The organism is Pseudomonas sp. HAR-UPW-AIA-41, assembly GCF_002304225.1.
In the GTDB taxonomy this organism is placed as follows: Bacteria; Pseudomonadota; Gammaproteobacteria; order Pseudomonadales; family Pseudomonadaceae; genus Aquipseudomonas.
This window is the reverse complement of the sequence record NZ_NSLB01000006.1, coordinates 1-115,343: the sequence shown is the minus strand read 5'-3', so window position 1 is coordinate 115,343 and position 115,343 is coordinate 1. Positions and strand designations below refer to the sequence as shown.

96 protein-coding genes and 3 pseudogenes (1 of these 99 running past the window's edge) are annotated in these 115,343 nt (G+C 61.5%); 61 read left to right on the top strand and 38 right to left on the bottom strand.

Features of this window, described 5'->3' with window-relative positions; all coding sequences use genetic code 11:
* Positions 1-1,189, bottom strand: partial view of a DNA translocase FtsK gene (gene ftsK / locus CK486_RS13030; RefSeq protein WP_095940749.1) — the 5' end (the start) only. The gene continues 1,220 nt to the left of window position 1, outside the view; the window shows 1,189 of its 2,409 coding nt (coding positions 1-1,189); the start codon lies at positions 1,187-1,189; the stop codon falls past the left edge of the window.
* A gap of 210 nt (positions 1,190-1,399) precedes the next feature.
* Between ftsK and trxB the strand changes: the two genes are divergently transcribed.
* The 4 genes from trxB (at position 1,400) to infA (ending at position 4,153) form a co-directional block, all read left to right on the top strand.
* On the top strand, positions 1,400-2,350 hold the full coding sequence (gene trxB / locus CK486_RS13025) for a thioredoxin-disulfide reductase (RefSeq protein ID WP_095940748.1): 951 nt from the start codon (positions 1,400-1,402) through the stop codon (positions 2,348-2,350).
* Positions 2,351-2,389: 39 nt separating this feature from the next.
* Positions 2,390-3,070 carry a leucyl/phenylalanyl-tRNA--protein transferase gene (gene aat, locus CK486_RS13020; protein WP_095940747.1) on the top strand — a complete coding sequence of 227 codons (681 nt, stop codon included), beginning with the start codon at positions 2,390-2,392 and terminating at the stop codon, positions 3,068-3,070.
* 53 nt (positions 3,071-3,123) lie between these two features.
* Positions 3,124-3,831: an arginyltransferase gene (locus CK486_RS13015; protein ID WP_095940746.1), complete on the top strand. Its 708-nt coding sequence runs from the start codon at positions 3,124-3,126 to the stop codon at positions 3,829-3,831.
* 103 nt (positions 3,832-3,934) lie between these two features.
* On the top strand, positions 3,935-4,153 hold the full coding sequence (infA, locus tag CK486_RS13010) for a translation initiation factor IF-1 (RefSeq protein ID WP_002553999.1): 219 nt from the start codon (positions 3,935-3,937) through the stop codon (positions 4,151-4,153).
* Positions 4,154-4,205: 52 nt separating this feature from the next.
* Here the strand turns inward: infA and clpA are convergent, their stop codons facing one another.
* Together clpA and clpS are read right to left on the bottom strand one after the other, a co-directional pair.
* Positions 4,206-6,473 carry an ATP-dependent Clp protease ATP-binding subunit ClpA gene (clpA, locus tag CK486_RS13005; protein WP_095940745.1) on the bottom strand — a complete coding sequence of 756 codons (2,268 nt, stop codon included), beginning with the start codon at positions 6,471-6,473 and terminating at the stop codon, positions 4,206-4,208.
* Positions 6,474-6,501: 28 nt separating this feature from the next.
* Entirely contained in the window at positions 6,502-6,864 is a 363-nt protein-coding gene (clpS, locus tag CK486_RS13000) for an ATP-dependent Clp protease adapter ClpS (protein ID WP_095940744.1), read from the bottom strand.
* Between the two features lie 216 nt (positions 6,865-7,080).
* On the opposite strand from clpS, the gene cspD reads away from it, so the two are divergent.
* Positions 7,081-7,350 (top strand): cold shock domain-containing protein CspD, encoded by a 270-nt coding sequence (cspD, locus tag CK486_RS12995; RefSeq protein WP_095940743.1) that lies wholly within the window; start codon positions 7,081-7,083, stop codon positions 7,348-7,350.
* Positions 7,351-7,416: 66 nt separating this feature from the next.
* On the opposite strand, the gene icd is transcribed toward cspD, so the two are convergent.
* Complete coding sequence (gene icd / locus CK486_RS12990) at positions 7,417-8,670, bottom strand: NADP-dependent isocitrate dehydrogenase (RefSeq protein ID WP_095940742.1); 1,254 nt, start codon at positions 8,668-8,670, stop codon at positions 7,417-7,419.
* Positions 8,671-8,995: 325 nt separating this feature from the next.
* Between icd and CK486_RS12985 the strand changes: the two genes are divergently transcribed.
* The 25 genes and pseudogenes from CK486_RS12985 (at position 8,996) to CK486_RS12865 (ending at position 34,916) form a co-directional block, all read left to right on the top strand.
* Positions 8,996-9,439, top strand: a complete 444-nt coding sequence (locus tag CK486_RS12985; protein WP_095940741.1) for an NUDIX hydrolase — start codon at positions 8,996-8,998, stop codon at positions 9,437-9,439.
* 51 nt (positions 9,440-9,490) lie between these two features.
* Positions 9,491-10,612, top strand: a complete 1,122-nt coding sequence (gene mnmA, locus CK486_RS12980) for a tRNA 2-thiouridine(34) synthase MnmA (RefSeq protein WP_095940740.1) — start codon at positions 9,491-9,493, stop codon at positions 10,610-10,612.
* Entirely contained in the window at positions 10,609-11,229 is a 621-nt protein-coding gene (hflD, locus tag CK486_RS12975) for a high frequency lysogenization protein HflD (protein ID WP_095940739.1), read from the top strand. Before mnmA ends, hflD begins: the two co-directional genes overlap by 4 nt.
* A gap of 2 nt (positions 11,230-11,231) precedes the next feature.
* Positions 11,232-12,089, top strand: coding sequence for a DMT family transporter (locus CK486_RS12970; RefSeq protein WP_095940738.1), 858 nt, complete (start codon positions 11,232-11,234; stop codon positions 12,087-12,089).
* Positions 12,090-12,158: 69 nt separating this feature from the next.
* Positions 12,159-13,529: an adenylosuccinate lyase gene (gene purB / locus CK486_RS12965; RefSeq protein WP_095940737.1), complete on the top strand. Its 1,371-nt coding sequence runs from the start codon at positions 12,159-12,161 to the stop codon at positions 13,527-13,529.
* Positions 13,530-13,589: 60 nt separating this feature from the next.
* Positions 13,590-14,758, top strand: a pseudogene (locus tag CK486_RS12960) (JmjC domain-containing protein).
* Positions 14,751-15,179 carry a GNAT family N-acetyltransferase gene (locus CK486_RS12955; RefSeq protein WP_095940736.1) on the top strand — a complete coding sequence of 143 codons (429 nt, stop codon included), beginning with the start codon at positions 14,751-14,753 and terminating at the stop codon, positions 15,177-15,179. The pseudogene CK486_RS12960 and the gene CK486_RS12955 overlap by 8 nt, the downstream one beginning before the upstream one ends.
* A 6-nt stretch (positions 15,180-15,185) precedes the next feature.
* The gene (locus CK486_RS12950) at positions 15,186-15,818 is read left to right on the top strand and encodes a histone acetyltransferase HPA2 (protein WP_095940735.1); all 633 of its coding nucleotides are present in this window, start codon (positions 15,186-15,188) and stop codon (positions 15,816-15,818) included.
* Complete coding sequence (locus CK486_RS12945; protein ID WP_095940734.1) at positions 15,815-16,624, top strand: secretin N-terminal domain-containing protein; 810 nt, start codon at positions 15,815-15,817, stop codon at positions 16,622-16,624. Before CK486_RS12950 ends, CK486_RS12945 begins: the two co-directional genes overlap by 4 nt.
* A 385-nt stretch (positions 16,625-17,009) precedes the next feature.
* Positions 17,010-18,605, top strand: a complete 1,596-nt coding sequence (locus CK486_RS12940) for an isocitrate lyase (protein ID WP_095940733.1) — start codon at positions 17,010-17,012, stop codon at positions 18,603-18,605.
* A 189-nt stretch (positions 18,606-18,794) separates the two neighbouring features.
* Positions 18,795-19,283, top strand: coding sequence for a DUF4442 domain-containing protein (locus CK486_RS12935; protein ID WP_095940732.1), 489 nt, complete (start codon positions 18,795-18,797; stop codon positions 19,281-19,283).
* Between the two features lie 350 nt (positions 19,284-19,633).
* The gene (locus CK486_RS12930; protein ID WP_095940731.1) at positions 19,634-20,047 is read left to right on the top strand and encodes an NADH-quinone oxidoreductase subunit A; all 414 of its coding nucleotides are present in this window, start codon (positions 19,634-19,636) and stop codon (positions 20,045-20,047) included.
* A 10-nt stretch (positions 20,048-20,057) separates the two neighbouring features.
* Positions 20,058-20,735 carry an NADH-quinone oxidoreductase subunit B family protein gene (locus tag CK486_RS12925; RefSeq protein WP_095940730.1) on the top strand — a complete coding sequence of 226 codons (678 nt, stop codon included), beginning with the start codon at positions 20,058-20,060 and terminating at the stop codon, positions 20,733-20,735.
* A 44-nt stretch (positions 20,736-20,779) separates the two neighbouring features.
* Positions 20,780-22,561 carry an NADH-quinone oxidoreductase subunit C/D gene (gene nuoC, locus CK486_RS12920; RefSeq protein WP_095940729.1) on the top strand — a complete coding sequence of 594 codons (1,782 nt, stop codon included), beginning with the start codon at positions 20,780-20,782 and terminating at the stop codon, positions 22,559-22,561.
* 2 nt (positions 22,562-22,563) lie between these two features.
* Positions 22,564-23,058, top strand: coding sequence for an NADH-quinone oxidoreductase subunit NuoE (gene nuoE, locus CK486_RS12915; protein WP_095940728.1), 495 nt, complete (start codon positions 22,564-22,566; stop codon positions 23,056-23,058).
* Entirely contained in the window at positions 23,055-24,383 is a 1,329-nt protein-coding gene (nuoF, locus tag CK486_RS12910; protein WP_095940727.1) for an NADH-quinone oxidoreductase subunit NuoF, read from the top strand. The genes nuoE and nuoF overlap by 4 nt, the downstream gene beginning before the upstream one ends.
* A 101-nt stretch (positions 24,384-24,484) precedes the next feature.
* A complete protein-coding gene (gene nuoG / locus CK486_RS12905) occupies positions 24,485-27,193 on the top strand; it encodes an NADH-quinone oxidoreductase subunit NuoG (RefSeq protein ID WP_095940726.1) in 2,709 nt (902 codons plus the stop codon).
* Complete coding sequence (gene nuoH / locus CK486_RS12900; RefSeq protein WP_095940725.1) at positions 27,193-28,200, top strand: NADH-quinone oxidoreductase subunit NuoH; 1,008 nt, start codon at positions 27,193-27,195, stop codon at positions 28,198-28,200. The genes nuoG and nuoH overlap by 1 nt, the downstream gene beginning before the upstream one ends.
* Positions 28,201-28,211: 11 nt before the next feature.
* Entirely contained in the window at positions 28,212-28,760 is a 549-nt protein-coding gene (gene nuoI, locus CK486_RS12895; RefSeq protein ID WP_095940724.1) for an NADH-quinone oxidoreductase subunit NuoI, read from the top strand.
* Positions 28,761-28,769: 9 nt separating this feature from the next.
* Positions 28,770-29,270: an NADH-quinone oxidoreductase subunit J gene (nuoJ, locus tag CK486_RS12890; protein ID WP_095940723.1), complete on the top strand. Its 501-nt coding sequence runs from the start codon at positions 28,770-28,772 to the stop codon at positions 29,268-29,270.
* 4 nt (positions 29,271-29,274) lie between these two features.
* Positions 29,275-29,583 carry an NADH-quinone oxidoreductase subunit NuoK gene (gene nuoK, locus CK486_RS12885; RefSeq protein WP_095940722.1) on the top strand — a complete coding sequence of 103 codons (309 nt, stop codon included), beginning with the start codon at positions 29,275-29,277 and terminating at the stop codon, positions 29,581-29,583.
* Positions 29,580-31,427, top strand: coding sequence for an NADH-quinone oxidoreductase subunit L (nuoL, locus tag CK486_RS12880; protein WP_095940721.1), 1,848 nt, complete (start codon positions 29,580-29,582; stop codon positions 31,425-31,427). The genes nuoK and nuoL overlap by 4 nt, the downstream gene beginning before the upstream one ends.
* Positions 31,428-31,454: 27 nt before the next feature.
* On the top strand, positions 31,455-32,987 hold the full coding sequence (gene nuoM, locus CK486_RS12875; RefSeq protein ID WP_095940720.1) for an NADH-quinone oxidoreductase subunit M: 1,533 nt from the start codon (positions 31,455-31,457) through the stop codon (positions 32,985-32,987).
* Positions 32,988-33,008: 21 nt separating this feature from the next.
* Complete coding sequence (gene nuoN / locus CK486_RS12870) at positions 33,009-34,475, top strand: NADH-quinone oxidoreductase subunit NuoN (protein ID WP_095940719.1); 1,467 nt, start codon at positions 33,009-33,011, stop codon at positions 34,473-34,475.
* A gap of 171 nt (positions 34,476-34,646) precedes the next feature.
* Positions 34,647-34,916, top strand: a complete 270-nt coding sequence (locus CK486_RS12865; protein ID WP_095940718.1) for a hypothetical protein — start codon at positions 34,647-34,649, stop codon at positions 34,914-34,916.
* Positions 34,917-34,980: 64 nt separating this feature from the next.
* On the opposite strand, the gene nfuA is transcribed toward CK486_RS12865, so the two are convergent.
* The 4 genes from nfuA to CK486_RS12845 all read right to left on the bottom strand — a co-directional run bounded on the left by nfuA (position 34,981) and on the right by CK486_RS12845 (position 39,990).
* Positions 34,981-35,562 (bottom strand): Fe-S biogenesis protein NfuA, encoded by a 582-nt coding sequence (nfuA, locus tag CK486_RS12860; RefSeq protein ID WP_095940717.1) that lies wholly within the window; start codon positions 35,560-35,562, stop codon positions 34,981-34,983.
* A 78-nt stretch (positions 35,563-35,640) separates the two neighbouring features.
* A complete protein-coding gene (locus CK486_RS12855) occupies positions 35,641-36,582 on the bottom strand; it encodes a sensor domain-containing diguanylate cyclase (protein WP_095940716.1) in 942 nt (313 codons plus the stop codon).
* A gap of 6 nt (positions 36,583-36,588) precedes the next feature.
* On the bottom strand, positions 36,589-37,575 hold the full coding sequence (locus CK486_RS12850; RefSeq protein WP_371915503.1) for a response regulator: 987 nt from the start codon (positions 37,573-37,575) through the stop codon (positions 36,589-36,591).
* A 138-nt stretch (positions 37,576-37,713) separates the two neighbouring features.
* The gene (locus CK486_RS12845; protein ID WP_095940714.1) at positions 37,714-39,990 is read right to left on the bottom strand and encodes a fatty acid cis/trans isomerase; all 2,277 of its coding nucleotides are present in this window, start codon (positions 39,988-39,990) and stop codon (positions 37,714-37,716) included.
* A gap of 155 nt (positions 39,991-40,145) precedes the next feature.
* Here CK486_RS12845 and metH point away from each other — a divergent pair, with 155 nt between their 5' ends.
* Positions 40,146-43,856, top strand: a complete 3,711-nt coding sequence (metH, locus tag CK486_RS12840) for a methionine synthase (RefSeq protein ID WP_095940713.1) — start codon at positions 40,146-40,148, stop codon at positions 43,854-43,856.
* 285 nt (positions 43,857-44,141) lie between these two features.
* Positions 44,142-45,413 (top strand): OmpP1/FadL family transporter, encoded by a 1,272-nt coding sequence (locus tag CK486_RS12835; protein WP_095940712.1) that lies wholly within the window; start codon positions 44,142-44,144, stop codon positions 45,411-45,413.
* 62 nt (positions 45,414-45,475) lie between these two features.
* Here the strand turns inward: CK486_RS12835 and CK486_RS12830 are convergent, their stop codons facing one another.
* Positions 45,476-45,790, bottom strand: coding sequence for a DUF1883 domain-containing protein (locus tag CK486_RS12830; RefSeq protein WP_256574425.1), 315 nt, complete (start codon positions 45,788-45,790; stop codon positions 45,476-45,478).
* 96 nt (positions 45,791-45,886) lie between these two features.
* On the opposite strand from CK486_RS12830, the gene CK486_RS12825 reads away from it, so the two are divergent.
* From CK486_RS12825 to CK486_RS12800, 6 genes are all read left to right on the top strand, one after another.
* Complete coding sequence (locus CK486_RS12825) at positions 45,887-46,372, top strand: DUF2846 domain-containing protein (RefSeq protein WP_176481707.1); 486 nt, start codon at positions 45,887-45,889, stop codon at positions 46,370-46,372.
* Between the two features lie 13 nt (positions 46,373-46,385).
* Positions 46,386-46,997 (top strand): hypothetical protein, encoded by a 612-nt coding sequence (locus CK486_RS12820; RefSeq protein WP_176481706.1) that lies wholly within the window; start codon positions 46,386-46,388, stop codon positions 46,995-46,997.
* An 84-nt stretch (positions 46,998-47,081) separates the two neighbouring features.
* On the top strand, positions 47,082-48,134 hold the full coding sequence (locus CK486_RS12815) for an RNA methyltransferase (RefSeq protein WP_095940708.1): 1,053 nt from the start codon (positions 47,082-47,084) through the stop codon (positions 48,132-48,134).
* On the top strand, positions 48,131-49,045 hold the full coding sequence (locus CK486_RS12810; RefSeq protein WP_095940707.1) for an endonuclease/exonuclease/phosphatase family protein: 915 nt from the start codon (positions 48,131-48,133) through the stop codon (positions 49,043-49,045). The genes CK486_RS12815 and CK486_RS12810 overlap by 4 nt, the downstream gene beginning before the upstream one ends.
* A gap of 1 nt (position 49,046) precedes the next feature.
* Positions 49,047-50,351 (top strand): leucine-rich repeat-containing protein kinase family protein, encoded by a 1,305-nt coding sequence (locus CK486_RS12805; protein WP_095940706.1) that lies wholly within the window; start codon positions 49,047-49,049, stop codon positions 50,349-50,351.
* A gap of 103 nt (positions 50,352-50,454) precedes the next feature.
* Positions 50,455-52,047 (top strand): choice-of-anchor I family protein, encoded by a 1,593-nt coding sequence (locus CK486_RS12800; protein WP_095940705.1) that lies wholly within the window; start codon positions 50,455-50,457, stop codon positions 52,045-52,047.
* A 77-nt stretch (positions 52,048-52,124) separates the two neighbouring features.
* On the opposite strand, the gene CK486_RS12795 is transcribed toward CK486_RS12800, so the two are convergent.
* The 6 genes from CK486_RS12795 to CK486_RS12770 form a co-directional block, all read right to left on the bottom strand.
* A complete protein-coding gene (locus CK486_RS12795; RefSeq protein ID WP_141248908.1) occupies positions 52,125-52,631 on the bottom strand; it encodes a hypothetical protein in 507 nt (168 codons plus the stop codon).
* Between the two features lie 135 nt (positions 52,632-52,766).
* Entirely contained in the window at positions 52,767-53,999 is a 1,233-nt protein-coding gene (locus tag CK486_RS12790; RefSeq protein ID WP_141248907.1) for a YncE family protein, read from the bottom strand.
* Between the two features lie 470 nt (positions 54,000-54,469).
* Positions 54,470-54,811 (bottom strand): cupin domain-containing protein, encoded by a 342-nt coding sequence (locus CK486_RS12785; RefSeq protein WP_095940703.1) that lies wholly within the window; start codon positions 54,809-54,811, stop codon positions 54,470-54,472.
* A 54-nt stretch (positions 54,812-54,865) separates the two neighbouring features.
* Positions 54,866-56,272 carry an FAD-binding oxidoreductase gene (locus tag CK486_RS12780; RefSeq protein WP_095940702.1) on the bottom strand — a complete coding sequence of 469 codons (1,407 nt, stop codon included), beginning with the start codon at positions 56,270-56,272 and terminating at the stop codon, positions 54,866-54,868.
* 66 nt (positions 56,273-56,338) lie between these two features.
* On the bottom strand, positions 56,339-57,145 hold the full coding sequence (locus CK486_RS12775; protein WP_095940701.1) for a nuclear transport factor 2 family protein: 807 nt from the start codon (positions 57,143-57,145) through the stop codon (positions 56,339-56,341).
* 2 nt (positions 57,146-57,147) lie between these two features.
* The gene (locus CK486_RS12770) at positions 57,148-57,918 is read right to left on the bottom strand and encodes an ABC transporter substrate-binding protein (protein WP_095940700.1); all 771 of its coding nucleotides are present in this window, start codon (positions 57,916-57,918) and stop codon (positions 57,148-57,150) included.
* A 181-nt stretch (positions 57,919-58,099) separates the two neighbouring features.
* Here CK486_RS12770 and CK486_RS12765 point away from each other — a divergent pair, with 181 nt between their 5' ends.
* Positions 58,100-59,080, top strand: coding sequence for a GGDEF domain-containing protein (locus CK486_RS12765; RefSeq protein ID WP_095940699.1), 981 nt, complete (start codon positions 58,100-58,102; stop codon positions 59,078-59,080).
* Positions 59,081-59,259: 179 nt separating this feature from the next.
* Here CK486_RS12765 and CK486_RS12760 read toward each other — a convergent pair whose 3' ends face one another.
* From CK486_RS12760 to CK486_RS12750, 3 genes are all read right to left on the bottom strand, one after another.
* A complete protein-coding gene (locus tag CK486_RS12760; RefSeq protein WP_095940698.1) occupies positions 59,260-61,404 on the bottom strand; it encodes a 3-hydroxyacyl-CoA dehydrogenase NAD-binding domain-containing protein in 2,145 nt (714 codons plus the stop codon).
* Positions 61,405-61,419: 15 nt separating this feature from the next.
* Entirely contained in the window at positions 61,420-62,625 is a 1,206-nt protein-coding gene (locus CK486_RS12755; RefSeq protein WP_095940697.1) for an acetyl-CoA C-acetyltransferase, read from the bottom strand.
* Between the two features lie 519 nt (positions 62,626-63,144).
* Entirely contained in the window at positions 63,145-64,032 is an 888-nt protein-coding gene (locus CK486_RS12750; RefSeq protein ID WP_095940696.1) for an AEC family transporter, read from the bottom strand.
* Between the two features lie 138 nt (positions 64,033-64,170).
* On the opposite strand from CK486_RS12750, the gene CK486_RS12745 reads away from it, so the two are divergent.
* The 8 genes from CK486_RS12745 (at position 64,171) to blaOXA (ending at position 69,683) form a co-directional block, all read left to right on the top strand.
* Positions 64,171-64,956, top strand: a complete 786-nt coding sequence (locus tag CK486_RS12745; RefSeq protein ID WP_176481705.1) for an ABC transporter substrate-binding protein — start codon at positions 64,171-64,173, stop codon at positions 64,954-64,956.
* Between the two features lie 257 nt (positions 64,957-65,213).
* Complete coding sequence (locus CK486_RS12740; RefSeq protein WP_095940694.1) at positions 65,214-65,609, top strand: rhodanese-like domain-containing protein; 396 nt, start codon at positions 65,214-65,216, stop codon at positions 65,607-65,609.
* Entirely contained in the window at positions 65,591-66,388 is a 798-nt protein-coding gene (locus CK486_RS12735; protein WP_095940693.1) for a cytochrome c, read from the top strand. Before CK486_RS12740 ends, CK486_RS12735 begins: the two co-directional genes overlap by 19 nt.
* Positions 66,389-66,671: 283 nt before the next feature.
* On the top strand, positions 66,672-67,034 hold the full coding sequence (locus tag CK486_RS12730) for a hypothetical protein (protein WP_095940692.1): 363 nt from the start codon (positions 66,672-66,674) through the stop codon (positions 67,032-67,034).
* A gap of 91 nt (positions 67,035-67,125) precedes the next feature.
* Positions 67,126-67,485, top strand: coding sequence for a VOC family protein (locus CK486_RS12725; protein ID WP_095940691.1), 360 nt, complete (start codon positions 67,126-67,128; stop codon positions 67,483-67,485).
* Between the two features lie 232 nt (positions 67,486-67,717).
* Positions 67,718-68,374 carry a hypothetical protein gene (locus tag CK486_RS12720; RefSeq protein ID WP_095940690.1) on the top strand — a complete coding sequence of 219 codons (657 nt, stop codon included), beginning with the start codon at positions 67,718-67,720 and terminating at the stop codon, positions 68,372-68,374.
* 100 nt (positions 68,375-68,474) lie between these two features.
* Positions 68,475-68,882: an MAPEG family protein gene (locus CK486_RS12715; RefSeq protein WP_095940689.1), complete on the top strand. Its 408-nt coding sequence runs from the start codon at positions 68,475-68,477 to the stop codon at positions 68,880-68,882.
* 6 nt (positions 68,883-68,888) lie between these two features.
* Positions 68,889-69,683: a class D beta-lactamase gene (gene blaOXA, locus CK486_RS12710; protein WP_095940688.1), complete on the top strand. Its 795-nt coding sequence runs from the start codon at positions 68,889-68,891 to the stop codon at positions 69,681-69,683.
* Between the two features lie 98 nt (positions 69,684-69,781).
* On the opposite strand, the gene CK486_RS12705 is transcribed toward blaOXA, so the two are convergent.
* The 5 genes from CK486_RS12705 to CK486_RS12685 form a co-directional block, all read right to left on the bottom strand.
* Positions 69,782-70,975, bottom strand: coding sequence for an NAD(P)/FAD-dependent oxidoreductase (locus tag CK486_RS12705; protein WP_256574424.1), 1,194 nt, complete (start codon positions 70,973-70,975; stop codon positions 69,782-69,784).
* Between the two features lie 243 nt (positions 70,976-71,218).
* Positions 71,219-71,953: a proteasome-type protease gene (locus CK486_RS12700; RefSeq protein ID WP_095940687.1), complete on the bottom strand. Its 735-nt coding sequence runs from the start codon at positions 71,951-71,953 to the stop codon at positions 71,219-71,221.
* A 45-nt stretch (positions 71,954-71,998) separates the two neighbouring features.
* A complete protein-coding gene (locus CK486_RS12695; RefSeq protein WP_095940686.1) occupies positions 71,999-72,805 on the bottom strand; it encodes a transglutaminase family protein in 807 nt (268 codons plus the stop codon).
* Positions 72,802-73,752, bottom strand: a complete 951-nt coding sequence (locus tag CK486_RS12690) for an alpha-E domain-containing protein (RefSeq protein WP_095940685.1) — start codon at positions 73,750-73,752, stop codon at positions 72,802-72,804. The genes CK486_RS12695 and CK486_RS12690 overlap by 4 nt, the downstream gene beginning before the upstream one ends.
* A gap of 15 nt (positions 73,753-73,767) precedes the next feature.
* Positions 73,768-75,177 carry a circularly permuted type 2 ATP-grasp protein gene (locus CK486_RS12685; protein WP_095940684.1) on the bottom strand — a complete coding sequence of 470 codons (1,410 nt, stop codon included), beginning with the start codon at positions 75,175-75,177 and terminating at the stop codon, positions 73,768-73,770.
* A gap of 275 nt (positions 75,178-75,452) precedes the next feature.
* Between CK486_RS12685 and cax the strand changes: the two genes are divergently transcribed.
* The 9 genes from cax (at position 75,453) to CK486_RS12640 (ending at position 85,636) form a co-directional block, all read left to right on the top strand.
* Positions 75,453-76,526, top strand: a complete 1,074-nt coding sequence (gene cax / locus CK486_RS12680; protein WP_095940683.1) for a calcium/proton exchanger — start codon at positions 75,453-75,455, stop codon at positions 76,524-76,526.
* A 130-nt stretch (positions 76,527-76,656) separates the two neighbouring features.
* Positions 76,657-77,568 carry a LysR family transcriptional regulator gene (locus tag CK486_RS12675; RefSeq protein ID WP_095940682.1) on the top strand — a complete coding sequence of 304 codons (912 nt, stop codon included), beginning with the start codon at positions 76,657-76,659 and terminating at the stop codon, positions 77,566-77,568.
* Positions 77,569-77,703: 135 nt separating this feature from the next.
* Positions 77,704-79,167, top strand: coding sequence for a gamma-aminobutyraldehyde dehydrogenase (locus CK486_RS12670; protein ID WP_095940864.1), 1,464 nt, complete (start codon positions 77,704-77,706; stop codon positions 79,165-79,167).
* A gap of 127 nt (positions 79,168-79,294) precedes the next feature.
* Positions 79,295-80,446, top strand: a complete 1,152-nt coding sequence (gene ydcS, locus CK486_RS12665; protein ID WP_095940681.1) for a putative ABC transporter substrate-binding protein YdcS — start codon at positions 79,295-79,297, stop codon at positions 80,444-80,446.
* 275 nt (positions 80,447-80,721) lie between these two features.
* On the top strand, positions 80,722-81,750 hold the full coding sequence (locus tag CK486_RS12660; RefSeq protein ID WP_095940680.1) for an ABC transporter ATP-binding protein: 1,029 nt from the start codon (positions 80,722-80,724) through the stop codon (positions 81,748-81,750).
* Position 81,751: 1 nt separating this feature from the next.
* A complete protein-coding gene (locus CK486_RS12655; RefSeq protein ID WP_095940679.1) occupies positions 81,752-82,702 on the top strand; it encodes an ABC transporter permease in 951 nt (316 codons plus the stop codon).
* Positions 82,692-83,498 carry an ABC transporter permease gene (locus tag CK486_RS12650; RefSeq protein WP_095940678.1) on the top strand — a complete coding sequence of 269 codons (807 nt, stop codon included), beginning with the start codon at positions 82,692-82,694 and terminating at the stop codon, positions 83,496-83,498. Before CK486_RS12655 ends, CK486_RS12650 begins: the two co-directional genes overlap by 11 nt.
* A 71-nt stretch (positions 83,499-83,569) precedes the next feature.
* Positions 83,570-84,994, top strand: a complete 1,425-nt coding sequence (locus CK486_RS12645; protein WP_095940677.1) for a gamma-aminobutyraldehyde dehydrogenase — start codon at positions 83,570-83,572, stop codon at positions 84,992-84,994.
* Between the two features lie 165 nt (positions 84,995-85,159).
* Entirely contained in the window at positions 85,160-85,636 is a 477-nt protein-coding gene (locus tag CK486_RS12640) for an ester cyclase (RefSeq protein WP_095940676.1), read from the top strand.
* Between the two features lie 57 nt (positions 85,637-85,693).
* Here CK486_RS12640 and CK486_RS12635 read toward each other — a convergent pair whose 3' ends face one another.
* The 6 genes from CK486_RS12635 to CK486_RS12610 all read right to left on the bottom strand — a co-directional run bounded on the left by CK486_RS12635 (position 85,694) and on the right by CK486_RS12610 (position 90,975).
* Positions 85,694-86,410, bottom strand: a complete 717-nt coding sequence (locus tag CK486_RS12635) for a tellurite resistance TerB family protein (RefSeq protein ID WP_095940675.1) — start codon at positions 86,408-86,410, stop codon at positions 85,694-85,696.
* Positions 86,411-86,502: 92 nt separating this feature from the next.
* Complete coding sequence (locus CK486_RS12630; RefSeq protein ID WP_095940674.1) at positions 86,503-87,204, bottom strand: type 1 glutamine amidotransferase; 702 nt, start codon at positions 87,202-87,204, stop codon at positions 86,503-86,505.
* A gap of 69 nt (positions 87,205-87,273) precedes the next feature.
* Positions 87,274-87,612, bottom strand: a complete 339-nt coding sequence (locus CK486_RS12625) for a ribonuclease E inhibitor RraB (RefSeq protein WP_095940673.1) — start codon at positions 87,610-87,612, stop codon at positions 87,274-87,276.
* Between the two features lie 202 nt (positions 87,613-87,814).
* Entirely contained in the window at positions 87,815-88,576 is a 762-nt protein-coding gene (locus tag CK486_RS12620; RefSeq protein WP_095940672.1) for an SDR family oxidoreductase, read from the bottom strand.
* Between the two features lies 1 nt (position 88,577).
* On the bottom strand, positions 88,578-89,516 hold the full coding sequence (locus CK486_RS12615) for an alpha/beta hydrolase (RefSeq protein WP_095940671.1): 939 nt from the start codon (positions 89,514-89,516) through the stop codon (positions 88,578-88,580).
* Positions 89,500-90,975, bottom strand: coding sequence for an NAD(P)/FAD-dependent oxidoreductase (locus tag CK486_RS12610; protein ID WP_095940670.1), 1,476 nt, complete (start codon positions 90,973-90,975; stop codon positions 89,500-89,502). The genes CK486_RS12615 and CK486_RS12610 overlap by 17 nt, the downstream gene beginning before the upstream one ends.
* Before the next feature lie 106 nt (positions 90,976-91,081).
* Here CK486_RS12610 and CK486_RS12605 point away from each other — a divergent pair, with 106 nt between their 5' ends.
* Positions 91,082-92,152 (top strand): AraC family transcriptional regulator, encoded by a 1,071-nt coding sequence (locus CK486_RS12605; protein WP_218192103.1) that lies wholly within the window; start codon positions 91,082-91,084, stop codon positions 92,150-92,152.
* A gap of 110 nt (positions 92,153-92,262) precedes the next feature.
* Entirely contained in the window at positions 92,263-93,828 is a 1,566-nt protein-coding gene (locus CK486_RS12600; RefSeq protein ID WP_095940669.1) for a diguanylate cyclase, read from the top strand.
* Between the two features lie 6 nt (positions 93,829-93,834).
* On the opposite strand, the gene CK486_RS12595 is transcribed toward CK486_RS12600, so the two are convergent.
* Positions 93,835-94,176: an FKBP-type peptidyl-prolyl cis-trans isomerase gene (locus CK486_RS12595; protein WP_095940668.1), complete on the bottom strand. Its 342-nt coding sequence runs from the start codon at positions 94,174-94,176 to the stop codon at positions 93,835-93,837.
* 222 nt (positions 94,177-94,398) lie between these two features.
* On the opposite strand from CK486_RS12595, the gene CK486_RS12590 reads away from it, so the two are divergent.
* Both CK486_RS12590 and CK486_RS12585 read left to right on the top strand, forming a co-directional pair.
* Positions 94,399-95,385 carry an ABC transporter substrate-binding protein gene (locus CK486_RS12590; RefSeq protein ID WP_176481704.1) on the top strand — a complete coding sequence of 329 codons (987 nt, stop codon included), beginning with the start codon at positions 94,399-94,401 and terminating at the stop codon, positions 95,383-95,385.
* Between the two features lie 3 nt (positions 95,386-95,388).
* Positions 95,389-98,211: an EAL domain-containing protein gene (locus CK486_RS12585; protein WP_095940666.1), complete on the top strand. Its 2,823-nt coding sequence runs from the start codon at positions 95,389-95,391 to the stop codon at positions 98,209-98,211.
* Between the two features lie 110 nt (positions 98,212-98,321).
* On the opposite strand, the gene moaA is transcribed toward CK486_RS12585, so the two are convergent.
* Complete coding sequence (gene moaA / locus CK486_RS12580; protein WP_095940665.1) at positions 98,322-99,314, bottom strand: GTP 3',8-cyclase MoaA; 993 nt, start codon at positions 99,312-99,314, stop codon at positions 98,322-98,324.
* A 641-nt stretch (positions 99,315-99,955) separates the two neighbouring features.
* Entirely contained in the window at positions 99,956-100,843 is an 888-nt protein-coding gene (locus CK486_RS12575; RefSeq protein ID WP_095940664.1) for an AraC family transcriptional regulator, read from the bottom strand.
* 180 nt (positions 100,844-101,023) lie between these two features.
* Between CK486_RS12575 and CK486_RS12570 the strand changes: the two genes are divergently transcribed.
* Entirely contained in the window at positions 101,024-102,196 is a 1,173-nt protein-coding gene (locus tag CK486_RS12570) for an iron-containing alcohol dehydrogenase (RefSeq protein WP_095940663.1), read from the top strand.
* Between the two features lie 242 nt (positions 102,197-102,438).
* Here the strand turns inward: CK486_RS12570 and CK486_RS12565 are convergent, their stop codons facing one another.
* From CK486_RS12565 to CK486_RS12550, 6 genes and pseudogenes are all read right to left on the bottom strand, one after another.
* Positions 102,439-103,929 carry a TolC family protein gene (locus CK486_RS12565; protein ID WP_095940662.1) on the bottom strand — a complete coding sequence of 497 codons (1,491 nt, stop codon included), beginning with the start codon at positions 103,927-103,929 and terminating at the stop codon, positions 102,439-102,441.
* Between the two features lie 49 nt (positions 103,930-103,978).
* Entirely contained in the window at positions 103,979-106,972 is a 2,994-nt protein-coding gene (locus tag CK486_RS17965) for an Ig-like domain-containing protein (protein WP_256574422.1), read from the bottom strand.
* 19 nt (positions 106,973-106,991) lie between these two features.
* Positions 106,992-107,573, bottom strand: a pseudogene (locus CK486_RS18320) (autotransporter-associated beta strand repeat-containing protein); the annotation flags it as partial.
* 208 nt (positions 107,574-107,781) lie between these two features.
* Positions 107,782-111,147, bottom strand: a pseudogene (locus CK486_RS18315) (DUF4347 domain-containing protein); the annotation flags it as partial.
* A gap of 141 nt (positions 111,148-111,288) precedes the next feature.
* On the bottom strand, positions 111,289-112,173 hold the full coding sequence (locus CK486_RS12555; RefSeq protein ID WP_095940661.1) for a sulfotransferase: 885 nt from the start codon (positions 112,171-112,173) through the stop codon (positions 111,289-111,291).
* 949 nt (positions 112,174-113,122) lie between these two features.
* Positions 113,123-115,219 carry an efflux RND transporter periplasmic adaptor subunit gene (locus CK486_RS12550; RefSeq protein WP_176481703.1) on the bottom strand — a complete coding sequence of 699 codons (2,097 nt, stop codon included), beginning with the start codon at positions 115,217-115,219 and terminating at the stop codon, positions 113,123-113,125.
* Between the last annotated feature and the right edge of the window lie 124 nt (positions 115,220-115,343).

Below are 115,343 nucleotides of genomic sequence, written 5' to 3'. Positions count from 1 at the left end.
CGGGAATCACCTCGACCACCCGCACGCTGATCACGGCCAGCGAGCGGGCAAGGTCCTTGGCCAGGTTGGAGATACGGCTGACCTTGACCCCGGCAGCAGGCTGAATCTCGAAACGGGTGATCACCGGGCCCGGATGCACCGACTCGACCGTGACTTCGACACCAAACTCCTTGAGCTTGATCTCCAGCAGGCGCGACATCGCCTCCAGCGATTCGGGTGAGTAGCTCTTCTGCTTCTTCTCGGCGGGGTCAAGCAGGGAGATGGGCGGCAAGGTGCCTTCTACGGCACTGTCGACAAACAACGTCGCCTGCTTTTCCTTGAGCACTCGCTGGCTGGGGGCTGCGGGTTTCTGCTCAGCCGCAGGCGGTATGACCACGGGCGCCGGACGCTTTTCGCGCTCGCTGATGGATTTGGCCAGGGATTCCTCGCGCTCGATCACCCGTTCCTTGACCTTGGCGCGCTCGACCTTGTCGACCTTGACCGGGGCAACCACCTCATCGACCTGCAGGTCGACCTCGCGCAGCTTGACCTTAAGCTGCTGGCGCTCCTGGCGGGCGGCCCACCAGTTCTCGATGGCGTTCTGGATCAGTTCGATCAGGTCCAGGGTGATCTTGCCGGTGATATCCATCACCTTGAACCAGGACAGGTCAATGAACACCGTGAGACCGAACAGGAACAGGGCCAGGAACAGCAGCGTGCTGCCCTGCACGTTGAGGGCACTGATCGCCAGTTGCCCCAGGCTTTCACCCAGCGCACCACCGGCGGAGGCTGGCAGGCTGTTGCCCGCGTGAAAATGGATGTAGGCCAGCGCCGAGCCGGATAGCACCAGAAAGACCAGACCGATCATGCGCCAGGAGAACAGCCAGCCGCTCCAGTCGATCGGCTGATGGCGATGACGGAATACCTGCCAGGTCTTGGCCGCCAGCAGCAGCGGGAACAGATAAGCGAAGTACCCGAGGATCATGAACAGCACGTCCGCCGCCCAGGCGCCTACCCGGCCGGCCGCATTCTGCACCTGCGTAACGTTACTGGTATGAGTCCAGCCTGGATCGGAGGGCGCGTAGGTCAACAGCGCCATCCACAGAATCAGGCACAGCGCGCACAGCGCCAGGAGCAGCCCTTCCTTGAGGCGGGATTTGATCTGCTGGCGCCAGAGCGGCAATTGGGCTTGCGATCGGGTGTCCTTCAAAACGGGTCTTTCCTGCACGCGGGGCGTGTCATCTCAGCGGGCCAAGGCAAGCGGCCATTGTACGGTTTTACCTGACGCTTGCCATGGCAAGTGCGCCTCGCGCTTTTGCCGCCCCGTCCGGGTTGGGTGTAGCATAGCCGCCAGTTCTCTTCGCAACGCTCCATTGGAGCATGCATTCCTTTATGTGACAAAGGCTTATGAGGTGTTTTTATGAGTGAAGTCAAGCATTCGCGCCTGATCATTCTCGGCTCCGGCCCTGCGGGCTATACCGCTGCCGTGTACGCCGCGCGCGCGAACCTCAAGCCCGTGGTCATCACCGGCATCCAGCCTGGCGGCCAATTGACCACCACCACGGAAGTCGACAACTGGCCTGGCGATGTTCACGGCCTGACCGGTCCCGGCCTGATGCAGCGCATGCAGGAGCACGCCGAGCGTTTCGACACCGAAATCGTCTACGACCACATCCATACCGCCGAACTGCAGCAGAAGCCTTTCACCCTCAAGGGTGACAGCGGCACCTACACCTGCGACGCCCTGATCATTGCCACCGGTGCCAGCGCCCAGTACCTCGGCCTGCCGTCCGAAGAAGCCTTTGCCGGCAAGGGCGTTTCGGCCTGCGCCACCTGCGACGGTTTCTTCTACCGCAACCAGGTCGTGTGCGTGGTCGGTGGCGGCAACACCGCGGTCGAAGAGGCCCTGTACCTGGCCAATATCGCCAAGGAAGTGCATCTGATTCATCGCCGCGACAAGCTGCGCTCGGAGAAGATCCTGCAGGACAAGCTGTTCGAGAAAGCGGCCAACGGCAATGTGCGCCTGCACTGGAACCAGACCCTCGATGAAGTACTGGGCGACAACACCGGGGTGACCGGCGTGCGACTCAAGAGCATGCTCGACGGCAGCACTTCCGAGCTGCAGCTGGCCGGTGTATTCATCGCCATCGGCCACAAGCCGAATACCGAGCTGTTCCAGGGCCAGCTGGAGATGCGTGACGGCTATCTGCTGGTCAAGGGCGGCAATGAAGGCAACGCCACCGCGACCAGCATTGACGGTGTGTTTGCTGCCGGCGATGTGGCCGATCACATCTATCGTCAGGCCATTACTTCGGCCGGCGCCGGCTGCATGGCTGCGCTTGATGTCGAAAAATACCTCGACGACCTCTGATCTGACCGGGCCGGCGTTCTGTCGGCCCTCTCCCCTGCCATGCTGACCTGGCTGAGCAAAGACTCCCTGAGCTTCCCTCCCCTGAGCCGCGCCCTGCGCGAGCCAGACGGCTTGCTTGCGGCAGGTGGCGACTTACGGCCTGAACGCATTCTCGCGGCTTACCGGCATGGCTGTTATCCGTGGTATCAGCAAGGCCAACCGATCCTCTGGTGGTCTCCCGACCCACGCTTCGTCCTGTTCCCTCACGAGCTGCATATTTCCCGCACTCTCGGCAAAGTGCTGCGACGCCAGGCCTTCACGATCAGCTATGACCAGGCCTTTGACCGCGTCATCGATGCCTGTGCGGGCCCCCGCAGCTATGCCGATGGCACCTGGATCACCGATGCCATGCGTCAGGCTTATCAGCAGCTGCATCGTCTTGGCCATGCCCACTCGGTTGAGGTCTGGCAGGCCGGAGAGCTGGTTGGCGGCTTATATGGTCTGTGCATCGGCCAGGTGTTCTTTGGCGAGTCGATGTTCAGTCATGCCGACAATGCCTCGAAAGTGGCTTTCGCTCACCTGGTGCCAGATCTGCAGCGCTGGGGCATCCGACTGATCGACTGCCAGATGCAGACTCGTCATCTCGGCAGCTTCGGCGCCAGGGCTATTGAGCGGCAGGCCTTTGCCGAGCAGCTGGCGAAACTGGTTGAGCTGCCCAACAGCGCTGACTGGATCGCCTAGGCGACTTGGTAGCACTGGCTTACACTTACCGGCAGGTTTATCGAGGCGTGATCATGACCGAGCTGGCCCGCCTGAAGTTCTATGCCACGCAGCCACACTCCTGCAGTTACCTGCCCGATGAGCAGGCGACCACGCTATTTCTCGACCCCAGCCAGCCGATGAATGTGCAGCTGTATGCGGAATTGTCCGATCTGGGATTTCGCCGCAGCGGGGATCATCTGTATCGCCCACACTGCCAGAGCTGTAACGCCTGCGTACCTGCGCGCATTCCGGTCGCCGACTTTTGCCCCAATCGCCAGCAGCGCAAGGTCTGGCACCGCAATGCAGACCTGCAGGTGCATCGCGTACGCCCCACTTTCAGCGAGGAATACTACGCGCTCTATGTGCGCTATATCGAACAACGCCACGCCGATGGCGACATGTATCCGCCCAGCCGCGAGCAATTCAGCACCTTTCTGGTTCGCGACCTGCCCTTCAGTCATTTCTTCGAGTTCCGCCTGGAGGGGCGACTGCTGGCGCTAGCAGTAGCTGATCAGCTCTCTACCGGCCTTTCGGCGGTCTACACCTTCTACGATCCGGCTGAAGAGCGGCGCAGCCTTGGCCGTTTTGCTGTGCTCTGGGAAATTGCCGAGTGCCGGCGATTGGGACTGGCGGCAGTTTATCTGGGGTACTGGATCAAGAAGTGCCGCAAAATGAGCTACAAAACCCAGTACCGGCCGCTGGAGCTGCTGATCAATCAGCATTGGAGCCGCCTGACCTGAGCGTCACCCCTTGGCGCCGATGGTGCTTTTCGTGCACAATGCACGCCGTTTTTGTCCGGCCGTCAGCGCCGGTACTTTCTATGGTCACCGAGGGCTTTACTGCATGTCGAAAGAAGACAGCTTCGAAATGGAAGGCACTGTCGTCGACACCCTGCCCAACACCATGTTCCGTGTGGAGTTGGAAAACGGGCACGTCGTTACCGCGCATATCTCCGGCAAGATGCGCAAGAACTACATCCGCATTCTGACTGGCGACAAGGTCCGCGTTGAACTGACGCCGTATGACCTGAGCAAGGGCCGCATCACCTACCGCGCCCGCTAAATCTCAGTGCAAAAAAAGCCCGGCTAATGCCGGGCTTTTTCGTTGCCGGCGATTACGCCGGCTCGGCCTCGGTCTCGATGGCGAACGAGAGCTCGCCATCCTGCAGTTCCACATGGACCACACCGCCGTGATCGGCCAGCTCACCAAACAGAATCTGCTCGGCCAGCGGCCGCTTGATCTTGTCCTGGATCAGCCGGGCCATAGGCCGTGCGCCCATCATGGCGTCGTAGCCACGCTCAGCCAGCCAGCCTTTGGCAGCATCGCTGACAAGAAGCTGCACGTGCTTGTCCTCCAGTTGCGCCTGCAGCTCGGTGAGGAACTTGTCGACCACGCTCTTGATAACTTCATGACTCAGGCGACCAAACTGGATAATGCTGTCAAGCCGGTTACGGAACTCGGGCGTGAAGCTCTTCTTGATGACTTCCATGGCATCGCTGGAGTGATCCTGCAGGGTGAAACCAATCGACGCCCGTGAAGCGGTTTCCGCACCGGCGTTGGTGGTCATGATCAGAATCACGCTGCGGAAGTCCGCCTTACGCCCGTTATTGTCGGTCAGAGTGCCGTGATCCATGACCTGCAGAAGCAGGTTGAATACTTCGGGGTGGGCCTTCTCGATTTCATCGAGCAGCAGCACGCAGTGCGGTTGCTTGGTGATGGCTTCGGTGAGCAGCCCCCCCTGATCAAAGCCCACATAGCCTGGCGGTGCACCAATCAGGCGCGAGACAGTGTGGCGCTCCATGTACTCGGACATGTCGAAGCGCACCAGCTCGACCCCCAGAGCACGAGCCAGCTGACGGGCCACTTCGGTTTTACCTACCCCGGTGGGGCCTGCAAAAAGGAAGGAACCGACTGGCTTATCCGGCGACTTCAGACCGGCGCGGGACAACTTGATGGCGGTTGCCAGTGACTCGATCGCATCATCCTGGCCAAAGACCGTCAGCTTGAGATCCCGCTCGAGGTTCTGCAGCAGCTCTTTGTCAGAGGTAGTGACATGCTTCGGCGGAATGCGTGCGATCTTGGCGACGATATCCTCAACCTCCGGAACATCGATGCACTTGGCGCGCTTGGATTCCGGCTGCAGTCGCTGGAATGCGCCGGCTTCATCGATCACATCGATAGCCTTGTCCGGCATGTGGCGATCGTTGATGTAACGCGAGGCCAGCTCAGCCGCTGCACGCAGGGCTTCATCGCTGTAGGAGATGCCATGGTGCTGTTCGAAACGGCCCTTGAGCCCCTTGAGAATACCGATGGTGTCTTCCACTGAAGGCTCGACTACATCAACCTTCTGGAAGCGACGGGCCAAGGCACGATCTTTTTCGAAAATGCCACGGAATTCCTGGAACGTGGTCGAGCCAATGCAGCGAATCTCACCGGAGGACAGCATCGGCTTGAGCAGGTTGGAGGCATCCATCACCCCGCCCGATGCAGCACCTGCGCCGATGATGGTGTGAATTTCATCGATGAACAGAATCGCATGCGGGCGTTTACGCAGCTCATTGAGCAGTGCCTTGAAGCGCTTTTCGAAATCGCCGCGGTATTTGGTGCCCGCCAGCAAGGCACCAAGATCAAGCGAGTAGACCACGCTGTCAGCCAGCAAATCAGGGACGTCGCCATCCACAATGCGCTTGGCCAGGCCCTCGGCGATGGCAGTTTTGCCAACGCCGGCCTCACCAACCAGGAGCGGGTTGTTTTTGCGCCGGCGCGCCAGAATCTGGGCTACTCGCTCGACTTCGGTTTCGCGACCGACCAGAGGATCAATACGTCCCAGACGAGCCTGCTCGTTCAGATTGCTGGCGTAGGCGTCGAGAGGATGGTTGGTAGCAGCCGCTTCGCCGCCCTCTTCATCCTGCATTTCCTCGTTGTCGTGGCTTTCATTGTGACCGGGTACCTTGGAGATGCCGTGGGCAATGAAGTTGACAACGTCGATCCGCGCCACGCTTTGCTGCTTGAGCAGGAATACTGCCTGGCTTTCCTGCTCGCTGAAGATCGCCACAAGCACGTTGGCGCCAGTCACTTCACGCTTGCCCGAGCTCTGCACATGGAACACCGCACGTTGCAAGACGCGCTGAAACCCAAGCGTCGGCTGGGTTTCACGATCTTCCTCATGCACAGGAATAAGCGGCGTCGTGGAGTCAATGAACTCCTGTAGATCACGGCGCAATTTATCCAAATTCGCAGCACAGGCGCGCAGCACATTGGCGGCCGCCTCGTTGTCGAGCAGAGCCAGCAGCAGATGCTCGACTGTCATGAACTCGTGGCGTTTGGCCCGGGCGTCCTTGAAGGCCAGATTGAGGGTGACTTCTAATTCGCGATTCAACATGACTTCACCTCATTCCACACAGCCAGCATCAGTTGTCCTTCTCAATTTCACAGAGTAGCGGGTGCTGGCACTCGCGGGCGTACTGATTGACCTGCATTGCCTTGGTCTCAGCAATGTCGCGGGTGTAGACCCCGCAAACGGCCTTACCTTCGGTATGCACGGTCAGCATCACCTTGGTGGCTTTTTCGCGATTCATCGCAAAGAAGACCTCCAGCACCTCCACCACAAAGTCCATTGGTGTGTAGTCATCATTAAACAGGATCACCTTGTACATCGGCGGAGCCTGAAGTTTTGGGCGCGCTTCCTGCACGGCCAAGCCGGAGGCATCATCCTCACGGGCATCGGGATGATCCTGATTTGATGTTAGTTGAATCTGGCTGCTTGCACGCATGCTGGCTCGGTAACTCAGGTCGAGTGGACAAGCGGCACGGGAGAGAGATTGACCGGCTTCGCAAGGTTGCCGTCGCGTGCCTTGACTAAAGGGAAAAGAGTGTTAAAACCAATAAATACCCATTACGGGTATCAGGTACCCGCGCCGGCAATGATTGCCTACGGGTTGAAGTTGATGATACTCCAGTGATGGAGTGCTTTGCAGAGGGATATCAGCATGATCAGCGGTAAGGTCAAGTGGTTCAACAACGCCAAGGGCTATGGGTTCATCCTCGCTGATGGCCGAGATGAGGACCTGTTCGCCCACTTCTCCGCCATTCAGATGGATGGCTACAAGACCCTGAAGGCCGGCCAGGCCGTCCAGTTCGACATTATCCAGGGGCCTAAGGGGCTGCACGCGGTGAACATCAGTGCGGCCGGAGCAGTCTCTGCCAAACCGAACGAAGAAGCACTCTCCCCTGCCGCACAGGTACCCGCCGAAGCCTGATGCAGAGCAAAACGCGCACATGAAAAAGGCCGGTCACTGACCGGCCTTTTTAGTTCCTGCACCCAATTACATGTGCTGGATCATTGCGTCGCCGAACTCCGAGCAGGACAGCAGTGTCGCACCCTCCATCAGGCGTTCGAAGTCATAGGTCACGGTCTTGGCGGCAATCGCGCCATTGGTGCCCTTGATGATCAGATCGGCTGCTTCGGTCCAGCCCATGTGGCGCAGCATCATCTCGGCAGAAAGGATGACAGAGCCCGGGTTGACCTTGTCCTGACCGGCGTACTTCGGCGCGGTGCCGTGAGTGGCCTCGAACATGGCAACGGTGTCGGACAGGTTGGCGCCCGGCGCAATGCCGATGCCGCCTACTTCAGCCGCCAGGGCGTCGGACAGGTAGTCGCCGTTCAGGTTCAGGGTGGCAATCACGTCGTACTCGGCCGGGCGCAGCAGGATCTGCTGAAGCATGGCGTCGGCGATGGCGTCCTTGACCACGACCTTGCGGCCGGTTTTCGGGTTGGTGAACTGCATCCACGGACCACCGTCCAGCAGCTCGGCGCCGAACTCGTCACGCGCAACTTCGTAGCCCCAATCCTTGAAGGCACCTTCGGTGAACTTCATGATGTTGCCCTTGTGCACGATGGTCAGCGACTCGCGGTCGTTGTCCACGATGTACTGCAAGGCTTTGCGTACCAGACGCTTGGTGCCTTCCTTGGAGACCGGCTTGACGCCGATGCCGCAGTCCTGGTCGAAACGAATCTTGGTGACGCCCATTTCCTCTTTGAGGAACTTGATGACCTTGTTGGCCTCGGGCGAACCGGCTTTCCACTCAATGCCGGCATAGATGTCTTCCGAGTTCTCGCGGAAGATGGTCATATCCACGTCACCGGGCTTTTTCACCGGGCTTGGCACACCTTCGAACCAGCGAACCGGGCGCAGGCAGACATACAGATCGAGCTGCTGGCGCAGAGCCACGTTCAGCGAGCGGATACCGCCACCGACCGGAGTAGTCAGCGGGCCTTTGATCGATACGACGTAGTCACGTACCGCGTCGAGGGTTTCCTGCGGCAGCCAGGTGTCCTGGTCGTAGACCTGGGTGGCTTTTTCGCCGGCGTAGACTTCCATCCAGGAGATCTTGCGTTCGCCGCCGTAGGCTTTCTGCACAGCAGCATCAACCACCTTGATCATGACCGGGCTGATATCGACGCCAATGCCATCACCTTCGATAAAGGGGATGATCGGGTTGTTCGGCACGTTCAGGGACATATCGGCATTGACGGTGATTTTGTCACCGGCCGGTACCTGGATTTTCTGGTATCCCATGCTGGACTCCGTTTTTGTGTGATCTGTCATCTACCGCGCGGGTGGCGTGATAGAGGGCTCTTTTGGGTCTCATAAGAAGCGCTTCATTCTTGTAGTTTTTCTACAAGATGTCACGCATTTTCATTGCCTTGCTTACAATTCGTTGCGCTCTATCCAAGGGCTGAAGGCCCTATTCAGCCATGTGTAGTGCCGAATGCGCATGTGGCTGCCACTTCACGGAATGGGAGCCGCTTTAAATCTAGCAGTTGCCAAGCAGAATGCTTGAGACTCGCCGCTCAGTGCCTCCGACGTTAAGATCCGCGCACAAGTTTCAGGAGCCCGTGTGATGCGTTTTATTCCTCATGTGACCGTGGCCACGGTAGTGGAGGATCAGGGACGTTTTCTCCTGGTCGAAGAAATGGCCGGCGGCCGTGCAGTATTTAACCAGCCTGCTGGCCATCTGGAAGCCGACGAAAGTCTTATCGAGGCCGCGTTGCGCGAAACGCTGGAGGAAACCGGTTGGCATGTTGAGCTGACGGGCGTCACTGGCATCTATCTCTATACCGCTCCCAGCAATGGCATTACCTATCAGCGCGTGTGTTTTGCGGCCAAGCCGCTGCGCCATGATCCGGAGCTTAAGCTCGACGAGGGCATTATCGGTCCGCGCTGGATGAGCCGCGACGAGCTGGCCGCCGATCCTCAGCGCTGGCGCAGTGAGTTGGTACTGCGATGTGTTGATGATTATCTGGCCGGGGAGTGCTTTCCGCTGGCGTTGATTCGCCAAGGCTAACGGCGGCGGGCAGGCAGCTGCTAGAATCGCGCTTTTGCCGTACTGATCATCATGCAAACTCCAGCCAATACCCGCGTCATCGTCGGCATGTCCGGCGGCGTCGATTCCTCGGTTTCTGCCTTGCTGCTGCTTGAACAGGGTTATCAGGTCGAAGGCCTGTTCATGAAAAACTGGGAGGAAGATGACGGCAGCGAGTACTGCACTGCCAAGGAAGATATGGCCGACGCCCAGGCCGTGTGCGACCGCATCGGCATCAAGCTGCATACTGCCAACTTCGCCGCCGAGTACTGGGACAACGTATTCGAGCACTTCCTGGCCGAATACAAGGCCGGTCGCACGCCGAATCCGGACATCCTGTGCAACCGCGAAATCAAGTTCAAAGCGTTCCTGGACTACGCCCTGTCGCTCGGCGCCGACCTGATCGCCACTGGTCACTATGTGCGCCGTCGCGATATCGATGGTCGCAGCGAGCTGCTCAAGGGCCTCGATCCGAACAAGGACCAGAGCTACTTCCTGCACGCCGTGGGCGGTGAGCAGATCGCCAGGACACTGTTCCCGGTGGGTGAACTGGAAAAGCCGCAGGTGCGTGCGATTGCCGAGAAGCATGGCCTGGCAACCGCCAAGAAAAAGGATTCGACCGGCATCTGCTTCATCGGCGAGCGTCGTTTCAGCGACTTCCTCAAGCAGTATCTGCCCGCTCAGCCCGGTGATATCGAGACCACTGATGGCGATGTTATCGGTCGTCATCATGGCCTGATGTATCACACACTGGGTCAGCGTCAGGGGCTGGGCATTGGCGGCATGAAGGACGCCAGTGACGAGCCTTGGTATGTACTGGCCAAAGATCTCAAGCGCAACGTGCTGGTCGTGGGCCAGGGTAATAATCACCCGTGGCTGTTTGCCGAAGCCTTGCAGGCGACTGAAATCTTCTGGGTCAACCCGGTTGATCTCAGCACTCCGCGGCGACTGACCGCCAAGGTGCGTTACCGCCAGGGCGACCAGGCCTGCGTACTCAGTCATGATCCGCAGCATGGTTACCGCGTGGTCTTCGATGAGCCACAGCGTGCGGTCACCCCAGGACAATCCGTGGTCTTCTATGACGGTGAAGCCTGCCTAGGGGGCGGCGTGATCGAGCGAGCCGAACCTGATCATCTGGCGGAGAATCGCGCATGACCGCCCTTGAAGAGCAACTGGTTGCGCTCGGCGCAGTGTTCGCTGCCGCCAGCCTGGCTGATCGTATCGCCCGCACCGGCCAGGTTCCCGAAGCCCCCGTAGCCTGCCTGATTGGCAGTCTGCTGGTGCGCAACCCGAGCAACACCCTCGAGGTGTACGGCGGCGATACGTTGAACCTCAAGGATGGCTTCAAGGCACTGGCCAGCGCCCTGGAGCGCAATCCGGCCAGTCTGCAGCGTGAACCATTGCGCTATGCCCTGGCCCTGCTCGGCCTTGAGCGGCAGTTGAATGCCCGTAATGACCTGCTCGAGATCATGGGGTCCCGTCTGGATCAGATCGAGCAGCAGGTTCAGCACTTTGGTGTTGCCCACGAAAATGTCATCGCGGCCTGTGGTGGTCTGTATCAGGACACCATCAGTACCTTCCGCCAGCGCATTCAGGTCCATGGCGATATGCGCTTTCTCCAGCAACCGGCCAATGCCGCGAAGATTCGCGCCCTGCTGCTGGCCGGTATTCGTGCGGCACGTCTCTGGCACCAGCTCGGCGGCCGACGCTGGCAGCTGCTTTTCAGTCGTCGCAAGCTGCTCAATACCCTGTATCCGCTGATTCGTAACTGAGCATGGCCACCCGCAGCTTAAAGCCAGTGCAGGGCGCCCTGTTGCTGGCCTTGTCGGCCTTGCTGTTCTCGCTGATGGGCGTACTGATCCGCGAGGTTTCCAGCACCGCAGGCAACGAAGCTGTGGTGTTCTTTCGCAACCTGATCGGCGTGCTGGCCTTTCTGCCACTGGTACTGCTCAAAGGCGTGGCGCCCTTGCACACCCGGCGCCTCAAGTCCCATCTGTGGCGCAGCGGTTTCGGCCTGCTGGCCATGTACTGCTTCTTTTACGCCATTGCGCACCTGCCTCTGGCTGATGCCATGGTGTTTACCTATTCGGCGCCGGTGTTTACTCCGTTGATAGCCTGGTGGTGGCTGAAGGAGCCGCTGACGCGTCAGATGCAGATCACCTCACTGGTGGGCTTTGCCGGCGTTTTGCTGGTCGCCAAACCCAGTGACGCCCTGTTCGACAGCCTGTCACTGGTCGGGTTGGCGGCCAGCATCCTGGCGGCCTTTGCCTTTGTCTCGATCCGCGAGATGAGCGATACCGAGCCGGCGTTTCGCATGGTGTTCTATTTCGCCCTGTTCAGCACGCTCGGCTCGACAGTGCCCTTTGTTCTGACCTGGCAACCGTTGAGTGACACCACCCTGCTGTTGCTGGTTGCTGTCGGGGTTATGGCGACCATCAGCCAGCTGGCCATGTCCAAGGCCTATACCCTGGCGCCGCCCGGGCTGATCGGTCCGTTCGCTTACCTGGCGATTGTCTTCAGTGGTCTGCTGGCCTGGCTGCGCTGGGGCGAAACCCCTGACCTGTGGTCGGTGCTGGGAACCCTGCTGATATTCGGCGCCAGCCTCAGTGCGGTCATCCGGCGTAAGCGCTGAGCAAGCGCAGTACCGATTCTTCCGTTATAATCTGCGCCCCATTTTTGCCCGACTCGCCGAGAACGCCCCATGCAGCTCTCCTCGCTCACTGCAGTTTCCCCCGTAGATGGCCGCTACGCCGGCAAGACCAGCGCCCTGCGCCCGATCTTCAGTGAATACGGTCTGATTCGCTGCCGCGTTCTGGTTGAAGTGCGTTGGCTGCAGCGTCTGGCCAATCATCCGGGCATCACCGAGGTGGCGCCCTTCTCTGCCGAGGCCAATGCCTTGCTCAACGAGCTGGCCGAAAACTTTGCCATCGAGCATGCCGAGCGGGTCAAGGAATTCGAACGCACCACCAACCACGACGTCAAAGCCGTGGAATACCTGCTCAAGGAGCAGGCCAAGCGTCTGCCGGAACTGGCGGCGGTCAACGAGTTCATCCATTTCGCCTGCACCAGCGAGGACATCAACAACCTGTCCCACGCCCTGATGCTGCGCGAAGGTCGCGACACTGTGCTGCTGCCGCTGATGCGCCAGATTGCCGAGTCCATCCGTGCCCTGGCCGTACAGTTCGCCGACGTACCGATGCTGTCGCGCACCCACGGCCAGCCTGCGTCGCCCACCACGCTGGGCAAGGAGCTGGCTAACGTCGTCTACCGACTGGAGCGCCAGATCGCGCAAGTGGCTGCCGTGCCGCTGCTGGGCAAAATCAACGGCGCCGTGGGCAACTACAACGCGCACCTGTCGGCCTACCCGGAAATCGACTGGGAAGCCAATGCCCGCGAATTTATCGAAGGTGACCTGGGTCTGCAGTTCAACCCCTACACCACTCAGATCGAGCCGCACGACTACATTGCCGAGCTGTTCGATGCCATTGCCCGCTTCAACACCATCCTCATCGACTTCGACCGCGACGTCTGGGGCTACATCTCCCTCGGCTACTTCAAGCAGAAGACTGTTGCCGGCGAGATCGGCTCCTCGACCATGCCGCACAAGGTCAACCCGATCGACTTCGAGAACTCCGAGGGCAACCTGGGCATCGCCAACGCCATCTTCCAACACCTGGCCAGCAAGCTGCCGATTTCGCGCTGGCAGCGTGACCTGACCGATTCCACCGTGCTGCGCAACCTCGGCGTCGGTTTCGCTCACAGCGTCATCGCTTACGAAGCCAGCCTCAAGGGCATCGGCAAGCTTGAACTGAACGAAGTGCGCATCGCCGAAGACCTCGATGCCTGCTGGGAAGTGCTGGCCGAGCCGGTACAGACCGTGATGCGCCGTTACGGCATCGAAAACCCCTACGAGAAGCTCAAGGAGCTGACTCGTGGCAAAGGCATTTCCGCTGCCGCGCTGCAAACTTTCATCGACAGCCTCGACATGCCGGAAGCAGCCAAGGCCGAACTGCGTCAGATGACCCCTGCCAGCTACATCGGCAATGCCGCTGCGCAAGCCAAGCGCGTCTGACAGGCGCCTCAAAATTGCACGCCCGGCTGTGCCGGGCGTTTTTATTTCAAAGGTTTAACTATGAATCCTGACACTCCACTGCAACTGCTGGGCGGCCTGACTGCTCGTGAATTTCTGCGCGATTACTGGCAGAAAAAGCCGCTGCTAATCCGTCAGGCCATTCCTGATTTCGTCAGCCCACTGACACCGGATGAGCTGGCCGGCCTGTCGCTGGAAGAGGAAATCGAATCACGCCTGGTGCTTGAGCATGGCGAGCATCCCTGGGAGCTGCGTCGCGGCCCGTTTGCCGACGACACCTACAGCCAACTGCCGGAGCGCGACTGGACCCTGCTGGTGCAGGCCGTCGATCAGTTCATACCCGAAGTGGCCGAGCTGCTGGAGCATTTCCGCTTCCTGCCCAGCTGGCGCATCGACGATGTGATGATCAGCTACGCTGCTCCCGGTGGCGGTGTTGGTCCGCACTTCGACAACTACGATGTTTTCCTGCTGCAGGGCTATGGTCAGCGTCGCTGGCAGATCGGTCAGATGTGCGACAGCGACAGCCCGCTGCTGGCACATGCCGACCTGCGCATCCTGGCCGAGTTCGCCGGTACCGACGAATGGGTGCTGGAGCCCGGCGACATGTTGTACCTGCCGCCACGCCTGGCGCATTTCGGCACTGCCGTGGACGACTGCATGACCTATTCGATTGGCTTCGCGCCCCCAGCGCGGCGGAAGTACTGACCCACTTCACGGATTTCCTCGCACAGTTTCTCAGTGACGAGGAACGCTACAGCGATGCCGACATCCAGCCGGTAGTCAGCGATCCGGCGCAGATTCAGCGCGATGCTCTGGAACGACTCAAAGGCCTGCTCAACGAGCACATGAGTGATGAGCGCCTGCTGTTGACCTGGTTTGGCCAGTTCATGACCGAGCCCCGCTACCCCGAGCTCGTGGCTGGCGAAGAGCTGGAAGAAGATGATCTGCTCAGCGCACTCGAACAGGGCGCCGTGATCATCCGCAATCCCAGTGCGCGCCTGGCGTGGAGCGAGGTTGATGACGATCTGCTGCTGTTTGCCAGCGGCCAGAGCCGACTGCTTCCCGGCAACCTGCGCGAACTACTGAAGCTGGTGTGCAGCGCCGATGCCCTGCACGCCGAGAATCTCGGCCAATGGTTGGAAGATGAAGACGGGCGTAAGCTTGTCAACGAACTGATCAAGCAAGGAAGTCTGGGGTTCGCCGATGAATAGCATCAGCGTACGCGTTGCTGACTGGCAGAAAGACAATGCCGATCTGCGCCGCATCCGCGAAAAGGTCTTTATAGCGGAGCAGGCTGTGCCGCCTGAGCTGGAGTGGGACAACGAAGATGCACAAGCTGTGCACTTCCTGGCCTACGAGGGTGACTATGCGATTGGTACTGCGCGCCTGCTGCCCGATGGCCAGATCGGCCGCGTTTCCGTGCTCAAAGACTGGCGCGGACTGAATGTAGGCGATGCCCTGCTGGCTGCGGTCATTGCCGAAGCCGAACGGCGCGGCCTGCATGAACAGCGCCTGTCGGCACAGGTACAGGCCACGCCGTTCTATGAGCGGCACGGCTTTCGCGTCCTCAGTGAGGAGTACCTGGATGCCGGCATCCCTCACGTGGACATGCTGCGCCAACAGTCGAGCTGAGCCATCATGAGCGAGCGCCCGGAAGACGAAATTCCTGCCCCAGACCACGAGTTGCCGGCCATTGAATTCGACTCTCCCGGGCGTTTTGCCATTCATAACCCCGCGAGCCAGCCCGCGACGACAGCAACGCCGGAGCCTGCGCCGTTCCAGCTGGGGCAACATCAGGCTCTGGAGCGCTTTGCCTCGGCCGATCATGCACGCGCTCATGCCCTTGCATTACTGCAACAGGCCAGGCGGCGCATCTGCATTTACAGCAACGATCTGGAGCCCTGGCTGTACAACCACAGCAGCATGCAGGATGCCTGCGCCCAGCTGCTGCTGGCCAACCCGCGCAACCAGCTGTGCATCCTGGTGCAGGATGCACGTCGTGCCGTGCAGGACGGTCATCGTCTGATCACGCTCAGTCGCCGGCTGTCGAGCAACTGCAGTATTCGCCGTGTCCATCCGGAGCACCCTGCCAGTGACGGCAGCTTTCTGCTGGTTGATGACTGCGCCTTGTGGATGCGGCCAGAGCTCAGCCAATATTCCGGATATGTCTACTACAGCAATCCGGGACGCCTGAGGCAGCAGTTGCAGCTGTTCGAACAGGCCTGGATCTACAGCCTGAGTGATCCCGATCTGAGGAGCTTCCTGTTATGACCATGCGTCGCTGGCTCGCCCTTTCACTGCTGTTTATCAGCCCACCCGTCCTGGCGGCGACCGAGCTGATTCAGCTCAACTACCGGACCGCCGACGAAGTGATTGGCGTGGTGCAGTCGATGCTGGCCGGTGAAGGCCGGGTCAGTAGTTATGGCAACCAGCTGGTGATCAATGCCGACGCCTCCAAAATCGAAGAGATCCGCCAGCTGGTGGCGCAACTGGACACGGCGCCACGCCGACTCCTGATCAGTGTCGATACCAGCGAGTCTGCCGCAGGCGATACTGAAGGCTATCGCGTCGACGGCTCGGCAAGCGCTGGCAATGTCGAGATCGAAACGGGTCGCGGTGAAGTCCAGGGGCGCGATCAGGTCCGCATTATTCGCCGCAGCACTGACAGCCGACGTGGCGGCGTCCAGCAGATTCAGGCAAGCGAGGGCTACCCGGCACTGATTCAGGTTGGTCAGAGTGTGCCACTGACCAGCACCAGTGTCGGCCCCTATGGCCAGGTTTACAGCAACACCGAATACCGCAATGTCACCCAGGGGTTCTATGTCACCGCATCGGTGACCGGTCAAATGGTGCATTTGAGCATCAGCAGCAACAACGACCGCCTCAGCCAGCACCAGCCTGGCGTGATTGACGTGCAAAGCGCCGACACCCGGGTCAGCGGCCGTCTTGGCGAATGGATACAACTGGGCGGTGTCAGCGAGCAAAGCCAGGGAGACAGTCGTGGCTTTCTGCAACGTCGCTCTACCCAAGGCTACAGCGACTCCAATATGCGCATCAAGGTCGAGGCACTCGACTGATCGGTCGGAAAATGTAGTGACCGATAGTCGGCACTACAAATTGATTGACGCCCGCGCCAGCTAGGCGCATCATTGCCGCGCTCCCGCTAGCCAGAGGCTTTGAAAGCCTCCAGATCATCGCGAAGAACTTCAACATGATCTGTGTCTTACCAGCCCACAAGGCCGTTCGACGAGGTTGCGACTGGAACGAGGTTGTCCTGAGGGACGGGGAAGCGTAACGATCAACTGCTGTGTCGCCCCCATCGAAGCTCTTCGATAAGCGATTCTGTCAGTACAGCCCCCGCCTTTGCGTCAATCCGTGTCAGTCAGCATCTTCGGCGTTCTGCGGCGTGTAGCCGGATGGGAACCAGGTGCTTAACCAAACACATACTTTGAAGGATTGACCATGTCAGCTTATCAAAACGACATCAAAGCCGTTGCCGCACTGAAAGAAGCTGCCGGCAGCAGCTGGAGCGCTATCAACCCGGAATCGGTTGCCCGCATGCGCGCACAGAACCGTTTCAAGACCGGTCTGGAAATCGCTCAGTACACCGCCGACATCATGCGCAAAGACATGGCTGAGTACGATGCTGACTCCTCCAAGTACACCCAGTCGCTGGGTTGCTGGCACGGCTTCATCGGCCAGCAGAAGCTGATCGCCATCAAGAAGCACCTGGGCACCACCAACAAGCGCTACCTGTACCTGTCCGGCTGGATGGTTGCTGCTCTGCGTTCCGACTTCGGCCCGCTGCCGGACCAGTCGATGCACGAGAAGACTGCAGTTTCCGATCTGATCGAAGAGCTGTACACCTTCCTGCGTCAGGCTGACAGCCGTGAACTGGACCTGCTGTTCACCGCTCTGGACGCCGCTCGCGCTGCCGGCGACAACGCCAAAGCTGCTGAGATCCAGAACCAGATCGACAACTACGAAACTCACATCGTACCGATCATTGCCGACATCGACGCTGGTTTCGGTAACCCGGAAGCCACCTACCTGCTGGCCAAGCGCATGATCGAAGCAGGCGCTTGCTGCATCCAGATCGAAAACCAGGTTTCCGACGAGAAGCAGTGCGGTCACCAAGACGGTAAAGTCACCGTTCCGCACGCTGACTTCCTGGCCAAGATCGCTGCCGTTCGCTACGCCTTCCTGGAACTGGGTATCGACAACGGTGTGATCGTTGCTCGTACCGACTCCCTGGGCGCTGGCCTGACCAAGCAGATCGCCGTGACCAAAGAGCCGGGCGACCTGGGCGACCTGTACAACTCCTTCCTGGATTGCGAAGAAGTGGCTGCTGCCGATCTGGGCAACGGCGACGTTGTGATCAACCGCGGTGGCAAGCTGCTGCGTCCGAAGCGTCTGCCGTCCAACCTGTTCCAGTTCCGCGCTGGCACCGGCGAAGACCGTTGCGTACTGGACTGCATCACCTCGCTGCAGAACGGTGCTGACCTGCTGTGGATCGAAACCGAGAAGCCGCACGTTGGCCAGATTAAAGGCATGGTTGACCGCATCCGCGAAGTCATTCCGAACGCCAAGCTGGTGTACAACAACAGCCCGTCCTTCAACTGGACCCTGAACTTCCGTCAGCAAGTGTTCGACGCGTTCGTTGCCGAAGGCAAAGACGTTTCCGCTTACGACCGCGCCAAGCTGATGAGCGTCGAGTACGACGAAACTGAACTGGCTCAGGTTGCTGACGAGAAGATCCGTACCTTCCAGCGCGATGGTTCGGCTCACGCCGGCATCTTCCACCACCTGATCACTCTGCCGACCTACCACACCGCCGCACTGTCGACCGACAACCTGGCCAAAGGTTACTTCGCCGATCAGGGCATGCTGGCCTACGTGAAGGGTGTTCAGCGTCAAGAGCTGCGTCAGGGCATCGCTTGCGTCAAGCACCAGAACATGGCTGGTTCCGACATCGGTGACAACCACAAAGAGTACTTCGCTGGCGAAGCCGCTCTGAAGGCCTCCGGTAAAGACAACACCATGAACCAGTTCCACTAATAGGAACCGGCTCAAGCGGGAGGCTGCAGTCGCTCCTCCCGCTCGTGTTGATCAGCAAACCCCAGCTCCGGCTGGGGTTTGTCGTTTCTGCGGTTTGACTTTCATGACACGCAATCCCGCCTCACCCGCCACAGGCGAGGCTCGATTCGAGACGGACAATTCTGCTTTCTCTATTTGAAGGAAGCACCTATGCCAGCAAATCGGCTCAGTCGCGCAGTAAATCTCATCAATCACCTGCCTCGCCGTGTTCAGCCAGCACTCCTCAGCCTGCTGTTCGCCAGTCAGGTACGCTTTGCCGGCACAGCGAGAGTCCGTATCAACAGTCTCACACAGCAGCAAGCCTGCCTGACGTTGCGCGACAGGAACCGTGTGCGTAACCATGTGGGGAGCATCCATGCCGCCGCCATGGCGTTGCTCGCCGAGTCAGCCACAGGCTTTCTGGTCGGCATGAGCGTGCCAGACACCCATCTGCTGCTGATCAAGACTTTGCGCGTTGACTATAAAAAGCGCGCTATCGGCAATCTTCACGCGGTAGCCACATTGACAGCCGAACAACTGTCCGCTGTTGCGACCCAGTCGCGTGGAGAGGTCACAGTGCAGGTGGAGGTCACGGACGAGTCAGGCCAGTCACCTATCGCCTGCGAGATGATCTGGGCCTGGCTGCCTCGCCAGAGCTAAGGCCTTAGATCTATTTTCCCGCGCTCATTATCAGATAAGCCCAGAGCCATGCCAGCAGTGAATGCGAATCAGTATCGATTATGAGTTATAAAATGCGGACATAAATGGATATTGGCTGGCCATTCGACATAAGCCTGATATACCTGTGAATAGCCCTGCAAGCCTTGCAGCACTAAGAGAAAGCTCTCCTAAGCTGTTATTGGCTATCCATTTTTTCTGTTAGATAAATTTACTTGTCTACACTTAGACGCTTAGAATTAGAGGAATTTAAGCCGACCAAAAATCAAATATTGGTCACATATTGAACGCAATATTCAATATGTCACCCAACGAGATAAAGGAGCGCCGGCGTGACTGAATCCACCGCCCTACTCGCCCACAACTGGGCTTTCGGTCTTTTCCTCTTGGCCGTGTTTGGCCTCATCGCTTTCATGCTTGGGGTTTCCAGTCTGCTCGGTAGCCGTGCCTGGGGGCGCAGCAAGAACGAGCCGTTCGAATCCGGCATGCTGCCGACCGGCAGCGCGCGTCTGCGCCTGTCCGCCAAGTTCTATCTGGTCGCGATGCTCTTCGTGATCTTCGACGTTGAAGCCCTATTTCTCTTCGCCTGGTCGGTATCCGTTCGCGAAAGCGGGTGGGCCGGCTTTATCGAGGCTACCATTTTCATCGCAATTCTGTTGGCAGGTCTTGTCTATCTTTGGCGTATCGGCGCGCTCGACTGGGCGCCCGAAGCACGTCGCAAGCGGCAGGCGAAGCTGAAACAATGAGGCTTTGGCAATGCAATACAAACTTACTCGGATCGATCCGGATGCGCCTAACGAGCAGTATCCGATCGGCGAGCGGGAGACAGTCCAGGACCCGCTGCTAGAAGATCAGGTTCACAAGAACATCTTCATGGGCAAGCTTGAAGATGTACTGCACAAGACCGTCAACTGGGGGCGCAAGAATTCCTTGTGGCCCTACAACTTCGGTCTTTCCTGCTGCTATGTGGAAATGACGACTGCCTTCACCGCGCCGCATGACATTGCCCGCTTTGGTGCTGAGGTGATTCGTGCGTCTCCGCGCCAGGCAGACTTCATGGTGGTCGCTGGTACCTGTTTCGTGAAGATGGCCCCGGTCATCCAGCGTCTGTACGAGCAGATGCTGGAGCCAAAGTGGGTCATTTCCATGGGTTCCTGTGCCAACTCCGGCGGCATGTACGACATCTATTCGGTGGTCCAGGGCGTGGACAAGTTTCTGCCGGTGGATGTGTATGTGCCGGGTTGCCCGCCCCGTCCCGAGGCTTTCCTGCAAGCGCTGATGCTGTTGCAGGACTCCATCGGTGAGGAGCGCCGCCCGTTGTCCTGGGTGGTTGGTGAGCAAGGCGTTTACCGCGCCGAGATGCCAGCCCAGAAGGACTTGCGCCGTGAACAGCGTATTCAGGTAACCAACCTGCGCAGCCCGGACGAAGTGTAAGCCTGCTGGCTTACCATTCCGTTGACCCGACAGCGACTGAGAACATGACTGCAGACTCCGCTCTGTACATCCCGCCTTACAAGGCCGACGACCAAGATGTGGTCGTCGAACTGAATTCGCGCTTTGGCGCGGAAACTTTCGTCATTCAGCCGACGCGTACCGGTATGCCCGTGATCTGGGTGCCGCGCGACAAGCTGGTTGAAGTGCTGACCTTCCTGCGTCAGCTGCCCAAGCCCTACGTCATGCTGTACGACCTTCATGGCGTCGACGAGCGCCTGCGTACCCAGCGCCAGGGCTTGCCAGCCGCCGACTACAGTGTGTTCTATCACCTGCTGTCGATTGAGCGGAACAGCGATGTCATGCTGAAGGTCGCCTTGCACGAAGGCGACCTCAACCTGCCGACCGCCACCAAGATCTGGCCGAATGCCAACTGGTATGAGCGCGAAGTGTGGGACCTGTACGGCATCACCTTCCAGGGCCACCCGCACCTGACCCGCATCATGATGCCGCCGACCTGGGAAGGCCATCCGCTGCGTAAGGACTACCCGGCTCGGGCGACCGAGTTTGATCCGTTCAGCCTGACCCTGGCCAAACAGCAGCTCGAAGAAGAAGCGGCTCGTTTCAACCCCGAAGACTGGGGCATGAAGCGCAAGAGCGAACATGAGGACTACATGTTCCTCAACCTCGGCCCCAACCACCCTTCCGCACACGGTGCGTTCCGCATCATTCTGCAGCTGGATGGTGAAGAGATCGTCGACTGCGTACCGGAGATCGGTTACCACCACCGTGGCGCCGAGAAGATGGCCGAGCGCCAAAGCTGGCACAGTTTCATTCCCTACACCGACCGTATCGACTACCTCGGTGGGGTAATGAACAACCTCCCCTACGTCCTTGCCGTCGAGAAACTGGCCGGGATCAAGGTGCCGGACCGCGTCGACTTCATCCGCGTGATGATGGCCGAGTTCTTCCGCATCACCAGTCACCTGCTGTTCCTGGGTACCTATATTCAGGACGTCGGTGCGATGACTCCGGTGTTCTTCACCTTCACCGACCGCCAGCGCGCCTACAAGGTGATCGAAGCCGTGACCGGTTTCCGACTGCACCCGGCCTGGTACCGTATCGGTGGCGTGGCGCACGATTTGCCGCGCGGCTGGGACAAGCTGGTCAAGGAATTCGTTGACTGGCTGCCCAAGCGCCTGGACGAATACGAAAAGGCCGCTCTGCAGAACAGCATCCTCATCGGTCGTACCAAAGGTGTTGCTCAGTACAACACCAAGGAAGCTCTTGAATGGGGTGTTACCGGTGCCGGCCTGCGCTCTACTGGCTGCGACTTCGACCTGCGTAAGGCTCGCCCCTACTCGGGTTATGAGAACTTCGAATTCGAAGTACCGCTAGCCCATAACGGTGACGCCTACGACCGCTGCATGGTGCGTGTCGAGGAGATGCGCCAGAGCATCCGCATCATCGATCAGTGCCTGAAGAACATGCCGGCAGGCCCGTTCAAAGCGGACCACCCGCTGACGACGCCGCCGCCGAAAGAGCGCACCCTGCAGCACATCGAAACCCTGATCACTCACTTCCTGCAGGTTTCCTGGGGGCCGGTCATGCCGGCCAACGAAGCCTTCCAGATGATCGAGGCGACCAAGGGCATCAACAGTTATTACCTGACGAGCGATGGCAGCACCATGAGCTACCGGACGCGTATCCGCACGCCGAGCTTCGCCCACCTGCAGCAGATTCCTTCGGTGATCCGCGGCAGCATGGTGGCTGACCTGATTGCCTATCTGGGCAGTATCGACTTCGTTATGGCTGACGTGGACCGCTAAGCATGAGCACGTTGATCCAGACTGACCGTTTCGTCCTCAGCGACACCGAGCGCTCGGCCATCGAGCACGAGATGCATCACTACGAAGACCCGCGCGCGGCGTCCATCGAAGCACTGAAAATCGTGCAGAAAGAGCGTGGCTGGGTGCCGGACGGCGCTGCCGACGCCATTGGCGCCATCCTCGGCATTCCGGCCAGTGACGTTGAGGGTGTGGCTACCTTTTACAGCCAGATCTTCCGCCAGCCGGTTGGCCGCCACATCATTCGCGTGTGCGACAGCATGACCTGCTTTATTGGCGGTCACGAATCGATCCTCGGCAGTATCAAGAGCCAGCTGGGTATCGCCCCGGGGCAGACCACCGCCGATGGCCGCTTCACCCTGCTGCCGGTGTGCTGCCTGGGCAACTGTGACAAGGCACCGGCACTGATGATCGATGATGACACCTTCGGCAACGTTGATGCCGGCAGTGTTGCCCAGCTACTGGAGGCCTACGCATGACTCTCACCTCCATGGGCCCGGCCAATCGCATTGCCCGCAGCGCCGAGACCCATCCGCTGACCTGGCGCCTGCGTGAAGACGGCGAGCCAGTGTGGCTGGCCGAGTATCAGGCCAAGAACGGCTACACCGCTGCGCGTAAAGCGCTCATCGACATGGCCCAGGCCGACATTGTACAGACCGTCAAAGACTCCGGGCTCAAGGGTCGCGGTGGCGCGGGCTTCCCTACCGGGGTCAAGTGGGGGCTGATGCCCAACGATGAGTCCATGAACATCCGCTACCTGCTGTGCAATGCGGACGAAATGGAGCCCAACACCTGGAAAGACCGCATGCTCATGGAGCAGCAGCCGCACCTGCTGATCGAAGGCATGCTGATTTCCGCGCGCGCGCTCAAAGCCTACCGTGGCTATATCTTCCTGCGCGGCGAGTATGTGGATGCGGCACGCAACCTGAACAAGGCCATTGATGAAGCCAAGGCTGCCGGTCTGCTGGGCAAGAACATTCTGGGCAGCGGATTCGACTTCGAGCTGTTCGTGCATACCGGCGCCGGTCGCTACATCTGCGGCGAAGAAACAGCACTGATCAACTCGCTGGAAGGCCGTCGCGCCAACCCGCGTTCCAAGCCGCCTTTCCCGGCAGCGGTGGGTGTCTGGGGCAAGCCGACTTGCGTCAACAACGTCGAAACCCTGTGCAATGTCCCCGCCATCGTCGGCAACGGTGTTGACTGGTACAAATCCCTGGCACGCCCCGGCAGTGAAGACCACGGCACCAAGCTGATGGGTTTCTCCGGCAAGGTGAAGAACCCCGGCCTGTGGGAATTGCCCTTTGGTATCCCGGCTCGAGAGCTGTTTGAAGACTACGCTGGCGGTATGCGCGATGGCTTCAAGCTCAAGGCCTGGCAGCCGGGCGGTGCGGGCACTGGTTTCCTTCTGCCGGAACACCTGGATGCGCCGATGTTTGCCGGCGGCATCGCCAAGGTTGGCACCCGTATGGGCACCGGTCTGGCTCTGGCGGTCGACGACTCGATCAACATGGTCTCGCTGCTGCGCAACATGGAAGAGTTCTTTGCCCGTGAGTCCTGTGGCTGGTGCACGCCGTGTCGTGATGGCCTGCCCTGGAGCGTCAAGGTGTTGCGAGCACTTGAGCGTGGCGATGGTCAGGCTGGCGATCTCGAGACACTCGAGATGCTTGTGACCTCGCTCGGCCCAGGCCGCACCTTCTGTGCGCATGCGCCGGGTGCCGTGGAGCCGCTAGGCAGCGCGTTGAAGTATTTCCGCCCCGAGTTCGAGGCGGGTATCGCCAAACAGGCAGCCGCCGTACCGGCATGAATACAGTGACCGCAGGCGTGGCCTGCGGTTCGTCCGCCCTGCGGACACAACGGTTTCTCAATTAGACAGCTCGCCTGGCGAGTACAAGAAGACACCCGAAAATGGCCACTATTCACGTAGACGGCAAGACCTTTGAAGTCGATGGGGCGGACAACCTGCTGCAGGCCTGCCTCTCCATGGGACTTGATATTCCGTACTTCTGCTGGCATCCGGCGCTGGGCAGCGTTGGTGCCTGCCGCCAGTGCGCGGTCAAGCAGTACACCGACGAGAACGACAAGCGCGGCCGCCTGGTCATGTCCTGCATGACGCCCGCCACCGACAATACCTGGATTTCCATCGACGACGAGGAAGCCAAGCAGTTCCGCGAAAGCGTGGTGGAATGGCTGATGACCAATCACCCGCACGACTGCCCGGTGTGCGAGGAAGGGGGCCACTGCCACCTGCAGGACATGACCGTGATGACCGGTCACAACAAGCGCCGTTATCGCTTCACCAAGCGCACCCACACCAACCAGGAACTCGGCCCGTTCATCGCTCACGAGATGAACCGCTGCATCGCCTGCTACCGTTGCGTGCGCTACTACAAGGATTACGCCGGCGGCACCGATCTGGGCGTCTACGGCGCCCATGACAACGTGTACTTCGGTCGTGTCGAAGACGGCGTGCTGGAAAGCGAGTTCTCCGGCAACCTTGTCGAGGTCTGCCCGACCGGCGTATTCACCGACAAGACCCACTCCGAGCGTTACAACCGCAAGTGGGACATGCAGTTTGCCCCGAGCATTTGCCACGGTTGCGCGGCCGGCTGCAACATCAGCCCCGGTGAGCGCTATGGCGAAATCCGCCGTATCGAGAACCGCTTCAACGGCTCGGTGAACCACTACTTCCTCTGCGACCGTGGTCGTTTCGGCTACGGCTACGTCAACAACAGTGATCGTCCGCGTCAGCCACAACTGGCCGACGGCACCCAGCTGTCGCTGGATGCCGCTCTGGACCAGGCCGCAGCCCTGCTCAAGGGGCGCCGTGTCATTGGTATCGGCTCGCCGCGTGCCAGCCTGGAAGGCAACTTCGCTCTGCGCGAACTGGTGGGTGCCGGAAACTTCTCCGTGGGCATCGGCGCCAACGAGCTGGCCTGCCTGCAACTGGCCCGCGAACTGCTGCAGAACGGTCCGCTGCCGACACCGACGCTGCGCGAGATCGAAGACCATGACGCGGTGTTCGTCCTCGGTGAAGACCTGACCCAGACCTCTGCCCGTGTTGCTCTGGCCCTGCGTCAGGCAGTCAAGGGCAAGGCCACCGAGATTGCCGCCTCGATGAAAATCCAGGACTGGCACATGGCCGCCGTGCAGAACGTCGCCCAGCACGCCAGCCATCCGCTGTTCATCGCCAGTGTCGATGTCACCCGACTGGACGATGTCGCCACGGAAACCGTGCAGGCCGCTCCGGCTGATCTGGCCCGCCTCGGCTTTGCCGTGGCCCATGCCATTGACCCGAGCGCGCCCGCAGTCAGCGGCCTGGACAGCGAAGCCGAGCAACTGGCGCAGCGTATTGCCGCAGCCCTGCTGGCCGGCAAGCGCCCGCTCATCGTTGCCGGCACCTCGCTGGGCAATCAGGCACTGCTGGAAGCTGCCGGCAATATTGCCCAGGCCCTGAAAAACCGCGAGAAGAATGCCTCCATCAGCCTGGCGCTGGGTGAAGCCAACAGCCTCGGTGCCACCCTGCTTGGCGGTGACTCGCTGGAAAGCGCCCTCGCCCGCCTGCAGAACGGCGAAGCCGATGCCCTGATCGTGCTGGAAAACGATCTGTATCGCCGCGCAGACAAGGCCGTGATCGATGCAGCCCTGGCTAAGACCAGTGTATTGATCGTCGCCGATCATCAGCCGACCGCCACGCTGTCGCGCGCTGATCTGGTGCTGCCGGTGGCGACCTTTGCCGAAGGCGATGGCACCCTGGTCAGCCAGGAAGGCCGCGCTCAGCGCTTCTTCCAGGTGTTCGACCCGGTCTACTACAACGCCGACAACCTAGTTCGTGAAGGCTGGCGCTGGCTGCATGCCCTACACAGCACCCTGCAGGGCCAGCCCGTTGACTGGACCCAGCTGGATCAGGTGACCAATGCCTGTGCCGCCAGCAGCGAACTGCTCGCCGGTATCCGCGACGCCGCGCCAAGTGCCAGCTTCCGCATCAAGGGGCTCAAACTGGCCCGCGAACCGCACCGCTACAGTGGCCGCACCTCCATGCGCGCCAATATCAGCGTGCACGAGCCGCGTCAGCCGCAGGACAAGGATTCGGCCTTTGCCTTCTCCATGGAAGGCTATGCCGGCAGCGCGGAAGATCGCCAGCAGATTCCGTTTGCCTGGTCGCCGGGCTGGAACTCGCCGCAGGCCTGGAACAAATTCCAGGACGAAGTCGGCGGTCACCTGCGTGCCGGTGATCCCGGTGTACGCCTGCTAGATGGCGAGCGTGCCGACCTCAACTGGTTCAGCGCTCCCGCAGCCTGCTCGGCCAAGCCGGGTAGCTGGCAGGTAGTGCCGTACTTCCATCTGTTTGGCAGTGACGAAAACAGCGCACGCGCCAAGCCGATCCAGCAGCGCATCCCAGAAGCTTATGTGGTGCTGGCCAAGGAAGATGCCGCCAAGCTGGGCGTCAACCCAGGCGCCATGCTGGGTCTGACCGTCGGTGGCCTATCCCTGCGCCTGCCGCTGCAGACGAGCGCTGCGCTGTCCAGCGGCCTCATCGGCCTGCCCGCAGGTCTGCCAGGTATTCCAGCCCTCACGGCCAACGTCAGCGTGAGCGACGTTCAGGAGGTGGCATGATGAGTTGGCTGACACCTGAACTGACCGAGGTGATTATCGCGGTGGTCAAGGCCATCGTGATTCTCCTCGCGGTGGTTATCACCGGTGCACTGCTGTCCTGGGTCGAGCGCCGCCTGCTCGGCCTCTGGCAGGACCGCCATGGCCCGAACCGTGTAGGCCCGTTTGGTGCGTTCCAGCTCGGCGCCGACATGGTCAAGATGTTCTTCAAGGAAGACTGGACGCCGCCGTTCGCCGACAAGCTGATTTTCACCCTGGCGCCGATCGTCGCCATGAGTGCACTGCTGATCGCTTATGCCGTGGTGCCCATCACCCCAACCTGGGGCGTGGCGGATCTGAACATCGGCCTGCTGTTCTTCTTCGGCATGGCCGGTATCGCGGTATACGCCGTGCTGTTCGCCGGCTGGTCGAGCAACAACAAGTTCGCCCTGCTCGGCAGTCTGCGTGCCTCCGCCCAGACCCTGTCCTATGAAGTCTTCATGGGCCTCGCCCTGATGGGCGTGGTGGCACAGGCCGGAAGCTTCAACATGCGCGACATCGTTGAATACCAGCAGCAGAACCTGTGGTTCATCATTCCGCAGTTCCTCGGCTTCTGTACCTTCTTTATCGCCGGCGTTGCCGTCACCCACCGTCACCCGTTCGACCAGCCGGAAGCCGAGCAGGAGCTCGCCGACGGTTACCACATCGAATATGCCGGTATGAAATGGGGCATGTTCTTCGTTGGTGAGTACATCGGCATCGTGCTGGTGTCATCGCTACTGGTGACGCTGTTCTTCGGCGGCTGGCATGGTCCGTTCCTTGAACAGTTGCCGTGGCTGTCGTTCTTCTATTTTGCCGCCAAGGTGGCGTTCTTCATCATGCTGTTCATCCTGCTGCGCGCCTCCATCCCGCGTCCGCGCTATGACCAGGTGATGAGCTTCAGCTGGAAGTTCTGTCTGCCACTGACCCTGATCAATCTGCTGGTAACCGCAGCTCTGGTACTGCTCAACAGCCCGGCTGCGGGGCAGTAAGGAACATGAACATGATCAAGGAAATCCTGCACATCCTGCACGGTACCTACACCCAGCTGCGTAGCCTGGTGATGGTGTTTGGCCACAGTTTCCGCAAGCGCGATACCCTGCAGTACCCGGAAGAGCCGGTGTATCTTCCGCCGCGCTTCCGTGGACGCATCGTCCTGACCCGCGACCCCGATGGTGAGGAGCGCTGCGTAGCCTGCAACCTCTGCGCCGTGGCCTGTCCGGTTGGCTGCATTTCGCTGCAGAAGGCCGAGAAGGAAGACGGTCGCTGGTATCCGGAGTTCTTCCGCATCAACTTCTCGCGCTGCATCTTCTGCGGCCTGTGCGAGGAAGCCTGCCCGACAACAGCGATCCAGCTGACCCCGGACTTTGAAATGGCCGAGTACAAGCGCCAGGATCTGGTCTACGAGAAGCAGGACCTGCTGATCTCCGGCCCCGGCAAGTACCCGGACTACAACTTCTACCGCGTATCGGGCATGGCCATTGCCGGCAAGCCCAAGGGCGCGGCGCAGAACGAGGCCGAACCGATCAACGTCAAAGGCCTGCTGCCCTAAGGAGAGGACATGGAACTCGCTTTCTACCTGGCCTCCGCTATCGCGGTTGCCTCGACCTTCCGGGTAATCACCCATACCAACCCGGTACATGCCCTGCTTTACCTGATCGTCTCGCTGCTGGCCGTGGCGATGTGCTTCTTCGCCCTCGGCGCCCCCTTTGCAGGTGCCCTGGAAATCATCGTCTACGCCGGCGCCATCATGGTGCTGTTCGTCTTCGTGGTGATGATGCTCAACCTGGGACCTGCAGTTGCAGAGCAGGAATCCAAATGGCTGACACCCGGCATCTGGATCGGCCCAGGCCTGCTGTCCCTGCTGCTGCTGGCCGAACTGTTCTACGTACTGTTTGGCAACAGCACCGGCGCTCTGATTCAGGGTACTCAGGTTGATGCCAAGGCCGTCGGCATCAGTCTGTTCGGCCCGTATCTGCTGGCAGTTGAACTGGCCTCCATGCTGCTCTTGGCGGCACTGGTGGCGGCTTATCACCTCGGCCGCCAAGAAGCGAAGGAGTAACAGGATGAACGGTATTCCCATGGAACACGGACTGGCTATCGCCGGCATGCTGTTCTGCCTGGGCCTGGCTGGCCTTATGGTGCGACGCAACATCCTGTTCGTGCTGATGAGCCTGGAAGTGATGATGAATGCAACCGCACTGGCCTTTGTTGTGGCCGGTAGCCGCTGGGTTCAGCCAGATGGACAGATCATGTTCATCTTGGTGCTCAGCCTCGCAGCTGCCGAGGCCAGTATTGGTCTGGCGATCCTGTTGCAGCTGTATCGCCGCTTCCACACCCTCGATATCGACGCAGCCAGCGAGATGCGCGGATGAACGCACTATTTCTGACCTTTGTTTTCCCGCTGATAGGCTTCCTGCTGCTGTCGTTCTCCCGTGGCCGCCTGAGTGAAAACCTCTCGGCGCTGATCGGTGTCGGCTCGGTCGGCCTCTCTGCGGCGACCAGTGCCTGGATCATCTACCAGTTCAATGTGGCACCACCGGAAGCTGGCGTCTTCACCCAGCAGCTGTGGGTCTGGATGAGCGTCGAGGGCTTCGCCCCAAGCTTCACCCTGCATCTGGATGGTTTGTCGCTGACCATGCTTGGCGTGGTGACGGGTGTGGGTTTCCTGATTCACCTGTTCGCCAGCTGGTACATGCGTGGTGAAGAAGGCTATTCGCGCTTCTTCGCCTACACCAACCTGTTCATCTTCAGCATGCTGCTGCTGGTACTGGGCGACAACCTGCTGCTGCTGTACTTCGGCTGGGAAGGCGTGGGGCTGTGCTCCTACCTGCTGATCGGCTTCTACTACAGCAATCCGAACAACGGTAATGCCGCACTCAAGGCCTTCATCGTCACCCGCGTCGGCGACGTGTTCATGGCCTTCGGTCTGTTCATTCTGTACATGCAGCTGGGCACCCTGAATATCCAGGAACTGCTGACCCTGGCACCGCAGAAGCTCGCGGCGGGTGATCCCTGGCTGACCCTGGCGACCCTGGCCCTGCTGGGTGGTGCGGTGGGCAAGTCTGCCCAACTTCCGCTGCAGACCTGGCTGGCCGACGCCATGGCCGGTCCGACCCCGGTTTCGGCGCTGATCCACGCGGCGACCATGGTCACCGCAGGCGTCTACCTGATCGCCCGCACCAATGGCTTGTTCCTGCTGACCCCGGATGTGCTGGAACTGGTGGGTATCGTCGGTGGCGTGACTCTGGTCCTGGCCGGTTTCGCCGCGCTGGTACAGACCGACATCAAGCGCATCCTCGCCTACTCGACCATGAGCCAGATCGGCTACATGTTCCTGGCTCTCGGCGTGGGTGCCTGGGAAGCGGCGATTTTCCACCTGATGACCCATGCCTTCTTCAAGGCCTTACTGTTCCTTGCGTCAGGTGCGGTGATCAACGCCTGCCACCACGAGCAGAACATCTTCAAGATGGGCGGACTGTGGAACAAGCTGCCACTGGCCTATGCCAGCTTCATCGTCGGCGGCGCGGCGCTGGCGGCGCTTCCACTGGTCACGGCCGGCTTCTACTCCAAGGACGAGATCCTCTGGGAAGCCTTCGCCAGTGGTCACAGCGAGCTGCTCTACGCAGGTCTGGCCGGTGCCTTCCTGACCTCGATCTACACCTTCCGCCTGATCTTCATCGCCTTCCATGGCGAGCAGAAGACTGAGGCCCACAGCGGGCATGGCGTGGCCTACTGGCTGCCGCTGTCGACCCTGATCGTGCTGTCGACCTTCGTCGGCGCACTGATCACTCCGCCGGTGGCCGGTGTGCTGCCGCAGAGCGTCGGTCATGCCGGCGGGGAAGCGCAGCACAGCCTCGAGATCGCCTCGGGCGCCATCGCCATTGCCGGCATTCTGCTTGCCGCCATGCTGTTCCTCGGCAAGCGCCGCCTGGTTTCGGCCATTGCCGCCAGCGCGCCGGGACGTTTCCTCGGCGCCTGGTGGTATGCGGCCTGGGGCTTCGACTGGCTCTATGACCTGCTGTTCGTCAAACCTTACCTGCTGATCTGCCGCCTGCTGGGCCGCGATCCGCTGGATCATGCCATCGGACTGATCCCGGCCTCCGTGCGCAGCAGCCACGAAGCCATGACGAGCACCGAAAACGGATACCTGCGCTGGTACGCCGCCTCCTTGGCACTGGGTGCCGTGGTGGTACTCGGCATCGTCGTACTGGCCTAATGAATTTACTGAGAGATTGAGCCCGACATGATTCTGCCCTGGCTAATCCTGATTCCCTTCATCGGCGGCCTGCTCTGCTGGCAGGGCGAGCGCTTTGGCGCCACCCTGCCCCGCTGGGTAGCCATGTTGACCATGCTCCTCGAACTGGGGCTGGGTCTGTGGCTGTGGACCACCGGCAACTTCCAACTGGCTCCGGCCCCGGGCGCTGACCCCGTATGGGCTCTTGAGTACCAGGCAAGCTGGATTCCGGCCTTCGGCATCAGCCTGCATCTGGCGCTGGACGGCCTGTCGCTGCTGATGATCATCCTCACCGGCCTGCTTGGCGTGCTGTCGGTTCTGTGTTCGTGGAAAGAAATCCAGAACCACGTCGGCTTTTTCCACCTCAACCTGATGTGGATTCTCGGCGGCGTGGTCGGCGTATTCCTCGCCATCGACCTTTTCCTGTTCTTCTTCTTCTGGGAAATGATGCTGGTGCCGATGTACTTCCTCATCGCGCTGTGGGGACACAGCTCCGATGATGGCAAGCGCACCCGTATCTACGCGGCAACCAAGTTCTTCATCTTCACCCAGGCCAGCGGCCTGATCATGCTGGTGGCGATCCTCGCTCTGGTGTTCGTCAACTACAACAACACTGGCGTGATCACCTTCAACTACAGCGACCTGCTCAAGGCCGAATTGGCTCCTGGCGTCGAATGGCTGCTGATGCTCGGTTTCTTTGTCGCCTTTGCAGTCAAGCTGCCGGTTGTGCCAGTGCATTCCTGGTTGCCGGATGCACACGCACAGGCTCCGACCGCAGGCTCGGTGGACCTGGCCGGTATCCTGCTGAAAACCGCCGCCTACGGTCTGCTGCGCTTTGCCATTCCGCTGTTCCCGGATGCTTCCGCCGAATTTGCGCCCGTGGCCATGACGTTGGCCGTGATTGGCATTTTTTACGGTGCCCTGCTGTCCTTTGCGCAGACCGACATCAAACGTCTGGTGGCCTACTCCAGCGTGTCGCACATGGGCTTCGTGCTGATCGGCATCTACTCCGGCAGCCAGATGGCCTTGCAGGGCGTGGTGGTACAGATGCTGGCCCACGGCCTTTCCGCTGCCGGTCTGTTCATCCTCTGTGGCCAGCTGTACGAGCGCCTGCATACCCGTGATATGCGCCAGATGGGGGGCATCTGGGCGCGCATGCCCTATCTGCCGGCCGTCAGCCTGTTCTTTGCGTCGGCTTCGCTCGGTTTGCCGGGTACCGGCAACTTTGTCGGCGAGTTCCTGATTCTGATGGGCTCGTTCAAGGCCGTTCCGGTAACCGTGGTGATTGCCACCTTCGGGCTGGTTTTGGCCTCGGTCTACTCGCTGATCATGATTCACCGGGCCTACTTCGGTACTGCCAAATCCGACCAGCCGCTGCGGGCGCTGGACAGTCGCGAGTTGCTGATGGTGCTCGGCCTGGCCGCACTGCTGGTGATTCTGGGTGTTTACCCGCAGCCGGTACTCGATACCACGGCAGCCAGCATGCATGGTGTTCAGCAATGGCTGGGCACTGCTCTTTCTCAACTGGTTTCGGCCCGGTAGCTGTTAATGGAAAGTCACGCTATGGATCTGACGATTCAACACTTCACAGCCATCCTGCCACTGCTGGTCCTGTCGGCCACCATTATCGTGGTGATGCTGGCTATCGCCTGGCGGCGCAATCACAGCCAGAGCTACATCCTCTCCGGGATCGGTCTGGTGCTGTCACTGGCGGCGCTGGTGCCGTCGATGCAGGCGGCTCCTCTGGCGGTCACTCCGCTGTTGCTGGTGGACAATTTCGCCGGTTTCTATATGGGGCTGATTCTGCTGGCGACACTTGGCTGCCTGACTCTGACCCATGCCTACCTCGGCCGCTACAGTGGCGAGGGCTACCCGGGCAACCGCGAAGAGATGTACCTGCTGATGCTGCTATCGGCGCTTGGCGGCATGGTGCTGGTCTGCTCGCAGCACCTGGCCGGTCTCTTCATCGGTCTGGAAATGCTCTCCGTGCCGGTTTACGGCATGGTCGCCTATGCCTTCTTCAACAAGCGCTCGCTGGAAGCCGGCATCAAGTACATGGTGCTTTCGGCGGCCGGTTCCGCCTTCCTGCTGTTCGGCATGGCGCTGCTTTATGCCGATGCCGGCAGCCTGAGTTTTGCAGGTATCGGCGCGCATGTGGCCGCAACAGGTCTCTCCTCGCCGCTGGCGCAACTGGGCATCGGCATGATGCTGGTCGGCCTGGCCTTCAAACTGTCCATGGTGCCCTTCCACCTGTGGACGCCGGATGTCTATGAAGGTGCTCCGGTTCCTGTTGCCGCTTTCCTGGCCAGTGCCAGCAAGGTAGCGGTCTTTGCCGTACTGCTGCGCCTGTATCTGCAGTCGCCGGCTATGGCCGGTGGCTGGCTGGAAAACCTGCTGGCGCTGTTCGCTATCGCTTCGATTCTGGTTGGCAACTTGCTGGCCCTGACACAAAGCAACCTCAAGCGCCTGCTGGGTTACTCGTCGATTGCCCATTTCGGCTACATCACCATCGCGTTGATTGCCGGCAAGGGACTGGCTCAGGAAGCCATCGCCCTCTACCTGGTGACCTACGTGATCACCAGCCTTGGCGCCTTTGGTGTGATCGCGCTGATGTCCACGCCCTTCAAAGGGCGGGACTGTGATGCACTGTACGAGTACCGCGGGCTTTTCTGGCGTCGCCCGTACCTTACTGCTGTGCTGACCCTGATGATGCTGTCGCTGGCCGGTATTCCGCTGACGGCCGGCTTCATCGGTAAGTTCTTCATCATCGCGACCGGTGTGCAATCGCAACTCTGGTGGCTGCTGGGTGTCATGGTGATCGGCAGCGGCATCGCCGTGTTCTACTACCTGCGGGTCATGGTCACCCTCTTCCTGGTTGAGCCTAACCTGCGCCGCTATGACGCGCCGATGAACTGGAACGTACGCGCGGGCGGCATCATGCTGCTGGCGATCGCCGTGCTGGCGTTCTTCTTCGGGGTGTATCCGCAGCCGCTGCTGGAGTTGGTCAAGCTCGCCGTTCTCGCGGTGTGACCCTTCGGTAATTAAAAAGCCCTGCACTGCAGGGCTTTTTTATATTCAAACGCCAGCCGCTTTCAAAATGACGACCGGCTGTGACTTCAGCCTCTGCTCATGACATCCACTGTTTAACGAATCGCTTGCGAACGGCTGTAGCGATTCCACGGATTTGCCAGGAGCTAGATCATGAACAAAGAACTGCGCATCAACGAAGCGCTGCTGATTGCCGGTAATGCCTTTCAACCGTTCCAGTGTGTGGCCTGGGCGGCTCAGGATGGCTATGGCGAGCTGAGCCTCAGCGTCATTGACCGGACTTTCGGCCGCGTACTGGGGCGCACCCGTCTGGCCAGCCAGAACTACCGCAACCCGCAGAGCCTGGCCAAGGCCCTGCAGCAGTCGCGTCAGGACCTTGCCGCACAGGGCTACCATCTGGAACCCTGGAGTATGCCGGCCTGATTGAGCCGTCAGATGGACACAAAAAAGGCGACCCCAGGGTCGCCTTTTTTAATTGGGAAGCGCCTTAGTAGTAGGCGTTTTCCTTGTTGCTGTGATCGGTCACGTCACGCACACCCTTGAGCTCCGGAATACGCTCCAGCAGGGTTTTCTCGATACCTTCCTTGAGCGTGTAGTCAGCCTGACCACAGCCCTGGCAACCACCGCCAAAGCGCAGAATGGCGATGCCCTCGTCGATATCCACCAGACTCACCTGACCACCATGGTTGGCCAAGCCCGGGTTGATCTCGGTCTGCAGGTAGTAGTTGATGCGCTCGTTGAGCGGGCTGTCCTCATTGACCATAGGCACTTTGGCATTCGGGGCCTTGATCGTCAGCTGGCCGCCCATGCGGTCGGTGGCGTAGTCGACCAGTGCATCTTCGAGGAAGGGCTCACTGACGGCATCGATCCAGGCGGTAAATGAGGCCAGAGCCAGCGGCGTGTCCTCAGCCTTCTGCTCACCAGGCTTGCAGTAGGCAATGCAGGTTTCCGCGTACTGGGTGCCGGGTTGAGTGATGAAAATGCGAATACCGATACCGCTGGTGTTCTGCTTGGACAGCAGGTCAGCCAGGTACTGTTCGGCGGCTTCGGTGATGGTAATGGCGCTCATGGCAACTCCTTACAGATATGGGCGCAGTGTACGCCATCACCTGCCACGGATAAAGCCATAGCAAAACAGTCGGATTATTCAGGAGAACGCCACAACGCAATTGCGCCCGGCCTGCTTGGCCCTGGCCAGCGCCTGCTCGGCACGTTCGCAGAACTGCCGTGGATTCAGACAATTGGCGTCGAGCTCGGCAACGCCGATGCTGATGCTGTAACGCACAGCTTGCCCCTCATGCAGAAGAACCTGCTGGCTGACTGCCTCACGCAGACGCTCGCCCAGCTGCAGAGCACCCTCACCCGAGGTGTCGGGCAGCAGCACGGCGAACTGGTCAGCGCCGTAGCGTCCACACGGATCAAGGGTACGCACGTGCTGACCGAGCAGATCGGCCAGACTACGTAGCAGCAAATCACCTGCGGCATGCTCGTACTGGGCGTTGAAGGCCTTGAACTGATCAATATCAAGCAACAACAGTGAGAGCTGCCGCTGGTAACGCTGATGACGAGCAAACTCCTGCTCCAGCGATTTCTCCCAGTGCGCGCGGTTGAGTAAACCACTCAGCACATCGGTTCGAGTCAGTTTATGTAGCTTGGAAGTGGCATTCTGGAGCTGCTTCTTGTTGCTGGCGACATGAGTGACGTCGTAAATCACGATACAAATGTGCCCCACCTTTCCCGTCGCGTCCTTGATCGGGATGATGGTGGTGTTCTGGTACATGAAGTCTTCCTGCCCGGTGATGGGCTGGTAGTTTTTGAACCGCACCAGATAAGGCCGCTGCTCCCAGATGGTGAACGTCCGCGTGCCGAGTGTCGCCACAGTTTCAGCCTTGTTGCGGAACCAGGCCTCATCAATTTCTGGGAAAATACGGAAAACGCTCTGCCCCTGAACCTCTTCGGGCTCAAGGCCGGAGTGGCTTTCCATGAAACTGTTCCACATCTCGATGCGGTACTCACGGTCGAGCACCACCACACCGACGTCGATGCTTTGCAGGATATCCAGCATCCAGTGCAGTTCGTTGAGTTCCATGGGCCGTCAGCTCAGCAGGTAATTGATCTTGTGGCTCAGGCGGGCCACAGAGTCTTCGGTAAACAGCAGTAGCAGGTCGAAGTGGATAGCCTGTCCCTCCAGGGTGTAGCTGATCTCAACCGCAAGCGTCTTTCGCCAGCGAGCCTGATTGACTCGAATCAGTTCTTCAATCGGTGAGTGCTGCCCAAGTAGTAATGGATGGCCAAGAGACAAGTGGCTATCCAGTTGCTCCGCAATAGCGGTGAGGCAGGCCCCGATGAGAATGCTCGAGAGATCCAGCATCAACTCCATCTCAGCCTTTTCGCCTTCGAGCTTCCACTTCATCAGGCGGGCCATATCGCCTACTTCAGAGTCATGAAAGATCAGCAAAGCCTCGCCGGCAATACCGTCACCGATGTAGCCCTGGCACACAGCGGTCAAACGTTCGCCACTTTGCGCATCAGCCAAAGCCATGTGCAGCTCGCCGACCTCGAAGATGTTGACGTTGGGTACTGGCAACTGCACGAACACACCCAGCACCTTGGCCAGCAAGGCCGCAGCACGGCCCATGGCTACGTTGGTGATCTCCCGAAACGCATCACGAAACCCCACCTTCATCTCAGCCAGAGCAGCCTGAGGTGACTGGGCTTGTTGCGCAGAATCGTCCTGCTCTGCTCCACCAAGCTCCAACAGGTGGTGTGCCTTCAGCTTGGCCAGCAACTCTTCAGGGTTGGCTGGCTTTTTGATGAAGTCCAAAGCCCCCAGCTCCATTACTCGCTGTATGGCTGCTTCCTGAACATCACCAGAGACCACGATGACTTTGGCCTGTAAGCCTTCATCCCTTAGTGCCTGCAATACCTGATAACCATCCATTTCCGGCATCGTCAGGTCGAGCAGAACCACCTGACCTAATCCCTGACGGATTACCTCAAGCCCTTCACGACCATTAGTGGCCTGACTGATGTTGACTGGCCAATCGGCAGGCAGCGAACGAATCAGTTGCTTGCGGGCCATGCCAGAGTCATCACAGACCAGTAAAGCTATTGCAGACACAGAAAGACCACCTTGGATGGAGATACTCTTTCAGTAAATGCAGGCGAGGCCGCCCTGTAAAGGCAAGTCACTGAAAAAATCAGCAGTTACGTGAGTTCCTTAAAGATTCTTGTAGCGATTGATATCCAGAATGCCGCTTTCCACTGGCTCAGTACGCTCGATATAGGCATTGAGCTTGTCGAAATGCGCCCAAAACTGCGGATGGGTACGCCGGATGCCCCAGCGCTGCACGACTGCATCAAAGGCTTGCGGGCTGCGGGCCTGCTCCAGAGCGGAGACAAAATCGGCTACTTCATCAGCTTTCAGGCTGAACATGAAGTTCGGGTAGCTGCTGAGCACCCCGGGGTAAACCGTCAGGGTATCCAGCCCCTCTTCATAGCGCAGCTCCTCGCCGACCATGAAGGCCACATTGCTATGAGCACGGTTGCGCAGCAGGGTGTACACCTCGTTCTGCCCAGCGCCGTAGTCGATGCTCAGCATACTGGCTTCGGGTAGCTGCTCGATCACCTTGAGTCCGGCGGCCGGGCGATTGGTCAGGCGACTCAGGCTCTGCTCGGCACGCTGCAGCTCCACTGCGAGGTTAGGCCGGTAGCAATGCGCGCCCTGACAACGGTTGATCGGGTCCGGCCGCGCATTGAGCGTGGCGTAGCGCTGGATCAGGCGCTCGGCGAAATCCTCCTTGGGCCTGGCCTCATCCAGTTGCAGGGCGGTCGGCGTGCTGGCGTCGATGCTCTGGTAATCCAGCCACAGCTTCAGCCGGCCGCTCTTGGCATACCAGTTTTCCAGCAGTGGCTCGCGGCTGTCGGCCGGCATCAGGCGCAGGAAGTTGACCTCGGCACCGTTGCGGATCAGGTCGAAATACAGGCGTGTCTGCGCCTGATGGGAGACATTGCCAAATACGTCGAAGTTGACCACCAGCCCATAGTAGGTCCGCTCCAGCAGCGGATAATCAAGCAGCCACAGGGTCTGCGGAATGGCACCGATCAACCCTTTACGCACAGAGGCACTGTCGAATTGGCGGAAAATCGACAGCAGCGCATTATCATTACCCGCCCAGATATGCGACCAACTGGGAGCAGGCGCTTCAGCGTAGGTGTCCCGGCGCAGAGCCTCGTAGTCGTTGCGCCGTTCCTTGTACTCACTCCACTGCCTGGGCAGGCTGCGCAGCTCGTCCACCTGACCGGGCAAGGCCAGCAATGGCGTGGCGGCCGCGCGGAACTGTGGGTCGGTCAGATACAGATCATGCTCGGGGGATTGGAACAGCGCCCAGAACTGGTCACGAATCACGTCCGTGGCGATCTGCCCGCGGCAGACCGGGCCACGAATGAAGGTACGCACGAAGTATTCGGCGTTATCCAGCATGAACTGATAACGCGCCTGCGCCGGAATGGCTGCAAAGGTTTCGAACGGATTGGCCCGCCGCTGCGCGCTGTAACCGGGTAGCGCCTGAACCGACCAGTCGCCGCTGAAGAACAGCTCCTGCACCCGCGCCAGCTTTTTCGCACTGAGCGGATAGGTGATGTGCGTCTTGTGCACGATGGCCCCCTGAATCGGCCACAACCGGTAGAAGAACCGCGTGCCGGGATCATCATTGGGCCGGCGCGTCGCAATCAGGTCGATCGGCTGGCCGCTGGGCGTGCGCGAACGGACCACCTGAAAGAACTGACCGCTTTGCCCCTGATCGAAATACAGATGGGCGAGGAACAGGTGCTCATACAGCCAGCGCGCCACCAGCACTTCACGCGGGCTGTCGCCATTGAGCAGGGCCTCCCACTGGCTGATCTGTGCCGCTTCACTGGCATTGGCCGCACGCGGCTGCTCATCCACCGGCGCACCGGCGGCCAGCCAGCGCTGCAGGGTGTCGTACTCCTGTGCATCCAGGCCGGTCACGGCAAACGGCATTCCCGCCTTGGGATTCTTGCGGGCAAAGTCAGCGAATTCTTCCGGCAGCGGGCACTGGTTCTGGCGGCTGATGTCGATGTCCATGGTTGCCGGCAGCTTGCTGTTGGCCGGCCAGGGATTGTTGTGCCCCAGCTCGAGCATGCGCGCCATCAGCGCGGCCGATTGCTGCTGCGGCTGCAGCACCGAGGCAAAGCCCTTGCGCCGCCAGGCCGCTTCGTCATGGGCATCCAGATACAGGCGTGTGGTCGCCTGAGCCACAGTACGGCTGCCGCTGTATACCGGCAGCTGGCTGGCGCCGCGCTGCGCCCCTTCCCCGCTGCCCAGGTTGAGCTGGCAGGGCGCGTCGTAGCAGGCATGGCAGGCAACGCACTTGGCATTGAAGATCGGCTGCACGTCACGGCTGTAGGACGGCACTTCGGACGCCAGCACGGGCAGCGAAAAGAAGGAGACAAGCGCAAGCAACAGGCGATTCATATCGGCATCCGGGCCAGGAAGAGCACTGATTCTACCGCGTCAGCCAACCGCCCCAGCAACATGAGCAGAATTCATGCTGAACCGGCGCATGCCAGAAATTCAGGCATCTTTGCTATCATCACGCTCCTTTTTGTTCCACCTGCCGGGTAGTCACCATGTCCGATCGTGCCGCACGCCAACACCTGCTTCAACAAGCCCTCAAGGAACGCATCCTGATCCTCGACGGCGGCATGGGCACTATGATCCAGAGCTACAAGCTCGAAGAGGCCGACTACCGTGGCGCGCGCTTTGCCGACTGGCCGTGTGATGTGAAAGGCAACAACGACCTGCTGCTGCTCAGCCGTCCGGACGTAATCCAGGCGATCGAGAAGGCCTACCTGGACGCCGGCGCCGACATCCTGGAAACCAACACCTTCAACGCCACCCAGGTATCCCAGGCCGACTACGGCATGGAAAGCCTGGTGTATGAACTGAACGTCGAAGGCGCGCGCCTGGCCCGTGAAGTGGCCGACGCCAAGACCCTGGAAACTCCGGACAAGCCGCGCTTCGTTGCCGGCGTGCTCGGCCCGACCAGCCGTACCTGCTCGATTTCCCCGGACGTCAACGACCCCGGCTACCGCAACGTCACCTTCGACGAGCTGGTAGAAAACTACGTCGAGGCCACCCGCGGCCTGATCGAAGGCGGCGCCGACCTGATCCTGATCGAAACCATCTTCGATACCCTGAACGCCAAGGCGGCCATCTTCGCCGTGCAACAGGTGTTCGAGGAAGATGGCGTGGAACTGCCGATCATGATCTCCGGCACCATCACCGATGCCTCCGGCCGTACCCTGTCCGGCCAGACCACCGAAGCCTTCTGGAACTCGGTGCGCCATGCCAAGCCGATCTCCGTGGGCCTCAACTGCGCCCTCGGCGCCAAGGACCTACGTCCGTACCTGGCCGAACTCGCCGCCAAGGCCGACACCCATGTGTCCGCCCACCCCAATGCCGGCCTGCCGAACGCTTTCGGTGAATACGATGAAACCCCTGCGGAAATGGCCGCGGTGGTCGAAGAATTCGCCGCCTCGGGCTTTCTGAACATCATCGGCGGCTGCTGCGGCACCACCCCGCCGCATATCCAGGCGATTGCCGAGGCGGTGGCCAAGTACAAGCCGCGCGTGATTCCGGACATTCCCAAGGCCTGCCGCCTGTCGGGTCTGGAACCCTTCACCATCGACCGCAACTCGCTGTTCGTGAACGTCGGTGAGCGCACCAACATCACAGGTTCGGCCAAGTTCGCCCGGCTGATCCGCGAGGAAAACTACACCGAGGCCCTGGAAGTCGCCCTACAACAGGTGGAAGCCGGCGCCCAGGTGATCGACATCAACATGGACGAAGGGATGCTCGACTCCCAGGCGGCCATGGTGAAGTTCCTCAACCTGATCGCCTCCGAGCCGGATATATCGCGTGTGCCGATCATGATCGACTCCTCCAAGTGGGAAGTGATCGAAGCCGGCCTCAAGTGCATCCAGGGCAAGGGCATCGTCAACTCCATCTCCATGAAGGAAGGCGTCGAGGCGTTCAAGCATCACGCCAAGCTGTGCAAGCGCTACGGCGCCGCCGTGGTCGTGATGGCCTTCGACGAGGTCGGCCAGGCCGACACCGCCGACCGCAAACGCGAGATCTGCCAGCGCAGCTACGACATTCTGGTCAATGAAGTGGGCTTCCCGCCGGAAGACATCATTTTCGACCCGAACATCTTTGCCGTGGCCACCGGTATCGAGGAGCACAACAACTACGCCGTCGATTTCATCGAAGCCTGCGCCTATATCCGTGACCACCTGCCCTACGCCCTGTCCAGCGGCGGCGTGTCCAACGTGTCGTTCTCCTTCCGTGGCAACAACCCGGTGCGCGAGGCGATCCACTCGGTATTCCTCTACCACGCGATCCAGAACGGCCTGACCATGGGTATCGTCAACGCCGGGCAGCTGGAGATCTATGACGAGATTCCGGCCGAGTTGCGCGAAAAGGTTGAGGATGTGGTGCTCAACCGCACCCCCAACGGCACCGAGGCGCTGCTGGCCATTGCCGACAACTACCGCGGCGATGGCAGCGTCAAGGAAGTCGAAGACGAAGCCTGGCGTGCCCTTCCGGTCGACAAGCGTCTGGAGCACGCGCTGGTCAAAGGCATCACCGCCTTTATCGTGGAAGACACCGAAGAATGCCGCCAGCAGTGCGCGCGTCCGATCGATGTGATCGAAGGCCCGCTCATGAGCGGCATGAACGTGGTCGGCGACCTGTTCGGCGCCGGCAAGATGTTCCTGCCTCAGGTGGTGAAATCCGCCCGCGTGATGAAGCAGGCCGTGGCTCACCTGATCCCCTTCATCGAAGCTGAAAAAGGCGACAAGCCGGAAGCCAAGGGCAAGATCCTCATGGCCACCGTAAAGGGCGACGTCCACGATATCGGCAAGAATATCGTCGGCGTGGTGCTGGGCTGTAACGGCTACGACATCGTCGATCTGGGCGTGATGGTGCCGGCCGAGAAGATCCTGCAGACCGCCCGCGACGAAAAGTGCGACATCATCGGCCTGTCCGGTCTGATCACCCCGTCGCTGGATGAGATGGTGCATGTCGCCAAGGAAATGCAGCGTCAGGGCTTCAATCTGCCGCTGATGATCGGTGGCGCCACCACCTCCAAGGCTCACACCGCGGTGAAGATCGACCCGCAGTACAGCAACGATGCCGTGGTCTACGTCACCGACGCCTCGCGTGCCGTCGGCGTGGCCACCCAGTTGCTGTCCAAGGAGCTCAAGGCCGGCTTCGTCGAGAAGACCCGCGCCGAATATGTCGAAGTCCGCGAGCGCACCTCGGCCCGTGCTTCGCGTACCGAGCGTCTGCCCTATGCCGATGCGCTGGCCAACAAGCCGGCATTCGACTGGACCGGCTACATCGCGCCCAAGCCGAGCTTTACCGGCGTGAAAGTACTGGAAGATATCGACCTCAAGGTGCTGGCCGAATACATCGACTGGACGCCTTTCTTCATCTCCTGGGATCTGGCCGGCAAGTACCCGCGCATCCTCACGGACGAAGTGGTGGGTGAAGCGGCCACCGCGCTGTTCCACGATGCCCAGGCGATGCTGAACAAGCTGATCGACGAGAAACTGATCAAGGCCCGCGCTGTATTTGGCTTCTGGCCGGCCAACCAGATCAACCACGACGACATCGAAGTGCGCGACGACCACGGCAAGGTCATTGCCCAGCTGCATCACCTGCGCCAGCAGACCATCAAGCCGGATGGCAAACCCAACCTGTCCCTGGCCGACTTCGTTGCGCCCAAGGAAAGCGGCGTGACCGACTATGTCGGTGGCTTTATCACCACCGCCGGCATCGGTGCCGAGGAAGTGGCCAAGGCTTACGAGGCCAAGGGCGATGACTACAACAGCATCATGGTCAAAGCCCTGGCCGACCGCCTGGCAGAAGCCTGCGCCGAGTGGCTGCACGAGCAGGTGCGCAAGCAATACTGGGGTTACGCCAAGGATGAACAGCTCTCCAACGAGGAGCTGATCAAGGAGCAGTACAACGGTATTCGCCCGGCTCCCGGCTACCCGGCCTGCCCGGACCACACCGAGAAAGCCACCCTGTTCAAACTGCTCGATCCGGAGGCCGACTACAACAAGGCTGGTCAGAGCGGCGTGTTCCTTACCGAGCACTACGCCATGTTCCCGGCGGCGGCCGTATCCGGCTGGTACTTCGCCCACCCCGAAGCCCAGTACTTTGCCGTGGGCAAGGTCGACAAGGATCAGGTGGAGAGTTACAGCAAGCGCAAAGGTCAGGACCTCAGCGTCACAGAACGCTGGCTGGCGCCCAATCTTGGCTATGACAACTGACAGCCCCGCGAAGGAGCAGATGATGGGAAAGCATTACGCGGCCTATCAGCTTTGATGCTCTTTCTGACACCTGCTCACCGGATCAGGCCCGCCACGCGCGGGCCTGATCGCTCATGGGTTATTGTTCCACGCCTCGTTCAAAATATGCCAGGCGATCTCTGGAACTACCGTCCTAGAGCCTTCGCTTAATTGTAGTCTTTTTGTAATTGACGCCTTATTTGACTGGACAGTCAGGATTGATCCCCTAGTATTCGCGCCCTTCATAAGTGAACGGATGATCAATTCATGCAGTACCCGTCTCCATCCCGCCTCGCTCTTACCCTTTCTGCCCTGCTCGCCAGCAATCAGCTGCTTGCCGCGGGCTTTGCCATCAACGAGCAGAGCGTCAGTGCGATGGGCACGGCGTTTGCGGGGCGCTCGTCCAGTGCACTGGATGCTTCCACCGTGTATGGCAACCCGGCCGGTATGAGCTATCTGAAGGAGCAGGTGACCGGTGGTATGGCGCTGATCAGTGCTGGTTCCGACATCGATCACGTCAACAGCAACTACCGTGGCTCGAATGATGGTGACATGGTGCCGTTGGCAGCCATCCCGTTCGGTTACTACGTCAAGCCGCTGCATGAGCAGTGGACCTTTGGGCTGGGTGTTTTCGTGCCTTATGGTCTGGCCACCGAGTACGAAAACAACTATCAGGGCCGTCGCTTTGCCAAAGACAGTGATGTAACCGTTATCGCCATACAGCCAACGCTGAGCTATCGCTTCAATGATCAGTGGTCGCTGGGCGCCGGCATCAGCGCCAACCATGTCGAAGGCAAGCTGAGCAGTGCTGTCAATCCGCTGGCCGCATTCGGCGGCTCTGAAGGTGAGTTCAAGGTAGAAGGCGATGATTGGGCCTGGGCCTACACCGTCGGCCTGATGTTCCAGGCCACTGACGCGACCCGCATCGGCCTGACCTACCGCTCCAAGGTGGAATACACCCTGGAAGGTGATGCCTCCAACAGCCAAATCGGCCTGGGACCGTTCCCAGGCATTCCCGCCGGCAAGTACGATGCATCATTGGACCTGACCACCCCGGAAAACTTCGAGCTGTCGGTCACCCACCAGTTCGACTCGCGCTGGACCGGTTATGCCGGCTATATCTGGACGCGCTGGAGCCGCTTCCGCGAAATCGTCATCGAATCGCCGACCAATGCCGCGGCCAGCTTCAGGGAAGTCACTGAGGAGCAAGGCTGGCATGACACCCGCAGCTTCGCTGCCGGCCTGTCTTACCAGATGAATAAAGAGTGGGTACTGCGCAGCGGCGTGGCGTTCGACCCCTCACCGACCAACAATGCCCATCGCTCGCCGCGCATTCCCAGTGGCGATCGTTATGTCTGGGCACTGGGTGCTGGCTACACCCCGGCCAGCCAGCCGAACCTGACTCTCGATCTGGCCTACGTCTACCTGCAGGAAGAGCAGGTTTCCGTCAGGAAGTTCGAGGCCAGCAAAGGCACCTACAACGCCGACTACAATAACAATGGTCACGCGCTGGCTGCCCAGGCGACCTGGCGCTTCTGACCCGTCGCGGCCCCACTGCGGGGCCGCTCATTGTGCGCGGTATTTGCCGCGCACAGCCTGCCTCACTGAGCGCCGCTGCGGCGCACTATCCTGATGCTGTACTGCATGTTCGGCTTGCGCGTCACGCTGATGGCGCGGCGGGTTACCGTATCCAGGGTGATGTTCCAGTATCCTGTGCTGGGCACCTTGATCTTGGCCGGGAAACGGTCGAACGCGCCGCCGTGATAGGTGTGGCGTCCGCCATTTTTGAAGCTGCGAAAGCTGCTGTCGGACATCAGGCGGATGTTGCACGGCTGTGAGCTCTCGATGACGACCAGATCGCCTTCGTTGAGTTGTTCGCGTTGGTGGATGAATTTCATGGTGAGCTCCTCTGCCATGCTGCGGGCGCGACCTTAGCACAAGGCCTCTGGCAAGCCATGACCGCCTGTGCGATAACCTGCAACGCGCTCCCCTGTCAGACAAGGATCATCGTCATGCGCCGCCGCTTGTGCCTGCTCGCCCTGCCCCTGTTGTTTTCCGCCACCGGCTGCAGCTCGCCCGGTTATTTCGAGGCAGTGCAGCCCTCCACCAGCCAGCGCGCGGTGGTTTACCTGTATCGCCCAGAAGCCACCACCCCCGGCCTGATGAAGCCACTGCGCTACGACTATCCGGACCTGCAGATCGACGGCCAGAGCATCGGCACCCTCAAGTACAACAAGCACCGCTGGGTCGAACTGGCGCCCGGCCAGCACAGCCTGCGCATCACCGGGCTCAGCCAGATTGCCAAGTGGGAGCCCCGCGACATCACTTACCCATTCACCGTTAACCCGGGTGAGATCAAGTACCTGAAGCTCGATGTGCAGTACAAACTGGATGAGATGGTGCTCGGCCAGCCCGCACCACGCTACCTGATCCGGGTCATTCCGCAGCGCGGTGAAGAGGCGGTCTACGAGATTCGCCAGACCCAGGCCCAACGTTAACAGGAGTCCGATGATGTCAACGCGCAAACCCTATGCCCTGCTCCTGCTCAGCGCAGCCCTGCTGAGTGCCTGTGCCAGCCAAAGCGATGAACAGGCCTTGAGCAGTGATGTCAGCAGTAGCCAGGTGATCCAGGAAGGTCTTCCCGGCGGCGTCACCACGGAGGTCGAACAGATCCGTGCCGTGGTCACCGCCATCGATCACAGCAAGCGCACCTTTACCCTGCAGGATGCCCAGGGCCATCGCCGCACGCTGCAGGCCGTACCGGAGATGGTCAACTTTCCGCAGCTCAGGGTGGGCGACAAGGTCAGGGCCACCGTTACCATCGAGCGCGTGGTCTTCCTGCGCGAACCGGATGCCGTGGCCACGCCTGATGGTGGTGCTGCCCTGCTCGCCACAGCCCCAGAGGGCAGCAAGCCGGGCATGCTGATGGCGGATACGGTGGAGGTCACCGCTCGGGTCATGGCCATCGACACCACCCAGCACACCGCCACCCTGGTCTTCGCCGATGGCAGTCGCAAGCTGGTCAGGGTGCGTCCCGACGTAGTGCTGAAGACCGAATACCTCAACCGCCAGTTGGTAATCCGCCTGACCTCGGCCCTCGCCATCGGCGTGGAAACCGAGTAACACCCGCTGCCGGGCGGAATCTCCGCCTCCGCCCGGCCTGCGGCGCTTCGCCGCTCTGGCGCACAGTGGTAGCATGCGCGCCCCATGCAGATCTCCGATATTTATCAACGCCTCGCCGACCTCGGCGCCCTGCCTGCCCACAGCGGCCGGGTGGTACGCGCCTGGCTGCAGGGCAAGCCGCTGGACTGCGGCACACGCCGCCAGAGCAGCGAGAACTTTCTGCCCCTCAGTGTGCGCAACGGCCTGCCGGCGCTCAGTGCCGAGCTGGAGCAACTGGCCAGTCTGCGCTCGGAACACCCGGCGGCCGATGGTTCCTCACGCCTGCTGGTCGGCCTGAATGACGGCCAGATGGTCGAGAGCGTGCTGCTGCCGCGTGGCGGCCTGTGCGTATCGAGCCAGGTGGGCTGCGCCGTCGGCTGCCTGTTCTGCATGACCGGCAAGAGCGGCCTGCTGCGTCAGGTCTCAAGCGCCGAAATCGTCGCCCAGGTGGCGCTGGCCCGGCGTTTTCGACCGGTGAAGAAAGTGGTGTTCATGGGCATGGGCGAGCCGGCGCACAACCTCGACAATGTGCTGGCGGCCATCGACCTGCTCGGCACCGACGGCGGCATTGGCCATCGCAATCTGGTGTTTTCCACTGTCGGCGATCCGCGTGTATTCGAGCGGCTGCCGCAGCAGCGGGTCAAGCCGGCGCTGGCCCTGTCTCTGCACACCAGCCGCGCCGAGCTGCGTGAGCAACTGCTGCCACGGGCGCCGAAGATCAGCCCCGAGGAGCTGATGGAGCTGGGCGAAGCCTATGCCCGCCACATTGGCTACCCGATCCAGTACCAGTGGACACTGCTCAAGGGCATCAACGACAGCCAGGAAGAAATGGACGCCATCCTGCGTCTGTTCAAGGGCAAGTACGCGGTGCTCAACCTGATCCCCTACAACAGCCTGGAAGGCGACGACTATGAGCGCCCCGATGGCGAGCGCATCGTGCAGATGGTGCGTTACCTGCACAGCCGTGGCGTGCTGACCAAGGTGCGCAACAGCGCCGGCCAGGACATCGACGGCGGCTGCGGGCAACTGCGTGCGCGTGCTGTCGCAGCCCCCCAGACCAGGGCCGAGCGCATCAAAATCCGCCAGCTGCAGTCATGATCCGACTGCTTGTACTGTGCGCCTCACTCGGTCTGCTATCGCCCTGGCTGACCGAGCTGGCAGCACCTTACTCGGTCCATGCGGCCTGGCTGCTGGATCTGGCCAGCCACTGGCAGTGGCTGCACCTGAGCCTGCTACTGGCAGGCCTAGCCTTGCTGGCCCGGCGCAACGCGCGCTGGCTGCTGCTCGCGCCGCTGGCCGCCCTGCCCTGGCTGAGCGTCACGCCGGCGCTGCCACATGAGACGGGCACGCCGCGTCTGGAGCTGAGCCTGCTCACCGCCAATCTGGCCCAGAGCCGGGATGCCAGTGCACTCAGAGCCCTGCTCGACCGGCAGCCCGTCGACCTCGTATTGCTGCAGGAGGTAACTCCGGCGCTGGCCGAACAGCTGGGGCGCTGGCAAGACTATCCCTACCGGCTGCTGGCACCGGAGGATTCGCCCTTCGGCCTGGCACTGCTGTCGCGCAAGCCTCTGGACGGAGCAAAGGTCAGCATCGACGCCGACGGCATCCCGGCCATCGAATCACGCGTCGTGCTGCCGGGGCAGGCCATCGCCCTGACTGTTGTACACCCCATGCCCCCTCTCTCCCCCTACTGGCACCAGAAGCGCAATATAGGGCTGCAGGTGCTACTGCAGAAAAATGCCGCACATGGCCTGCCTGGGCTAGTCGCCGGCGACTTCAATGCCAGCCCCTGGTCCCAGGCGTTGCGTGGTGTTCTGGCGCTGGGATGGCAACGGGCCAGCGATCTGAGCCCCAGCTGGCCTGCACTCGGACGTGGCTGGCTGGGTATTGCCATCGATCAGGTTGTGGTCAATGGTCCCTGGCGCGTGGCCGATCAAGGCCTGGGGCCGAACCTCGGGTCCGACCACCTGCCGCGCCTTATGCGCCTGCAACTGCTGGAAAAGCACTGACATGCACAGTCTTGAGCAACTTCGCCGCGGCGAACTGACCGGCATCACCCGCCTGGACCTGTCCGCCGATCTGGTGGAGTTCCCGCGGGAAATCTTCGACCTGGCCGACTCGCTGGAGGTGCTCAACCTCTCCGGCAACCACCTGAGCAGCCTGCCCGATGACCTGCCGCGCCTGCACAGGCTGCGCATCCTGTTCTGTTCGGAGAATGCCTTTACCCAGATGCCGGCCGTGCTGGGCCAGTGCCCGCAGCTGGAGATGGTGGGCTTCAAGAGCAATGCCATCGAGCACCTGCCGGCCGCCGCGCTGCCGCCGAAACTGCGCTGGCTGATCCTGACCGACAACCGCCTGACCCACCTGCCGGCGGAGCTGGGCCAGCGCCAGCGCCTGCAGAAGCTGATGCTGGCCGGTAACCAGCTGCGCGAACTGCCGGACAGCCTGGCGCAACTTCACAACCTCGAGCTGCTGCGCATCGCCGCCAACCGGCTGGAGCAGCTGCCGGCTTGGCTGCTGCAACTGCCGCGCCTCAGTTGGCTGGCCTTTGCCGGCAACCCCTGCAGTGACCATGAGGAAAGTCTGAGCCTGGCGCGCCACCCGCATCCTCCGGTGCCGCGCTCGCAACTGGCCCTCGGTGAACTGCTGGGCCAGGGCGCCAGCGGCCTGATTCACCGGGCCACATGGCAGGTGCCGGGGCAAGTTCCACGGGCCATGGCGGTCAAGCTGTTCAAGGGTGCGGTCACCAGTGACGGCCTGCCGCACAGCGAGATGGCCGCGTGCCTGGCGGCCGAGCCGCATGCCAATCTGGCGCGGGTCGTCGGCCCGCTGCAGCAGGAAGCCGGTCAGCCCGATGGCCTGCTGCTGGAACTGATCGATCCGCGTTATCAGGTACTGGCCGGCCCGCCGTCACTGGCCAGCTGCACCCGCGATGTGTATGCCAAGGAGCGCTGCTTCAGCCCTGACCAAGCGCTGCGTATTGCCCGCGGCGTGGCATCCGCTGTGGCCCAGCTGCACGGCGGTGGCATCCTGCACGGTGACCTGTACGCTCATAACCTGCTGGTCGATGCCGCCGGCGACTGCCTGCTCAGCGATTTCGGCGCTGCCTCGTTCTTTGCCCCAGACAGCGCCGAAGGCCTGGCCCTGCAACGCCTGGAAGTGCGCGCCTTCGGCTGCCTGCTCGAAGAGCTGCTGCAACGCAGCGACGCTAGCCTGGCAGAGGCCCTTGAGCCGCTGCTGCAGCGCTGTCTGCACAGCCAGCCAGACCGGCGCCCGCTGTTCGCCGAGATCAGCCGCATCCTGCAAGACGTCTGAGCCCACCGGCCACAAAAGTGTCAGCAAAGCTTCTTTTGTTGGTCATGCCACCGCCACGCCACTCGCACAATCTGCCAGTCCCTACCCTCAGCAGGACTGTCCCATGCGTCTTTCCCGTCTCGCCACGGCACTGGCCATCACCACCGCGCTGACCACACCGGTGCTGGCCAGCAGCCATTCTCACGACTCCAAAGTCACCAATCTCAAGATCACCGCCCTCGGTACTTACCAGAGCGGTCTGTTCGAGCAGGGCGCGGCTGAAATCGTTGCCCACGATGCTCGCAGCCAGCGTCTGTTCGTGGTCAATGCCGCCAGCGGCAAGATTGATGTACTGGATATCCGCCAGCCTGCACAACCTGCCCTGCTCTTCAATATCGACCTGTCGGCCTACGGCAGCTCGGTCAACAGCGTGGCAGTGCATCGTGGCCTGGTTGCGGCCGCCGTGCAGAACACCGTGAAGACCGAGCCCGGTAAGGTCGTGCTGCTCAACGCCGACGGTCAGGTGCAAGGCGCGGTGGATGTCGGCGCCCTGCCCGACATGCTGACCTTCACCCCTGATGGCCGCCGCTTGCTGGTGGCCAACGAAGGCGAGCCGAGCGATGACTACCTGACCGACCCGGAGGGTTCGGTGAGCATTATCGACCTGCCGGCTCGCCTCAGCCGTCTGAGCCAGGCCAATGTCCGCACGGCCGACTTCCGTCAGCTGACTCGTCAGCAACTCGATCCGTCGGTACGCGTGTTCGGCCCGAATGCCAGCGTGGCACAGGATTTCGAGCCGGAATACATCACCGTCAGCAAGGACGGTCAACGCGCTTGGGTAACCCTTCAGGAAAACAATGCCATCGCCGAGATCGACGTACGTCGCGCCCAGGTCAAAGCCGTGCGCGGCCTGGGCTACAAGGATCACAATCTGGCCGGTAACGAGCTGGATGCCAGCGACAAGGACGGCGCCGTAAAGATCCGCAACTGGCCGGTGCGCGGTCTGTACCAACCTGATGCAATCAGCAGCTTCAGCCATCGCGGGCAGACCTACCTGGTCACCGCCAACGAGGGTGATGCCCGGGCCTATGCTGGCTACAGCGAGGAAGTCCGCGTCGGTAGCTCGAGCTACCTGCTCGATCCAACAGCCTTTCCCGAGGCGGCCTCACTCAAGCAGAGCGCCAATCTCGGTCGCCTGACGGTGAGCCGCGCTGGCGGCCTGAACCCGCAAACTGGCACCTATGACGCCATCTATGCCTTCGGCGCCCGCTCGTTCTCGGTGTGGAACAGCAAGGGGCAGCAGCAGTACGACAGCGGTTCAGACTTCGAGCGCATCACGGCCGAACGTCTGCCGACGCTGTTCAACAGCAACCACAAGGACAACAGCCCGGACGGCCGCAGCGATGACAAGGGCCCGGAGCCGGAGGGCGTCACCGTCAGCGAACTGTGGGGCAAGCCCTATGCCTTTATCGGCCTGGAGCGCATCAGCTGCGTGATGGTCTACGACCTGAGCAACCCCAAGGCGCCGCTCTTCGTCGATCTGGTCAGCAACCGCAACGCCAATGCCCAGCCACCGGCAGCCGAAGCCGGCGATCTGGGCCCTGAGGGCGTGATGGTAATCAGCGCCGCGCACAGCCCGATTCGTGGCGTGCCGCTGCTGGTGGTGGGCAACGAGGTCAGTGGCACAACCACCCTGTACCGCATCGACCGGCGCTGACATCAAGAGCATAAAACGCCGCGATTCCACTCAGGATCGCGGCGTTTTCAATTGTGCCGAGCAGACTTCATCGCCCGTCAATCGTCCTTCTTGCGATACCCATCAGGCAATTCGAACAGGGCGTGATCCTGCCGGCCGAACTGCACGTCCTGCAGCCGTAGGCGTGCCTCAGGCCGACCCGTCTGTTCATCGGCAGGAATCTGCGCCTTGAGCACCAGTCCCTCAGGCGACACCCAGGCATAAGCCACCTGCCGACCTTCATCCATGGGCATGGCGATTTTGCTGACCGGCTGGCCGTCCAGGCGCTCCTCGCCAAGGCGTGTGCCGCGCTGCGGGTCCAACTGACCGGGCAACGACGTCACCGAAGCGTTGGCGACTTCTACTTCCTCGTACAGTTTCTGTTCCGGGATCAGCAGCCAGGCCACGCCTTTGTCGCGCCGGATAATGGTGGTCACGGTCTTGCCGCCCAGGCTTGCATCCTGGCGTTCCCTGTCACCAGCGATGTAGATCCGGTTCAGGAAAGGTCCCGGCACTGTCTCGATATGCTGCACGGCGCTGTATTCAAGGGCCTCACCGGCTGACACAGTGGTCGCCCAACACACGCAGGCCAGCGCCATGGCCCCGAGGCATAACCCGTTTTTCTTCACGCTCGTTCCCCCTCCGGCCGTAAGTACCTCCCGGCATGAGCTGATCATCACCGGGAGGGCACGGGTACTGACTCAGTTCATCCAGTTACCGGGGGCATAACCTTCGCGGATCCGCTGGGGATGGCGGCCGACATCCACGCGGGCCACTTCGCTGCCGCTGGCGTAGTCGATCACCGACATCTGGTCGGTTCCGCTCCAGGACACGTAGCAGCGGTCACCCGCCTTGTTCGAGGTCACCCAGTAGGGCTTCTGCCCGAGCCCCTGCAACAGCTGGTAACCGAAGCTCGCCCGATCCACCACCGCCACATAGTCATCCATGGTGCCGGCCACGCACAGTTTGGTGCCGGCAGCGTTCATGGCGATGCCGTGGTGGGCGGAGTCGTTGACGTACTGCTCCAGCGGCAGGTCGGGCACCAGGTTGGGCAGCTTGGCCAGGCGGGTCACCTTGTCATTGACCATGTCGTACTCGACGAAGCCGTGCAGGAACGACAGCTGGAAGTAGAACAACTTCTCGTCCGGGGTATGCGCCATGGGCCGAACGGCCGGGCTCAGCTTGCCGAGGCCGGCCGCCTTGAGCTTGTCGGCCATGTTGAACTTCTTGATGACCTGATAGTTGCTGGTATCAACCACCTGCACGACCCGCTCACCCTTGGTCCAGTCGAAGAACTGCGGGTCCAGCGGCGTGAACACATAGCCGATGCTGGCGTGATAGATCTTCGAACCGTCTTTGGAATAGACGTTTTCGTGTGGCGAATTGCCGGACTTGAACTTGCCGACCTGCTTGCCGGTGTTGACGTCCAGCACGTGAACCACATTGCCGGTGGAGGCAGACACCGCCACCTTGGTGCCGTCCGGCGACAGGGCCATGTGGTCGGAGCGGTAGCCATCGACCACGAAGCGCCACACCACCTTGCCCGTGGCGATGTCGATGGCCACCACATCGGCGAAGCTCGGCCGAGAGGCGATCAGCAAACGCCCGTCATTGCTGCTGTACATGTCGTCGACCAGTTGGTCGTTGCCTTCGCCGATCAGGTTGCGCACGGCCTGGAAGGCGGTCAGTTTGATCGGGTTGAGGAGGATTTCCCTCATGCGGGCGCGCTTGTCCGGGACCGCGTTGATCAGGCCGATCTTGGCGTAACTGGTGGAATCGAACACGTTGACCGTGCCGTCCCAGTTGTTGCCGACGAAGATGACCGGACGGGACTCGGCCAGGGCTGTACCAGAGGCCGCAAGGCCCAGCGTGGCACCGCCGCCGATGGCCAGCGCGGCCATGGCGTGTTTCAGGGATTTCAGCAATGCGCTCATTGTTGTTGTGCTCCGGTGAGGGTATTGGCGCAGGCAGGCCCGCACTCAGGTGCAAGCCGATTAATCTGCCAACGCTGTCCATCCCCTGATTCCGCACTGGCGCCCGGCTTCTGAAGAAGCCAGGCAGGACTCCGTCCCGGCGGTAATACCTTTGCAGCAAACAACCTTGGCTAACGCGAAGTTACCAACCTCTGCCGGCCAATCCCCCCTCCTTGCGTAGGGGCACCTGATGGTACGTATGTACCAATTATCGGGATTATGAATTTCCGCCCATGGTGAGATGAGGGTGATTTCTGAGCGGCTGCTCCGCAGCTGACTGGTGGCCATGTGAGGCGTAACCGCTCTCTGAATGCCTCGCTAAGCCCAACTGGCTAGAGGCAGCATGAGAGCAACGGTTTTGTTCCATTGGATTGGTGACAAAACCTAGGTTCTGCCAGTCACCAGACCATCACTCTCATAAGCGAAGGAGGCTAGCCAATCAGCACAAAAGTCTTGCGCACTGTCTCATGGATATCCCACACCCCCGTGGTGCCCTGTGGGAAAACAATAGCGTCGCCGGCGCGGATCTCGATCGGCTCGCCGCCGTCCGGGGTGAAGGTGCAGTGCCCACTGATGAAATGACAAAACTCCTGCTGCACGATCTGACGGCGCCAGCGCCCCGGGCTGCACTCCCAGATACCCGCTTCCACACCGTCAGTGCGCTCATCACTGATACAGCGGGTTGCCGCGACCGGGTCGCCTAGCGGCACCGCCACCGGTGTGGCGTCGCCCAGTGCGCAGTCAGCAGTGTCTTTGAAATGGCTAATGTTCACGGTTATCTCCTGCTCTGATTCACATCACGAATTGAATTTGCGTTCACTGCCGACTCAGCGCATGAACCCCTCCATGAAGCTGGCCACGCTCATAGCCAGATGTCGGCGCCAGGGCGCGCTGTGCGGTTTCGCCAGCACCTGGTCCTCGTGGACAAAGCTGCTGATGATCGCGTTGTAACCGAGCCAGCGCAGAGGCTCGGGCTCCCAGCGCGGCAACTGGTCGATAGCCGCCTGCGGCAACACCCAGGGCTGGCGGATCAGCGGTGTATCGTGGCCAAGGATCAGATCGGCCAGGGTGCGCCCGCCCAAGTTGCTGGCACCGACACCCTCCCCGCCGTAACCACCGGACAGGGCAATGCGTTGCTGGCGATCGCACAGCATGTGCGGCTGGAATCGGCGAGCCATGCCAAGGTTGCCGCCCCAGGTATGGGTGATCTCGGCCGCCTTGAGGATCGGAAACAGATCAAGCATCAGGCGCCGGCGCAGGTCGACCTCATCGCTGTCCAACTGGAAGTTTTCGCGCAGCCGCCCACCAAATCGATAGCCGCCTCGGGCGCCAAACACCAGACGATCATCGGCAGTACGCTGTCCATAGGTCACCTGACGACTGGCCTCGCTGAAGGCCTGCCCGCGGGCCAGGCCAATCTCGTTCCAGATACCCTGGGTCAGAGGCTCGGTGGCAATCAGCAGACTCTGCACCGGCAACTGGTGTGGGCTGAGCGCTGGCATTAACGCGGCATAGCCCTCGACGGCGGGCACCAGCCAGTCACAACGCACGCTACCGCCTTGTGTGCGCAATTGACCGGGCTGCCAGTCGAGCACCCGGCTCTGCTCGTAAATCATCACGCCCAGACGTTCGACACAGGCGGCCAGACCGCGAACCAGCTTGGCAGGCTGGATGGTGGCGCAGTGCGGGCTGTACAGCGCTCCCTCGGCGCCATCAACACGCATCTGGCCGGCCAGCTCTTCCGCATTCAGCCAGCGGTAATCGCCTTCACCCTGCCCCAACTCCCGCAGCGCAGCGAGTTGCGCCAGTAGCCGCTGGCGCTGTTCGGGATAGCGTGCCGCACAGTACAGCACGCCGCCCTTGCGGTAATCACAGGCGATGCCTTCATGGCTGAGCACACGTCCGACTTCATCGGGAATGTCGTGCAGCAACGCACTGCTGGCCGCCCGCTCGCCAACAGGCAGGCGGCGAAGCAGGCGCTCGTCGTTAAGCAGGTTACCCATCAGCCAACCGCCATTGCGGCCCGAGGCGCCAAAGCCGGCAATCTCGGCCTCGACCACAACGATGCGCAAGTGCGGGGCCTGCGTCTTCAGGTAGTAGGCAGTCCAGAGCCCGGTGTAGCCGGCGCCAATGATCGCCACATCCGCGTCAACCTCAGCAGTCAGCGGTGCTCGCGGCGTCAGCGGCTCATCAAGCTGATCCAGCCACAGGCTGATTTGGCGCCACTCGCTCATGTGGGTTACTCCATCGTCTCGGACTCAACAATGGAGAGAGCCTAATCGCAGGCAGACAATGCTGTCTTACGTGCGTGCCCGCGTGGAAAAATCCCGCAGGTAAGCCTTGGGCGTCATGCCTGTACGCTCACGAAAACACTTGTAGAAAGCCGACAGCGAATTGAATCCTGCGGCAAAGGCCAGCTCATCAATTCGTGTCAGATCCGACTGAGCATCAAGACTGTCGAGTAGATACTGCAACCGGGCCTGATTGACGTAGCGATAAAAGCTCTGTCCCAACACCTGATTGAGCAGATGAGATATCTGATTGCGGCTGTAGCCAGTAGCCAAAGCCACTTGCTGCAAGTCCAGTTCTGGATTGAGAAAGGGCTGCTGCCGCTGAAAGTAGTCCTGCAGGTCCTGAGCCAGTTGACTCAACTGGCGCGGAGACAGGCCAAGGCGACTGGTGGCCGGCCGTGTACCTGCGGTGACGTAGCCCGGGCGCGCCTCATGCACCAGCGTGGCGTACTCATTGATCCTCCAGATGAGGTCATCCCGAACGGTAATGGCCTCACCAGTACGAAACGACACCAGGCCATCACCACCCTGCAGGCGAAACTGATATTGGATGAATGCGGTATGTCCATCGATGCGGATCCGATCAACATGCTCCAGCAACTCACCCGGCCGCCGAGGCAAATTCTGCTCCAGATACTCGCGCAGTTCTGGCAGTCGCATACAGCGCTGCTGAAAGAAATCGTTGTATTCCACGTCCGGGTGATAAAGCGCCAGAACCGCTTCCAGATCGCGTGCTTTCCAACTCAGGTGGTATCGCAAAATGGTGGCGCGGGTACGCTCGGTCTGCGCCGCATCATCGGCTATGTCCAACGGCATATTCACAGCGCAACCGCGTGATTGAATGGCGCCACAGGCGCATGGGCCAGGCGGTAGTCTTCCAGTATCCGCGACCAACTGCCATCTGCCTGCATCTCCTGAAAATGCCGGTTCATCTCACGAGACAGGCTCGTGGCATCAATCAGCATCGGGCTGGCGGCAATGTAGCTGCGGGTACTGCTGAGCGGTGGTCCGAATTGCAAGGCAGGCAAGTCAGCAGGCCACAGATAACGGATACGTTGCTCGATTTCATACCAGGCCACCACCCGACCGGCCTTGAGCAACTCGACGGCTTGCTGCGGCTGATTTACCTCGATTACCTGCTGATACTCGCTGCGCAAGGCCTTGAGTTCGTCTGCACGCGGCGTGGCAGCCATGACGGCGACCGGTCCTGCCTTCAGCGCATCGCTCAGGCTGTTGAAGCGGTGCTCAGGGCTGGCCAGCAAGTATGGCGTTGGCAGCACTTCCAGCAGCCAGAAAAAAAGCTCTTCACGTTCTGAGTTGCGGCCGAGGTTTAGAACAATGCCCTGCGGGTCTTCAGCCATTACCCACTGAACCCGACGCCAGGGCACGCTCTTGTACACACACTCACGCTGCATGCGCCGGCACAGCTCGTCCATCAACTCCCCAAAAACACCACGCTCGCCAGGCTGATCATCGGCGAACGGCATTTGTCCCGCCCCCACATAGACATGCAAAGGCTCACTGGCAGTGGCCATTCCAGCCATGGCACCCAGCAACACACCGCACAACCGGTTGAGAATGGCGTTCACCGTAACTCCCTGGCGAGAACAGGTATCAACTGCAAACCCTAACTGGTACTTGTGTACCCGATCAACTGCTGTCTTCTTGATTCGAATCAGTTACTTGGGCCTACCTGTGGCCTTTAATGATGGCACAATAGCTCCATGTTCTTAACGCCTCGGTCAAGATAGCCGAGCACCGGAGCCTAGCATGCAATTGCTGGAAGCCATTGAATCCATCAGTCGTCAGCGTTCGGTGGAAACCGTTGAACTGGCACTGTTGCAAACCCTCGGGCAAAACTTCAGCGAAGTCGAAGAAGCCTTGCTGCTGGTCGAGCACGATGGCCGTCTGTGGATCAGCAGCCACTGGTACTCCGGTCGACTGTGCAGTAGCGAGCGTCTGGAGCTGCTCAGTGACCCGCAACGTCTGTTGGTGGCACGTGAGGCTCTGTTACAGGGACACGCCCGTGAGGGCGATAATCAGGCCTGGCGCCTGGCTACCCAGGATACGCCGACGCAACTGCTGCTGCTCTGCGGCGAACAGTTACATGACGATGGCCAACGCGCTCTGCGCAGCCTGATCACCATCGTCGAGAATTTCTCCCGTCTGCTCAGCGAGAAGAACCGCGACCGCCTTACCGGCCTGCTCAACCGCCATCAACTGGAAGAACGCATCCTGCATGCCCTCGCCCTGGCCGAGGACAATGCGCTGAATCAGGAACGACGCAGCCGTCAGCGTCATCCCAGCTGGCTGGCGATCCTCGATATCGACCACTTCAAGCAGATCAACGATACCTACGGCCACCTGTTCGGTGACGAGGTGCTTTTGCTCGTCAGCCGCCTGATGGCCGACTGCTTCCGACGCGAGGATCAGTTGTTCCGCTACGGCGGCGAGGAGTTCGTCATTCTGCTCAGCGACCTGGATGCACACGAGGCTCATCTGGTGCTGGAGCGCTTCCGCCGCCTGCTGAGCGAACATGACTTCCCGCAACTCAAGGGGCTGACCGTCAGCATCGGTTACACCCGTATCGGTGACCAGGGCAGTGCCTCGGCCGTGCTCGGACAGGCTGACCAGGCGCTCTACTGGGCCAAACAGAACGGACGCAACCGCCTCGCTGACTACACCGAGTTGCTCGAAAACGGTGAGCTACAGGGTGTGCCAAGCAGCAGCGGCAGCATCGATCTGTTCTGAGACGAGCACCTTAGTTTGTAGGTTGGGTTGAGGAGCCATGCGACGAAGCCCAACAAAGCAGGCTGTTCATGTTGGGCTTCGCTGCGCTCAACGCCAACCTACAAGCCCATGCCGCTCAGCAACGGAACATAGGCATAAAAAAACCGGCCACCAGGGCCGGTTTTTTATTGGCATAGGGCTTAGAACTGCTCGCCCTTGGCCGCCTTTTCCAGCAACAGGGCCGGCGGCAGGAAACGCTCGCCGTACTGCTCGGCCAGGTATTGGGCGCGGGCGACGAAGTCCTTCACCCCGTACTGGTTGATGTACTGCAGAGCCCCACCGGTCCACGCAGCAAAGCCGATGCCGAAGATCGAGCCGATATTGGCATCGGCGGTCGACAGCAATACGCCCTCCTCAACGCAGCGCACGGTCTCGATCGCCTGGATAAACAGGATCCGGTCACGCACGTCCTCCTGGGAGATCTGCGCATCACGCTTCTCGAAGCGGGCCTTGAGCTCCGGCCACAGGTGCTTCTTGCCGCCCGCCGGGTAGTCGTAGAAACCGCCACCGGCGGCTTTGCCCGGACGCTTGTACTCCTGCAGCATCAGATCGATCACGGCGAAGGCCGGGTGCTCGGGAATGGCTTTGCCTTCGGCAGCGAGGTCGGCCACGGTCTGCTTGCGGATGTGATCCATCAGGCTCATCGACACTTCGTCGCTGATCGCCAGCGGGCCCACCGGCATGCCGGCCTTGCGCGCCTCGGCCTCGATCATCGCCGCGCTCACGCCCTCGCCGAGCATGGCGATGCCTTCGTTGGTGAAGGTGCCGAACACGCGGGAGGTGAAGAAGCCACGGCTGTCGTTGACCACGATCGGGGTCTTCTTGATCTGCAGCACGTAGTCGAAGCCGCGCGCCAGAGTCTCGTCGCTGGTCTTCTCGCCCTTGATGATTTCCACCAGCGGCATCTTGTCGACCGGACTGAAGAAGTGCAGACCGATGAATTTCTCCGGTTTGGCCACAGCCGTCGCCAGACCGGTGATCGGCAGGGTCGAGGTGTTGGACGCAATCACAGCATCGGCCAGCGCGGCGCTCTCAGCGGCGGCGGTGACCTTGGCCTTGAGGTTGCGGTCCTCGAACACCGCTTCGATGATCAGGTCGCAACCCTCGAAGTCGGCCTCGCTGTCGGTGGCCTTGATCCGGGCCAGGAAGGCATCGCGCTTCTCGGTCGTCATGTGGCCACGGGACACTTTCTTGTCGAGCAGCTTGGCCGAGTAGCTCTTGCCCTTCTCCGCTGCTTCCACGGACACATCCTTGAGCACCACCTCGATGCCGGCCGCGGCCGACACATAGGCAATACCGGCGCCCATCATGCCGGCACCCAGTACGCCAACCTTTTTGGTCTGGTACTTGGGATAACCCTGCGGACGCGAACTGCCGGCGTTGATGTCGTTCAGCTGGAACCAGAAGGTGCCAATCATGTTCTTGGCGACCTGGCCGGTGGTCAGCTCGGTGAAGTAGCGCGCCTCGATCAGCTGCGCGGTGTCGAAGTCCACCTGCGCGCCTTCCACGGCGGCGCACATGATCTTCTCCGGCGCCGGGAAGCAGCCCTTGGTCTTGTCACGCAGCACGCTCGGGGCGATGGCCAGCATCTGCGCCACGCTCGGGGTGCTCGGCGTGCCACCCGGGATCTTGTAGCCCTTCACATCCCACGGCTGTACCGCGGCAGGGTTGGCGGCGATCCAGGCACGGGCCTTGGCCAGCATCTCATCGGTGTTCTCGGCCAGATCGTGGATCAGGCCGGCCTTGAGTGCGGCGTCCGGGCGTACCTTCTTGCCTTCGGCCAGGTACGGCAGGGCCTTCTCCAGACCGAGGATGCGCACCATGCGCACCACGCCGCCACCGCCCGGCAGCAGACCGAGGGTCACTTCCGGCAGGCCGATCTGGATGCTGGCGTCGTTCAGGGCGATTCGGTGATGGCAGGCCAGGGCGATTTCCCAGCCGCCGCCGAGGGCCGCGCCATTGATGGCGGCCACCACCGGCTTGCCCAGGGTTTCCAGGCGGCGCAGCTGGCCCTTGATGTTGAGGATCATGTCGTAGAACGGCTTGGCATCGGCCTTTGTGACCTTGATCAGTTCGTTCAGGTCGCCGCCGGCGAAGAAGGTCTTCTTCGCGGAGGTGAGGATGACCCCGGCGACGGAGTCCTTCTCGGCTTCCAGGCGCTCGACAATCTTGCCCATGGCCTCGCGGTACACCGCGTTCATGGTGTTGGCGCTCTGGCCGGGCATGTCCATGGTCAGGACGACGATATTGTCCTGGCCCTTTTCGTAACGGATGGCGTCAGTCATTGTTCTTCTCCCGGCTCACACGCGCTCAATAATGGTGGCAATGCCCATACCGCCGCCCACGCAGAGGGTGGCGAGGCCGTAGCGCAGATTGCGCTTCTCCAGCTCGTCGAGCAGGGTGCCGAGGATGGCGCAACCGGTGGCGCCCAGCGGGTGGCCCATGGCGATGGAGCCGCCGTTGACGTTGACCTTGTCCTCACTCACGCCCATGTCCTTCATGAACTTCATGACGACGGAGGCAAACGCCTCGTTGACCTCGAACAGGTCGATGTCTTCCACCGACAGGCCGGCCTTGGCCAGCGCCTTGCGGGTGGCTGGCGCCGGGCCGGTGAGCATGATGGTCGGGTCGGTACTGGTCACCGCGGTGGCGACGATGCGCGCACGGGGTTTGAGGCCCAGCTCCTTGCCCTTGGCTTCGGAGCCGATCAGCATCAGCGCCGCACCATCGACGATGCCCGAGCTGTTGCCCGGCGTGTGCACATGGTTGATGCGCTCGACGTGGGAGTACTTGCGCAGGGCCGTGGCGTCGAAGCCCATCTGCCCCATCATCTCGAAGCTGGCCTTGAGCTTGCCCAGGCCCTCCAGCGTGCTGTCGCCACGGATAAATTCATCGTGGTCGAGGATGACGATGCCGTTCTGATCGGTCACCGGCACCAGGGATTTCTTGAAGGAGCCATCGGCGCTGGCGCGGGCGGCCTTCTGCTGCGAACGCAGGGCGAAGCTGTCGACGTCTTGACGGGAGAAGCCTTCGAGGGTGGCAATCAGGTCCGCGCCCACGCCTTGTGGCACGAAGTTGGTGTGCATGTTGGTCGCCGGGTCCATCGCCCAGGCGCCGCCATCGGAGCCCATGGGAATGCGCGACATGGATTCCACGCCGCCGACCACCACCAGGTCCTCGAAGCCCGAACGCACCTTCATGGCGCCGAGGTTCACCGCCTCCAGACCCGAGGCGCAGAAACGGTTGAGTTGCACGCCCGACACGGTTTCATCCCAGTCGGCCACCAGCGCGGCGGTCTTGGCGATATCGGCGCCCTGGTCACCCACCGGGGTCACGCAGCCCAGGACGATATCGTCGACCTGGCTGGTATCCAGCGCGTTGCGCTTCTCCAGAGCCTTGAGCAGGCCGGCCACCAGATCGACCGGCTTGACGCTGTGCAGCGCGCCGTCCTTCTTGCCCTTGCCGCGCGGCGTGCGCACGGCATCGAAAATATAAGCTTCGGTCATGGCGTTCTCTCGTCTTGACGTTGTTCTAGGAGCACACCGGCAGGCGGTTGCGTGGTTCCCTACCTTACGCGCACGGCAAGCCCACTCAATGACCGAAATGCTCAGGGCGATTGACCGCTCGGCTCAGACGAATGGTCAATCCGCACGCTAGAGCGGCCCAGACGGGGGGTTAGGAGGAGATGGCAGAAGGCCGCTGGCCTTTGTTGCAAAGGGTTCTAAAGGCCGCCCGGCGCGGGCTTAGACTCAAAACCGTAGTAAGCAGCCTAGTCAGCCGCTGCGGGCCTTCCCTCCCCCGGCGGCTTTTTCTTCCCCGCTGCTGTGACGCCACAAGGTTGCTGGCAGTCGCAAGGCCATAGCACGCGAACAAGAACAAAAGGCATTGAGCCATGGTTAAACCACACAAAGCCCGGCAGGCCAGCTACATCGTGTTTGCCACGACGCTGATCCTGATCCTTCCCAATCTGGCCGGTCTGGTCAGTTAACCCGAACCCGCCCGCAGCCGCAGGACGGCGTGGCCGATCACTGCAGCGCGGGCAGCCACCACCACAGCAATACCGGCAGCCAGACGAAAGCCAGCAGCGTGGAACAGAACACCAAACTGGCCACTTCCTGCGGCGCCCGGTTGGCCTTCAGTGCAAACAGGTAGTTGAACACCGCCACCGGCATTGCCGACTGCACCACCAGCACGCCATGGGCCAGCGGCGGCAGTTCCAGCCAGCTGCCAATCAGCCAGCCCAGCGTCGTCCCCGCCAGCAGACGCAACCCGCCCAGCGCAAAGCCCCGCCCAAGATGTTGGGGGCGGATGCTCGCCAGCGCCACGCCCAGAGTCAGCAGCATCAGCGGAATGGTCAGGCCGGCGAGCAGATTGAGGCTATTGGCCAGCCACAACGGCAGCTGCCACTGGAACATCAGCATCGGTACCGCCAGCAACAGGCTGAGCATGATCGGGTTGGCCCACAGCCGGCGCGCCGAGCGCTCGGCGCCGGAGAGAAACAGCCCCACGCTGAAATGCCCTACCGAGAGCACCAGAAAGATCGCCACGGCAAAGGCCAGGCCCTGCTCGCCAAAGGCATACAAAGACACCGGCAGGCCCATGTTGCCGACATTGGGAAAGAGAAACGCCGGCACCAGCGCGCGCCAGTCCAGTCCTGACAGCCGGCTGAACAACAGACCGAGCAAGCCCATGCCGAGTGTTACCAGCAGCACCGCCAGCGCCATCTGGCTGAACGCCGCCGGATCCTGCTCGGCACGGCTCAGCGTGGTCAGCACCAGACAGGGCGTGCCGATATTCAGCACCAGCCGGGTGACGAACTCGGTCGGGTAATCATGCCCGGAGCGGGCCCACACATAGCCGATCCCGGCGGCCAGCAACACGGGCGCCATCACGGCAAACAACTGCGCCAACATAACCACCGGCTCCTCAAAAATGCAGCATGATAGCCGCCCAGGGAGACGAGCCGAAGGCTTCAGCAAGCGCCTGTGCGACATTCAACCGAGTTGAGTGACTACAACTGTGCCATGCTTTTTCCACTCAGGAGGGCTTGGATGAAGCGGACGCTGCCACTACTTCGGGCTGTAGCCATCGGGCTGTTTTTCAGCTGGCCGGGAAGCGCAGCAGCCCAAGACGCAACACTGGTACTCGGCGCCGACCCTTGGTGCCCGATGGTCTGTGCCGACGCCCCTGAAAGCCCGGGCTTCATGGTTGAGGCCGCACAGCAGGCACTGGCCCGCCACGGCTACCGGGTTGAGTACCGCAACATGCCCTGGAGCCGCGCCCTGGTCAGCGTGGAACAAGGCAAGATCGACGGTCTGCTGGGCGCCAACCACTACCGCGAAGCCATCGTCATACTGCCCGAGCACAGTTACTTCTGGAGCCAGATGGGCTACGCCCAGCACATGCGCCAGCCACAAGTGAAAGACCTGTCCGATGCCAGCCTGACCGGCCTGCACTTCCAGCTGATCCAGGACTACGATTACGCCGGCACCACGCCACTAGGCCCCTGGCTAAGCACGCACTCTCAGCAGGTCAGCTACAACAAAGGCACTGACCTGCTGCCGCGCATGCTCAACCTGATCATGCGCGGCCGGGGCGATATCACTCTGGATAACCTGGCTGTCCTGCAATACACCCTCAAGAGTCTCAACCTGCAGGACAGCTTCTACACCGCTCCCGTCAGCGAACCCAACAAGGTCTACATCGGCATTTCGCGCCGGCACCCCAAGGCTCAACAGATCGCCGAACTGCTTGATCGGGAGATGCTGACCATGCGCGAAAACGGCCAGTTGCAGGCACTGCTGCTCAAGTACGGAGTGACCACATCGCTGCACTGAGGCACTTGCAACACTGCCCACATCATCAAGGCTCAACGATCCCCCAGCTCAGCATTCTGCTTATCCCCGCGACTGCCTCAGTCCGACGAACCGGAAGCTCGGATTGGCGACCAGATAAGCCAGTACAGCACCGGACAACCACTGAAACAGACGCAGGCGAACGGCAAACAATTGCACCAAGATTGCGCTGAGCTCCCGCAAAAAAAGCGGCATGATAAAGCTCTGCCCCGCACTAGATTTGCCGCCCGGAGATCATCATGCCGCTGAAATCCCGTCTCGCTGCCCTTCTCCTGCCCCTTCTTGCCAGCACGGCCCAGGCTGGGGATATCGACCAGGGGGCAGCCCTCACGCAACTGGCCAAGCCCGGCACCCTGCTGATCGATGTGCGCAGCGCCGGCGAGTTCGCCAGCGGTGCTCTGCCCGGCGCCCAAAACATCAGCCACGAGCAGATCGCCGAACAGATCAGCCGCGTGGCGCCGGAAAAATCCAAGTCCATCGTCCTGTATTGCCGCAGCGGCCGCCGCTCGGGGCTGGCTCAGGATGCCCTGCAGGCACTGGGCTACCAGCAGGTGATCAACGCCGGCGGCATCGATAGCCTCAAGGCAGCCCAACAGGCCAAAACCCCGGAGGCCGCATGCACGCAAAACTGCTGAGCAGTCTGTTGCTGCTTACCGCCCTGCCCCTGTCTGCTGCCGAACTGCTGCTGGAGATCAATGGCCAGCAGACCCGCTACAGCACCGAGCAACTGCTGAAGCAGGCGCAAGCCATTCGCATACCAGACGATGTGGCCTACAAGCGTGCCATGACCTACCAGGCCGTGCCGGTAGCCAGCCTGCTGCCAGGCGTGAGCGCCGGCGACCAGCTGCAGGCCGTGGCCAGTGACGGCTTTGCCGCCGAACTGCCGGCCGCACCGCTGCTCAACCGTGAAGGCGCCCGCGCCTGGGTCGCCATCGAAGACCCGGCCAAACCCTGGCCAAAGCTGAGCAACAACAAACCCAGCGCCGGGCCGTTCTATCTGGTGTGGACCGACCCGCAGGCGGGCCAGATCGGCCCCGAGCAATGGCCGTTTCAGATGGTAAGCCTGCGTCAGGTGCAGAGCCTGGCCGAGCGATTTCCAGCGCTGCTGCCGGCGGCGGATGCCGGCACCGAGGTTCAGGCTGGTTTTGCCCAGTTCCAGAAGCACTGCCTGGCCTGCCACCGCCTGAACGGTGCCGGCGACTCAGCCTTCGGCCCGGACCTGAATATCCCCCACAACCCCACCGAATACTTCAGCGCCGATTTCCTGCCCCGCTATATCCGCGACCCGCAGTCCCTCCGCCGCTGGCCACAGGCACGCATGCCCGGTTTCAGCCAACAGACGCTGGCCGACACCGAACTGCAGCAACTGCTCGCCTACCTGCGCCATATGGCCACACGCAAAGTTCAGCCCTGAACCGCAGTCCGGCTTTACCCAAGCCGGATCGCCGCGTTATGGTCGCGCAATGGCCCTATGCCAATGAAGGGAATCATCCGCCAACAGGGAAAGTTGTGTTCAGCCCTCTGCCACCCTTCCGGTAAAAGCCACATAAGCTGTCGCGTTTGCTTGAGTCGCTGTCCCTTTTGTTATTCCGCAAGCTTGGGAAAACAATCGGTTAGCGAAGGCCTTAGCGTGTTATGCGACATTTTCAGGAACGTTATGCGACAGAAATGTCGCCTAATAGTAGTTAGGGCTACACATGAAATTAATCTTCGCTGCGTTTTTGGCAATGGTTAGCCAGTTCGTCTATGCAGGTTATGATCTCCATATTACTAAAAAAGATTTTTGGGCTGACGAGAACGGCCCCTGCATAAGTCGTGAGGAATGGAATAATTACGTAAAAACGGACAGCCAAATCCAGCGCGACGATAAAAACTCAACAGATGATTTCTTAGTGTCTCTTGAGCTTGAGCAATTCCCTATTTGGTACAACCCCGACCTTTGCGAAATTTACACCAAGAACCCATCTGAAAACGCCATTAATAAACTCATAAAAATTTCTGAAGTTCTCGGCGCAAGAGTTCAAGGCGATGACGGCGAAAGTTATCCACTCACACCCTAACTAGTGGTTCAAACCGTTCGCTTCGCTCACTGGGACGGGCTAAAGCCCGCCCCTTAACCAAACGTTATGCAACTGAAACAGAGACGACCTTATGAGCGAACACGGAAAACTGAACTACGTTGAGTTTCCTTCACCAGACTTACAGTCCACGAAACTGTTCTTTGAGAGGGCTTTTGGCTGGTCGTTCATAGACTACGGCCCCGAGTACGCCGCCTTTTCCGGTCAAGGCCTCGACGGTGGTTTCTTCAAGGCAAACCTGTGCTCCAGCACAGCCAACGGAGCTGCTCTGCTGGTGTTCTTCAGCAATGACCTTGAGCGCACACTTGGCAAAGTTACCGAGGCCGGTGGCAGCATCATAAAACCGATATTCAGCTTCCCCGGTGGCCGGCGCTTTCATTTCACTGAGCCTGGCGGTAACGAGTTTGCAGTCTGGTCCGATACAGGTGCCTAGCGTATGGGCTGGTTCCGCCTTCAGTGCAGTTTCAGGTTTCTGCGGCTACACCAGCTCATGTTTTCAACGATCACAGACTATCAAGCTCTCCCAGAATGAAGCAGAGTCTCACTTCATCCGTTCGGCTTTCGGAATGCCTCGCATGACAAACACACCATTTCCCCTCAAAAAACGGTCTCTCTGGTTGTGGCTGGTTACGGCTTGCCTGGCATTGCCACTGCACGCGGGCGACATGCGCGCCTGGGGGCCTGAGCAGGCTACGGGTGCGCCGAACAGCCAGGGGCCCGGCGATCTGGAGAGTGCCTGGGCTTCGCTGACTGAAGACGGCCGGGACGAATGGTTGCTGCTGGAATACCTCAACGCGGTCGAGCCTGCACAGCTGCGGGTTTTTGAAACCTTTAACCCGGGTGCTGTGGTCAAGATCACGGCGCTGGATGCTGACGATAAGGAAAGCCTGCTGTGGGAGGGCACGGACCCGCTGCGCAATGGCCCGCCCGCAGGTGTTGCTGAATTTGCCCTGAACTCAGCGGCCGCCACCCAGCGTATCAAGCTCTATCTCGCCTCGCGTGAAGTCGCTGGTTGGAATGAAATCGATGCCGTTGAGTTGCTGGCCAAGGATGGCAGTCGCCAATGGGCTCATCTCGCACGCGCGAGCTCTACCTACGCCGAGCCGGCCCCTGTTGCCACCACAACGCGCGTGGCGGATGAATTCAGTCCCTATCTGGACCAGCCCGTAGTCGTACTGATGGAAGACAGCAGCAAGGTCCACGGGGTGTTACTCAGCAGCGGCAAGGACTTCCTAATACTGCGAGCCGACAGAAACAGCCGCGTACTCATGCTCAACAAAAGCAAGATCCTCACGCTCGAAATCGTCGGTGGTAGGGACTGATACCAAACACCGCCCTGCTCTGGTACTGATCAAAGCTGGCAACGGAGCCCTGTCGCCAGCTGCTATACCGACTGCATCCCCCGCGATGATGGAGTCGGCCATGAACGCATCCCTGCTTGCCCTGACCGGTTTTGTAACCTGGACCTTGCTCCTGCTGGTGCTGATGGAAAGCCTGCGCAGCCGCCTGGTACTGCTCAAGGCAGTGCCCTCCAACGGCTTTCAGCCAGATAACGGTAACCTCTCGCCCTTCATGCAGCGCCTGGCGCGGGCCCACGCCAATTGCCTGGAAGGCTTGCCGGTGTTCGGTGGCTTGCTGATGATTGCCTCGCTCAGCGGGCAAACCGCAATCACGGACCCGCTGGCTCTCCTGCTGCTGGGCGCGCGCGTGGTTCAGTCGCTGATTCATCTGGCCTCCTTGTCAGTCATGGCGGTGAATCTGCGCTTCACGGCCTTTGCCGTGCAGATGCTGATTGCGCTCTACTGGGCCTTCGCCCTTCTCACGAGCTGATCATCCATGCCCCATCCCCTGCTCCGCTGGTTCTGCTGTGTGTTTCTGCTCAGCCAGATCACCCTCGCCCACGCCGAAGACGCCGAGCTGGCCCACCTGTTCCGCGAGGCAGGCGCCAGCGGAACCCTGCTGATCGAATCGGCCAAAAGTGGTCAGCGTTATGTGCACAACGCCACGCGGGCGGCCCAGCCGTTTACCGCCGCTTCCACCTTCAAAGTGCTGAACAGCCTGATCGGCCTGCAACAGGGTGCGGTCAGCGGCCCCGAGGCGGTATTCCGCTGGGATGGCACGCACTATGAGATGCCGGACTGGAACCGCGATCAGACGCTGGCCAGCGCCTTTCGCCTGAGCTGTGTGTGGTGCTATCAGCAACTGGCCCGACGCGTGGGTGCGGCGGTGTACCCCGCGTATATCCGCGAAGCGGGTTTCGGCCAGTTGCGCGAGCCTTTTGTGGTCGATCAGTTCTGGCTGGACGGTTCGCTAACCGTCAGTGCCGAACAGCAGGTGGCCTTTCTCAGGCAGGTGGCGCTGCACAAGCTGCCGTACCGGGCGCAAAGCTATGCGGCGCTGGAGACCATAATGCTGGCCGAGCAGACGCCGCAGTACCGGTTGTATGCGAAAACCGGCTGGAGCGCCCGAGCCACGCCGGGCACGGGCTGGTACGTGGGTTATGTGAAGAGTGAACGCGACATCTGGCTGTTTGCCCTGAACATCGACACCCGCAGCGCGGACGACCTGCCGCTGCGCCAGTCCATTGTTCGCGCGGCGCTTACGGCCAAGGGCATTCTGCCGGCACCGTAGGTTGGGTTGAGCGTCGCGAAGCCCAACGTGCGGGAATGATCCGTTGGGCTTCGTCGCGTGGCGACTCAACCCAACCTACGGGCTGAGCCGCAGGGGAATCAGGCGTACTGGGCGGCGGCGAAGGCGGAAGCCCAGGCCCACTGGAAGTTGAAGCCGCCCAGCTGGCCGCTCACATCCAGCACCTCGCCGATGAAGTAGAGCCCCGGCGCCTTCTGCGACTCCATGGTCTTGGACGACACCTCGCGGGTGTCCACCCCGCCCAGAGTGACCTCGGCGGTGCGGTAGCCCTCGGTGCCGGCCGGGACGAAACGCCAGTCTGCCAGCCGTCCGGCTACGGTCTGCAGCTCAGCCGGCGTGTATTGCTTGAGCGGTTTGGAGACGAACCACTGCTCGGCCAGAAGGCCGGCCATCTTCTTGGTGAACAGCTCGCCCAGCACGGTTTTCAGCTCGCTGTTGGGCCGCTCGGCCTGCTGCGCCGGCAGCCACTCGGCGAGGTCCAGGTGCGGCAGCAGGTTGATGCTGACCTCGTCGCCCGGCTGCCAGTAGGAGGAAATCTGCAGAATGGCCGGGCCGCTCAGACCGCGGTGGGTGAACAGGATGTTTTCCTTGAAGCTCTGGCCGTTGCAGCTGACCAGGCAATCCTCCACCGAGGTGCCGGAGAGTTCGCTGCACAGCGCCTTGAGCTGGGGTTCGGTAATGGTGAACGGCACCAGCGCGGCTCGGGTCGGCAGCACTTGATGGCCGAACTGGCGGGCGACCTGATAACCGAAGCCACTGGCGCCCAGGGTGGGAATCGACAGGCCGCCGGTGGCAATTACCAGCGACTGGCAGGTGTAGGTGCCGGCACTGGTTTCCAGGCGGTAGCCGCCGCCCTCGAGCGCGGCAATCTCGCTGACCGAAGTATCCAGCTGCAGACGGGCGCCGGCCTGGTCGCACTCATCCAGCAGCAGGCCGAGGATGTCGCTGGATTTGTGGTCGCAGAACAGCTGGCCGAGCTTCTTCTCGTGATAGGCCACGCCGTGCTTGGCGACCAGCTCGATGAAGTCCCACTGGGTGTAGCGCGCCAGTGCCGACTTGCAGAAATGCGGGTTGGCCGAGAGGAAGTTGGCCGGCTCGCAGTACATGTTGGTGAAGTTGCAGCGGCCACCGCCGGACATGAGGATTTTTTTGCCGGGCTTGTTGGCGTGATCAAGTACCAGTACGCGGCGGCCACGCTGGGCGGCGGTGAAGGCGCACATCAGCCCTGCGGCACCGGCGCCGATGATGATCACGTCTGCTTGCTGCTTGCTCACCCACTGGCCCTCTGCTGGCGCAGCCCTGCGCTGCGGCGCGCATCTTACCCGATTGCGCACCGCCTGCTGACGATCACCATTAGAGACGGAACGTAAAGAGCGAAGCAGGCTTTTGAAAACGTTGGCGAGGCAGCTAGCGCAAGGCAAAAACAGGCAAAAAAGCGCAGTTTACGAATGGTAAATGAGTATTTTGAGCCTGGTTTTAACGCCGCGATGGCAACGCAGGTAGTTTTCAACAGCCTGCTAGCGCCAGTAGTCGTCGGGCAGTTCCGGCAACTCCCCGAGCAACTGGCGCAGACCGGCGCCCCAGAAGGCGCGGATACTCTCGAAATAGGCATCGCCCTCGCTGACCCGGTAGCCTTCGGGAATCACCAGTGAGCCGGCGCGGTACACCAACACATCCAGCGGCATGCCCACCGAGAGATTGCTGCGGATGGTCGAATCGAAGGAAATCAGCGCACAGCGCAATGCCTGCTCCAGGGGCGTGCCGTGCTGCAGCGCGCGGTCGAGGATGGGCTTGCCGTACTTGCTCTCGCCAATCTGGAAGTACGGCGTGTCGCGGGTGGCCTCGATGAAGTTGCCCTGCGGGTAGAGGTTGAACAGGCCGGGGGCCGCTCCGCGAATCTGCCCGCCGAGCAGGAAGGAACAGCCAAGATCAACGCCCTGCCCCAGACTCGGGCCGCTGTCGCGTTCCAGCACTTCGCGCAGGGTCGCGCCCACCAGACTGGCCGCGTCGAACAGCGTCGGGACGTTGTGCAGGTGCGCGCCCTCGCCGCCCAGCCGGTGACGCAGCAGGCTGATCACCGACTGCGAGGTGGCCAGGTTACCGGCACTCTGCAGCACGATCAGCCGCTCGCCCGGCACGCCAAAGACGTGCAGCTTGCGGAAAGTCGCAATGTGATCGACCCCGGCGTTGGTGCGCGAGTCGGAGACGAACACCAGGCCATCGGCCAGGTTCATGGCAACGCAATAGGTCATAACACCTCGCAGAGCGGCCTGAGGGCCGCCCGATACTGCTGATGGTTACTGCTGCTGGGCATGCAGGGTCATTACTGGCTGATTGACCAGCACGCGGGCGTGCATCTGCTCCCCGCCGCCGCCACGGCGCATGCCACGCACCGGGCAGGCATCCAGATAATCCAGACCCACGGCCAGCTTGAGGTGACGCTCCGGGCGCGACAGGCCGTTGGTGACATCGAAGCTGTACCAGGCGCCGTCCAGCCAGGCTTCCACCCAGGCGTGACTGGCCAGATGGCCGGCGTCTTCGCTGAACAGGTAGCCGGACACGTAGCGCGCCGGCACCTGCAGGCTGCGGGCGCAGGCCAGGAAGGCATGGCTGTGGTCCTGACAGACGCCGCCGCGCTTGGCGAAGGCTTCCGCCGCCGTGGTGTCGACAGCGGTCAGACCCGGCGTGAACGGCATGGCCTCGCCCAGACCGAACATCAGTTCGATCAGGGCATTGCGGTCACGACGGGCGCCACAGTGATGCAGGGCGAACTGGCGCAGGGCTTCGTCGGCCTGAGTCAGGCGGGTGAAACGCAGGAACGGCAGCGGCGACAGCTGGTCATGCTCGGCCTCGCGGGTTTCGTCGATTTCCACGCTGCCACGGGCGCTGATCAGCAGCGAATCGTGCGGTTCGTCCACATTCAGCACGTGCAGGATGTTGCCGTAGGGGTCGCGCTGGGCGCGGGCCGGGCACGGCAGGTCCAGGTGCCAGTCGAGTACATGCTGGCGCTCGCTTTCCTGCGGGGTCAGACGAAGGTACTGGATGCTCGCGCGCACCTGGTCGTCGTAGCGGTAGGTGGTGTCGTGGCTGATGGTGAGTTTCATGCGGCCTCCAGATAGGAACTTTGAATGGCATTGGCCAGCCGGCGAACCAGCAGGATGAAGTCGGACAACCAGACGTGCAGGCCCTCTTCGAGGATTTCCTCGATGCCGGTGTAGCGCAGCCGCGCTTCCAGGCTGGCGACCATGCGCTGCGCCGGACGGCCGTTGACGCCCGGCAGGCTGGCGAGGATCTGGTTGATTTCGCCGAGGCAGGCGCGCAGCGAGCGCGGCACGTCCTCGCGCAGGATCAGCAGTTCGGCCACCTGACGCTTGTCCGGAGAGCCGCGGTAGATTTCGGTAAAGGCCTCAAATACCGAGAGCGCACGCAGCAAGGCGTTCCACTGGTAGTAACCACGGGCCGAGCCGTCACCAATGCTCTCGGCGGCATCGCCGAGCAGCTCGTAACGCGAGTCGAGCAGGCGCAGTGTGTTGTCGGCCCGCTCGATGTAGGTACCCAGTCGGATGAAGCGGAAGGCATCGTTGCGCAGGCTGGTGCCGAAGGCGGCACCGCGGAACAGGTGCGAGCGCTGCTTGACCCATTCGCAGAAGGCACTGATGCCGTAGCTCTGCAGGCCCTGCTGGGCCATGTCGCGCATTTCCAGCCAGGTGGCGTTGATGTTTTCCCACATGTCGGCTGTGATCCGCCCGCGCACCACGTGGGCATTGCCGCGTGCGGCACGCAGGCAGCTGAAGATGCTGCCGGGGTTGTCGCCGTCGAAGGCGAAGAAGTGCAGCAGGCGCTCGGCATCCAGTTCGCCGTGGCGCGCCAGGTAATCGTCCATGTTGCCGGTGATCAGGAGCGGCATGGTCAGTTCATCGAGGCCGGTGCCCTGACCGTCCTGCGGCATCAGTGACAGCGAATAGCTGACATCCAGCATGCGCGCGAGGTTTTCCGCGCGCTCCAGGTAGCGCGACATCCAGTACAGTTCGGCGGCAGTTCTACTCAGCATGGCAGGCAATCCTTCTCAATCTTCAACCACCCAGGTGTCCTTGGTCCCGCCGCCCTGCGACGAGTTGACCACCAGGGAACCCTCGCGCAGCGCCACGCGGGTCAGCCCTCCGGGAACCAGACGGGTTTCCTTGCCGGAGAGGACGAACGGGCGCAGGTCGATATGGCGCGGGGCAATGCCCTGCTCGACAAAAGTCGGGCAGGTAGACAGGCTCAGGGTCGGCTGAGCGATGTAGGCGGCAGGATTGGCCTTGAGGCGCTCGCGGAAGGTCTCGATCTCGGCCTTGCTCGCGGCCGGGCCGACCAGCATGCCGTAGCCGCCCGAGCCCTGGGTTTCCTTGACCACCAGATCCGGCAGGTGGGCCAGTACGTGGGACAGCTCGTCGGCCTTGCGACACTGCCAGGTCGGCACGTTCTTCAGGATCGGCTCCTCATCGAGATAGAAGCGGATCATGTCCGGCACGAACGGGTACACCGACTTGTCATCGGCCACACCGGTACCGATGGCATTGGCCAGCACCACGTTGCCGGCGCGGTAGGCCGACAGGAGCCCTGGCACACCGAGCATGGACTCGGGGTTGAAGGCCAGTGGATCGAGGAAGGCATCGTCCAGGCGGCGGTAGATCACATCCACCTGCTGCGGACCGGCGGTGGTGCGCATGTACACCTTCTCGTCGCGGACGAACAGGTCGGCGCCTTCCACCAGTTCCACGCCCATCTCGCGGGCGAGGAAGGCATGTTCGAAATAGGCGCTGTTGAAGTGCCCCGGCGTCAGCACCACCACGCTGGGGTCGTCCACCGGGCTGGAGCTTTTCAGCGTCGACAGCAAGAGACTCGGGTAGTGATCAATGGGCGCAATTCGCTGGGCGGAAAACAGCTCGGGGAACAGGCGCATCATCATCTTGCGGTCTTCGAGCATGTAGCTGACGCCGCTGGGGGTGCGCAGGTTGTCTTCCAGCACGTAGTAGCTGCCGTCACCGTCGCGCACCAGATCGACCCCGGCGATGTGGGCGTAGATGTTGCGGTGCAGGTCCAGGCCCTGCATCGCCATCTGGTAGCCCTCGTTGGCCAGCACCTGCTCGGCCGGAATGATGCCGGCCTTGATGATGCGCTGCCCGTGGTAAAGGTCGGCGAGGAACATGTTCAGCGCCTTGACCCGCTGAATGCAGCCGCGCTCGACCACGCGCCACTCGCTGGCCGGAATGCTGCGCGGGATGGTGTCGAAGGGAATCAGACGCTCGGTGCCCTGGTCATCCCCGTACACGGTGAAGGTGATGCCAGCCCGGTGGAACAGCAGGTCGGCCTCACGGCGGCGCTGGGCCAGTTGCTCGGGCGGGGTATTCGCCAACCAGCGGGCGAATTCGCGGTAGTGCGGGCGGACAGCGCCACTCGCGTCGTACATCTCGTCATAGAGAATCCGGGCCATGCCGTACTCCTTCTCGCTGCAGGCGCAGAAGACATCGCAAGGCCCGTGCCACTTAAATTTCTCTTTTAAATCAGTCTCTTGAAAATACCCACAAAAAACAGGCACCAAAACAAGGCACGCCACAGGGGGATTTTTCCGGCCGCAGCACCAAAGCGAAGCAGCGCTCCTGCGGATTGTCTGGCCTGCGCCTGAACGCCTTGCTTACACTGTCTGTATGGCTGCTTCCGCAAGGGGCCGCTCTTCTCTTTACCACTGCCCGAATGGAGTCCCACGGCATGCTCAACTGGCTGCTGCTCTGCGTACCCGTCACCCTGGCCCTGGAGTACCTGGCGCCCCAGCAGCATCTGGCGATCTTCATCGCCGCCGCCATCGCCATCATTCCGCTGGCCGGCTGGCTGGGCAAAGCCACCGAACAGCTGGCCGAACGCAGCGGTGAAGGGGTTGGCGGCCTGCTCAACGCCACCTTCGGCAATGCCACCGAACTGATCATCGCCATAGCCGCCCTGCGCGCCGGCCTGCATGACGTGGTCAAGGCCTCGCTGGCCGGCTCGATCATCGGCAACATTCTGCTGGTGCTGGGTGCTTCCATGCTCTGCGGCGGTCTTCGCTTCAGGGAGCAGCATTTCAACTCCGATGGCGCACGGGCCGAAGCGAGTCTTTTGACCCTGGCCGCCATCGCCCTGGTGCTGCCGGCGGTGTACATGATGCGCGCCGAAGAGGCACCGGCCCTGCTGGGCAAGGTGCAGCACCTGAGCAATGCCATTTCCGTGGTGTTGCTGCTGGTCTACGGCCTGTTCCTGTATTACTCGCTGGTCACCCACAAGGCCCTGTTCGCCGGCAATCGTCAGGAGGATGGCGAAGCCACCGACCTCTGGCCGATGGGCAAGGCCATCGCCATTCTGGCCGTGGCCACCGCCCTGATTGCCTGGGTCAGTGAAATCCTGGTCGGAGCCATCGAGCCCAGCGCCAAAGCCTTCGGCCTCTCCAACCTGTTCATCGGTGTGTTCGTGGTGGCCATTCTCGGCAACGCCGCCGAGCATGCCTCGGCCATTACCGCGGCGATGAAGAACCGCATGGACCTGGCGCTGTCGATTTCCATCGGTTCCAGCCTGCAGGTGGCGCTGTTCGTGGCGCCGGTGCTGGTGCTGAGCAGCCTGTACATCGGCCCCACGCCGATGAACCTCGCGTTCACCTCGGGCCTGACCCTGACCATGCTCCTGTCGGTGCTGATCACCAGCCAGATCGCCGGCGACGGCCGCTCCGACTGGCTCAAGGGCGTGCAACTGCTGGCCGTGTATCTGGTGTTCGGCCTGGCCTTTTTCTTCATCCCCGCCATCCCGGCGCCCTGACCAAAGGGCGCAGGAGCGTCGACCCTCACGTATTTTGGCGCGTGAGCTGCATGTCATTCTGAAAAATTGAAGGCTATGCTCAGCCTTCTTCATTGGAATGGCATGGACGCCTTAGCTAAGGACATCAGTCATGATGACCCTGCGTCAGATCCGCCATTTCATTGCCGTGGCGGAAACCGGCTCCATCTCGGCTGCCGCCCAGGCGGTGTACATCTCTCAGTCCACGCTGACCCAGGCGATTCAGCAGTTGGAAGAAGAGATCGGTGTAGCCCTGTTCAACCGTCACGCCAAGGGCATGAGCCTGACCCATCAGGGGCATCAGTTCCTGCGCCAGGCCCACCTGATCCTCGCCACCGTCGATAATGCCAAACGCAGCCTGCAGCAAAGCACCGACCAGGTGGCCGGGCATCTCACCATCGGTGTAACCAGCCTGGTGGCCGGTTACTACCTGGCCGATCTGATCACCCGCTTCCAACGCGCCTATCCCAACGTGCAGACCCGAGTGGTGGAAGATGAGCGCAGCTATATCGAGCACCTGCTGGTGTCTGGCGAGATTGATGTCGGCGTACTGATTCTGTCCAACCTTGAAGATCGTCACGCCCTACAGACCGAGGTACTGACCCACTCCCCCCATCGCCTCTGGCTCCCTCCGCAACATCCCTTGCTGGAGCGCGACAGCATCACCCTGGCCGATGTGGCCAGTCAGCCGTTGATCCAGCTGAACGCCGATGAGATGGGGCTGCACACCCAACGCATCTGGTCGCGCGCCGGCCTGAGCCCACAAGTCAGCCTGCGCACCGCCTCGGTGGAGGCAGTGCGCAGCCTCGTGGCGGCCGGCCTGGGCCTGTCTATCCAGCCGGACATGACTTACCGCCCCTGGTCGCTTGAAGGCGACATCATTGAGGCCCGCCCGCTGGCAGACCTCAGCGCCACCCTGGATGTTGGCCTGGCCTGGCGCCGCGGTACCGCCAGGCCAGCGCTGGTTGATCCTTTCCTGTCGATTGCCCGTGAACAACCCAATTCACGCAAGGTATCGATTTAACCGAACGCTGCTTTCATAAATTAGAAATTGTCGAGCGCCGAGTCGGACTCTAGTCTCAGAACCATCCGAGACGGCGCCATGGCCAGGAGCCAAAGCATGTCTCAGGACATCAACGTCAACAAAAGAACCAAGAAGATGACGAACGCCACCGCCCCCGTGCTTCATTCGGCATTGCTGATCGACGGCCAACTGGTTGCCGGACAGGGCGCGCGTGAAACCATCCTCAACCCGGCTACCGGTGAAACCCTGTGCGAAATTGCCGAGGCATCGCTGGATCAGTTGGAGCAGGCGATCGCTGCCGCACGCAGCGCCTTTGCCGGCTGGTCGCGTAGCACCCCGGCACAGCGCTCGCTGATCCTGCTGCAGATTGCCGATGCCATTGAGCAACGCAGCGCCGAGCTGGCCACGCTGGAAGCACTGAACTGCGGCAAGCCGCAACACCTGGCGCGCAATGACGATATTCCCGCTGCCGTCGACGTGTTCCGTTTCTTCGCTGGCGCCGTGCGCTGCCAGCAGGGCCAGCTGTCCGGCGAGTATCTGCCAGGGCATACCAGCCTGGTACGCCGCGATCCGCTGGGCGTGGTGGCCTCCATCGCACCGTGGAACTACCCGCTGATGATGGCGGCGTGGAAAATCGCTCCGGCCATCGCCGCCGGCAACACCCTGGTGTTCAAACCCTCAGAGCACACGCCCCTGAGCATTCTGGCGCTGGCGCCGGCACTGGCTGAACTGTTGCCGCGCGGTGTAGTGAATATTGTCTGCGGCGCAGGTGAGACAGTCGGCAGCCCGCTGGTCTGCCATCCGCAGGTACGCATGGTGTCACTGACCGGAGACATCGTTACCGGCCAGAAGATTCTTCAGGCTGCCGCCCGGACGCTGAAACGCACCCACTTGGAACTGGGCGGGAAAGCACCGGTGATTGTGTGCAACGACGCCGATCTGGCGGCCGTGATTCAGGGGGTGCGCAGCTACGGTTATTACAACGCCGGTCAAGACTGCACCGCCGCCTGCCGTATCTATGCCCAGGCCGGCATCCACGACCGCCTGGTTGCCGAGCTCGGTGATGCGGTATCCAGCCTGCGCTTTGCCCGTAAAAAGGACAGCGACAACGAGATCGGCCCGCTGATCAGCGCCCGCCAGCGCGACCGCGTGGCCAGCTTTGTCGAGCGAGCCCTTGGCCAACCCCATATCGAGCGGGTGACAGGTGCTGCGGTGCATTCTGGGCCCGGTTTTTTCTACCAACCGACACTCTTGGCCGGTTGCCGACAGAACGATGAGATTGTCCAGCGTGAAGTATTCGGTCCGGTGGTATCGGTAACCCGTTTCGACGATCTGAGCCAGGCAGTGGACTGGGCCAACGACAGCGAATACGGACTGGCCAGCTCCGTGTGGACGCAGAACCTGGACAAGGCCATGCAGATTGCCAATCGCCTGCAGTACGGCTGCACCTGGATCAACACCCATTTCACTCTGGTCAGCGAAATGCCCCACGGAGGCCTCAAGCGCTCCGGCTACGGCAAGGACCTGTCCAGCGACTCCCTGCAGGACTACAGCGTGGTGCGCCACATCATGGCCCGCCACGGCACGGAGCTGAACTGAGCCACAGCTACAAGCACATAACAACAACATCCGAGCAACCGCTGGTGGCGCCAGACTCAACTAGCCTGAACTGCCAGCAAGACATGTACTGCCCTGACCACAACGACGCCAATAAGAGGGAATACCGATGTCCAAGCGCACCACCGCACTGCTTAGCGCACTGACCACCGCCATCCTCGCCAGTACCGCCGCGCAGGCCGGCGAACCACTCAAAGCCCTGGGCCAGACCGAGGGCCAGCTGGATATCATTGCCTGGCCGGGCTACATCGAGCGCGGCGAGACTGACAAGAACTACGACTGGGTCACTGAGTTCGAGAAGCAGACCAGCTGCAAGGTCAACGTCAAAACCGCCGCCACCTCCGACGAGATGGTCAGCCTCATGGCCAAAGGTGGTTACGACCTTGTCACCGCCTCCGGCGACGCTTCCCTGCGCCTGATCTACGGCAAGCGTGTGCAACCGATCAACATCGACCTGATCCCCAACTGGAAGAATGTCGACCCGCGCCTGCAGAACGCCCCCTGGCATGTGGTCAACAAGCAGCACTTCGGCACGCCCTACCAGTGGGGGCCGAACGTCCTGATGTACAACACCAATGTGTTCAAGGAAGCCCCGACCAGCTGGAAAGTGGTGTTCGAGGAACAGACCCTGGCTGACGGCAAGAGCAACAAGGGCCGCATTCAGGCCTATGACGGCCCGATCTACATTGCCGATGCCGCGCTGTACCTCAAGGCCACCCAGCCTGCCCTGGGTATCACCGACCCCTACCTGCTCAATGAAGAACAGTACGCCGCCGCCCTTGAGCTGCTGCGCGCGCAGAACAAACTGGCCCACCGCTACTGGCACGACGTGACCGTGCAGATGAACGACTTCAAAAACGAAGGCGTGGTCGCTTCCAGCGCCTGGAAGTATCAGGTCAACGCCCTGCAGGCCGAAAAGCAGCCGATTGGCTCCACCGTGCCGAGCGAAGGCGCCACCGGCTGGGCCGACACCACCATGCTGCACGCCGAGGCCAAGCACCCCAACTGCGCCTATGCCTGGATGAACTGGTCGCTTGAACCCAAGCTGCAGGGCGACCTGGCGGCGTGGTTCGGCTCCAACCCGGCGGTGCCGGCGGCGTGCAAGGGCAATGCCCTGCTAACCGACGAGGGGTGCAAGACCAACGGCTTCGACAACTTCGAGCAGGTGGCCTTCTGGAAGACCCCGCAGGCCGAGGGTGGCAAGTACGTGCCCTATAGCCGCTGGACGCAGGACTACATCGCCATCATGGGCGGCAGGTAAGGCTACCGTGTTGGCTGCGCGGCCTGCTGGCGTCGTTGCGTCCTCGCGCGAGACTCGCCTACCCGGCGGTATGTCTCGTCTCGCGCTGCGGGGAGCCTAGCCAGTAGACCGCTCGTTCAACGCTGCCACCTGCGGGCCTGCAAAAGTGCAATCGCACCGATTTTCCTGTGCTTAACCGTTTTATCTGAATACATCCCCTGCACCCGGCGCGGCTCGTGTCGGCAAACCTTGTCGCCCTGGGCGCAGCGGATGGCTTTTATCCTCCTGGAGTTTTTATGACTGTTGCCGTGCAATTCACTGATGTTTCCCGCGTATTTGGCGAGGTCAAAGCCGTCGACCGGGTTTCGATCGATATCCAGGATGGCGAATTCTTCTCCATGCTCGGCCCCTCTGGCTCGGGCAAAACCACTTGTTTGCGCCTGATCGCCGGCTTCGAGCAGCCCAATGCCGGCTCCATTCGCATTCACGGTGTCGAGGCCGTTGGCCTGGCACCCTACCAGCGCGACGTGAATACGGTGTTCCAGGACTACGCGCTATTCCCGCACATGAACGTGCTGGACAACGTGGCCTATGGCCTCAAGGTCAAGGGCGTTGGCAAGAGCGAACGCCTGGCCCGTGCCGAGGAGGCACTTGCCATGGTGGCGCTAGCTGGTTTCGGCGGACGCAAGCCGGCGGCCATGTCCGGCGGCCAGCGCCAGCGTGTGGCCCTGGCCCGCGCTCTGGTCAACCGTCCGCGCGTGCTGCTGCTTGATGAACCCCTCGGCGCGCTGGACCTCAAGCTGCGCGAGCAGATGCAGAGCGAGCTGAAGAAGCTGCAGCGCCAGCTGGGCATCACTTTCATTTTCGTGACCCACGACCAGAGCGAAGCGCTGTCGATGTCCGATCGCGTTGCCGTATTCAACAAGGGCCGCATTGAGCAGGTCGATACCCCGCGCAACCTGTATATGCAGCCGGCAACGCCCTTCGTCGCCGAGTTTGTCGGTACCAGTAATGTGCTACGCGACGGCCTGGCCCTGGAACTGAGCGGTAGCAACACCCCCTTCTCGATCCGGCCTGAACACACACGTCTGGCAGGCAGCGAACCACTGGGCAGTGATGAAGTGGAAATCAGCGGCCTGCTGCACGACATCCAGTACCAGGGCGCATCCACCCGTTACGAGATCCGCCTGGCCAACGGCCAGAACTTCTGCGTCAGCCAGGCCAACAATCAGTGGCAGCTCGGTGATGCCCCTGTGCAGCCCGGCCAGCAGGTGAAGGCGCGCTGGGCCCGTGCGGCCATGGTCAGCCTGCGTCAGGAGGCCTGAGATGAGCCATAGCCTCACCACTACCACCGGCCTGCCCGCCGAGGGTTGGCTGCGCCGCGCCGCTACCCTGCTCTACCGCAAGCCCAACCTGTACCTGTCGCTGTTGCTGGTGCCGCCGCTGCTGTGGTTCGGCGCCATCTACCTGGGCTCGCTGCTGACTCTTCTGTGGCAGGGTTTCTACACCTTCGACGATTTCACCATGACGGTGTCGCCAGAGCTGACCCTGTCCAACTTTGCTGCACTGTTCCAGCCCGCCAATTTCGACATCATCCTGCGCACCGTGGGAATGGCGGTGGCTGTGTCCATCGCCAGCGCCATCCTGGCCTTTCCCATTGCTTACTACATGGCGCGCTACACCACGGGCAAGACCAAGGCCTTCTTCTACATTGCGGTAATGATGCCGATGTGGGCCAGCTACATCGTCAAGGCCTATGCCTGGACCCTGCTGCTGGCCAAGGGTGGCGTAGCCATGTGGTTCGTCCAGGTGCTGCACCTGCAGCCGCTGCTGGAGTTCCTGTTGGGCGTTCCAGGCGTGGGAGGCAACACCCTATCCACCTCGCACCTGGGTCGCTTCCTGCTGTTCATCTACATCTGGCTGCCGTTCATGATTCTGCCGATACAGGCTTCCCTGGAACGTCTGCCGCCCTCACTGCTGCAGGCCTCGGCTGACCTCGGCGCGCACCCGACACAGACTTTCTGGCAGGTGATTCTGCCGCTGTCGATCCCCGGTATTGCCGCCGGCTCGATCTTCACTTTCAGCCTGACGCTGGGTGACTTCATTGTCCCGCAACTGATCGGTCCGCCCGGCTACTTCATCGGCAGCATGGTCTACGCCCAGCAGGGCGCGATCGGCAACATGCCGATGGCCGCTGCCTTCACCCTGGTGCCGATCGTACTGATCGCCGTGTACCTGTCCATCGTCAAACGTCTGGGGGCCTTCGATGCACTCTGAAAAAGCTTCCTGGGGTCTGAAACTCGCCGCCTGGGGCGGGCTGGTGTTCCTGCACTTCCCGATTGCCATCATTTTCCTGTACGCCTTCAACACCGAAAGCTCGGGCTTCAGATTTCCGCCACAGGGCTTCACCCTGAAGTGGTTCGGCGTCACCTTCGCCCGTGCCGACGTACTGGAGGCCATCAAGCTGTCGCTGGAAGTGGCCGCCATCGCCACCCTGATCGCCATGCTGCTGGGCACACTGGCGGCCGCAGCGCTGTACCGGCGCGACTTCTTCGGCAAGGAGAGCATCTCCATGATGCTGATCCTGCCGATTGCCCTGCCCGGCATCATTACCGGTATCGCCCTGCTCTCGGCATTCAAGACACTGGGTATCGAGCCCGGCCTGCTGACCATCATCGTCGGCCACGCCACCTTCTGCGTTGTGATCGTCTACAACAACGTCATCGCCCGCTTCCGCCGCACCAGCCACAGCCTGATTGAGGCCTCGATGGATCTTGGCGCCGATGGCTGGCAGACCTTCCGCTACATCATCCTGCCCAACCTGTCGTCGGCCCTGCTGGCGGGCGGCATGCTGGCCTTCGCTCTGTCCTTTGACGAGATCATCGTCACCACCTTCACCGCCGGTCACGAAAAAACCCTGCCTATCTGGCTGCTCAACCAGCTGGCCCGCCCACGCGATGTGCCGGTGACCAACGTGGTCGCCATGCTGGTGATGCTGGTGACCATGCTGCCAATCCTCGGCGCCTACTACCTGACCAAGGACAGCGAAGGCGTTGCCGGCAGCGGTAAGTAATTGTTTTCCCTGAACCCGGAGCCTCTCCTGTGCAAGGAGAGGCAGACGCACACCATAGCGAGGCTTACGCGATGCAAACCCAACTGTTGATCAACGGCCAACTGGTAGCAGGCCAAGGCGCCAAGCAAGCAGTGCTCAACCCCTCGCTGGGCAGCACGTTGGTTGAGATTGCCGAAGCAACCCCCGAACAGGTAGACGCAGCAGTACGTGCCGCCGATGCCGCCTTTATCGACTGGTCACAGACTTCACCTGCACAGCGTTCCGCGCTGCTGCTGCAGGTCGCCGATCTCATCGACGCCAACGCCGAAACCCTGGCGCGCCTTGAGTCGCAGAACTGCGGCAAGCCCTACAGTGCAGCGCTGAATGACGAACTGCCGGCTGTAGCCGATGTGTTCCGTTTCTTTGCTGGCGCCGTGCGCTGCATGCAAGGTTCAGCCGCTGGCGAATACCTGCCGGGGCACACCTCGATGATCCGCCGCGATCCGGTGGGCGTAATCGCCTCCATCGCGCCGTGGAACTACCCGCTGATGATGGCCGCCTGGAAACTCGGCCCGGCGCTGGCGGCCGGTAACACTGTGGTCCTCAAACCATCCGAGCAGACCCCGCTGACCGCGCTGAAGCTGGCCGAACTGATCGCCCCGCTGTTCCCGGCCGGCGTGATCAACGTGGTATTTGGCCGCGGCCCGAGCGTTGGCCAACCGCTGATCAGCCATCCGAAGGTACGCATGGTGTCGCTGACCGGCTCCATCCCCACTGGCGTCAACATCGTCTCCAGCGGCGCTGCGACCATGAAGCGTACTCACATGGAGCTGGGTGGCAAGGCACCGGTCATCCTGTTCGATGACGCCGATATCGACGCCGCCGTCGAAGGCATCCGAGCCTTCGGCTTCTACAACGCAGGCCAGGACTGCACTGCCGCCTGCCGCATCTATGCGCAGAAAGGCATCTACGACGAATTCGTGCGCAAGCTTGGCGAGGCGGTCAGCACCATCAAGACCGGCCTGCAGGACGACGAAAGCACAGAGCTCGGCCCGCTGATCACTGCTGCCCACCGCGACCGCGTACTGGGCTTTATCGAACGCGCCAAGGCCGTACCGCACATTCAGGTCATCACCGGCGGCAAGGCTGTTGAAGGTCCGGGCTTCTTCATCGAGCCCACCGTATTGGCCGGCGCCCGCCAGGACGACGAAATTGTTCAACGCGAAGTGTTCGGTCCGGTAGTTTCGGTTACCGCGTTCGACGACGAAGCCCAGGCACTGGCGTATGCCAATGATTCCGACTACGGCCTGGCCAGCTCGGTGTGGACAGCCGACGTGGGCCGCGCTCATCGGATGTCCGCCCGCCTGCAGTACGGCTGCACCTGGGTCAACACCCACTTCATGCTGGTCAGCGAAATGCCCCACGGCGGCATGAAGCTCTCGGGCTATGGCAAGGATATGTCCATGTATGGGTTGGAGGACTACACCACCATTCGCCACGTCATGATCAAGCACTGATCTGGGCTACTGCGCTCGGCCGGGCGTTGTTGGCCAGGACCTCGAAATGCTCATGTACTCCAGTACATTCCGCTTTCTCGGCCCTGGCCGCCTAGCCCGACCGTCGCTCGTCACGCCCAGATTGGTTCGTTGTTTCACTCCCACCACCGCAGGAGCTTTACAACAATGAAAACCATGCTTCGCAGTTTCAGCTTTGTCGTGCTGTGCGCCGCCGCCAGCCTGGTTCAGGCCGCCGACGACGCCAAGGCCATCATTGAGGGCTACATGGCTGCGTGGAACGCCCATGATGCCAACAAGGCCGGCGAGTTTCTCGCCGAGAACGCCGAGTACTACGACGTCACCGTAGGCTCCGCGCAAAAAGGCCGCGCCGCGGCACGCGACAATGTGATCAAGGTATTTGTCACCGCCATTCCTGATCTCAAGTGGGAAATGACCGGCGCGCCTATCGTCAGCGCTGACGGCATCGCCTTCCAGTGGGTGTTCAGTGGCACCAATACCGGGGCCTGGAGTGCCGAAACTCCGGCCACCGGCAAGCCTGTGAAGTTCGAGGGGGTTTCTTTCGTGCGAATCAAGGACGGCAAGATCGCCTATCAGGGCGATTACTACGACGCCTTGGGCTTTAACAAGCAGCTGGGCTGGTAAGGTCCGCGTAAAACAAAAAGACCGGCCAAAGGCCGGTCTTTTTCATTGTGGCAGCTATCAGGCCAGACCCAGTTCGCGGCGAACCTGCGCTTCCAGCTCGGCCTTGAGACCCGGATCAAGCTTGAGTTGGCGAGCCAGTTCGTCCAGATAGGCACGCTCCAGGAAGTGTTCCTCGTCGACCATCAGCACGCTGGCGATGTACATCTCCGCGGCCATTTCCGGCGTGCTGGCAGCCCGCGCCACCGCAGCCGGGTCCAGCGGCTGGTTGATCTCGTTGTGCAGCCACTGCTGCAACTCGGCCTGATCGGCCGGCAGCTTGTTCAACTGTTCGCCGAGCAACTGGCGCTCGCGCTCATCCACATGACCATCGGCCTTGGCCGCGGCCACCATGGCCCGCAGGATCGCCTGGCTGTGCAGTTCCACCTGAGGCGCCGGCAGGCGGTCGAGGGTCTGGGGCTCGGCGGCCGGCACGGTGCCTGAGCTCTGATTGCTCTGCCAATTGCTGTAGGCCTTGTAGGCAATCACCCCGAGGGCGGCCAGGCCGCCGTAGGTAATGGCCTTGCTGCCCATCTTGCGCGCGCTCTTGTTACCCAGCAGCAGCGCCGCAAGCGCCCCGCCGGCAGCGCCACCGGCAAAGCTACCGGCCTGGCCCTTGAGCAGACCACCAAGGCTGTCGGTCAGACTGCCACCGCCCTTGGACTGGCCCTGGCTTTGGCCCTTGAGCAATTGCTGGCCGGATTTGAACAACTGATCAAGCAGAGACTGGGTATTCATTACGTGCAGTCCTCGGAGAGGTCATCGTCATATACCCAGAGGCTAACCGAGTCGTGTACCTGACCAAACCCGGCGATTGCTGCCAGATGTGTCTAAGCAGCGTTAGCCAGCCCCAGCCAGCGCTGGTAGAAGCCTTCGGCCACGCGGTTCATGCGCGCCACCTTGGCGTCCAGATCGCTCAGGCTTTCTGCAAAGTTTTCCTGGCTGTCCTGGCTCTCATCCAGCAGATGACGGGCATCACGGTGCCAGGCGAGGATCAGTTCGCTCGTCATCTCAGGATGGCCCTGCAGCGCCAGCAGCTTGTCGCCCCAGCTGAAGCCCTGATTCTGGCACCAGGGGCTTTCCAGCAGGTGCAGCGCACCCTCGGGCAGATCGAAGGTATCGCCGTGCCACTGGTAGATCGGAAACTCATCGCCCAGGTGCGCCAGCCAGGGGCTGTCGGCCAGCTTGCGCATGGGCTGCCAGCCGGACTCGGTGTACGGCATCTTGTGCACCTGCGCGCCCAGCGCCCGCGCCAGCAACTGGCCGCCCAGGCAGTGGCCGATCAACGGGATATCACGGCGGATGAAATGCTGCAGCGCAGCAACCTCCTCGGCAATCCACGGCAGCGGGTCATTCACGCTCATGCCGCCGCCCATGATGGCCACGGCTTTGGGACGGTCCAGATCGACCGAGGCCAGTTCGCCCTGATCACAGCGGATTTCGCGGAAGGTTTCCCCATGACGGGTCAGGAAGGTTTCCAGATGCGCCGGCGGGCAGTAATCAACGTGGGTAAAAATCAGGATTTCGGACATGGTTACCTCCGTCCGTCAGTCTGCAAGATTGCAGACCGACGGTCGAGGGTAGAGGTGGGTCACTTTTACTTAGCGCGTTCGTGCCACTTCCTGGGTGACGCCCCAGCCATCCAGCACCCCGCCAAGGGGCACTACAACGGCTTCCAGGTCATGCTCGAAATCATCGATTCCGGCATGGGTGGCATACATCACCTTGCTGACTTGCAGGTGCCAGTCTCCTTCGCCGCGGCGAATGATCTGGGCATTGAGCGACTCCCCGCGAAACTGCCGGGCCGCCTGGCGGGCCCGCTCTTCATCCGAAAAAATGGCGTAGAACTCGATCGGATGAAACCGGGCGAAGTCAAAGCCCCCTTCCTTCATGCGGCGCAATACAGAGCTGCTGACATCTTCGTGTGAGGCTGAGCTCATGGAACGACCTCCTCGCTTGCGATAGATGAACGGGCCAAAAGTGCGTGCAGCGCCAAACCGGCACGAGACGTGCCGAAATCATCACGGAGGATCGACGCCGCCAGCCAAGAACAGCCGGCAAAGCGTCATCTTGAGCTTAGCGCTGCCAGTCCGGCAGCGCTGCAGGATTCACAACGGTGTGCGACAAACGGCTCAGACGCTGTCAGGACCGGTTGATCAGCGCCATCATCCAGCGGGTCAGCGGTGCCGGAGTGACCTGCCCCAGCCAGTACAGCAGGCTGAACTGCAGGCTGATCGGCCGGTGCACGCTCGCGCCCTGGGACTGCTGCCAGACGGCCTCGGCAATGTCCTCGGCAGCCAGATTGACGCCCAGACGACGCAGCGCCGGCGGCTCGAAGGTCTGACTGCTGACCATGGGGGTACGCACGAAGGGCGGCATCAGGTCACCGACGCGGATGCCGTGACGCTCCCACTCCAGATCCAGCGCCTCGGTCAGCCCGCGCACGGCGAACTTGGAGGCCGAGTAGCTGGCCATGTCCGGCGTGCCATACAGACCGGAAGCCGAGCCCATGTTGATCACCTGGGCATTGGCGGTGGCCTTGAGGTAACCGAAGGCCAGGTGCGTCATCTGCAACAGCCCCAGCACATTGATGTTGAGGATGCGCTGGTGCTCTTCCAGGCTGATCTCCTCGAACTTGCCGAAGCGAAGCACACCGGCGCAGTTGAACAGCAGGCGCAGCTGGCCCTGGTGCTTGCCGCAGAAGTCTGCCAGGGCCTCGCTGACCGCCGCCCGGTCGGTCACATCCAGCGCCACGAACCAGGCATTGCCCAGCTCGGCCGAGAGACGCGCCAGCGCCTCGGCATTCACATCGAGCAGGCCAACCTTCCAGCCCCGCTGGTGAAACAGCCGCGCGGTAGCGGCGCCGATGCCGGAGGCTGCACCACTGATCAGGATGTTGTCCATGTCACGCTCCCTGTGCCTTGAGAAATTTCACCACCGACTGCATGGCCCGATCAGCCGCACGCAGCATGCCGACATGGGCCTGAAACACATGCCAGAGCCCAGCATAGCGCTCCAGCGTGACACTCACCCCTGCCGCGCGGGCTTTATCGGCCAGACGCAGGCTGTCGTTGCGCAGCACCTCGTCCTCCCCAACCTGGATGATCATCGGCGGCAAGCCGCTGAGGTCCGCATTGATCGGCGACACCAGCGGCTGCGCGCGGTCGATGCCGGCCGGGCAGTAGAGCTCCACGGCCTGCTCGATCCACTTGCGGTGGATCAGCGGATCGCCAGCCGGCGGCGTGTGCATCTGCTCACCGGTGAAATCGACAACCGGCGAATAACACACCAGCCCGGCCGGGGCCGGCAGGCCCAGCTCGCGCAGGCGCAGGGCGGTGACCAGGGTCAGGTTGCCGCCAGCCGAGTCTCCGCCAACAAAGATGCGCTTGTAGCCACGCGCCAGCAGTTCGCGGTAAGCCGCGACCGCATCCTCCAGCGGTGCCGGAAAGGCATGCTCGGGGGCCAGCCGGTAATCCAGGGCACAGACCGCGAGGCCGGCGCGCCGAGCCAGAGCGCCGCAGATACCGCGATGGGTCGATGGCGCACCAATCAGGTAGGCACCGCCGTGCAGGTAAAGCAGCACGGCACCGTCGGTTACGCTCGGGCGATGCCACTCGCAGGGGCGGCCGCCGATCTGCTCGGCCGTGCGGGTGACGCCCTTGTTCGGCACCGGCGCGGCGGTCAGCAGACGAAGTACCAGGCGCTGGCCGGCCACCGGCATCGGCGGACGAACCAGACCACGAAACAGCAGGGTCAGCGCCCCGCGCAGGATGGCCCGCAATCCGGGCTGTTCCTGTGGCGCCGCAATCAGCTCGGCAGCAGCGTTTTCAGCGGGTAAGGACATAGTCGGACAGCTCCGGAGCACGGGTCAGGTAACGGTAGGTGAAGGTAAAGCCGGGCCAGTTCACGGTGTTCTTGCCCGCCGCATTGAGGTACCAACTGGTACAGCCCTGAGCCCAGATGGTGTGTTCCTCGGCGGCCTGCAACTGCTGGTTGTAGCGGCTCTGCACCGCAGCCTTGACGTCCAGATAGCGTAAACCCTGCTCATCGATCACCCGAAGGCAGGCCAGCACATAACGGAACTGGCTTTCCAGCATGTAGATGATCGAGTTGTGCCCGAGATTGGTGTTCGGCCCGTAGAGAATGAACAGGTTGGGGAAACCGCTGACGCTGATGCCCTTGTAGGCCTCGGCGCCGGTTCGCCAGGCAGCGTTAAGCTCGGTGCCGCCCAGGCCCCTGATCTGCATCGGCGCGAGGAAATCGGTGGCGGCAAAGCCGGTGCCGTAGATCAGCACATCGGCCTCATGCAGGCGGCCATCGGCGGTGCGCACCCCGTTGGCCTCAATCCCGATGATGGCCGTGCCGACGATCTGCACGTTGGCCTGATTCAGCGCCGGGAAGTAATCGTTGCTGATCAGGATGCGCTTGCAGCCCAGCGGGTAATCCGGCTGCAACTGCGCACGCTTGGCCGGGTCGTTCACGCCGCGGCGCAGATGCCGCTGGAAACTGCCACGAAACAGCTGCAGGAGCGCCGGGACGCGGGTAAAGGCCACCGCACGCGCCTCGTGCTGCAGATAAATGCGCCAGCGATCCAGACGCTGCAAGAGCGGCACACGGCGGAACAGCGCCAGCTCCCAGGCCCGGTAGGCACGGTCGGGCTTGGGGATCACATAGGCGGCACTGCGCTGAAAGAGGCTCAGTTGGCTGGCCAGCGGCTGAATCTGCGGCACGAACTGGATGGCCGAAGCCCCGGTGCCGATGACTGCCACCCGCTTGCCCCGGAGATCCACATCATGCCGCCAATGGGCAGAGTGGAAGGCCGGGCCGGCGAACTGCTCCAACCCGTCGATGCGCGGATAGGCCGGACGGCTCAGCTGGCCGCAGGCGGTGACCAGACTGCGCGCCTGCAGGGTCTGGCCGCAGCGGGTATGCACCTGCCACAGACCTTTTGCCTCGTCGAACTCGGCATGGCTGACTTCGGTATTGCAGCGGATACGTTTGGCCAGACCGTACTTGTCGACGCAGTGGCGGATATAGCCGTGGATTTCCGCCTGCGGCGCGTACTTGCGAGACCAGTCGGCCTTGGGCTCGAACGAATAGGAATACAGGTGCGAAGGCACATCGCAGGCCGCGCCCGGATAATGGTTATCACGCCAGGTGCCGCCAACCTCGGCGGCCTTTTCCAGAATCAGGAAATCGCCCTGCCCGGCCTTGTCCAGCTGGATCGCCAGACCGATGCCGCCAAAGCCGGCGCCGATGATCAGCACACGCAAGGGTGCCGTCGTGGAGCTGTCGTTATGCATTGTTGTTCTCATCATGACAGTCAGTGCGCTGATGCTAACCGTAGAAGCCCCAAGGTTTTATGGCATAGTCGGCCACTCGATTGTGAATTTCGGCCAATTCAATCTGATGTCCAGCAAGGTCATTTCCAGTACTGCCGCACCAGGCTCCGCCCAGCGCCGGGTCAAGCGCAGTATCACCAGCTTGCAGATACTCACCCAACTGGGGATCGAACACGGCCTCAGTATCGAACAGTGTCTGGCCGGAACCGGACTGACCGCCCTGCAACTGGCCGATGCCAGTCAGGAGGTGGAGCCGGCGACTGAACTGCAGTTGATCCGCAACCTGCTGGCCGCCCTGCCCGCTGAGCCCACCCTGGGTCTCAAGGCCGCCCAGCGCTACCAGCTGACCACCTACGGTATCTGGGGCTATGCCCTGCTCAGCAGTCCGACCATCCGCAGCGCTGCCGAACTGGGGCTGCGCTATCTCGATCTGACCTTCGCCTTTGCCCATATCAGCCTGCAGGAAGACGATGCACTGGCGCATATCTGCGTGGACTGCAGCGAGGTGGATACCGACGTACAGGCCTTTATCACCCAGCGCGACACCTTTGCGGTGCTGGTGATCCAGCGCGAACTGCTCGGCCAGCAAGCCATGCCACTACACGGGTTGACATTGCGCCTGCCAAAGCCGGCTGATACCAGGCCCTATGAGCAATTACTCGGCTTCCTACCTCAGTTTGGTGCCGGCGATAACCGCATCAGTTTTGCCCGCACACTGCTCGACCAGCCCCTGCCCCGCGCCGACCCCGGCACGGTGGAACTCTGCGATGCCCAGTGCCGGGCGCTGCTGGCCCGACGTCAGGTGCGCGACGGGGTGGCCGCACAGGTGCGGCACCTGCTGTTGCGCCAGCCCGGCAGGCTGCCGGACATGCCCCGGGTAGCCAGCCAGCTCAACCTCAGCGAGCGCAGCCTGCGCCGCCAACTGGTCAGCGAACAGACCAGCTTTCGCCAACTGCTCGAAGAGGTCCGCCAGACCCTGGCCGAAGAGCTGCTGGCCACCGGCGGCCTGAGTCTGGAGGAGATCGCCAGCCGCTTGGGCTATGGCGAAAGCAGTAATTTCATTCACGCCTTCAAGCGCTGGAAAGGGCTGCCGCCCAGTCAGTATTTGCTAAGTCGCAACAGGGCAACAAAGGGCTAAGGCCGAATGCAGGCTTAATCCCTTCTGAACTACAATTCACCTTTCCTGCGGCGACTCATCCCGACATCGCCCGCGCATCATCCTTGTAGTGGGCGCAGCCCCGTAGTCACATGCCAACTCTCGATCTTCGCCGCCTGATCATTCTGCTCACCGTTGCCACGGCGCTGATCACTTTTGCCAACAGCTTCCAAGCCAGCTACCGAAGTCAGCGAGATCTGCTCATGCAGCAGACGCTGCAAGCCAATTATGTCTACGCCGCGCGGCAAGCCTACAGTACCGACAATTTTCTTCTCGCAGCTCAGGATCAGCTGGCCTATAGCGCCAGTCAGCTGGGTAGCAAACTGAACAACGCCGATTACCTTCAGGCTGAAGTTGATCGACTGAAGAATCAGACCGATACCTTCGATATGGTTCTGATCATTGATGCCAACAGCCGAGCATTGGCAACAGCCCCTTCGTCAACCGGTCTAAAGGGGCAAATACTTGTCAGCCAGGGTGCTCAGTTGTTGCGCAACAACCATACCGCCCTGATCAGCGCCCCATTTATAGGTAGCACCGGCAACCTTCTCGTCATGATCGCCGCCCCGATCAAGAGTTCCACGGGTGTTTACTTGGGACACATAACCGGTTCGATCTACCTGCAGCAGCGCAATATTCTCGGTACGTTGCTTGGCAGTGGTTATCGCGATGACGGCTCGTATCTGTATGTCGTGGACCGTGAAGGCAAACTGATCTACCACCCAGACACCGCCCGTATTGGTGAGCATGTGATGGCCAACCCCGCTGTACATGCAGTTGTCAGTGGTGCCGAGGGCAGCCAGCGGCTGATCAATCTCAAAGGCATCGACATGCTCGCTGGCTACTCGCCGATGAAGACCACGGGCTGGGGCATCATCGCCCAAACGCCCACGGAAATACCGTTAGCCATGCTTAACGGGCTCATGTTGCAAACGCTGAAGTACACCGTCCCCTTGCTACTTCTGACTCTGTTGGCGGTGTGGTGGTTATCGGGTCGCATTGCTCGCCCGCTCTGGCACCTGGCAACCTTGGTCAAGAACTGGCATGCGCCTGACACACTGGATTTATTGAATCAGGTCCGTGCCCGCTACTTTGAGGCGGACCAACTCAGACACTCCATCGCAGAAGGCATCAGCATCATTCAGCAGCAACTGGGCAAGCTCAGCCGAGAAAGCCTGACCGACCCGCTGACCGGACTGGATAACCGCCGTGGTCTGCGCCGGGCTCTGGACCAACTGCAAGCCCGGCAGCGACCGTTCAGCGTGATCACACTGGACATCGACCACTTCAAACAGGTCAACGACCAATTCGGCCATGACCTTGGCGATCAGGTACTGCTGCATCTGAGTGCTCAGATGCGCGCCTGCACACGTAGCGATGACCTCATCTGTCGCAGCGGCGGTGAAGAATTCGTCATCCTGCTGCCTGACATGGATCTGGACAGCGCCAGCGCCCTCGGCGAGCGCCTGCGTGAACGAATGGCCAATAGCCCCAGTCCAGTCGGTATACCAGTCACCATTTCCCTTGGCGTTGCCTATGCGAGCCCAGGCAAGCACAGTCCGGCACAAATACTGAAACTCGCCGATCAGGCGCTCTATCAAGCCAAGCAACAAGGCCGCAATCGACTAGTTGCAGCACAGCTTGGCGAATTCTTCTGACGACGTTCAGTCGTCGCGGGTCAAGACCTCCAGCAGCTCGATCTCGAACAACAGGTTGGCATTAGCGGGGACACGCGAGCCCATACCACGATCACCATATGCCAACGCTGCCGGCACCCAGAGTTTGCGTATGCCGCCCACGCGCATGCCCATGAGCCCTTGATCCCAGCCCTTGATCACTCGACCGGTGCCAATCACACACTGAAAAGACTTACCCCGCTCATGGGACGAATCAAAGCAACTGCCGTCCTCCAGAAAGCCTCGGTACTGGGTAGTGATCAGTGCTCCCTTAACCACTTCTTTACCGTCGCCCACCTGGACATCTTCGATCCGAAGTTCGTTGTTCATCATTACCTCTGGAAAGTGCATCGCCTGTCACGGCGGCCGGCGCGCTTTTTCGCAGGATTTGCCTAAACAGGCAAGTCTGACCAAATACCACTAGCCCTGATCATTACGAAATGACCGCCCGGCAACTAACCCTTAACTCACCTTGCCGACTGGCAAAGCATGAACCACTCTCAAGGGCGTGAAGACCTCGCCGGCAGAGGACCGACAGCCAAGGAGTGCACAGTGATAGTTACGGTTTTCCGTCACGCGCTGCTACGCCGCGCATATGGCGTCTTGCTGTCGATAATGCTGCTCGGGCAAATAAGCCTGGCGGCAGAATTGAGCATTGCCGTAGCTCGAACGCCACTGTCACTGCCCATTTTTGTGGCGGCACAGCAGGGCTTTTTCAGCGATCAAGGCATCCATGTACACCTACAGGAAGTCAGTGGCGGACATCGAGCACTCGCAGCTGTGTTGGCAGGACAAGTAGATATCGGAACCGCATCTGACTCTGTCCTGATGTTCAACAGCCTCAAGCGAAGTGATTTCGTCACCCTCGGCTACTTTGTCAGCAGCCCTTCCGACTTGTCGATTGTGGCCCATCGCGATTCCCCGCAAACACCTGATCAATGGCGCGGCAAGTCAGTTGGTGTCGTTAAAAGTGCCAGCAGCGAATACCTGATGCACTCCTGGCTGTTGCTCAATGGCATTGACCCTCAGCAGGTCAACTTCATGGATGTGCAGCCTGAAGCCATGGCTGAAGCATTGAAACAGCGCAAGGTCGAAGCTGTTTCCATCTGGGAACCCACAACCTTTGCTCTTTTAAAGCAGGTAAACGGTAGTGTCGTGCTACCCAGCCATGGCCTGCACACCCTCACGTTTCATCTGATCAGCACACGTAGTACAGCCACGCGCAGAGCGGCAGATATGCAGGCCGTACTACGGGCCATTGATCAGGCAGAGACGTTCATCCGCAAGCAACCGCAAACAGCTCAATCCATTCTGCGCAGCACATTGCAAGCTGATCAGGCCTTTATCGATTGGATCTGGCCCCGTTACCACTATCAATTGGGGCTCGACCAGGCGCTGATCAGTTCCCTCGAAAGCCAGGCACGCTGGAGTATGGAGAACGGGCTGAGCAACCTCGTTGAGGTGCCCAACTACCTGAACTTCGTCGACTCCGGCCCTTTGCGAACGGTACGCCATAGTGCCGTCTCGTTGATCGAGTAAGCCATGCGCATCCATCGCCTGCTGCTCAGCTGTGGCGTGATCGGGGTTCTGGGTACCCTTGCACTGACGCTGGCCAGTCAGCAACTGTCGCGCAGCCAGAGTGATCTGCTACAAACCCAGGCACTGCTTGGTCAGACCAGCCGCGATGCTGCTGAACTGGTAGTACTGACCCATGAATATGTCTTGCACGGCTCTGCCCGGGTCAACTACCAGTTGCAGAAGCAGCAACAGAACATCATTGATCGCCTGCATTACCTCGAAGGCCACCTTGAAGCGCCACCCCTGCAAGCCCGACAGCACCTGAGCGCCATGGTCCGACTTTTTACTGACCTGCGCGACCTACCCCAACCAGCTGACAATCTGCTACAGCAAAGACGCCGCGATCTGATGCAGCAACAACTGCTGGCCAATGCACGCGAACTATCGCAGGCAATAGAGCAGTGGAACCAGTTGATCAATGCCGACCATACACGTGCCCAGCAACGTCTGGCCGTGCTATCGGTGGCTATTCCGCTGACGCTGCTGGTATTGCTCGCTATCTGCTCTTGGCTGATCTGGCGGCGCTTGCTGCAACCACTGGCACATCTGACCCAGGTTGTGGCCAGTGCCAGCGCAGGCGAACTGCATACACGCAGCGAACTGGATGGCGACGATGAACTGGCCGAACTTTCCCGAGCCTTCGATGCTCTGGCGCTCGATATGGTGTCTCAGCTTAAGAACGAAGTTGCTTTGCGCCAGGCTGTCGAAGCTACCATCAGAGCCTCCGAGCAGCGTTTTCGTGATCTTCTCAACACCATGGATGGCATCGTCTGGGAAGCAGACGCCCGCACATTCCAGATTACCTTCATCAGCGAGCAGGCTGAACGACTACTCGGTTATGCCTGCCGCGAATGGCTACAACCCGGTTTCTGGATGGCACATATTCACCCGGAGGACCGTGAGTGGGCTGCCAACTACTGCGCCAAACACACAGCCCTAAAGGAGGCCCACGACTTTGAATACCGGTTCATGCGTCAGGATGGGCGAGTCGTCTGGTTGCATGATGTGGTTACCGTAGTTTGCGAAAACGATCAGCCACGCTGGCTTCGCGGAATAATGGTTGATATCAGCCGGCAGAAAAGTGCAGAGGCTGAGATCATCGCCACCCAGCAACACCTGCAAGCCACCCTCACCGCACTGCCCGACCTGCTTTTCGAGGTCGACAGAAACGGCACCATCTACAGTTTGCATGTGCCCAACCGCAGTCTGCTGGCCGTACAGCCTGAGCAATGCCTGGGCAAAGGGTTCAGTGAACTGCTGCCCACAGCAACCGCAGAAATCTGTCTGCAAGCCATCGATGAGGCTCGACGCACAGGCACTTCACAGGGGATGGAGTACTCGCTCGATCTCCCCCAGGGCACACTCTGGTTCGAAGCATCAGTAGCCACGCTAGCGGACGAATCGAGCGACGAGCCACGCTTCATTTTCATCGCTAGGGACATCACCGCCAGTAAGCGTGCCAGCGAGGAAATCAAGAACCTGGCGTTTTTCGACGCACTTACCCAACTACCCAATCGTCGACTGCTGCTCGATCGCCTCAACCAGGCGCGGATGAACAGTGCTCGCGGCGAACACTACTGTGCTCTGTTGCTGAGCGATCTGGACAATTTCAAGAGTCTCAACGACACCCAGGGGCACGATGTCGGCGATCAATTACTGATTGAGGCGGCCAATCGTTTCAAGGCCTGCCTCCGCGAAGGCGATACCGTGGCACGCCTGGGTGGCGACGAATTTGTTGTGATTCTCAACAATCTGGGTAATGCCGAACACGCCGCGCGCCAGGCCGAGCGTCTGGCCAGCAAGATCGGCAAGGCCCTTAGCCTGCCTTATGAGCTGCAGATAGAGCAGCCTGATGGCAGCACTGGCGTGCACCAGCACCACTGCTCCCTGAGCATCGGCATCACCCTTTTCCAGGGTCATGGCCTTAGTGCAGACGAACTGCTCAAACGGGCAGATACCGCGATGTATCAGGCCAAGAAGAGCGGACGTAACACCCTGCGCTTTTTTGATTTGAAGATGCAGGAGGCCGTCAGCCAACTGGCCAGCCTGGAAAACGATTTGCGCCGCGCAGTACTGGAGCAGCAGTTCGAACTGTTCTATCAGATTCAGGTCGACGGTAACGATCAAGCATTGGGCGCAGAGGCTCTGCTGCGCTGGCGCCACCCGGATCGTGGCCTGGTATCACCGGCTGACTTCATTCCCCTGGCTGAAGAAACCGGCCTCATTCTGCCGCTTGGCCACTGGGTCCTGCATACAGCCTGCACGCGTCTGGCACAGTGGGCAGATGATATCCGCCTGGCCGGTCTGACCCTTGCGGTCAATGTCAGCCCAAGGCAATTCGCACTCCCCACCTTCGTTGAGGAAGTGCTGGCCCTGCTCACCCACACAGGCGCCAATCCAGCACGGCTCAAATTGGAACTTACTGAAAGTCTGCTGCTGGACAATACCGACGAGATCATCGCCAAAATGGCACGACTCAAGGCCCATGGCGTTGGTTTCGCACTGGATGATTTCGGTACAGGTTACTCGTCGCTCAGCTACCTCAAGCGCCTACCGCTGGACCAGTTGAAGATTGATCAGACCTTTGTCCGTGACCTGCTGGAAGACCCCAATGATGCAGCCATTGCCCGCACAGTGATTACCCTCGGTCAGAGTCTGGGGTTGGCAGTAATCGCCGAGGGAGTGGAATCTAACGCGCAACGACATTTTCTCGCTGCAGCGGGCTGCGCGGCTTACCAGGGCTACCTGTTCAGTCGGCACTGCCCGTGGAGGAATTCGAAAAACTGATTGGCACTACTGAGCAGAAGTACTCCAGCGCCTGATGTCTGAACACCGCTCTCGTCAGAGATCACGGGACTTATGATCATGTGCAAACTTGGCATGTACAGCGAAGCGAGTCAGCCACCACTGGCGTTCATAAAACGCAGTACCTGTACCTCACCGTCAAGGTTGAACTCATGGCGCAACGGTTTATTGCCCAGAGCTATTCGCAGAGCATCCAGCAGAGGCTGGTCAGTCTCGGGGTAGCGGCGCAGCAAGGCGCGCATATCGATCGAGTTCTCGTGACCCAGACACAATAGAAGACGCCCTTCTGCAGTCAGGCGCACACGGTTACAGGTGCTACAAAAGTTGTGGCTGTGCGGCGAAATGAAACCGATGCGGCTGTCTGGAAAATCCTTCAGGCGTACATAACGGGCCGGGCCGCCACTCTGTTCAGCGCTATCGACCAGGCTATAGCGTTCACTGATACGTTCGCGCACCCAGTCGCTGGAGCAGAAACTTTCGCCACGCGAACGCCCGACCTCGCCAAGAGGCATCTCTTCGATAAAGCTGATATCCAGGCCTCGATTGACTGCAAAATCCAGCAGATCAACCACCTCATCAGCATTACGCCCCTGCATCACTACCGTATTGATCTTGACTCGGGCAAAACCGGCATTGCTAGACGCTTCAATGCCAGCTAGCACTTGGCTCAAATCACCAGTGCGGGTGATCGCACGGAACTTGTCAGCATCAAGGCTATCCAGGCTGATGTTCATCCGTTTGACACCCGCGTCGGCCAACGGCCGAGCCAGTTTGCCAAGCTGAGAGCCATTACTGGTCATCACCAACTCGCGAAGGCCTGGCAATGCTGCAATTTTTTCGCACAGCACAACAATGCCCCGACGAACCAGCGGTTCACCACCAGTCAGACGAATCTTCTTCACTCCGTTTGCAACAAAGAGTCGCGCAACCCTTTCAATCTCTTCCAGAGTCAGAACCTGCTGGCGAGGAAGAAACGTCATCTCTTCTGCCATGCAGTAAACGCAACGGAAATCGCAACGATCGGTGACCGATAGGCGCAGATACTCAATGCTGCGGCCAAAGCCATCCATCAGCTGTCTGTCCATTACGATGAGGTCTCCAAAAAGGGTTATCCGCCAGCACCAGATCTGCTGTTGTTCTTTATTGCATCAATAACGACTCTGCGCCATCCATAACATTTCCCTGAATGTTCGCCATGTCGGGGGGAATAGATCACTCAGCATTGATCCACTGAACGAGCGGCGCCATTGAAGCAAAGCGTGCGCCATAAACCTTAGCTAGCCAGCAAGAATCGCATCGGCTCCCCGACAGCGCGCATAAACCCAGTACAAACATCGGAGCAATCCTTACAACCAGGCGATTGTATTCACGACGGTTGAGCTAGATCGCCTCATCAACAGACAAAAGTCGCACTGCACGCGTCATAAGCGTGCACGAGCCAAAGACTCTATTAGCCACGTTGAGGATCAGTCTGTATGACCATCACCCCGCGCGCGACACTGCATAGGCCCGTAGCGGTACAGATAGAGAGCCAACCAGTAACACCCAACACGCATGGCATTGCGGGCAGGTTGAGCAGGAAAAAGGCCATTCGTGACAAAAAGACTCGGCAGCGCTCGCCCTCCCACTCCGCCAGCCCCTTGTCACGCCAGTCAATAAGACTGCCCTGACCACCTCAGAGTATCAGTGCTGAACAATCTCCAAATCCAACTTAGGGATGCACGGGTTAAACCCGCTCCTGCTGGCTATCGCGCATCAGTTGAGCCGGGCTGTGGCCGAAATAGCGCTTGAACTCGCGACTGAACTGCGAGGCGCTTTCATAACCGACCTGATCAGCAGCGACATAGGCTTTCATGCCCTGCTGAACGATAAAGTCACGCGCCTTGCTCAGGCGGATTTTCTTCAGATACTGCAGCGGCGAATCATCGGTGACTTGCTTGAAGGCGCGATGAAACGCCGAGCTGCTCATATTGGCCTGGCGGGCCAGTTTCTCGACATCCAGATGCTGAGCATAGTTGTGCTGGATCAGCTGTAGCGCACGCGCCACCCGAGCAAAATGGCCGTTGTGCGAGGCCAGTGCATACAGGGCGGCGGCCTGGCTGCCCTGCAGGGCACGGTAAAAAATCTCGCGCAGCAGGCCCGGGCCAAGAATACGCCGCTCGCTGGCGCTACCCAGACAACGAATCAACCGACCTAGGGCGTCGAGCATCTCTGCCTCAAGCGGCACCGGGGCGATGACGCGCGGCATAGCCTGCTCCGCCTCATCAGACGAGAGTGCAGCCGTTCCTAACTCGTCGATCAACGCATTGAGCTGGGGCAGATCGATATCAATATACAGACCGAGCAAGGGGTCCTCGGGGCTGGCGAAAGTCTCGCACTCGAAGGGCAAGGTGGCGGAAACCAGCAAGTAGGTATCCGCGTCATAGACGAACTGTCTGCCACCCAAATAGCCAACCTTGGTGCCCTGCGCAACGATACAGATCCCCGGGTCGTACACCAGCGGGGCACGAGCGATGGCTTGGCGCGAGGCGAAGAAGCGCACGCCGGGCAGGCCCGTTTCCGAGAAACCATCGGGCAGGTTGAGGGCCCGCAACAAGGCTGCCAATGATTGCATCACCGCCCCAAGAACAAACAGAATTAGGCAACGAATCTACCATTATCAACGATAAATCCATAGCCAGAGATAGCTTTAGGCAAATATTAGCCACTAATAGGTGTTTGTCATTCCGGTCCATTTACCCAAAATGCAGGCCATCGGCTCACCGCGAGCCTCTGCAACACTGAGGGTAAAACCATGCTGAACTTCAATTTCTACAATCCCACCCAAATCGTCTTCGGTCAGGGCCAACTCAGCCAGCTAGATAGCCTGGTGCCAAAGAAGGCGAAGGTGATGATCACTTACGGCGGCGGCAGCGTGGTGCGTAACGGCGTGCTCGACAAGGTGAAGGCCGAGCTAGCCAAGTCGGCGCGCAGCGTGAGCGAATTCGGCGGCATCGAAGCTAACCCCAAGTTCGAGACAGCCATGCAAGCCGTCGATCGCGTTCGCGCCGAGCAGATCGACTTTCTGCTCGCGGTGGGAGGCGGCTCGGTGATGGATGCCACCAAGTTCATCGCCCTCGCTGCCGCCAATACCGAATACCAGGCCAAGGAAGACCAGCTGCTTATTCACGGCTTCAACCCAGTGCCGGTGAATAACGCGATTGCCCTGGGCACCGTGGCCACCCTACCGGCAACTGGTTCGGAAATGAACTGCTTCGCGGTGATCAGCCGCGGGGAAGACAAGCTGCCGGTGTACAGCCCGCTGACCTTCCCCACGTTCTCGATTCTGGACCCGGAGCTAACATACACCCTGCCGGCTATTCAGGTTGCCAACGGCGTCGTGGATGCCTTCGTGCATGTGGTCGAGCAGTACCTCACCTACCCTGTGGATGCACGCTTCCAAGACCGCGCCGCTGAGGGCATCCTGCAAACCCTGCTGGAAATTGGCAAAACCACCGTGGACGAGCCGACAAACTACGCTGCGCGCTCGAATCTGGTGTGGAGCGCCACAATGGCCTTGAACGGACTGATCGGTTCGGGCGTGCCGCACGATTGGAGTGTGCACATGCTCGGCCACGAACTGACCGCACTGTTTGGCATCGACCACGCGCAAAGCTTGGCCGTGGTGTTGCCGTCGATGTGGCGTGTACGTCGGGAACCCAAGCGCGAAAAGCTGCTGCAATTCGCCGAGCGCGTGTGGGGCATCACCGAAGGCAGTGACGATGTACGCATCGACGCCGCAATCGTCAACACCGAAGCCTTCTTCAACAGCCTAGGCATTGCCACCCGCCTGTCGGCACACGGCATCGACCAGCAAGGTATTGAACGCGTACTTCAAGCGCTGGAGAAGCACGGCATGGTTGCGCTTTCTGAGCGCGGTGATGTGACCCTAGAGGTTTCTCGCCAAGTGCTGGAACTAGCGTTGTAGGCACTCACCGGCACACAGCACTTTCTGTGTGCCGGTAATTTACAGAGACAGCGCAACCCCTTCCTCTGGCCGGCGCGCAAACTGCTAAAGCTGCGTGCCTCAAGCGTTTCTACCCGCCGAGTATTGATCGGCGAACTTCAATGTCACCTGAATTGCTACTGGCGGCATGGACTGGCATTGATGTAGGGCGGGGAGCAACCACAGCTCGATTTATCCCAGCTGCGCTACCCCCATCTCAAGGACTAGGGATTTAGCTGCCCCATAGAGAGTCTTGACTCCCCGTCCTGCAGCACTTGAGCCAAAGTGGACAATCGGGTGTCAGGAACACTGGACGGCAGCAGATCGACCCCCGCACTGACAAATACCTGATTGTAGGCATTACGGAGATCGGCATACGCCAGGTCACGCCTTAGCTGAGCCTGCAGGGCATTCAGCTCGCCCTGGATCAGCTCCAGCTCACCGATACTCTGGGTGCTGTAGCGGTTACGCAGTTGCTCGGCGATCTGACCGTCCAGATCGGCCAACTGCTGGCTGGTCTGAAACTGACGGCGGGCTTCTGCGTAGTTGGCGTTAGCCACGTAAAGCTGTGCGAGGATGGCCATGGACATGGCCTGGCGACGGGCATTGGCGACCTCCTGGCCTGTTTTGGCAACATCGATAGCCATCGGTGCAGAGAGCACGTTGAACAGGTTCCAGGTGACCTTAACGCCGTAGTCCGCCCAACTCTGGTTTACCAGGAAGCTGTTGCTGTCAGAGTGACCACCGGCAGAGAACTCCAGACCGGGCAACAGGCGCAGCATGGCCTTGCGGGTCTCGGCGGCGCTGATTCGGGCCTGATAGTCCTGCTCTCGCAGTTCAGGGCGGCTGGCCAGGGCCTGATGCTCCAGTTGGGAGAAGTCAACCTTCAGCTCGGGCAGCGTGTAACCGTCGCTGGCAGCCAACTGGAAGTCGGTATTCAGTGGCAGGTTGATGAGCGCGGCCAGTTCGGTCTTGGCCAGGGACAACGCACGACGCTGTTCCTCCAACTGACGGGTGGCCTCGATCAAGGCTCTCTGGTAGCTCAGCGCTTGCACTGGATCACCAATCCGCTGAGCACTCAGGTTACGGCTGTCGGTACGGGCTTGATCGACGCGAGTCATGAGGCTGTCGATCTGCTTGAGCAACCGCTCGGCGGCAACAGCTCGCCAATAAGCGGAGCGTACGTCCTGGGTAATGGTGTGGATGACCTTGCGGCGGCGCTCCTCGACAATCAGGCGCTGGTCGGCCTGCTGCTTGGCGCTGACATAGCTGACACCGAAGTCGAGTACGTTCCACACCAAGGTGAGGTCAGCTACGTTACGGTCGCGGTCCTGAGAGGTGGAGGGCTCCAGGGACTGGGAGCCAGTCTCGATGCTGCGGCTGCTGGAAGCACTGACGTTATTTCGACCTGCATAGCCGGCGGATAACGCCATGCGCGGCAGCATGTCGAAGGTCGCTAAGTCCAGCTGGCGCTCGGCTAGAGCATGCTCCATCACCTTCAGGCGAGCCTCAAGGTTGTACTTGATGGCCCGGGCCATTGCCTCATTCAGGGACAGGGGCCCACTAAGGGGCTCCTGGTCCTTAAACATGCTGGAGATATCCGCCCTTGCGCGTGCTTCGCTCTCGCTGCGGTCGATCGGCTGGGTAGTAACGGCACACCCACTGATGGCCAAGGCCAACAGACTGGCGGTAAAGAGCTTGTAGGTCTGGTTCATGCTGGCAGCCGCCCCCTGGTACGGCAAGGTAGTTCCCTTTCTTGTCATGTCAGCCACGGGTTGTGGCCCCCGCCACCTGCCCGAGGGCCTGGGCCAACTCGCGCACGGGGCGCATGTCGGCTTCTTTCATGGCGTTCAGTTGCTGGCCAAGAGTGGGGGCACCGGTCAGGCTCCGCCCATTTTTGCCAGTGTCCCCAACACGCCATTGTTTGCCGTCAAATACCTTAAATTGCATATCCTGCTGTGGCACATCTTTGCCAAACATGCTGGACAAGCTGCTGGTGCCGAACACGCCGCCGTCGCCCCCGCCGAAGCCGAGGAAACCACGCCCGCCGCCGTCACTGGCGCTACTGTCGCTGCTGGCAAAGACCTGGGCGATGTAGCTGGGCGCCAGGGCGTTTGGGTTCATGAAGATGCTGTCCACGGTGGGCACCCCGCTGCCCAGAGTCGGCTGCTCGAACAGCGGCGGCGGTAGCAACGGCGAAGTGGTGCTGGACGGTGGCACGCTGGGTACGCTGGGCTGGATCGGTGCGGTCGGCGTGGTTGGCACGCTGGGCGTCGGGTTAGCACGGAATTCCGGGTCGCCCTCGACCCCACCCAACACGTAGCCCACGGTGACGAAGTTGTTCGCCATGGCGTTGCCGACGGTGTCGGTGATGCCGCTGCCGGCGGCCGCCAGGGACAGCCCGAGGGTGCCCTGACCGGTGACACCGCTGACGGTGACGCGGTAGGTGCGCGCATCCACCTGCACCAGTGACAGAAGCGTGCCGCTGGCGCTGCCGCTGGTGGCCAGGGCGAAGTCGGCCAGGTCGACGCCGCTGACGTCCTCGCTGAAGGTCACGGTGAAGCTGAGGGTGGTGTCGCGGGTCGGCGAGGTACCATCGATGGCGATGTTGGTGATCTGCGGAGCGGCGGCATCCACAAGCACACCGGCACTGGAACCCACGTTGTTGAGCACGGTCTGGGCATTGTTGCCGGCGGCATCGCGCAAGGTCGCGCCGTTGGCATCGAGGCTGGCGCCGACGGCGATGCCGTTGCTGTCCTGCTGGCCGCTGGCGACGGTGAGGCGGAACACTAGGGCGGTGCCGCCCGAACCGCTGAGGTAGTTGGCGTAGACGGTGCCGCCTGTGTCAAGGGTGATGGCCAGGCGCGGCGTACCGCCGGAGGTGTCAACGGTCACGGCTTCATCGAAGTTCACCGTGAAGTCGAGGGTGTCGCCGGTCAGGTAGGTGCCGTTGGCCGGCACGCCGACGGAGGTGACGGCCGGGGCCCGGCTGTCGATGGCGTAGTTGTTGGAGTCGGTGGTGCCGCTGCCGGTGTTGCCGGCGGCATCGGTGTAGCCGGTGTTGTCCAGGGTGATCAGGTTGGTGGTGTCGGTGACGTTGTTGCTCGGCGTCAGGGTCGCCGTCCAGGTGATGCCGCCGTCATTCGAACTGAGGCCGCTCAGGCTGCCGTTGGCGACGCTGAAGTCCGTCGTGGTCAGCCCACTCACCGCCTCGCTGAAGGTGATGGTGACGGTGGTGCCCTGCCCGGCCTTCAGCGCGGTGTCGGTGACCACGATGGTGGCGGTCGGGCGCTGAGTGTCGATGGCGTAGTTGGTGGAGTCGGTGGTGCCGCTGCCGGCGTTGCCGGCGACATCGGTGTAGCCGGTGTTGTCCAGGGTGATCAGGTTGGTGGTGTCGGTGATGTTGTTGCTGGGCGTCAGGGTCGCCGTCCAGGTGACGCCACCGTCGTTGGAGCTGAGGCCGCTCAGGGTGCCGTTGGCAACGCTGAAGTCCGCCGTGGTCAGCCCGGTCACCGCCTCGTTGAAGGTAATGGTGACCGTGGTGGTCTGCCCGGCTTTCAGCACGGTGTCGGTGACCAGGATGGTGGCCGTCGGACGCTGGGTGTCGATGGCGTAGTTGACCGAATCGGTGGTGCCACTGCCGATGTTGCCCACCTGGTCCATCACCCCGGTGTTGTCGAGGGTGATGACATTGGTGGCGTCGGCGATGTTGGCGCTGGGGGTGAAGGTCGCCGTCCAGGTCAGGCCGCCATCGCTGGTACTGAGCCCGCTCAGGCTGCCGTTGGCCACGCTGAAGTCGGCAATGTCCAGGCCGGTGACCCGCTCATTGAAGGTCACGGTGACGGTGGCGGTCTCGCCGATGCGCAAGGCCGTGTCGCTGAGGGTGATGCTGGTGGCCGCCGGGCGCACGCCGTCCACCACCAGGGCCTTGTTGGCGCCCAGGGAGCCGGCGGCGCCGGGGGTCGGCAGGGTGAGGATGGCGTTCTGGTTGGCGCCGTCCTTGATGGTGCCGCCGTTCAGGCTCAGGGCCGAGCTGGAGGTGTAGTCGAGGTCAGCTGAGCTGTCGCCGGCTTGCACGGTGTAGCTGAAGCTCAGGGTGTCGGTGCCTGAGCCAGACACGTAGTTGAGCACGCGGTCGGTGGCGCCGGTCTCCAGGGTCAGGGTCGGGGTACCGGTCACGTTCACCGCGCTGTCGAAGCGCACGATGACGGTGATGACGTCGCCGATCTTGTAAGTGCCGTTGGCGGTGCTGGAAGAGACGCTGGTGACGGTCGGCGCGATGGGCGCGGTCAGGGTCAGGTCGTTGCCGCTGCCGCCGATGTAGCTGGTGGTCAGCTCGGTGCCGTTGCCCGACGCATTGATCTTGGTGCCCTCGGTGACGCCGCTGAAGGTGCCGGTCACGGCATCGGCGGCATCGTTGACGATCACCGTGTAGCTGTCGCCGCTGCCGGCCGCGTAGCCGTGGGTGACCGCCAGGGCAGCGCCGGAGACATCGACGGCGCCGTTGACCACCACCCGGTCGTAGCCGGTGCCGGCGGTGGTGCCGTTGATGTCCAGAGCCAGGGTGCTACCCGAGGCCAGGGTCAGGTTGCCGTTGACGGTCAGGGTGGCAACGCCTGTGCCGCCCGGGGACAGGGTGCCGCCGCTCTGCACGGTGACATCGCCGCCCAGGGTGCCGCTGCCGGCCAGGGTCGCGCCGCTGGGCCACGGTGGTGGCGCTGTTGGTGCTGCCGTCGACCACCAGGGTGCCCGCCGCAACAGTGGTGGCGCCGCTGTTGGTGTTGCTGCCGGAGAGGGTCAGGTTGCTGGCGCCGGTCTTGGTCAGGCTGCCGGTGCCGCTGATGGTGCCGGACAGGGTAGCGGCGGCGCCGGCATTGACGGTGACCAGGCCGGTCAGCGCCAAGGCGTTGTCGATGGTGGTGTTGCCGGTGATCTGCAGCGTGGTGCCGTTGGCCAGGTTGAGGCTGCCGGCGCCCAGGTTGGCGTCGCTGGCGATGCTCAGGGTGCCGGCGTTGACGCTGGTGCTGCCGGTGAAGGTGTTGCTGCCGGTCAGCGTGAGGGTGCTGGCACCGGACTTGGTCAGGCTGTTGCTGCCGCTGATCACCCCGGACAGGGTAGTGTCGGCGCCGGTGTTGACCGTGGCGCTGCCGCTGAGGGCGATGGCGTTGTCGATGGTGGTGGCGCTGGTCACCGCCAGGGTCGAGCCGGAGGCCAGGGTAACGGTGCCGTTGCCTAGGTTGCTGTCGCTGGCGACGCTGAGGGTGCCGGCGCTCACGGTGGTGGCACCGTAGGTGTTGCTGCCGGACAGGGTCAGGGTGTTGACTCCCGACTTGGTCAGGGTGAAGGCACCGCTGATCACCCCGGACAGGGTGGCGTTGGCCGCTGCGCTGACCGTGGCATTGCCGCCGAGAACGATGGCGTTGTCGATGGTGGTGGCGCTGGACACCAACAGGGTGCTGCCGGCGGCCAGGTTCACCGCACCCGAGCCCAGGTTGCCGTCGCTGCTCACGCTCAGGGTGCCGGCGCTCACATAGGTGGCGCCGTAGCTTGTTGCTGCCGGACAGGGTCAGGGTGCCGCTGCCGGTCTTCGTCAGGTCGTAGGCACCGCTGATGGCAGCGCTGAGGGTGACAGCGTTGCTGTTGCCGATGCTGCTGTTGCCGGCCAGGACAATGGCGTTGTCGATGGTGGTAGCGCCCGTGACGTCGAGCACAGTTCCACCCGCTAGGTTGACCGTGCCGCCGCCCAGGTTGCTGTCACCGGTGATCGACAGGGTGCCGCCGGACACGGTGGTCATGCCGCTGTAGGTGTTGCTGCCGGAAAGGGTCAGGGTACCGCTGCCCTGCTTGACTAGCGAGCCGATGCCGGAGATCACTCCGACGGTGGTGGTGGTGTTATCCCCCCCGGCGGTGAGTGTGTAGCTGCCCAGCTGGATGCTGGCATTGGCGTTGTTGCTTGCCAGGCTGCCGAAGGTCTGATTCGAGAGCAGCGTCAGGACGCTGTTGCCGTTGACCCGCACGGTGCTGCTGTCGGCCATGGAGGCGTCGCCATTGAGCTTCAGCCAGGCGTAGTTAGCCAGCAGGGTGGCGCCGGTGTAGGTGTTGGTGCCGGAAAACGTGGTCGAGTAGGTGGCGGAACCGCTCTGACTGAAAACCATTCCACCGGTGCCGCTGATGGAGCCGGAGAAGGTGGTATCCGCCGTCTGGGTGCTGGTGAGACTGAAACTGCCGAGCGTCACCGAGCCGGCGCCGGAGAGGTTGCCGATCGCCTCGTTGCCAGCCAGGGCCAGGGTGGCGCCTGCGGCGACGGACACGCTGCTGTTGGAGGAGATCGCATCCCCGCCACTGGCCGTCAGGGTGCCGGCGCTGATGGTGGTGGCACCGGAGAAGGTATTGGCGGCGCCGGAGAGGGTCAGGTTGCCGGCCCCAGTTTTGGTCAGGGCGCCGCTGCCGGCAATGGTGCTGGAGATGGTCGCGGTGTCGCCGGCGCCGTGGGTGAAGGTCTGCGTCGTGCCGGCGCCCAAGGTGATGGTGCCGCCGCTGAGGATCAGGCCGCTGGCCTGGTCCATGTCGAGGGTCAGGCTCTCGTTGATCGAACCAGCATTGAGGTTGAGCGTCTGGCCAGCCAGGTTGCTAGCAAAGACGATGGTCTGGGTGCCGGTGCTGTCGGCCGCGGCGATAGCCACGGCCTCGCTGAAGCTGGTGCCGTTGCTGGCGTCGATGGTCGCGGTGTCGGTGGTATTGGTGACGTAGATGAAGTCCGTCGCCACCGTGACGTTGGCCGTGGCACTGGCGCCGGCACCGTCATTCAGGGTGATCTTGACGTTGGCGTCGCCGGCCGGCGTGTCGTTGCGATAAGTGATGCGCTTCGCCACGTCGTTGACCAGCGCGGTAGTGGCCGCCGTGCCACTGCTGGTGAAGGTGATGGTCAGCACGCCATTGGTATTGGTGAAGGTGGCGAAGGTCAGCCCCCCCGCCTGCAGGTTGTTGCCGCTGACGGTGAACAGCGCGCTGGCGGTGTCGAAGTCCAGCAAGTCGGAACTTACCGCCGTGCCGTTGCGCTGGACCACCAGGCTGGCACCTGACCAGTTGCCGTTGCCGCCGTTCAGCGCGCCCAACTCGGCATCGGCCAGGCTGGCGTTGCTGCCCACGTCGAGGCGCACAGTATTGCCCACGCCGCCCCAGGCGACGCTGTCACCGTTGAGGTTGCCGAGGGTGGGCGCGGCGTTGGAAGTCCAGGTCGAGTCGGTCACACCACCGATGCCGGTGACGATGGACTCGTTACCCGTGTTCGAGCCGGCTCCGGTACTACCCGCAGGCTGGGAGTTCTGTCCCGTGCCGCCAGCGCCCCCCTGGCCATAGTTGCTGGAGCTGGTGACGGTTCCACTCTCGTAATACAAGGTGCCCCGGTTGAGGATCCCGCCCACCCCCTGGCCCCCATCGGCAGCTTTGACGGTGTAGCTGCTGCCGCCACCACCGCCGCCCGCACCCAAGTTGTTGGATATGCTGGTGGAGGAAATGTAGACCGTGGCGCCCGCACCGATGTACATGCCGCCCACGGCATTGCCGCCCCGACCGCCACCGTTGCCAGCGGATGCACCGGAGCCCGCACCGCCACCGCCGATGAACCCGGAGCCGACACTACCCGCTTGGCCGCCAGAGCCACCAGCAGACAGACCTGGAACGGCGGCGCCGCCCGCACCGCCCATGGTGCTCCCGCCCTTGCCCGCCTGATCGGCTATACCTGCATTACCTCCTGTGCCTCCGGTGCCACTGCCTCCCAGACTACCCTGGAAACTCGGGGAGTAGTTACCGCCATTGCCCCCACCAACTGAGGCGAAACCGCCGCCGCCACCGCCGCCGTAACCATAGCTACCTCCACTGCCACCGCCGTTGCCGCCGCCGCCAGCGGCCTTGTTGGCGGTGATGGCGGAGTTTTTCAGGGTCAGCACCCCGCCTACCACGTAGATGCCGCCCCCCAGGGCGTCTCCGCCTGCCAGGGTGTTGTAGGCACCACCATTGCCGGACACCAGCCCCTTGGTGATCACCAGGCCATCCAGGGTGACGTTGCCGGCGGTCATGACGAACACGCGGCTGGTGTGGTTGGCGTCGATGGTCACGTCGGCCGTGCCGTTGTTGTCCAGGTCACCGTCGATGGTCAGGTTCTTGCTGAGCAGCAACTGCCCACTGGTGAGACCGACCGTCATGCTCGACTGGAAGGTGATGGTGTCTCCTGCCTGGGCCGAAGCGATGGCGTTCCTGAGGGTGCCGGCCCCTGCGTCGGCGTTGCTGGTGACGGTGATGGTCGCCAGGTCGTGGCCATAGGCGGCGGTACTGGCACTGCTCAGTGCCGAGGTGGCCTCGATGGTCCCGGTGGTGATCTCCAGGGTCCAGTCGCCACGGCTGCCGGTGCGATCATCGGAGGCCGCCACGTCACGCCCGGTGAGGGACGCCAGGGATTCGACGAACGCACGGCCGGTATCACCGCCTGCGGTGTTGCAGGCGTAGATGAGGATGTCGCCGCCGGCCTTGATGCCCGAGCCCACCTGGGCCAGGGACTGGCTGTAGTTCGCCAGGGTGCCCTGGTTGAGGTAGCTGGTGCCGAGCCACAGGTCGCCCTCGTTGCCGTGGGCGATGATCTGGATCGAATCCTGCCCGCCGTGCTGGCTCAGGTAGTCGGCCATCTGCTCGACGCCGTCCTTGGTCGCGTCGAGGTAGACGACCTTGGCATCCGGGCTCACGCCCTGCAGCAGCTTGTCGGCATCCGAGACCCGCGAATCGACGAATACCACCGTGCTCCCGTGCCCGCTGGAGGTGGGCGCGGCGGCGGTGGCTGGCGTGGTGTCATGAGGCTGCGCGGCGTCAGTGGGAGCCGCATGGCTCTCGGCCGTGGCGGCGACCTCTTGGGTCGTGGCCGCGACCGCGCCGTCGAACATCACCCGCTGTTCCAGCGCCATCGCCAGGGCAGGCGGGTATGCACCAGTGGCCAGGTTTGCGGACGGCAGCTCACGGGCTTGCGGCTTGCCGTTCTTGTTCGATTTAGTCCACCACATGGCGAATACCTCTGGGCACTGATTTCACTGAATCGCAGCGGGTTGTTGGGGCGAGGAAGCGTCCGTGACGGCGCGCCCACCGGTGTTGCGGATGACGTTGGCGCGGCTGTTGCGCCCGTCTTCCCAGAAACTCAGGCTGGCGTACTGCTCGAACAGGTCCGGCGGCAGGATGCTCTGGCGCTGTTCGATGGATACCTTCGGCCGCACCTTGTGCAGCCCCTTCAAGCCCAGGGCCTCGTCAAACTCGGGTGCGTCGTACTCGATGTGTTCGAAGTCATGCTCGAACCACGGCTCCCCGAGGAACTCGTAGACCAGGCGCAGGATCTTCTCCGGTGCCCGGGCCAGCAGGTCGTAATCGACGATCAACAGCGAATCGGCCTGCTCGCTGTAATACGCCTCCTTCAGCGCCGCCCAGGCGAACCCCACCAGGCGGTTGCGTTGGGCCAGGGTCTCGACCCGGCTGTAGACGTTGTTGCGCTCGGCGTCATCGTTGAACAGCTTGGTGTTCTCGTAGGGGTTGGCGCGGTACAGGCGCTCGATGCTGTCCATCACCCAGGCCACGTTGCGCACGCAGGCGATGACCTTGGCACGGGGGAACAGGTCCTGGATGGCCGGCAGCTTGGAGGTCCAAAGGCGGTTGGTGTCGAACACCACCTGCTTGTCGGCCTGATCGGCGTAGTAGCTGTTGAACAGCCCTTGCAACAGGCGGCGGCGTTGGGCCTGCTGGATCACCGGGCCGAATTCGCTGCCGGCACTGAACTGGTTCAGCATCCCGGAGAACAGAGCCCCGATCGGGCTGGTCATGCCCGCATGGAAGCGCGGGTTCTGCCGCAGCAGCGCCGCCAGTAGTGTGGAACCCGAGCGTGGCAGCCCCGAGATGAAGTGATAGGTGGGGGATGGATGGATCATGGTCTGCGTGTACGCTTGCCTATTGGTGAGTCAGTGATCCGAGATGAAGGACACCGGTAACGCAAGGTACCGATGGCACACATATCTTATGTTTGTGAGGGGAAGCTATCGTCCAACATGATGATGCAACTTGCCCCGAGGATCAGATCGAATAAACGCTGACTGATTGCGAAAAAACTGCGCTAACGCCTTGAGACGGAGGGATTTTCCCAAATGAATCAGCGCCCCCACCCTGCTCAAGCAAATCACTACCATTGCAGGAGAACAACGCATCATGGGTAAGTAGAGCTGGCCAACCGTCAAGCAACCTCGCAAATCTGTCTGTTCGAAGTTGGTCCGACCGACCTCCTCAATGGCGAACTGTTCAGCATAGAGAGAACTCACCCGGTAATATCCGACACGGTTTTCGAACCGCCGACCAGATAAAAGCTCGCAGGCCTGACGGGCGCAAAAGAGCTTCGGTTTAAAAGCACTCCCCGTTGATGCTACCAAGCGAAGACTCAAGGTCTGGAAAGACATACGGCATGCATCCATGCTGGCCCCGAGAGCAAAATCTATAACAGATGTTGCAGCTTGCCCCCGGAGCATATACGAGACTCTCAACAAGACACCACCGATAATCGTCACGCACCAGCCGCTGAAATGAATGTGACGAGACATTCACAACTGGCGAAGTGAAAGCTTCTCCAACACATTGGAGTCAGCGCGGCCACTTGCCATACAAAGCTCAACTAGCGACATTTAGTCTGCTTCATCGTCGGCGGTAAAGATCTGCGCTAGCAGCGAGTAAAGCGACCGTATGTTCGTATCTTTAATCGGCACCAAACGTACAGGGCTACCAAAAGGCACCTCTAGTCACAGCGACATTTCGAGCACAGGTAACAGATCGAAGCATTAAGGTACGTCTGGTGTAACACTACATAGAAGCGCTCTTGCTCTACATCCTGACCTAAAAGCCGCTTTCTCTCACAGCCAATGCAGCAAGACGACGCAAAGCGGAACCCAGCACTGACTGTCGCCTACCCTCCAGCACCACAACCCCGCGCACAGGCTGGTCGGCGGCTGGCTGGTCATTCAGCAGGCTGAGGCGCACGCCGTACTGGGCATGGACCGGCTCGGCGCGTTGCTGGGCATTGCGTCGCACGGCCACCTGGCCGTGGTGGTCGGAGGCCAAGCTCTCCAATTCCAGGAAGGCGACGCCGGTGGTGTCCACCTCGTCCAGGCGCACCGGCAGGGCCGGCCGCGCCGGGTCGTCGGCGATGAAGCGGCCTTCGGTGCCCGGCGCGACCCGCCAGAGTTCCTCCTCGGCCAGGTAGCCACGCAGGCGCAACCCGGGGGCGATCACCCGGGCCAGGGGCTCACCGCTGTGCAGCCAGCGGCCCACCACCAGGTCCGGCGGCAGGTCACGCACCACGCCTGCCAGGGACGCGCGCAATTGAAGGCGCTCGCGCTTGGCGGCCAGGCCGCGGTATTCGGCCACGGCCTCGGCCAACTGCTGCTCGATCACCCCTGTGTCGGCGACGGTCTCGCTGCGCCCGGACTGGCGTCGCAATTGCAACTGGAGGATGTCGATCTCGCGGCGGACGATGCCCTGGCGCGCGTCCAGGTCAGGGGACTCCAGCTCCACCAGCAGAGCGCCCTGCTCCACCGTGTCGCCGTCCTTCACCCGCACCGCCTTGACCCGTGCACCTATCGGTGCGTGCAGAGTGCCGGTGCGCGCGGCCTCCAACATGGCCGGCACCTCTACGGCGTTACGCCAGGGCACCAGCAACGCCAGCAGCACCAGCCCCAGGGCCGAGCCGGTGAGCAGCACCTTGCGTGGGTCGGCCTGGTCGCGGCGTTGCCACCACTCGCCGAACTCCTTCCAGATCGGCAGGCCGATGAACCACACCAGCTCCACCAGCATCAGGAAGATGCCCAGCACCTTGAAGAACAGGTGATACACCGTCAGCGCGATACCAAAGAACAGCGCCGCACGCCAGATCCAGGCCCCGTAGCCCCACACCAGCAGACGCCGGCGCATAGCCTCGGGCCAGGGCTCGGGGGCCGGCTCGCCGTAGCCGAACAGCGCCTCGCGCAGTCGCCAGCGGCATAGGGCGAAGGAGCGGTTCTGTAGGTTCTCCACTTCCCACAGGTCGCTGAGCAGGAAGTAGCCGTCGAAGCGCATGAAGGGGTTGAGGTTGATCGCCAAGGTGGTGATCCAGGTGGCGCTGGAGAGCATGAAGGCCGCAGTGCGCACTGGCCCGTCCGGCAGCAACGACCAGGCCAGCAGCGCCAGCACAGCCAGCAACAGCTCGGCCAGCACCCCACCGGCGCCGATCAGCAGCCGCGAGCGGCGGTCCTGCACCCTCCAGGCGTCGCTGACGTCGGTGTAGAACATCGGCAGCAGCACCATGAAGGCCAGCCCCATGCTCTGCACTCGGCAGCCGGCGCGTTTGGCCATGAAGGCGTGGCCAAACTCGTGGCAGAGCTTGGCAAAGGTCAGCGCGATGCCGAAAGCTAGGGCGCCACCCAGACTGAACAGGTGCGGGAAGGTGGCCAGGTAGCGCTCCCACTCCCGCGCCACCAGGAACAACCCGAACAACAGGATCACCGGCAGCCCACACCGCAGCAGCCAGGGCCCGTTGCGTTCCAGCACCGGCCAGGCACGGTTGAGGAAGCGGTCCGGCCGCCACAGCGGGATGCGGAAGAATAGGTACTGGTGTAGCACCTGCTGCCACAGGCTGTGCCGCGTGCTGGCGCGCTTGAGGCTGTAGCTGGCGCGCTGTTCCGGGTCGAGGGCGGCGATCAGGTCGTGCCCGCGCAGGAAGCGCAGCATCTGCTCCAACTCACCGGTCCCGAGTTGCGCGCCCGGCTCGGCGTTGGCTGCTGCCAGCACCGCGCGGGGATCACCCAGAGACCAGTGGCGCAGCAAGCGCACGGCCGCCACACCGAGCTTGAAATAGCGGCCGCGCAGCGGGTCGACCAGGGTCCATTGCGGGGCGCCCTGGCGGGTTGGCGCAGCGGCGGACAGCTGCAAGTCGGAACGCAAGGCCGGCAGCATCACAACCCCAGATTCTGGCGCAGCGCCGCCAGGGGCCGGCGCAGCAGGTAATAGGCCAGTGGCGCACGGGCGCCGAACAGCTTGGCGGTGCCGCGCAGACCGATGCGCGGCGGGGCGTCGGCGAAGG

What these genes read in the sequence shown, in the direction of transcription:
- ydcS (WP_095940681.1), top strand. Translation starts at nt 79,295, where the DNA reads ATGTCCAAGCGCACCACCGCACTGCTTAGCGCACTGACCACCGCCATC.
- CK486_RS12720 (WP_095940690.1), top strand. Translation starts at nt 67,718, where the DNA reads ATGCGCGCCTGGGGGCCTGAGCAGGCTACGGGTGCGCCGAACAGCCAG.
- CK486_RS12835 (WP_095940712.1), top strand. Translation starts at nt 44,142, where the DNA reads ATGCAGTACCCGTCTCCATCCCGCCTCGCTCTTACCCTTTCTGCCCTG.
- CK486_RS12765 (WP_095940699.1), top strand. Translation starts at nt 58,100, where the DNA reads ATGCAATTGCTGGAAGCCATTGAATCCATCAGTCGTCAGCGTTCGGTG.
- icd (WP_095940742.1), bottom strand. Translation starts at nt 8,670, where the DNA reads ATGGGATACCAGAAAATCCAGGTACCGGCCGGTGACAAAATCACCGTC.
- mnmA (WP_095940740.1), top strand. Translation starts at nt 9,491, where the DNA reads ATGCAAACTCCAGCCAATACCCGCGTCATCGTCGGCATGTCCGGCGGC.
- nuoG (WP_095940726.1), top strand. Translation starts at nt 24,485, where the DNA reads ATGGCCACTATTCACGTAGACGGCAAGACCTTTGAAGTCGATGGGGCG.
- cspD (WP_095940743.1), top strand. Translation starts at nt 7,081, where the DNA reads ATGATCAGCGGTAAGGTCAAGTGGTTCAACAACGCCAAGGGCTATGGG.
- CK486_RS12865 (WP_095940718.1), top strand. Translation starts at nt 34,647, where the DNA reads ATGAACAAAGAACTGCGCATCAACGAAGCGCTGCTGATTGCCGGTAAT.
- CK486_RS12670 (WP_095940864.1), top strand. Translation starts at nt 77,704, where the DNA reads ATGACGAACGCCACCGCCCCCGTGCTTCATTCGGCATTGCTGATCGAC.
- CK486_RS12760 (WP_095940698.1), bottom strand. Translation starts at nt 61,404, where the DNA reads ATGACTGACGCCATCCGTTACGAAAAGGGCCAGGACAATATCGTCGTC.
- CK486_RS12700 (WP_095940687.1), bottom strand. Translation starts at nt 71,953, where the DNA reads ATGACCTATTGCGTTGCCATGAACCTGGCCGATGGCCTGGTGTTCGTC.
- CK486_RS12565 (WP_095940662.1), bottom strand. Translation starts at nt 103,929, where the DNA reads ATGAACCAGACCTACAAGCTCTTTACCGCCAGTCTGTTGGCCTTGGCC.
- CK486_RS12825 (WP_176481707.1), top strand. Translation starts at nt 45,887, where the DNA reads ATGCGCCGCCGCTTGTGCCTGCTCGCCCTGCCCCTGTTGTTTTCCGCC.
- CK486_RS12945 (WP_095940734.1), top strand. Translation starts at nt 15,815, where the DNA reads ATGACCATGCGTCGCTGGCTCGCCCTTTCACTGCTGTTTATCAGCCCA.
- CK486_RS12755 (WP_095940697.1), bottom strand. Translation starts at nt 62,625, where the DNA reads ATGACCGAAGCTTATATTTTCGATGCCGTGCGCACGCCGCGCGGCAAG.
- aat (WP_095940747.1), top strand. Translation starts at nt 2,390, where the DNA reads ATGCTGACCTGGCTGAGCAAAGACTCCCTGAGCTTCCCTCCCCTGAGC.
- nuoI (WP_095940724.1), top strand. Translation starts at nt 28,212, where the DNA reads ATGATCAAGGAAATCCTGCACATCCTGCACGGTACCTACACCCAGCTG.
- blaOXA (WP_095940688.1), top strand. Translation starts at nt 68,889, where the DNA reads ATGCCCCATCCCCTGCTCCGCTGGTTCTGCTGTGTGTTTCTGCTCAGC.
- CK486_RS12850 (WP_371915503.1), bottom strand. Translation starts at nt 37,575, where the DNA reads ATGGCCCGCAAGCAACTGATTCGTTCGCTGCCTGCCGATTGGCCAGTC.
- CK486_RS12610 (WP_095940670.1), bottom strand. Translation starts at nt 90,975, where the DNA reads ATGCATAACGACAGCTCCACGACGGCACCCTTGCGTGTGCTGATCATC.
- CK486_RS12855 (WP_095940716.1), bottom strand. Translation starts at nt 36,582, where the DNA reads ATGGAACTCAACGAACTGCACTGGATGCTGGATATCCTGCAAAGCATC.
- metH (WP_095940713.1), top strand. Translation starts at nt 40,146, where the DNA reads ATGTCCGATCGTGCCGCACGCCAACACCTGCTTCAACAAGCCCTCAAG.
- CK486_RS12620 (WP_095940672.1), bottom strand. Translation starts at nt 88,576, where the DNA reads ATGGACAACATCCTGATCAGTGGTGCAGCCTCCGGCATCGGCGCCGCT.
- CK486_RS12725 (WP_095940691.1), top strand. Translation starts at nt 67,126, where the DNA reads ATGAGCGAACACGGAAAACTGAACTACGTTGAGTTTCCTTCACCAGAC.
- cax (WP_095940683.1), top strand. Translation starts at nt 75,453, where the DNA reads ATGCTCAACTGGCTGCTGCTCTGCGTACCCGTCACCCTGGCCCTGGAG.
- CK486_RS12935 (WP_095940732.1), top strand. Translation starts at nt 18,795, where the DNA reads ATGCCAGCAAATCGGCTCAGTCGCGCAGTAAATCTCATCAATCACCTG.
- CK486_RS12650 (WP_095940678.1), top strand. Translation starts at nt 82,692, where the DNA reads ATGCACTCTGAAAAAGCTTCCTGGGGTCTGAAACTCGCCGCCTGGGGC.
- CK486_RS12820 (WP_176481706.1), top strand. Translation starts at nt 46,386, where the DNA reads ATGTCAACGCGCAAACCCTATGCCCTGCTCCTGCTCAGCGCAGCCCTG.
- CK486_RS12940 (WP_095940733.1), top strand. Translation starts at nt 17,010, where the DNA reads ATGTCAGCTTATCAAAACGACATCAAAGCCGTTGCCGCACTGAAAGAA.
- CK486_RS12615 (WP_095940671.1), bottom strand. Translation starts at nt 89,516, where the DNA reads ATGTCCTTACCCGCTGAAAACGCTGCTGCCGAGCTGATTGCGGCGCCA.
- nuoJ (WP_095940723.1), top strand. Translation starts at nt 28,770, where the DNA reads ATGGAACTCGCTTTCTACCTGGCCTCCGCTATCGCGGTTGCCTCGACC.
- nuoF (WP_095940727.1), top strand. Translation starts at nt 23,055, where the DNA reads ATGACTCTCACCTCCATGGGCCCGGCCAATCGCATTGCCCGCAGCGCC.
- nuoL (WP_095940721.1), top strand. Translation starts at nt 29,580, where the DNA reads ATGAACGCACTATTTCTGACCTTTGTTTTCCCGCTGATAGGCTTCCTG.
- CK486_RS12555 (WP_095940661.1), bottom strand. Translation starts at nt 112,173, where the DNA reads ATGATCCATCCATCCCCCACCTATCACTTCATCTCGGGGCTGCCACGC.
- nuoK (WP_095940722.1), top strand. Translation starts at nt 29,275, where the DNA reads ATGAACGGTATTCCCATGGAACACGGACTGGCTATCGCCGGCATGCTG.
- moaA (WP_095940665.1), bottom strand. Translation starts at nt 99,314, where the DNA reads ATGGACAGACAGCTGATGGATGGCTTTGGCCGCAGCATTGAGTATCTG.
- CK486_RS12810 (WP_095940707.1), top strand. Translation starts at nt 48,131, where the DNA reads ATGATCCGACTGCTTGTACTGTGCGCCTCACTCGGTCTGCTATCGCCC.
- nuoM (WP_095940720.1), top strand. Translation starts at nt 31,455, where the DNA reads ATGATTCTGCCCTGGCTAATCCTGATTCCCTTCATCGGCGGCCTGCTC.
- infA (WP_002553999.1), top strand. Translation starts at nt 3,935, where the DNA reads ATGTCGAAAGAAGACAGCTTCGAAATGGAAGGCACTGTCGTCGACACC.
- nuoC (WP_095940729.1), top strand. Translation starts at nt 20,780, where the DNA reads ATGACTGCAGACTCCGCTCTGTACATCCCGCCTTACAAGGCCGACGAC.
- CK486_RS12690 (WP_095940685.1), bottom strand. Translation starts at nt 73,752, where the DNA reads ATGCTGAGTAGAACTGCCGCCGAACTGTACTGGATGTCGCGCTACCTG.
- CK486_RS12685 (WP_095940684.1), bottom strand. Translation starts at nt 75,177, where the DNA reads ATGGCCCGGATTCTCTATGACGAGATGTACGACGCGAGTGGCGCTGTC.
- CK486_RS12925 (WP_095940730.1), top strand. Translation starts at nt 20,058, where the DNA reads ATGCAATACAAACTTACTCGGATCGATCCGGATGCGCCTAACGAGCAG.
- CK486_RS13015 (WP_095940746.1), top strand. Translation starts at nt 3,124, where the DNA reads ATGACCGAGCTGGCCCGCCTGAAGTTCTATGCCACGCAGCCACACTCC.
- purB (WP_095940737.1), top strand. Translation starts at nt 12,159, where the DNA reads ATGCAGCTCTCCTCGCTCACTGCAGTTTCCCCCGTAGATGGCCGCTAC.
- CK486_RS12660 (WP_095940680.1), top strand. Translation starts at nt 80,722, where the DNA reads ATGACTGTTGCCGTGCAATTCACTGATGTTTCCCGCGTATTTGGCGAG.
- CK486_RS12645 (WP_095940677.1), top strand. Translation starts at nt 83,570, where the DNA reads ATGCAAACCCAACTGTTGATCAACGGCCAACTGGTAGCAGGCCAAGGC.
- CK486_RS12625 (WP_095940673.1), bottom strand. Translation starts at nt 87,612, where the DNA reads ATGAGCTCAGCCTCACACGAAGATGTCAGCAGCTCTGTATTGCGCCGC.
- nfuA (WP_095940717.1), bottom strand. Translation starts at nt 35,562, where the DNA reads ATGAGCGCCATTACCATCACCGAAGCCGCCGAACAGTACCTGGCTGAC.
- CK486_RS12655 (WP_095940679.1), top strand. Translation starts at nt 81,752, where the DNA reads ATGAGCCATAGCCTCACCACTACCACCGGCCTGCCCGCCGAGGGTTGG.
- CK486_RS12775 (WP_095940701.1), bottom strand. Translation starts at nt 57,145, where the DNA reads ATGCCGTTGGACATAGCCGATGATGCGGCGCAGACCGAGCGTACCCGC.
- CK486_RS12605 (WP_218192103.1), top strand. Translation starts at nt 91,082, where the DNA reads ATGTCCAGCAAGGTCATTTCCAGTACTGCCGCACCAGGCTCCGCCCAG.
- CK486_RS12970 (WP_095940738.1), top strand. Translation starts at nt 11,232, where the DNA reads ATGGCCACCCGCAGCTTAAAGCCAGTGCAGGGCGCCCTGTTGCTGGCC.
- CK486_RS12600 (WP_095940669.1), top strand. Translation starts at nt 92,263, where the DNA reads ATGCCAACTCTCGATCTTCGCCGCCTGATCATTCTGCTCACCGTTGCC.
- CK486_RS12635 (WP_095940675.1), bottom strand. Translation starts at nt 86,410, where the DNA reads ATGAATACCCAGTCTCTGCTTGATCAGTTGTTCAAATCCGGCCAGCAA.
- CK486_RS12735 (WP_095940693.1), top strand. Translation starts at nt 65,591, where the DNA reads ATGCACGCAAAACTGCTGAGCAGTCTGTTGCTGCTTACCGCCCTGCCC.
- clpA (WP_095940745.1), bottom strand. Translation starts at nt 6,473, where the DNA reads ATGTTGAATCGCGAATTAGAAGTCACCCTCAATCTGGCCTTCAAGGAC.
- CK486_RS12805 (WP_095940706.1), top strand. Translation starts at nt 49,047, where the DNA reads ATGCACAGTCTTGAGCAACTTCGCCGCGGCGAACTGACCGGCATCACC.
- CK486_RS12630 (WP_095940674.1), bottom strand. Translation starts at nt 87,204, where the DNA reads ATGTCCGAAATCCTGATTTTTACCCACGTTGATTACTGCCCGCCGGCG.
- CK486_RS12740 (WP_095940694.1), top strand. Translation starts at nt 65,214, where the DNA reads ATGCCGCTGAAATCCCGTCTCGCTGCCCTTCTCCTGCCCCTTCTTGCC.
- clpS (WP_095940744.1), bottom strand. Translation starts at nt 6,864, where the DNA reads ATGCGTGCAAGCAGCCAGATTCAACTAACATCAAATCAGGATCATCCC.
- nuoE (WP_095940728.1), top strand. Translation starts at nt 22,564, where the DNA reads ATGAGCACGTTGATCCAGACTGACCGTTTCGTCCTCAGCGACACCGAG.
- CK486_RS12640 (WP_095940676.1), top strand. Translation starts at nt 85,160, where the DNA reads ATGAAAACCATGCTTCGCAGTTTCAGCTTTGTCGTGCTGTGCGCCGCC.
- nuoN (WP_095940719.1), top strand. Translation starts at nt 33,009, where the DNA reads ATGGATCTGACGATTCAACACTTCACAGCCATCCTGCCACTGCTGGTC.
- CK486_RS12955 (WP_095940736.1), top strand. Translation starts at nt 14,751, where the DNA reads ATGAATAGCATCAGCGTACGCGTTGCTGACTGGCAGAAAGACAATGCC.
- trxB (WP_095940748.1), top strand. Translation starts at nt 1,400, where the DNA reads ATGAGTGAAGTCAAGCATTCGCGCCTGATCATTCTCGGCTCCGGCCCT.
- CK486_RS12570 (WP_095940663.1), top strand. Translation starts at nt 101,024, where the DNA reads ATGCTGAACTTCAATTTCTACAATCCCACCCAAATCGTCTTCGGTCAG.
- CK486_RS12695 (WP_095940686.1), bottom strand. Translation starts at nt 72,805, where the DNA reads ATGAAACTCACCATCAGCCACGACACCACCTACCGCTACGACGACCAG.
- CK486_RS12950 (WP_095940735.1), top strand. Translation starts at nt 15,186, where the DNA reads ATGAGCGAGCGCCCGGAAGACGAAATTCCTGCCCCAGACCACGAGTTG.
- CK486_RS12675 (WP_095940682.1), top strand. Translation starts at nt 76,657, where the DNA reads ATGATGACCCTGCGTCAGATCCGCCATTTCATTGCCGTGGCGGAAACC.
- CK486_RS12575 (WP_095940664.1), bottom strand. Translation starts at nt 100,843, where the DNA reads ATGCAATCATTGGCAGCCTTGTTGCGGGCCCTCAACCTGCCCGATGGT.
- CK486_RS12800 (WP_095940705.1), top strand. Translation starts at nt 50,455, where the DNA reads ATGCGTCTTTCCCGTCTCGCCACGGCACTGGCCATCACCACCGCGCTG.
- CK486_RS12815 (WP_095940708.1), top strand. Translation starts at nt 47,082, where the DNA reads ATGCAGATCTCCGATATTTATCAACGCCTCGCCGACCTCGGCGCCCTG.
- CK486_RS12845 (WP_095940714.1), bottom strand. Translation starts at nt 39,990, where the DNA reads ATGAATCGCCTGTTGCTTGCGCTTGTCTCCTTCTTTTCGCTGCCCGTG.
- hflD (WP_095940739.1), top strand. Translation starts at nt 10,609, where the DNA reads ATGACCGCCCTTGAAGAGCAACTGGTTGCGCTCGGCGCAGTGTTCGCT.
- CK486_RS12585 (WP_095940666.1), top strand. Translation starts at nt 95,389, where the DNA reads ATGCGCATCCATCGCCTGCTGCTCAGCTGTGGCGTGATCGGGGTTCTG.
- CK486_RS12715 (WP_095940689.1), top strand. Translation starts at nt 68,475, where the DNA reads ATGAACGCATCCCTGCTTGCCCTGACCGGTTTTGTAACCTGGACCTTG.
- CK486_RS12750 (WP_095940696.1), bottom strand. Translation starts at nt 64,032, where the DNA reads ATGTTGGCGCAGTTGTTTGCCGTGATGGCGCCCGTGTTGCTGGCCGCC.
- CK486_RS12830 (WP_256574425.1), bottom strand. Translation starts at nt 45,790, where the DNA reads ATGGCAGAGGAGCTCACCATGAAATTCATCCACCAACGCGAACAACTC.
- CK486_RS12745 (WP_176481705.1), top strand. Translation starts at nt 64,171, where the DNA reads ATGAAGCGGACGCTGCCACTACTTCGGGCTGTAGCCATCGGGCTGTTT.
- CK486_RS12730 (WP_095940692.1), top strand. Translation starts at nt 66,672, where the DNA reads ATGAAATTAATCTTCGCTGCGTTTTTGGCAATGGTTAGCCAGTTCGTC.
- CK486_RS12780 (WP_095940702.1), bottom strand. Translation starts at nt 56,272, where the DNA reads ATGAGCGAGTGGCGCCAAATCAGCCTGTGGCTGGATCAGCTTGATGAG.
- CK486_RS12985 (WP_095940741.1), top strand. Translation starts at nt 8,996, where the DNA reads ATGCGTTTTATTCCTCATGTGACCGTGGCCACGGTAGTGGAGGATCAG.
- CK486_RS12595 (WP_095940668.1), bottom strand. Translation starts at nt 94,176, where the DNA reads ATGAACAACGAACTTCGGATCGAAGATGTCCAGGTGGGCGACGGTAAA.
- CK486_RS12790 (WP_141248907.1), bottom strand. Translation starts at nt 53,999, where the DNA reads ATGAGCGCATTGCTGAAATCCCTGAAACACGCCATGGCCGCGCTGGCC.
- nuoH (WP_095940725.1), top strand. Translation starts at nt 27,193, where the DNA reads ATGAGTTGGCTGACACCTGAACTGACCGAGGTGATTATCGCGGTGGTC.